At 65.5% G+C, this 109,729-nt stretch carries 111 protein-coding genes and 3 tRNA genes (1 of these 114 cut by a window edge); 47 read left to right on the top strand and 67 right to left on the bottom strand.

All coding sequences use genetic code 11. From position 1 onward, the window contains the following. Positions 1–25 carry the beginning of a GlcG/HbpS family heme-binding protein gene (locus AC50X7_RS14870; protein ID WP_494979721.1) on the bottom strand. Its footprint begins 539 nt before the window's first position, so only the first 25 of its 564 coding nucleotides appear in the window; it begins with the start codon at positions 23–25; its stop codon lies off the left edge, out of view. A gap of 208 nt (positions 26–233) precedes the next feature. On the opposite strand from AC50X7_RS14870, the gene AC50X7_RS14865 reads away from it, so the two are divergent. The 5 genes from AC50X7_RS14865 (at position 234) to AC50X7_RS14845 (ending at position 3,882) form a co-directional block, all read left to right on the top strand. Continuing rightward, a complete protein-coding gene (locus tag AC50X7_RS14865) occupies positions 234–1,517 on the top strand; it encodes a sensor histidine kinase (protein ID WP_494979720.1) in 1,284 nt (427 codons plus the stop codon). Continuing rightward, complete coding sequence (locus AC50X7_RS14860) at positions 1,514–2,140, top strand: response regulator (RefSeq protein ID WP_494979719.1); 627 nt, start codon at positions 1,514–1,516, stop codon at positions 2,138–2,140. Before AC50X7_RS14865 ends, AC50X7_RS14860 begins: the two co-directional genes overlap by 4 nt. Before the next feature lie 132 nt (positions 2,141–2,272). Next, a complete protein-coding gene (locus AC50X7_RS14855) occupies positions 2,273–2,476 on the top strand; it encodes a cold-shock protein (RefSeq protein WP_069950491.1) in 204 nt (67 codons plus the stop codon). Positions 2,477–2,679: 203 nt separating this feature from the next. Next, entirely contained in the window at positions 2,680–3,063 is a 384-nt protein-coding gene (locus AC50X7_RS14850; RefSeq protein ID WP_494979718.1) for a hypothetical protein, read from the top strand. A gap of 60 nt (positions 3,064–3,123) precedes the next feature. Next, positions 3,124–3,882 (top strand): MerR family transcriptional regulator, encoded by a 759-nt coding sequence (locus tag AC50X7_RS14845; protein WP_494979743.1) that lies wholly within the window; start codon positions 3,124–3,126, stop codon positions 3,880–3,882. A 62-nt stretch (positions 3,883–3,944) separates the two neighbouring features. On the opposite strand, the gene AC50X7_RS14840 is transcribed toward AC50X7_RS14845, so the two are convergent. Next, on the bottom strand, positions 3,945–4,913 hold the full coding sequence (locus AC50X7_RS14840; RefSeq protein ID WP_494979717.1) for an SDR family oxidoreductase: 969 nt from the start codon (positions 4,911–4,913) through the stop codon (positions 3,945–3,947). A 125-nt stretch (positions 4,914–5,038) separates the two neighbouring features. Continuing rightward, complete coding sequence (locus AC50X7_RS14835) at positions 5,039–6,232, bottom strand: acyl-CoA dehydrogenase family protein (RefSeq protein WP_494979742.1); 1,194 nt, start codon at positions 6,230–6,232, stop codon at positions 5,039–5,041. A gap of 119 nt (positions 6,233–6,351) precedes the next feature. Here AC50X7_RS14835 and AC50X7_RS14830 point away from each other — a divergent pair, with 119 nt between their 5' ends. Next, positions 6,352–6,861 carry a MarR family winged helix-turn-helix transcriptional regulator gene (locus AC50X7_RS14830; protein ID WP_494979716.1) on the top strand — a complete coding sequence of 170 codons (510 nt, stop codon included), beginning with the start codon at positions 6,352–6,354 and terminating at the stop codon, positions 6,859–6,861. Between the two features lie 69 nt (positions 6,862–6,930). Here AC50X7_RS14830 and AC50X7_RS14825 read toward each other — a convergent pair whose 3' ends face one another. The 5 genes from AC50X7_RS14825 to AC50X7_RS14805 form a co-directional block, all read right to left on the bottom strand. Next, the gene (locus AC50X7_RS14825) at positions 6,931–7,584 is read right to left on the bottom strand and encodes a DedA family protein (protein ID WP_307096819.1); all 654 of its coding nucleotides are present in this window, start codon (positions 7,582–7,584) and stop codon (positions 6,931–6,933) included. Positions 7,585–7,765: 181 nt separating this feature from the next. Then, positions 7,766–8,542: an enoyl-CoA hydratase gene (locus tag AC50X7_RS14820; protein WP_494979715.1), complete on the bottom strand. Its 777-nt coding sequence runs from the start codon at positions 8,540–8,542 to the stop codon at positions 7,766–7,768. After that, complete coding sequence (mmsB, locus tag AC50X7_RS14815) at positions 8,539–9,501, bottom strand: 3-hydroxyisobutyrate dehydrogenase (RefSeq protein WP_494979714.1); 963 nt, start codon at positions 9,499–9,501, stop codon at positions 8,539–8,541. The genes AC50X7_RS14820 and mmsB overlap by 4 nt, the downstream gene beginning before the upstream one ends. Then, complete coding sequence (locus AC50X7_RS14810; protein WP_494979713.1) at positions 9,494–10,594, bottom strand: enoyl-CoA hydratase/isomerase family protein; 1,101 nt, start codon at positions 10,592–10,594, stop codon at positions 9,494–9,496. Before AC50X7_RS14810 ends, mmsB begins: the two co-directional genes overlap by 8 nt. Beyond that, positions 10,594–12,093 (bottom strand): CoA-acylating methylmalonate-semialdehyde dehydrogenase, encoded by a 1,500-nt coding sequence (locus tag AC50X7_RS14805; protein ID WP_494979712.1) that lies wholly within the window; start codon positions 12,091–12,093, stop codon positions 10,594–10,596. The genes AC50X7_RS14810 and AC50X7_RS14805 overlap by 1 nt, the downstream gene beginning before the upstream one ends. Before the next feature lie 235 nt (positions 12,094–12,328). Between AC50X7_RS14805 and AC50X7_RS14800 the strand changes: the two genes are divergently transcribed. Both AC50X7_RS14800 and AC50X7_RS14795 read left to right on the top strand, forming a co-directional pair. After that, positions 12,329–13,135, top strand: a complete 807-nt coding sequence (locus AC50X7_RS14800; protein ID WP_494979711.1) for an exodeoxyribonuclease III — start codon at positions 12,329–12,331, stop codon at positions 13,133–13,135. Between the two features lie 34 nt (positions 13,136–13,169). Next, positions 13,170–14,063 carry a DUF8083 family protein gene (locus tag AC50X7_RS14795; protein WP_307096830.1) on the top strand — a complete coding sequence of 298 codons (894 nt, stop codon included), beginning with the start codon at positions 13,170–13,172 and terminating at the stop codon, positions 14,061–14,063. 27 nt (positions 14,064–14,090) lie between these two features. Here AC50X7_RS14795 and AC50X7_RS14790 read toward each other — a convergent pair whose 3' ends face one another. The 5 genes from AC50X7_RS14790 to AC50X7_RS14770 form a co-directional block, all read right to left on the bottom strand. Next, the gene (locus AC50X7_RS14790) at positions 14,091–15,143 is read right to left on the bottom strand and encodes a LacI family DNA-binding transcriptional regulator (RefSeq protein ID WP_307096832.1); all 1,053 of its coding nucleotides are present in this window, start codon (positions 15,141–15,143) and stop codon (positions 14,091–14,093) included. Positions 15,144–15,280: 137 nt separating this feature from the next. Beyond that, a complete protein-coding gene (locus tag AC50X7_RS14785; RefSeq protein ID WP_494979710.1) occupies positions 15,281–15,529 on the bottom strand; it encodes a hypothetical protein in 249 nt (82 codons plus the stop codon). Further along, on the bottom strand, positions 15,526–16,422 hold the full coding sequence (locus AC50X7_RS14780) for a carbohydrate ABC transporter permease (RefSeq protein WP_307096836.1): 897 nt from the start codon (positions 16,420–16,422) through the stop codon (positions 15,526–15,528). Before AC50X7_RS14780 ends, AC50X7_RS14785 begins: the two co-directional genes overlap by 4 nt. After that, positions 16,419–17,456: a carbohydrate ABC transporter permease gene (locus AC50X7_RS14775; protein ID WP_307096838.1), complete on the bottom strand. Its 1,038-nt coding sequence runs from the start codon at positions 17,454–17,456 to the stop codon at positions 16,419–16,421. Before AC50X7_RS14775 ends, AC50X7_RS14780 begins: the two co-directional genes overlap by 4 nt. A 6-nt stretch (positions 17,457–17,462) precedes the next feature. Then, positions 17,463–18,761, bottom strand: coding sequence for an ABC transporter substrate-binding protein (locus tag AC50X7_RS14770; protein ID WP_494979709.1), 1,299 nt, complete (start codon positions 18,759–18,761; stop codon positions 17,463–17,465). A gap of 153 nt (positions 18,762–18,914) precedes the next feature. Here AC50X7_RS14770 and AC50X7_RS14765 point away from each other — a divergent pair, with 153 nt between their 5' ends. Beyond that, entirely contained in the window at positions 18,915–20,723 is a 1,809-nt protein-coding gene (locus AC50X7_RS14765; protein WP_494979708.1) for a glycoside hydrolase family 13 protein, read from the top strand. Positions 20,724–20,735: 12 nt separating this feature from the next. Here AC50X7_RS14765 and AC50X7_RS14760 read toward each other — a convergent pair whose 3' ends face one another. From AC50X7_RS14760 to AC50X7_RS14725, 8 genes are all read right to left on the bottom strand, one after another. Further along, a complete protein-coding gene (locus tag AC50X7_RS14760; RefSeq protein ID WP_494979707.1) occupies positions 20,736–21,347 on the bottom strand; it encodes an Asp23/Gls24 family envelope stress response protein in 612 nt (203 codons plus the stop codon). Continuing rightward, positions 21,344–21,952, bottom strand: a complete 609-nt coding sequence (locus AC50X7_RS14755) for a hypothetical protein (RefSeq protein ID WP_494979706.1) — start codon at positions 21,950–21,952, stop codon at positions 21,344–21,346. Before AC50X7_RS14755 ends, AC50X7_RS14760 begins: the two co-directional genes overlap by 4 nt. Next, entirely contained in the window at positions 21,949–22,329 is a 381-nt protein-coding gene (locus AC50X7_RS14750; protein WP_494979705.1) for a hypothetical protein, read from the bottom strand. Before AC50X7_RS14750 ends, AC50X7_RS14755 begins: the two co-directional genes overlap by 4 nt. Continuing rightward, positions 22,326–22,517: a hypothetical protein gene (locus tag AC50X7_RS14745; protein WP_307096847.1), complete on the bottom strand. Its 192-nt coding sequence runs from the start codon at positions 22,515–22,517 to the stop codon at positions 22,326–22,328. The genes AC50X7_RS14750 and AC50X7_RS14745 overlap by 4 nt, the downstream gene beginning before the upstream one ends. After that, positions 22,514–22,972 (bottom strand): Asp23/Gls24 family envelope stress response protein, encoded by a 459-nt coding sequence (locus tag AC50X7_RS14740; protein ID WP_494979704.1) that lies wholly within the window; start codon positions 22,970–22,972, stop codon positions 22,514–22,516. The genes AC50X7_RS14745 and AC50X7_RS14740 overlap by 4 nt, the downstream gene beginning before the upstream one ends. Positions 22,973–23,152: 180 nt before the next feature. Further along, positions 23,153–23,228 (bottom strand) — tRNA-Phe (locus AC50X7_RS14735). A 48-nt stretch (positions 23,229–23,276) separates the two neighbouring features. Then, positions 23,277–23,350, bottom strand: a tRNA-Asp gene (locus tag AC50X7_RS14730). A 90-nt stretch (positions 23,351–23,440) separates the two neighbouring features. Next, positions 23,441–23,513 (bottom strand) — tRNA-Glu (locus AC50X7_RS14725). A 163-nt stretch (positions 23,514–23,676) separates the two neighbouring features. Here AC50X7_RS14725 and AC50X7_RS14720 point away from each other — a divergent pair. Next, the gene (locus tag AC50X7_RS14720) at positions 23,677–24,720 is read left to right on the top strand and encodes a PHP domain-containing protein (protein ID WP_494979703.1); all 1,044 of its coding nucleotides are present in this window, start codon (positions 23,677–23,679) and stop codon (positions 24,718–24,720) included. Position 24,721: 1 nt separating this feature from the next. Here AC50X7_RS14720 and AC50X7_RS14715 read toward each other — a convergent pair whose 3' ends face one another. Further along, entirely contained in the window at positions 24,722–25,405 is a 684-nt protein-coding gene (locus tag AC50X7_RS14715; protein WP_494979702.1) for a DsbA family protein, read from the bottom strand. Positions 25,406–25,530: 125 nt separating this feature from the next. Between AC50X7_RS14715 and AC50X7_RS14710 the strand changes: the two genes are divergently transcribed. The 4 genes from AC50X7_RS14710 (at position 25,531) to AC50X7_RS14695 (ending at position 29,628) form a co-directional block, all read left to right on the top strand. Beyond that, positions 25,531–26,508 carry a DMT family transporter gene (locus tag AC50X7_RS14710; protein ID WP_494979701.1) on the top strand — a complete coding sequence of 326 codons (978 nt, stop codon included), beginning with the start codon at positions 25,531–25,533 and terminating at the stop codon, positions 26,506–26,508. A gap of 9 nt (positions 26,509–26,517) precedes the next feature. Next, positions 26,518–26,964, top strand: a complete 447-nt coding sequence (locus AC50X7_RS14705; RefSeq protein WP_494979700.1) for a metallopeptidase family protein — start codon at positions 26,518–26,520, stop codon at positions 26,962–26,964. A 10-nt stretch (positions 26,965–26,974) separates the two neighbouring features. Further along, positions 26,975–27,895: a cation diffusion facilitator family transporter gene (locus AC50X7_RS14700; protein WP_494979699.1), complete on the top strand. Its 921-nt coding sequence runs from the start codon at positions 26,975–26,977 to the stop codon at positions 27,893–27,895. Positions 27,896–28,122: 227 nt separating this feature from the next. Continuing rightward, entirely contained in the window at positions 28,123–29,628 is a 1,506-nt protein-coding gene (locus AC50X7_RS14695) for a C40 family peptidase (protein ID WP_494979698.1), read from the top strand. A gap of 23 nt (positions 29,629–29,651) precedes the next feature. Here the strand turns inward: AC50X7_RS14695 and AC50X7_RS14690 are convergent, their stop codons facing one another. The 5 genes from AC50X7_RS14690 to AC50X7_RS14670 all read right to left on the bottom strand — a co-directional run bounded on the left by AC50X7_RS14690 (position 29,652) and on the right by AC50X7_RS14670 (position 36,734). Beyond that, positions 29,652–30,449 carry an ABC transporter permease gene (locus AC50X7_RS14690; RefSeq protein WP_494979697.1) on the bottom strand — a complete coding sequence of 266 codons (798 nt, stop codon included), beginning with the start codon at positions 30,447–30,449 and terminating at the stop codon, positions 29,652–29,654. An 82-nt stretch (positions 30,450–30,531) separates the two neighbouring features. Further along, positions 30,532–31,587 (bottom strand): ABC transporter ATP-binding protein, encoded by a 1,056-nt coding sequence (locus tag AC50X7_RS14685; RefSeq protein ID WP_494979696.1) that lies wholly within the window; start codon positions 31,585–31,587, stop codon positions 30,532–30,534. Then, positions 31,584–32,792 carry a LolA family protein gene (locus tag AC50X7_RS14680; protein ID WP_494979695.1) on the bottom strand — a complete coding sequence of 403 codons (1,209 nt, stop codon included), beginning with the start codon at positions 32,790–32,792 and terminating at the stop codon, positions 31,584–31,586. Before AC50X7_RS14680 ends, AC50X7_RS14685 begins: the two co-directional genes overlap by 4 nt. 102 nt (positions 32,793–32,894) lie before the next feature. After that, positions 32,895–35,567 carry a PEP/pyruvate-binding domain-containing protein gene (locus AC50X7_RS14675; RefSeq protein ID WP_494979741.1) on the bottom strand — a complete coding sequence of 891 codons (2,673 nt, stop codon included), beginning with the start codon at positions 35,565–35,567 and terminating at the stop codon, positions 32,895–32,897. A gap of 129 nt (positions 35,568–35,696) precedes the next feature. Beyond that, on the bottom strand, positions 35,697–36,734 hold the full coding sequence (locus tag AC50X7_RS14670; protein WP_494979694.1) for a universal stress protein: 1,038 nt from the start codon (positions 36,732–36,734) through the stop codon (positions 35,697–35,699). Between the two features lie 423 nt (positions 36,735–37,157). On the opposite strand from AC50X7_RS14670, the gene AC50X7_RS14665 reads away from it, so the two are divergent. After that, a complete protein-coding gene (locus tag AC50X7_RS14665) occupies positions 37,158–37,784 on the top strand; it encodes an NAD(P)-binding protein (protein ID WP_494979740.1) in 627 nt (208 codons plus the stop codon). Between the two features lie 6 nt (positions 37,785–37,790). Here AC50X7_RS14665 and AC50X7_RS14660 read toward each other — a convergent pair whose 3' ends face one another. Next, positions 37,791–38,396, bottom strand: a complete 606-nt coding sequence (locus tag AC50X7_RS14660; protein ID WP_494979693.1) for a copper resistance CopC family protein — start codon at positions 38,394–38,396, stop codon at positions 37,791–37,793. A gap of 113 nt (positions 38,397–38,509) precedes the next feature. Here AC50X7_RS14660 and AC50X7_RS14655 point away from each other — a divergent pair, with 113 nt between their 5' ends. Beyond that, positions 38,510–39,952: an NCS2 family permease gene (locus tag AC50X7_RS14655; protein WP_494979692.1), complete on the top strand. Its 1,443-nt coding sequence runs from the start codon at positions 38,510–38,512 to the stop codon at positions 39,950–39,952. A gap of 62 nt (positions 39,953–40,014) precedes the next feature. On the opposite strand, the gene AC50X7_RS14650 is transcribed toward AC50X7_RS14655, so the two are convergent. Continuing rightward, positions 40,015–41,319: a cation:proton antiporter gene (locus AC50X7_RS14650; protein ID WP_494979739.1), complete on the bottom strand. Its 1,305-nt coding sequence runs from the start codon at positions 41,317–41,319 to the stop codon at positions 40,015–40,017. A gap of 181 nt (positions 41,320–41,500) precedes the next feature. On the opposite strand from AC50X7_RS14650, the gene hutG reads away from it, so the two are divergent. From hutG to AC50X7_RS14635, 3 genes are all read left to right on the top strand, one after another. Next, on the top strand, positions 41,501–42,451 hold the full coding sequence (hutG, locus tag AC50X7_RS14645; protein WP_494979691.1) for a formimidoylglutamase: 951 nt from the start codon (positions 41,501–41,503) through the stop codon (positions 42,449–42,451). A gap of 91 nt (positions 42,452–42,542) precedes the next feature. Beyond that, positions 42,543–42,692, top strand: coding sequence for a hypothetical protein (locus AC50X7_RS14640; protein WP_494979690.1), 150 nt, complete (start codon positions 42,543–42,545; stop codon positions 42,690–42,692). Continuing rightward, a complete protein-coding gene (locus AC50X7_RS14635) occupies positions 42,689–43,699 on the top strand; it encodes a cation diffusion facilitator family transporter (protein ID WP_494979689.1) in 1,011 nt (336 codons plus the stop codon). The genes AC50X7_RS14640 and AC50X7_RS14635 overlap by 4 nt, the downstream gene beginning before the upstream one ends. A 15-nt stretch (positions 43,700–43,714) precedes the next feature. Here the strand turns inward: AC50X7_RS14635 and AC50X7_RS14630 are convergent, their stop codons facing one another. Both AC50X7_RS14630 and AC50X7_RS14625 read right to left on the bottom strand, forming a co-directional pair. Beyond that, a complete protein-coding gene (locus tag AC50X7_RS14630; RefSeq protein ID WP_494979688.1) occupies positions 43,715–44,395 on the bottom strand; it encodes a response regulator in 681 nt (226 codons plus the stop codon). Further along, positions 44,392–45,966, bottom strand: a complete 1,575-nt coding sequence (locus tag AC50X7_RS14625; protein ID WP_494979738.1) for a sensor histidine kinase — start codon at positions 45,964–45,966, stop codon at positions 44,392–44,394. The genes AC50X7_RS14630 and AC50X7_RS14625 overlap by 4 nt, the downstream gene beginning before the upstream one ends. A gap of 372 nt (positions 45,967–46,338) precedes the next feature. Here AC50X7_RS14625 and AC50X7_RS14620 point away from each other — a divergent pair, with 372 nt between their 5' ends. From AC50X7_RS14620 to AC50X7_RS14605, 4 genes are all read left to right on the top strand, one after another. After that, the gene (locus AC50X7_RS14620; RefSeq protein WP_494979687.1) at positions 46,339–47,349 is read left to right on the top strand and encodes a Bug family tripartite tricarboxylate transporter substrate binding protein; all 1,011 of its coding nucleotides are present in this window, start codon (positions 46,339–46,341) and stop codon (positions 47,347–47,349) included. Next, positions 47,346–47,858, top strand: a complete 513-nt coding sequence (locus AC50X7_RS14615; RefSeq protein ID WP_494979686.1) for a tripartite tricarboxylate transporter TctB family protein — start codon at positions 47,346–47,348, stop codon at positions 47,856–47,858. The genes AC50X7_RS14620 and AC50X7_RS14615 overlap by 4 nt, the downstream gene beginning before the upstream one ends. Continuing rightward, entirely contained in the window at positions 47,858–49,462 is a 1,605-nt protein-coding gene (locus AC50X7_RS14610; protein WP_494979685.1) for a tripartite tricarboxylate transporter permease, read from the top strand. The genes AC50X7_RS14615 and AC50X7_RS14610 overlap by 1 nt, the downstream gene beginning before the upstream one ends. 61 nt (positions 49,463–49,523) lie before the next feature. Next, the gene (locus AC50X7_RS14605) at positions 49,524–49,916 is read left to right on the top strand and encodes a universal stress protein (protein WP_104043286.1); all 393 of its coding nucleotides are present in this window, start codon (positions 49,524–49,526) and stop codon (positions 49,914–49,916) included. Positions 49,917–49,959: 43 nt separating this feature from the next. Here the strand turns inward: AC50X7_RS14605 and AC50X7_RS14600 are convergent, their stop codons facing one another. Then, positions 49,960–50,823, bottom strand: coding sequence for a fumarylacetoacetate hydrolase family protein (locus AC50X7_RS14600; protein WP_494979684.1), 864 nt, complete (start codon positions 50,821–50,823; stop codon positions 49,960–49,962). Between the two features lie 224 nt (positions 50,824–51,047). On the opposite strand from AC50X7_RS14600, the gene AC50X7_RS14595 reads away from it, so the two are divergent. Then, positions 51,048–51,308, top strand: coding sequence for a hypothetical protein (locus AC50X7_RS14595; RefSeq protein ID WP_494979683.1), 261 nt, complete (start codon positions 51,048–51,050; stop codon positions 51,306–51,308). Positions 51,309–51,402: 94 nt separating this feature from the next. Here the strand turns inward: AC50X7_RS14595 and AC50X7_RS14590 are convergent, their stop codons facing one another. From AC50X7_RS14590 to AC50X7_RS14575, 4 genes are all read right to left on the bottom strand, one after another. Then, positions 51,403–51,639, bottom strand: coding sequence for a hypothetical protein (locus AC50X7_RS14590; RefSeq protein ID WP_494979682.1), 237 nt, complete (start codon positions 51,637–51,639; stop codon positions 51,403–51,405). Positions 51,640–51,801: 162 nt separating this feature from the next. Next, complete coding sequence (gene hutH / locus AC50X7_RS14585; RefSeq protein WP_494979681.1) at positions 51,802–53,394, bottom strand: histidine ammonia-lyase; 1,593 nt, start codon at positions 53,392–53,394, stop codon at positions 51,802–51,804. A gap of 95 nt (positions 53,395–53,489) precedes the next feature. Continuing rightward, on the bottom strand, positions 53,490–55,301 hold the full coding sequence (gene hutU, locus AC50X7_RS14580) for a urocanate hydratase (protein WP_494979680.1): 1,812 nt from the start codon (positions 55,299–55,301) through the stop codon (positions 53,490–53,492). Positions 55,302–55,506: 205 nt separating this feature from the next. Continuing rightward, entirely contained in the window at positions 55,507–56,340 is an 834-nt protein-coding gene (locus tag AC50X7_RS14575; RefSeq protein WP_494979679.1) for an IclR family transcriptional regulator, read from the bottom strand. Positions 56,341–56,522: 182 nt separating this feature from the next. Here AC50X7_RS14575 and AC50X7_RS14570 point away from each other — a divergent pair, with 182 nt between their 5' ends. Further along, a complete protein-coding gene (locus AC50X7_RS14570; RefSeq protein ID WP_494979678.1) occupies positions 56,523–57,095 on the top strand; it encodes a DinB family protein in 573 nt (190 codons plus the stop codon). A gap of 451 nt (positions 57,096–57,546) precedes the next feature. Here AC50X7_RS14570 and AC50X7_RS14565 read toward each other — a convergent pair whose 3' ends face one another. Then, positions 57,547–58,518 (bottom strand): NAD(P)-dependent alcohol dehydrogenase, encoded by a 972-nt coding sequence (locus tag AC50X7_RS14565; RefSeq protein ID WP_494979677.1) that lies wholly within the window; start codon positions 58,516–58,518, stop codon positions 57,547–57,549. Between the two features lie 260 nt (positions 58,519–58,778). On the opposite strand from AC50X7_RS14565, the gene AC50X7_RS14560 reads away from it, so the two are divergent. Beyond that, entirely contained in the window at positions 58,779–60,284 is a 1,506-nt protein-coding gene (locus AC50X7_RS14560) for an amino acid permease (RefSeq protein WP_494979676.1), read from the top strand. A 134-nt stretch (positions 60,285–60,418) separates the two neighbouring features. Here the strand turns inward: AC50X7_RS14560 and AC50X7_RS14555 are convergent, their stop codons facing one another. After that, positions 60,419–61,282 carry an SDR family oxidoreductase gene (locus AC50X7_RS14555; RefSeq protein ID WP_494979675.1) on the bottom strand — a complete coding sequence of 288 codons (864 nt, stop codon included), beginning with the start codon at positions 61,280–61,282 and terminating at the stop codon, positions 60,419–60,421. 97 nt (positions 61,283–61,379) lie between these two features. Here AC50X7_RS14555 and AC50X7_RS14550 point away from each other — a divergent pair, with 97 nt between their 5' ends. Together AC50X7_RS14550 and AC50X7_RS14545 are read left to right on the top strand one after the other, a co-directional pair. Continuing rightward, positions 61,380–61,772, top strand: coding sequence for a winged helix-turn-helix transcriptional regulator (locus tag AC50X7_RS14550; RefSeq protein WP_494979674.1), 393 nt, complete (start codon positions 61,380–61,382; stop codon positions 61,770–61,772). A 240-nt stretch (positions 61,773–62,012) separates the two neighbouring features. Further along, on the top strand, positions 62,013–62,276 hold the full coding sequence (locus AC50X7_RS14545) for a hypothetical protein (RefSeq protein WP_494979673.1): 264 nt from the start codon (positions 62,013–62,015) through the stop codon (positions 62,274–62,276). 45 nt (positions 62,277–62,321) lie between these two features. Here the strand turns inward: AC50X7_RS14545 and AC50X7_RS14540 are convergent, their stop codons facing one another. Then, on the bottom strand, positions 62,322–63,071 hold the full coding sequence (locus AC50X7_RS14540; RefSeq protein WP_494979672.1) for a 3-hydroxybutyrate dehydrogenase: 750 nt from the start codon (positions 63,069–63,071) through the stop codon (positions 62,322–62,324). 128 nt (positions 63,072–63,199) lie between these two features. On the opposite strand from AC50X7_RS14540, the gene AC50X7_RS14535 reads away from it, so the two are divergent. Beyond that, on the top strand, positions 63,200–64,114 hold the full coding sequence (locus AC50X7_RS14535) for a LysR family transcriptional regulator (RefSeq protein WP_494979671.1): 915 nt from the start codon (positions 63,200–63,202) through the stop codon (positions 64,112–64,114). Position 64,115: 1 nt separating this feature from the next. On the opposite strand, the gene AC50X7_RS14530 is transcribed toward AC50X7_RS14535, so the two are convergent. The 11 genes from AC50X7_RS14530 to AC50X7_RS14480 form a co-directional block, all read right to left on the bottom strand. After that, the gene (locus AC50X7_RS14530; RefSeq protein WP_494979670.1) at positions 64,116–65,021 is read right to left on the bottom strand and encodes a spermidine synthase; all 906 of its coding nucleotides are present in this window, start codon (positions 65,019–65,021) and stop codon (positions 64,116–64,118) included. 67 nt (positions 65,022–65,088) lie between these two features. After that, on the bottom strand, positions 65,089–66,684 hold the full coding sequence (gene rfaE2, locus AC50X7_RS14525) for a D-glycero-beta-D-manno-heptose 1-phosphate adenylyltransferase (protein WP_494979669.1): 1,596 nt from the start codon (positions 66,682–66,684) through the stop codon (positions 65,089–65,091). Continuing rightward, on the bottom strand, positions 66,681–68,153 hold the full coding sequence (locus tag AC50X7_RS14520; protein WP_494979668.1) for an aldehyde dehydrogenase family protein: 1,473 nt from the start codon (positions 68,151–68,153) through the stop codon (positions 66,681–66,683). The genes rfaE2 and AC50X7_RS14520 overlap by 4 nt, the downstream gene beginning before the upstream one ends. A 42-nt stretch (positions 68,154–68,195) precedes the next feature. After that, positions 68,196–68,897: an SDR family oxidoreductase gene (locus AC50X7_RS14515; protein ID WP_307096898.1), complete on the bottom strand. Its 702-nt coding sequence runs from the start codon at positions 68,895–68,897 to the stop codon at positions 68,196–68,198. A 101-nt stretch (positions 68,898–68,998) separates the two neighbouring features. Beyond that, positions 68,999–70,384 carry a PfkB family carbohydrate kinase gene (locus AC50X7_RS14510; RefSeq protein ID WP_494979667.1) on the bottom strand — a complete coding sequence of 462 codons (1,386 nt, stop codon included), beginning with the start codon at positions 70,382–70,384 and terminating at the stop codon, positions 68,999–69,001. Further along, entirely contained in the window at positions 70,381–71,109 is a 729-nt protein-coding gene (locus tag AC50X7_RS14505; protein WP_494979666.1) for a D-sedoheptulose-7-phosphate isomerase, read from the bottom strand. The genes AC50X7_RS14510 and AC50X7_RS14505 overlap by 4 nt, the downstream gene beginning before the upstream one ends. Next, on the bottom strand, positions 71,106–72,359 hold the full coding sequence (locus tag AC50X7_RS14500) for a glycosyltransferase (RefSeq protein ID WP_494979665.1): 1,254 nt from the start codon (positions 72,357–72,359) through the stop codon (positions 71,106–71,108). The genes AC50X7_RS14505 and AC50X7_RS14500 overlap by 4 nt, the downstream gene beginning before the upstream one ends. Then, positions 72,356–73,390: a glycosyltransferase gene (locus AC50X7_RS14495; RefSeq protein ID WP_494979664.1), complete on the bottom strand. Its 1,035-nt coding sequence runs from the start codon at positions 73,388–73,390 to the stop codon at positions 72,356–72,358. Before AC50X7_RS14495 ends, AC50X7_RS14500 begins: the two co-directional genes overlap by 4 nt. Further along, the gene (locus tag AC50X7_RS14490) at positions 73,387–74,475 is read right to left on the bottom strand and encodes a glycosyltransferase family 9 protein (protein WP_307096904.1); all 1,089 of its coding nucleotides are present in this window, start codon (positions 74,473–74,475) and stop codon (positions 73,387–73,389) included. Before AC50X7_RS14490 ends, AC50X7_RS14495 begins: the two co-directional genes overlap by 4 nt. After that, positions 74,475–75,011, bottom strand: coding sequence for a D-glycero-alpha-D-manno-heptose-1,7-bisphosphate 7-phosphatase (locus AC50X7_RS14485; RefSeq protein WP_494979663.1), 537 nt, complete (start codon positions 75,009–75,011; stop codon positions 74,475–74,477). The genes AC50X7_RS14490 and AC50X7_RS14485 overlap by 1 nt, the downstream gene beginning before the upstream one ends. A 165-nt stretch (positions 75,012–75,176) precedes the next feature. Beyond that, positions 75,177–76,118 carry a sigma-70 family RNA polymerase sigma factor gene (locus AC50X7_RS14480; protein WP_494979662.1) on the bottom strand — a complete coding sequence of 314 codons (942 nt, stop codon included), beginning with the start codon at positions 76,116–76,118 and terminating at the stop codon, positions 75,177–75,179. A gap of 146 nt (positions 76,119–76,264) precedes the next feature. On the opposite strand from AC50X7_RS14480, the gene AC50X7_RS14475 reads away from it, so the two are divergent. Next, positions 76,265–77,314 (top strand): NAD-dependent epimerase/dehydratase family protein, encoded by a 1,050-nt coding sequence (locus tag AC50X7_RS14475; protein ID WP_494979661.1) that lies wholly within the window; start codon positions 76,265–76,267, stop codon positions 77,312–77,314. Between the two features lie 68 nt (positions 77,315–77,382). Here the strand turns inward: AC50X7_RS14475 and AC50X7_RS14470 are convergent, their stop codons facing one another. Beyond that, positions 77,383–78,003 (bottom strand): hypothetical protein, encoded by a 621-nt coding sequence (locus AC50X7_RS14470; RefSeq protein ID WP_494979660.1) that lies wholly within the window; start codon positions 78,001–78,003, stop codon positions 77,383–77,385. A gap of 112 nt (positions 78,004–78,115) precedes the next feature. Between AC50X7_RS14470 and AC50X7_RS14465 the strand changes: the two genes are divergently transcribed. The 6 genes from AC50X7_RS14465 (at position 78,116) to AC50X7_RS14440 (ending at position 82,386) form a co-directional block, all read left to right on the top strand. Continuing rightward, on the top strand, positions 78,116–79,078 hold the full coding sequence (locus AC50X7_RS14465) for a hypothetical protein (RefSeq protein WP_494979659.1): 963 nt from the start codon (positions 78,116–78,118) through the stop codon (positions 79,076–79,078). Next, positions 79,078–79,509: a phage holin family protein gene (locus AC50X7_RS14460; protein ID WP_494979658.1), complete on the top strand. Its 432-nt coding sequence runs from the start codon at positions 79,078–79,080 to the stop codon at positions 79,507–79,509. The genes AC50X7_RS14465 and AC50X7_RS14460 overlap by 1 nt, the downstream gene beginning before the upstream one ends. Beyond that, positions 79,506–80,201, top strand: a complete 696-nt coding sequence (locus AC50X7_RS14455; protein ID WP_494979657.1) for a DUF3618 domain-containing protein — start codon at positions 79,506–79,508, stop codon at positions 80,199–80,201. The genes AC50X7_RS14460 and AC50X7_RS14455 overlap by 4 nt, the downstream gene beginning before the upstream one ends. Before the next feature lie 110 nt (positions 80,202–80,311). After that, on the top strand, positions 80,312–81,496 hold the full coding sequence (locus tag AC50X7_RS14450) for a YihY/virulence factor BrkB family protein (RefSeq protein ID WP_494979656.1): 1,185 nt from the start codon (positions 80,312–80,314) through the stop codon (positions 81,494–81,496). Between the two features lie 355 nt (positions 81,497–81,851). Beyond that, on the top strand, positions 81,852–82,109 hold the full coding sequence (locus AC50X7_RS14445; RefSeq protein WP_494979655.1) for a hypothetical protein: 258 nt from the start codon (positions 81,852–81,854) through the stop codon (positions 82,107–82,109). A gap of 100 nt (positions 82,110–82,209) precedes the next feature. Beyond that, complete coding sequence (locus AC50X7_RS14440) at positions 82,210–82,386, top strand: CsbD family protein (protein WP_494979654.1); 177 nt, start codon at positions 82,210–82,212, stop codon at positions 82,384–82,386. 73 nt (positions 82,387–82,459) lie between these two features. On the opposite strand, the gene AC50X7_RS14435 is transcribed toward AC50X7_RS14440, so the two are convergent. The 3 genes from AC50X7_RS14435 to AC50X7_RS14425 all read right to left on the bottom strand — a co-directional run bounded on the left by AC50X7_RS14435 (position 82,460) and on the right by AC50X7_RS14425 (position 84,116). Further along, positions 82,460–82,933: a Dps family protein gene (locus AC50X7_RS14435; RefSeq protein WP_494979737.1), complete on the bottom strand. Its 474-nt coding sequence runs from the start codon at positions 82,931–82,933 to the stop codon at positions 82,460–82,462. 108 nt (positions 82,934–83,041) lie between these two features. Then, complete coding sequence (locus tag AC50X7_RS14430; RefSeq protein ID WP_307096923.1) at positions 83,042–83,719, bottom strand: O-methyltransferase; 678 nt, start codon at positions 83,717–83,719, stop codon at positions 83,042–83,044. 73 nt (positions 83,720–83,792) lie between these two features. Then, positions 83,793–84,116 (bottom strand): thiamine-binding protein, encoded by a 324-nt coding sequence (locus tag AC50X7_RS14425; protein ID WP_494979653.1) that lies wholly within the window; start codon positions 84,114–84,116, stop codon positions 83,793–83,795. Positions 84,117–84,237: 121 nt separating this feature from the next. Between AC50X7_RS14425 and AC50X7_RS14420 the strand changes: the two genes are divergently transcribed. Together AC50X7_RS14420 and AC50X7_RS14415 are read left to right on the top strand one after the other, a co-directional pair. Then, the gene (locus AC50X7_RS14420) at positions 84,238–84,873 is read left to right on the top strand and encodes a TetR/AcrR family transcriptional regulator (protein ID WP_494979652.1); all 636 of its coding nucleotides are present in this window, start codon (positions 84,238–84,240) and stop codon (positions 84,871–84,873) included. 158 nt (positions 84,874–85,031) lie between these two features. Next, positions 85,032–85,256 (top strand): hypothetical protein, encoded by a 225-nt coding sequence (locus tag AC50X7_RS14415; RefSeq protein WP_494979651.1) that lies wholly within the window; start codon positions 85,032–85,034, stop codon positions 85,254–85,256. A 90-nt stretch (positions 85,257–85,346) separates the two neighbouring features. Here AC50X7_RS14415 and AC50X7_RS14410 read toward each other — a convergent pair whose 3' ends face one another. The 5 genes from AC50X7_RS14410 to AC50X7_RS14390 form a co-directional block, all read right to left on the bottom strand. Continuing rightward, positions 85,347–85,529 (bottom strand): hypothetical protein, encoded by a 183-nt coding sequence (locus tag AC50X7_RS14410; protein ID WP_494979650.1) that lies wholly within the window; start codon positions 85,527–85,529, stop codon positions 85,347–85,349. 184 nt (positions 85,530–85,713) lie between these two features. Next, the gene (locus AC50X7_RS14405) at positions 85,714–86,025 is read right to left on the bottom strand and encodes an AzlD domain-containing protein (protein ID WP_307096930.1); all 312 of its coding nucleotides are present in this window, start codon (positions 86,023–86,025) and stop codon (positions 85,714–85,716) included. Continuing rightward, positions 86,022–86,846 carry an AzlC family ABC transporter permease gene (locus AC50X7_RS14400; RefSeq protein ID WP_494979736.1) on the bottom strand — a complete coding sequence of 275 codons (825 nt, stop codon included), beginning with the start codon at positions 86,844–86,846 and terminating at the stop codon, positions 86,022–86,024. Before AC50X7_RS14400 ends, AC50X7_RS14405 begins: the two co-directional genes overlap by 4 nt. After that, a complete protein-coding gene (locus AC50X7_RS14395; protein WP_494979649.1) occupies positions 86,843–87,379 on the bottom strand; it encodes a DoxX family protein in 537 nt (178 codons plus the stop codon). Before AC50X7_RS14395 ends, AC50X7_RS14400 begins: the two co-directional genes overlap by 4 nt. 161 nt (positions 87,380–87,540) lie before the next feature. Beyond that, positions 87,541–88,440, bottom strand: coding sequence for a glycerophosphodiester phosphodiesterase (locus AC50X7_RS14390; protein ID WP_494979648.1), 900 nt, complete (start codon positions 88,438–88,440; stop codon positions 87,541–87,543). A gap of 49 nt (positions 88,441–88,489) precedes the next feature. On the opposite strand from AC50X7_RS14390, the gene AC50X7_RS14385 reads away from it, so the two are divergent. Then, a complete protein-coding gene (locus tag AC50X7_RS14385; RefSeq protein WP_494979647.1) occupies positions 88,490–89,848 on the top strand; it encodes a DUF445 domain-containing protein in 1,359 nt (452 codons plus the stop codon). Between the two features lie 117 nt (positions 89,849–89,965). Here AC50X7_RS14385 and AC50X7_RS14380 read toward each other — a convergent pair whose 3' ends face one another. Both AC50X7_RS14380 and AC50X7_RS14375 read right to left on the bottom strand, forming a co-directional pair. Further along, positions 89,966–90,715 (bottom strand): LamB/YcsF family protein, encoded by a 750-nt coding sequence (locus AC50X7_RS14380; RefSeq protein ID WP_494979646.1) that lies wholly within the window; start codon positions 90,713–90,715, stop codon positions 89,966–89,968. Then, the gene (locus AC50X7_RS14375) at positions 90,699–91,505 is read right to left on the bottom strand and encodes a hypothetical protein (RefSeq protein WP_494979645.1); all 807 of its coding nucleotides are present in this window, start codon (positions 91,503–91,505) and stop codon (positions 90,699–90,701) included. Before AC50X7_RS14375 ends, AC50X7_RS14380 begins: the two co-directional genes overlap by 17 nt. Before the next feature lie 152 nt (positions 91,506–91,657). Between AC50X7_RS14375 and AC50X7_RS14370 the strand changes: the two genes are divergently transcribed. Continuing rightward, positions 91,658–92,974, top strand: coding sequence for an MFS transporter (locus AC50X7_RS14370; RefSeq protein ID WP_494979644.1), 1,317 nt, complete (start codon positions 91,658–91,660; stop codon positions 92,972–92,974). 34 nt (positions 92,975–93,008) lie between these two features. On the opposite strand, the gene AC50X7_RS14365 is transcribed toward AC50X7_RS14370, so the two are convergent. The 3 genes from AC50X7_RS14365 to AC50X7_RS14355 all read right to left on the bottom strand — a co-directional run bounded on the left by AC50X7_RS14365 (position 93,009) and on the right by AC50X7_RS14355 (position 97,264). Then, positions 93,009–95,351: a glycoside hydrolase family 65 protein gene (locus AC50X7_RS14365; protein ID WP_494979643.1), complete on the bottom strand. Its 2,343-nt coding sequence runs from the start codon at positions 95,349–95,351 to the stop codon at positions 93,009–93,011. A gap of 135 nt (positions 95,352–95,486) precedes the next feature. Continuing rightward, entirely contained in the window at positions 95,487–96,236 is a 750-nt protein-coding gene (locus AC50X7_RS14360) for an HAD family hydrolase (protein ID WP_494979642.1), read from the bottom strand. A gap of 389 nt (positions 96,237–96,625) precedes the next feature. After that, positions 96,626–97,264, bottom strand: a complete 639-nt coding sequence (locus tag AC50X7_RS14355) for an alpha/beta hydrolase (RefSeq protein ID WP_494979641.1) — start codon at positions 97,262–97,264, stop codon at positions 96,626–96,628. Positions 97,265–97,462: 198 nt separating this feature from the next. On the opposite strand from AC50X7_RS14355, the gene AC50X7_RS14350 reads away from it, so the two are divergent. The 5 genes from AC50X7_RS14350 (at position 97,463) to AC50X7_RS14330 (ending at position 102,143) form a co-directional block, all read left to right on the top strand. Continuing rightward, positions 97,463–97,720: a DUF6458 family protein gene (locus tag AC50X7_RS14350; RefSeq protein ID WP_494979640.1), complete on the top strand. Its 258-nt coding sequence runs from the start codon at positions 97,463–97,465 to the stop codon at positions 97,718–97,720. A gap of 218 nt (positions 97,721–97,938) precedes the next feature. Further along, a complete protein-coding gene (locus AC50X7_RS14345; RefSeq protein WP_494979639.1) occupies positions 97,939–98,745 on the top strand; it encodes a DeoR/GlpR family DNA-binding transcription regulator in 807 nt (268 codons plus the stop codon). Continuing rightward, the gene (locus AC50X7_RS14340) at positions 98,742–99,737 is read left to right on the top strand and encodes a 1-phosphofructokinase family hexose kinase (protein WP_307096944.1); all 996 of its coding nucleotides are present in this window, start codon (positions 98,742–98,744) and stop codon (positions 99,735–99,737) included. The genes AC50X7_RS14345 and AC50X7_RS14340 overlap by 4 nt, the downstream gene beginning before the upstream one ends. Before the next feature lie 2 nt (positions 99,738–99,739). Continuing rightward, on the top strand, positions 99,740–101,800 hold the full coding sequence (locus tag AC50X7_RS14335) for a PTS fructose transporter subunit IIABC (protein WP_494979638.1): 2,061 nt from the start codon (positions 99,740–99,742) through the stop codon (positions 101,798–101,800). 64 nt (positions 101,801–101,864) lie between these two features. Continuing rightward, positions 101,865–102,143: an HPr family phosphocarrier protein gene (locus AC50X7_RS14330; RefSeq protein WP_104043337.1), complete on the top strand. Its 279-nt coding sequence runs from the start codon at positions 101,865–101,867 to the stop codon at positions 102,141–102,143. 132 nt (positions 102,144–102,275) lie between these two features. On the opposite strand, the gene AC50X7_RS14325 is transcribed toward AC50X7_RS14330, so the two are convergent. Together AC50X7_RS14325 and ku are read right to left on the bottom strand one after the other, a co-directional pair. Continuing rightward, positions 102,276–103,133 carry a class I SAM-dependent methyltransferase gene (locus AC50X7_RS14325; protein ID WP_494979637.1) on the bottom strand — a complete coding sequence of 286 codons (858 nt, stop codon included), beginning with the start codon at positions 103,131–103,133 and terminating at the stop codon, positions 102,276–102,278. A 276-nt stretch (positions 103,134–103,409) separates the two neighbouring features. Continuing rightward, a complete protein-coding gene (gene ku, locus AC50X7_RS14320; RefSeq protein ID WP_494979636.1) occupies positions 103,410–104,543 on the bottom strand; it encodes a non-homologous end joining protein Ku in 1,134 nt (377 codons plus the stop codon). A 40-nt stretch (positions 104,544–104,583) separates the two neighbouring features. Between ku and AC50X7_RS14315 the strand changes: the two genes are divergently transcribed. Beyond that, on the top strand, positions 104,584–107,073 hold the full coding sequence (locus tag AC50X7_RS14315) for an ATP-dependent DNA ligase (protein ID WP_494979635.1): 2,490 nt from the start codon (positions 104,584–104,586) through the stop codon (positions 107,071–107,073). Positions 107,074–107,173: 100 nt separating this feature from the next. Here AC50X7_RS14315 and AC50X7_RS14310 read toward each other — a convergent pair whose 3' ends face one another. Then, positions 107,174–107,434 carry a hypothetical protein gene (locus AC50X7_RS14310; protein WP_494979634.1) on the bottom strand — a complete coding sequence of 87 codons (261 nt, stop codon included), beginning with the start codon at positions 107,432–107,434 and terminating at the stop codon, positions 107,174–107,176. 532 nt (positions 107,435–107,966) lie between these two features. On the opposite strand from AC50X7_RS14310, the gene AC50X7_RS14305 reads away from it, so the two are divergent. Beyond that, positions 107,967–109,580, top strand: a complete 1,614-nt coding sequence (locus tag AC50X7_RS14305; RefSeq protein ID WP_494979633.1) for an MFS transporter — start codon at positions 107,967–107,969, stop codon at positions 109,578–109,580. Positions 109,581–109,729 lie beyond the last annotated feature (149 nt).

Below are 109,729 nucleotides of genomic sequence, written 5' to 3'. Positions count from 1 at the left end.
CAAAAACTTTTGTGGACTTTTTCATGATATTTCCTTTGCTCGGAGCCCCAAACAAGCGTTGGGAACGGCGTACGGTCCAATCCTCCCGGGACTCAAGGCTCCTGCCATCGGGCCTTTGGCGAAACCGCCCTGCGCCAATAAGCCAGCTGTATCAGCCAAAAGGCTGAGAGACGGAGCCAGGGCCGGGGCAATAGCATTGGTGGTCAGCACTCCCCACCGGAACCGGAATTCCCATGCCTACCCGAGCCAGCGCCGCCCAGGCCGCATCCGCCCCTGACCCTGCCGCTGCCGGCGGGACCGGCCCGGCCAGGACGTCTGCAGACCGAACCACCGCGTCCACGAAAAATGCCGGCGCCCGCTTCGGCACCATTGACGCGGCAGTGCATCTTGGCTTTGCGGTCCTGCTGGTGGCGTCCCTGGTCCGCTATGTGATGCGGCACAGCCCCGCTGACAATGTCCTGGTCCTGGCCCTTGCTGCAGCCGCCTGCCTGCTGTACTTCATCGTCGCCGCCCTTGCGTCACGCGGGAAGCCGGGGACGCCGTGGGTGTTCACCTTGGTTGCGGTGTGGGCGGTCCTGGTTATCGCGGCTCCGAGCTTTGCCTGGTGCTCGTTCGGGCTCTTCTTCCTCTGCCGCAGTGCACTGAGCGGTGCGGCCGCTTATGCAGCGGCAGGAGCCGCCGCTGCTGCTACCGCCGCAGGTTTGTTCCGGTTGAGCAGCGGCGCCGACCTTGCCATGCTCCTCGGCCCGCTCGCCGTCGGCGTGATGCTGACCTTGATCTACGACAGAATCCAGCACGACGCCGCGGAACAGCGCCGCCTGCATGCGGAAGTCTCCCTCGCCCAGGGACAGCTCGCGGCAAGTGAACGCCGGGCGGGAACCATCGCCGAACGGGAGCGCGTTTCCCGGGAAATCCACGACACCGTGACCCAGGGGCTGGCCAGCAGCCTGCTCCTGCTGGAAGCGGCCGGCAGGGCGTGGCCGGCCCCTTCAGCCCAAGCCGAAGTCCTCCAGGCCACCGCCTTGCTGCGGGTCAACCTGTCCGAAACCCGCAGCCTGGTCCATGACCTTGCCTCGCCCGGACTGGACGCATCCCCCTTGCCTGATGCACTGCTTTTCGCCGCACGGCAGTACCTCCCTAACGCCAGGCTTTTGGTCACGGGTGAACCGCGGCCCGTGCAGCCGGATGTCCGCCATGCCCTGCTGCGGGTAGTACAAAGTGCAGCATCAAACATCAAGCTCCACGCGGATGCTTCCACCGCAACGCTGACCCTTGGCTACCTTCCGGACACCGTCACCCTGGATGTCCACGACGACGGCGCCGGCTTTGATCCCGCGGCCGCACCGCCGCCGTCGAACGTCGGAGGGTACGGACTGCGGGCCATGCGGCAGCGGGTGGAGCAGCTGGGCGGCGTTTTCGCAGTGGAGAGCGAACCCGGCGAAGGGACTATCGTGGCAGCCCAGCTGCCCGCGCCGGAAGAACGTGATCTGCCCGCAGGGCCCGAAGAGTCTGCATGAGCGTCATCACGGTGCTGCTGGTGGATGACCACCTGGTGGTGAGAAGCGGACTCCGTGCCCTGCTGGGCACCCAGCCGGACATCGCCGTCGTCGCAGAAGCAGCTTCAGGCGAGGAAGCCCTGCAGCGCCTGGAACACGACTCCGTCGCGGTAGTGGTCATGGACCTCGCCATGGGCGCGGGCATGGACGGGCTCGAGGCCATACGGCTTATCCGCGAGCGCAACCAAAGCCAGGCCATCCTGGTGTTCACCACGTACGACTCCGATGCGGACATTGTGCGGGCAGTGGACGCCGGAGCCATGGGATACCTCCTGAAGGACGCAGCACCTGACGAGATCTTCGCGGCCATCCGCGGGGCCGTCCAAGGCAAGAGCGTGATGAGCGCGCCCGTCGCGTCCCGGCTTTTCCAACAGCTGCGGAACCCCGACGAAATCCTGACCCCACGCGAAGCCGAACTGCTCAGCCTCCTCACGCAGGGCCTCAGCAACCGGGAACTCGGACAGCGGCTCTTCATTTCCGAGGCCACGGTCAAGACCCACCTGGCCCACATCTACGCCAAGCTCGGAGTGGACACCAGGGCCGCTGCCATTGCCACCGCAATCCGCCGTGAGGGCATGCGCTGACAACACTTTATTGTCAATACCCTTGCAACGATGGCGTCCGCCCCGTACGTTGGGGACTGCGGGGGACGTTCTCCGCGCACTTCGGGCCGATGGCCCGGGGAGAGAATCAGAGTCACACGAAGGAATGCAGCCATGGCAACAGGCACAGTTAAATGGTTCAACGCCGAAAAGGGTTTTGGCTTCATTGCCCCCGATGACGGGTCCGCTGACGTTTTCGCCCACTACTCCGCAATTTCCAGCAGCGGATACCGCTCACTCGATGAGAACCAGAAGGTTGAATTCGATGTGACCCAGGGTCCCAAGGGCCCGCAGGCGGAAAACATCCGCCCGCTCTAAGGCTTCGGCTTTCCTCCCGCTCCTGCAGGAGGAACCCGTCACGGCAGCGGCCCCACCAACATCCGTTGGAGGGGCCGCTGTTTTGTGTCCACTTGCACCCCGCCCTGAACGCTGCCTGCCATCCGGGCTCCCTTTCCGGTTCCCCCCTTTCCCGTCTCCCATCCGGCTGCCCCTTTCCCGTCAGGTACTGGGATAATTGGACTATGACCGGACAGCACCCGGACAAGGTTCCGGGCAACGACGCAGAGAAGGACCCGTGGGAGGAGTTCGACACGCTCCCGCCTGCCGGGCCGGACCGTGTCCCCGGGCAACCCGGCGGAGAACCCCACGGTTTCGGTTTCAGGACCGGAGTCCGCAGCGCGCGCGTCGCCGTGGGATTTGCCGTCTACGCTTTGGTGCTCGGCACCGTGCTGGCAGTGGCAGGCTGCGTTGTTTTTGTTGCCGAGCAACAGTGGCTGCTCGTGGCGCTGATGATCCTCATCGAAGCAGTGTTCATCTTCGCTTTCACGCGCCTCGTCGCCCAGGCCCGTACCCGCTCGCCCCGCAACCGGCCACTGCGTAAGCGATACCCCGGAAAACCTGCTTGACGTTGACGCTGCGTCAACCCGTACGCTCGGACCATGGAAGCAACCAAAGCGGAGGCGGGCATGGACTGGTCCATCCAGGATGTTGCCAGGATGGCAGGCACAACAAGCCGCGCCCTGCGCCACTACGACGACATCGGGCTGCTGAAACCCAGCCGCGTCGGGGGTAACGGCTACCGCTACTACAACGGCGAAGCCCTCCTGCAGCTGCAACGGATCCTCCTGCTCAGGGGACTCGGGCTGGGGCTGCCTGCCATCGCCGAGGTCTTCCAACACCAGACAGACGCCGTCATAGCACTAAGCCGCCACCTGGACTGGCTCCGGCAGGAGCAGGAGCGGCTTGCCCGGCAGGTTCTGTCCGTCCAGCAAACAATCGCAGCAGTAAAAGGAGGAGGCGAACTGATGGCCGAAAAAATGTTTGATGGCTTCGACCACACCCAATACAAGGACGAGGTGGAGGAACGCTGGGGCAAGGAGGCCTACGCCAAAAGCGACGCCTGGTGGCGCAGCATGGGGCCCGAGCAAAAACAAGCGTGGAAGATCCGCGCCGAAAAGCTTGGCACCGACTGGATCGCCGCTTCGGCATCAGGACTTGCCGCGGACAGCCCCGAAGCGCAGGACCTGGCCCGGCGCCACGTCGACTGGTTGGCTTCCATCCCCGGCACTCCCGCTTCGGAGAGCGGCGGCGACGTCAGGAGCTATGTGGTGGGGCTGGCGGACATGTATGTTGCCGACGCGCGGTTCGCCGCCAGTTACGGTGGCGAAGCAGGAGCGGGTTTCGTTCGGGACGCGCTGCGTGTCTACGCCGGGAGGTACCTCTAGGAGGGAGCGCCGGGCACGACGGCGGCCCCCGGCAACCGGAGGCCGGGCACCGCGCCCGGCAATCAGCCCAGCCGTTTCCGCAGCGCGACGACTGCCCCGGCCAGGGCCGCCGCACCCATCAACGTGCGCTGGGCGGTTCCCCGACGGCCGTGCCACCCCCCGCCGACAGATGGCTTCCGGAGCGACTGGGAAGACTGATGAAGGTTTCCGGAAGTGGCTGGGGAAGATTGCCGCCGGGAAAGCTGGCGCCTGTCCACCTGGCGGGCCGTCGCAGCTTCGACGGCGCCGGGCGTGACCTTGTGCTGCAGGAGCAGGAGGCGGCCTGCGATTCCTCCCGCGACCGTTTCCCGCCGCGGGTGGGCCACGAGCTTCACCACCGCTTTCGCCACCCGTTCCGGCGTGTAGACGGGAGGCATCGCCATGGGGCGGCGGCCGGTGTAGTTGGCTCCGTTTTGGTAGAACGGGGTGTCAATGGTGGCGGGCAGGACCGTGCACACGTTTACGCCGGTGACGCCTTCGCGGGCAAGTTCTGAGCGGAGGCTCACGCTCAGGGCACGCACCGCGGCCTTGGAAATGGAATAGGCGGCGGAGTAGGGCAGCGGGGTTGCCGCCACAATCGACGCAACATTGATCAGTGTGCCTGAGCCTTGGGCGGACTGTCGGGTCAGCGCCGCCCGGGCGCCATTGACGTAGCCGGAGATGTTGACGTCCAGTACCCGCTGGAAGTCCTTTGGCGGGATCTCGGTCAGCAGGCCGAAAGCGCCCACCGCCGCGTTGTTGACCCACACGTCCAGGCGCCCGAACTCCTCGACGGCACGGGTTGCCAGTTCCTCCACTTGGTCCGCGTGGGCTACGTCCGTTGGAACGGCAATAGCCTTCGCGCCGCGTTTCCTGCAGTCTGCAGCCACGGCCTCAAGGGATTCCGCTCCGCGGGCAGCCAGGACCAGCCGGGCGCCCTTCCCGGCGAAGCGCAGGGCGGTGGCCCTCCCGATCCCGCTGGATGCGCCAGTGATCACAACAACTGAACTCATGAAGCTCATTCCCGCTCCCTCTTGACGAACATCAAAAACACTAAGCAGGCTTAGTGTTTGATGCTACCCATCCCAGCCCTGCGGAACAACGGGTAGGCACCGGTTGGAATGAAAAAAGCGGGGCCTCAGAGGAAAGCGGATTTCCCGGTGACGGCCCTGCCCACGATCAGCGAGTTGATCTCATAGGTGCCCTCGTAGGTGAAGAGGACTTCTGCGTCACCAAACAGCTTGCCCATTTCATAATCACTGCTGATGCCATTGCCGCCCAGCAGTGAGCGGCCCATGGCCACCGAAGCTCGTGCCAAACGGGTGATGGTGGCCTTGGCCATGGCCGCCTGCACCATCTCCAGCTTCCCCTCCTGCTGGATATGCGCCAGTTGTGCCATCAGCGCCAGCGAGGCCGAAGCGTTGCCCAGGATGTCCGCGAGTTGTTGCTGGACCAGCTGGAACCGGGCCAGCTCCTTGCCGAATTGCCGCCTGCCCAGGACGTAAGCACGGGCAACGTCGAAGGCAGCGAGCTGGATCCCGGCACCTTGCCAGCCAACCCAGGCGCGGGAGTCCCGGAGCAGCTCATTGGTCCGGGAGAAGCTCGTTGCCCCGGGCAGCAGGTTGGCAGCGGGGATACGTACGTCCGACAGAACGATGTCGGCGTTCTGCATGATCCGCAAGCCGATTTTGTTGGAAATCTTCGTTGCCGTATAGCCGGGACGGTCGGTCTCCACGATGAAACCCTTGATTTCGGCGTCCGCCTCGTCCCTGGCCCATACGAGCGCGAAATCGGCGATGGTGCCGGCCCCGATCCAGCGCTTGGCTCCATTGAGGACCCACTCACCATCTTCCAGCCTGGCTGAGGTTTCCAGGCCACCGGCGATGTCAGAGCCATGGTCCGGCTCCGTCAAGGCGAATGCTCCAAGGTGGCGAAAAGTCTTCAGGCCCGGCAGCCACCGGGCCTGTTGCTCCTCCGACCCCAGTTGGCTGATCATGCCGAGAATCAGCTCATTGTGGATCCCGGCCAACGCAGACAGGGAGACATCCGCCCGGGCAAGTTCCACGTACATAAGGCCCTTGAAGAGGATGGAACTGCCGTCCAGCTGGAGGGCACCAAGACCGTGCTTTCCCATATCTGCCAAAAGGCCAAAGGGAAACTCCTCGCGGTTCCAGTACTCAATGGAGCGCTGCCGGACGGAGGACTGAAAAAACCGGCGGATGCTGAAGTACCTGTCACGCTCAGCCGGCGGCAGGAGGTCCACGATGTACATCAGGTCAGCGTCTGGAAAAGGCGGAGCTCCGGCGTCAGGTGCTGTGGGCCGCATTGGCATCGAACTCCCTCCGTGCCAGTCGATGACCTGGGCCAGGCCCTGCTGAACCATTGGATGTCCTAGTATATTGCACAGGTCTATCAACCAAGTGAGGTACATCACCTGTGGAAAGGGTGGTTGTGGGTACTCCGCTCTCCCGTGATCCCATTGCTGACGCACGCCGCAACTGGGAAGAGCACGGCTGGGTGGACGTCGCCGCGTCCATGGCCGCCATCACGGCGATCATGAGGACCCAACAGATCCTCCTCGGCAGGATCGAACTTGCGCTCAAGCCATTCGGACTGACTTTCGCCCGCTATGAGCTGCTCGCGCTCCTGAGCTTCGCCCGGAACGGTTCCCTTCCCATGAAGAGGGCGAGCACCCTGCTCCAGGTCCATCCGACCTCCATCACCAATGCCGTGGACCGGCTCCAGGACGCGGGGCTGGTGCGCCGTTCCCCGCATCCCACCGACGGCCGCACCACACTCGTTGAGCTCACCGCCGAGGGCCGTACCTTGGCGAGGCGTTCGACGGCGGCACTGAACACCGGGGTTTTCCGCGACCCCGGATTTGAGCCGGACGATATGGATCAGCTGATCCGGATCCTGCGGGACTTCCGTCGCAATGCCGGCGACTTCCTCGAACCCTGACCGGGCTCGCCCCCTTATTGCTCTTCTCTTCGAAGTTGCCCCGTCCTCCTGGAGCGAGGTCCTGCAGGATCAGCGCGCTGCCTTTGCACGCTTGACGCGCCGTACGACCAGCAGCATCACGGTGACGCCCAGGGCGGCGTACACGGCGTAATTCAGGAACCGGGAGTACTCCTCGATAATCCGATACTGGGTGCCCAGCAGGTAGCCGAGCCCCAGGAGCGCCCCGTTCCACAGCCCGCTGCCCGCCAGGGTGTAGAGGCTGAACGTGCCGAACGGCATCGCGGACGCCCCGGCAGGAAGGGAGATCAGGCTCCGCACCCCTGGCAGCAACCTGCCGAAGAAGATGGAGGACCGTCCGTGGCGGCGGAACCAGCCCGCCGCATGCTCAAAGTCCTCGCGATCCACCAACGGCAGCCGGGACAGGCCGCGGATGGAACGCTCAAATCCAAGCTTCGCTCCCAGCCAGTAAAGGAAGACTGCCCCCAGGTAGGCTCCCAGCGTGCTGGTGACAAAAACGAGGACCAGGTTCAAGGACCCCTGCCGGGCCAGGTAGCCGGCCAGCGGCAGGATCACTTCGCTGGGGATGGGCGGCACCACGGTTTCAGCAAGGGTAAAGAGCCCTACTCCCCATTCGCCCAGCTGCTCGATGCCCCGCGCGGCAACCCCCACCAGTCCGGTGAGATTATCGGTTGAGCCGCCTGCGTCCGCCGCCGTTCCCCACATACAACTCCCCGTCCGCGTTCAAAATTGGTCTCCCCTGTTTACCTTACGCACCTGCGTAAAGGCTGTGACCAGGACAAGGCTGTGGCCAGGACGAGGCGGGACCGGCCGGAGGCGCATCATGAAAACCGCACTGCGGCTGAGGAATCGGCGGACGTGGGCGGCTGCCGGGAGTCCATTTCCCTCAGCGGTGCCCGAACTCCGGCTGGCGTTTTTCCGTGAACGCCGCCATCCCTTCCTTCTGGTCCTCCGTGGCGAACAGGGAGTGGAACAGCCTGCGTTCGAAGAGGACCCCCTGGGCCAGCCCGGTTTCGAAGGCGGCGTTTACGGCCTCCTTCGCCACCATGGCCACGGGCTTGGACTTGGACGCGATCACGTCGGCGGCCTTGATCGCCTCGTCCACAACGTCCTCGGCCGGCACCACCCGGGACACAAGGCCGCAGCGGTCAGCTTCCTCTGCCCCGATGAACCTGCCGGTGAGGATCAGGTCCATCGCCTTGGCCTTGCCCACTGCACGGGTGAGCCGCTGCGATCCGCCCATGCCCGGCAGCACGCCCAGGTTGATTTCCGGTTGCCCGAACTTCGCGTTGTCCCCGGCGATGATGAGGTCGCACATCATGGCCAGTTCGCAGCCCCCGCCCAGGGCAAATCCGGACACTGCGGCAATCGTGGGTATGCGCAGCCGGGTGAAGTCCTCCCAACCGCGGAACCAGTCGGCGGCGTACATGTCCATGTAACCCTGCGCCGCCATCTCCTTGATGTCAGCCCCGGCAGCGAAGGCCTTGCCCGAGCCGGTGATGACCACTGCCCCCACCCCAGGGTCGGTATCCATGACGCGCACGGCTGACACGAGCTCCTCCATGGTGGCTTTGTTCAGGGCATTCAGAGCCTGCGGCCGGTTCAACGTCACCAGGCCCACCCTGCCCCGCTGCTCCACAAGGATGTTCGTGTATTCCGTCATTCCGGGCTCCCGTCGTCCTGCGCTGCCTGATGTGGTTCCTGCTTGTCCTGGCCCGACTTGTTCCGGATATCCGTGATGATCGCGGAGAAGTCCCTGCCGGCGCCGCCTTCCGCGGCAAACGTATCGTAAATTTCCGCCGCAAGCGGTCCAACCCGGGCGGCAACCCCGGTGCTTTGCAGTGCGTTGACGGCGAGTTTGAGGTCCTTCGCCATCAATGCTCCGGCGAAGCCGGGCTGGTAATCGCGGTTGGCCGGGCTTGTGGGGACGGGGCCGGGCACGGGGCAGTTGGTAGTAAGCGCCCAGCATTGCCCGGACGCCGCCGACGCCACATCAAACAGCGCCTGGTGGCTCAGGCCCAGCTTCTCGCCGAGCACAAAGGCCTCGCTGACGGCGATCATGGAGGCGCCCAGGATCAGGTTGTTGCAAACTTTGGCCGACTGGCCGGCCCCGTGCGTGCCGCAGTGCACCACCCGTTTGCCCATCACCTCCAGCAGCGGCCGGACTGCCTCGAAGTCCTGCACATCGCCGCCGACCATAAAGGTGAGGGTCCCGGCTTCGGCGCCCACCACGCCTCCGGATACCGGGGCATCCACCGAGCGGTGCCCTGCTTCAATGGCCAGCCTGGCTGCTTCCCGGGCCTCGTCCACGTTGATGGTGGAACAGTCCAGGAACATGGTTCCCGGTGCCGCCGCTGCCAGCAGTCCCGGCCCGCCGCCTGTTCCCTGATATGCGTCGAGGACGTGCCGGCCGCTGGGGAACATAGTGAGGACCACGTCCGCCCCGGATACTGCGTCAACAGCACTGGCAGCAACCGGAACCCCGTGGGCCCGCGCAACTTCCAGTGCTGCAGGCACCACATCGAAGCCGGCTACCGCATACCCCGCCTTGGCCAGGTTCACCGCCATGGGGCCGCCCATATGCCCAAGGCCCAGGAAGGCAACAGTGTTGTTCTCAGGCATGGTCCGTCTCCTTTAGCTCCAAATCCAGTTCATTGTTGCCCAGCGGCTCAAAAAAGCGCTCCACCTGCTCGGGCAGCACCTCAGCCAGGGTGCGCGGATTCCAGCGGGGGATGCGGTCCTTGTCCACCACCTGCGCCCGGATGCCCTCCCGGAAATCCGGCGCTTTCAGGAACCGCAGCCCCACGCGGTATTCCTGCGCCAGGGCTTCATCCAGGGTGAATTTTTTTACCCGGCGGAGGGAGGCCAGCGTGACCTTGACGGACGTGGGCGACTTCGCCTCGATGATGTCAGCAGCCCGGGCCGCCTCTGTGGCATCTCCGCCGCCGTCGGCACCGCGGTAGGAACGGAGCCGGCGGACAATCTCCTCGGCGTTGTCGGAGGAGTAACAGCTGTCGATCCAGTCACGCTGCCCGGCGAGCGCGGAGCCGGGTGCGTCCACCCTGTAAGGTACGACGGCGGCTTCCGCTGTTTCGGTTTCCAGCGCCACCATCAGTTCCTCAAGGCTGTCGGACGGAACAAAGTAGTCGGCGAGGCCAAGGTGCAGTGCATCCGCCGCACTGAGGTGCGCGCCGGTCAACGCCGCATGTGTTCCCGCCTCCCCCGGTGCGCGGGACAACAGCAGGGTCCCGCCGACGTCGGGCGCAAACCCGATGGTGGTTTCCGGCATACCCATCCGGGTGCGTTCGGTGACCACGCGGACGGAGCCGTGCGCCGAGATGCCCACGCCGCCGCCCAGGACCAACCCGTCCATCACGGCGACGTAAGGCTTCGGGTAGCGGGCAATCAGGGAATTGACCCGGTACTCCGTTTGCCAAAAGTCTGCCGTTTGCCCTCCACCTGCGGAAATATCCTCGTAGATGGCCACAATGTCGCCGCCTGCACACAGCCCCCGTTCGCCCGCCCCCCGCACCAGTACCGTGGCAACGCCGTCGTCGTCCGCCCACGCGGTGAGCTGCTCCAGAAGCGCGCCCACCATCCCGGCGGTCAGGGCGTTGACGGCTTGAGGCCTGTTGAGGGTGATGACCCCCAGCCGGCCGCGGCGCTCGAACAGCACCTCGTTGTGGTCCGCACCGGTCTTCGAGCTGTCCGTCATCAACTTCCTTCCGGCATCACGAAGCTGGCTCCGTGCCGTATTCCTGAGGGCCACCGTGTGGTGACCGTCTTGGTCTTGGTGTAGAAGCGGAAGGCGTCCGCTCCGTGCTGGTTCAGGTCACCGAACCCTGACGCCTTCCAGCCGCCGAACGTGTAGTAGGCGATGGGCACCGGGATGGGGACATTGATGCCCACCATGCCCACATCGACGCGACTGGCAAAATCGCGGGCTGCATCGCCGTCACGGGTGAAGATGGCCACGCCGTTGCCGAACTCATTCCTGCTGCACAGCTGAAGCGCCTCATCGTAATCGACCGCCCGCACCACGCTGAGGACGGGGCCGAAGATCTCCTGCCGATAGATGCCCATGTCCGGCGTCACGTGGTCAAAGAGGGTTGGCCCCACCCAGAAACCGCCTTCGTAGCCTTCCACCGTGATGCCCCGGCCATCCGCCAGGAGGCTGGCGCCCTCGTCCACACCCGCTTGGATAAGCCCCTCAATGCGTTTTTTCGCGGCGGCGGCCACCACGGGCCCGAAGTCCGCGTCCCGGTCCAGGCTGTGCCCCACTTTCAGCCCCTTCACGCGGTCCCGGAGCTTGGCCACCAGCCGGTCAGCTGTTTCTTGTCCCACCGGAACTGCCACCGAAACAGCCATGCAGCGCTCCCCTGCCGAGCCATACCCGGCACCAATGAGGGCGTCCGCCGCCTGGTCCAGGTCTGCGTCCGGCATCACCACCATATGGTTCTTGGCACCGCCAAAGCACTGCGCGCGCTTGCCGTGGGCTGTGGCCGTGGCGTAGATGTACTGGGCAACAGGGGTGGAGCCCACAAACCCGATGGCTTTGACCCTGTGGTCCTCAAGGAGCGCATCCACGGCTTCCTTATCCCCGTTGACCACGTTGAATACCCCGTCCGGAACGCCCGCCTCGGTGTAGAGCTCGGCGAGACGCAGCGGCACAGAGGGGTCACGTTCCGAGGGCTTCAGGATGAACGCGTTGCCGGCGGCCAAGGCGGGGCCGGACTTCCAGAGCGGAATCATGGCGGGAAAGTTGAACGGCGTAATTCCTGCCACAACCCCCAGGGGCTGACGCAGGGAATGGATGTCGATTCCCGGTCCGGCCTCCGTGGAGAACTCACCCTTGAGCAGGTGCGGGGCGGCAGCGGCAAACTCCACGACTTCCAGCCCCCTCTGGATGTCGCCCCTGGAGTCGGCGAGGGTCTTGCCGTGTTCGGAGGACAGCAGCCGCGCCAGTCCGTCCATGTCCTGGTTCACCAGGTCCACGAACCGGAGCAGGATGCGGCCGCGGCGCTGGGCGTTCATGGCCGCCCATTCCTCCTGCGCCTTGGCTGCGGCAGCAACCGCGCTGGTCACCTCGTCCCCACCGGCCAGCGGCACACGGGCCTGGACGGCCCCCGTGCAGGGGTCGAAGACGTCGCCGAAACGGCCTGAGGTGCCGGCCGTGTGTTGGCCGCCGACGTAGTGGGAAAGCTCGCGCGCCATGGCCGGAAGCTCCTTCGCGTGTGACCCGGGTCATTCCTGGTTGCGAATATACTGGGACCTCCAACTAAACTCCACCGCGCCCCTGGCACTGTGGCGGGCGCCGCCGCCATGGGGCATATCGCTGCGAGGAACGGCGAAATGGGCCGGAAGCGCCGGCGGGTCCGCACCGATGTACCCCGTTGCGGCAACACTGCCCCGGCCCCGCAATCCGCGCGGCCACGGTAAGTTAGGAGCTGTGAAGATTGCTACCTGGAATGTGAATTCGCTCCGTGCCCGCGCCGACCGTGTGGAGGCCTGGCTGCAGCGCAGCGATTGCGACGTCCTGGCCATCCAGGAAACGAAGTGCAAAGACGACAACTTTCCCTGGGAACTCTTCGAACGGATGGGTTACGAGGTTGCCCACTTCGGTGTGAACCAGTGGAACGGTGTGGCCATCGCGTCCCGGGTGGGATTGGATGATGTTGAGCGGACGTTCCTGGATCAGCCCTCTTTCGGCAAGGCGGGCAAGGATCCGGTCCAGGAAGCACGCGCCATGGCTGCCACCTGCGCCGGCGTTCGGATCTGGAGCCTCTATGTCCCCAACGGCCGCTCACTGGACGACGAACACATGCCGTACAAGCTCAAGTGGCTGGAAAGCCTGAAGACGCACGCCCAGGAACTCGTCGCGCAGAACCCCGAAGCACAGGTGGCACTCATGGGCGACTGGAACATCGCACCGTTCGACGAGGACGTGTGGGACATCGACCTGTTCGTCAACAACAGGTACACCCACGTCAGCCCGCCGGAGCGCGCCGCTTTCCATGCCTTCGAGTCTGCCGGCTTCACCGACGTGGTCCGCCCGTATACCCCCGGCCCGGGCGTTTACACCTACTGGGACTACACCCAGCTGCGTTTCCCCAAGAAGGAAGGCATGCGGATCGACTTCGTGCTGGGCTCCCCTGCCCTGGCCGAACGAGTGACCGGCGCTTCGATTGACCGCGAGGAGCGCAAGGGCAAGGGCGCGTCGGACCACGCACCAGTGCTGGTGGAACTGGCAGACTGATGACACCATCCTGGACCCATTCAAGGAGACCGTGATGACGGGAAACCTCTACCGGGGCCAGGCCGGCCTGCCATTCTCCTCAACACTTCGCGTCTACGAACCGCTCGACGCCTTCCCCGAAGAGCAGCGGAAAGCCATCGCGGCCGCCGGAGCGCAGGCTGCCTCGCGTGCCGCCGTCGAAAACGCCGAACTGCTGGCCTCACTGGGCCGGATCACCCGTTCCGGCGGCGACCCCTTCCCCACGGGGCGGACGGACCTGGTGCGCGTCACCACGGCCCCGGCGTCGCGAGAAGGCACAGGAGGCCCGTCCGACGACGGCGCTGACGCCGAGCCTAAGCTGCTGTACTGTCCCAGCCAGTTGGTACTGCGGGCCGGTTTGGCAGCGAACGCTTTGATGGAGGGAATCCACGGCCCGCTGGCCGAACTGCTGATCCCGGAGGAGCAGCGGGACAAGCACCAGGAAAGAATCGACCAGGTGAAGGCCCGTGACGGTGCCATCCGCGTCCACACGCGGGCGTCCACCTGGGGAATCCCCTTCAGCTGGTTTTCCCTTTTTATGGATTCAGACCATAAAGACGTAGTGGAGGCTGCCGGCCGGATCCTCACGGTCCGGGTGTGGGCACCCATCACGGAAGCCCTGGAGCGTGCGCGTTATGCTGTGGCCAACCTGGCGTTGGCGGCACCGGACCTGGACATGCTGGACGATCTGGCGCAGCTCACCGAGTGGCTGGAACTCTTCCATGTGAATTCGATGGTGGAGCTGGACTACGGGGCTGTTGCGGACAAGGTGTACCCGGACGATTCACCCATGGACATCAGGCTGGGCATCGAATGCCTGGCCGAGGGCGACATGACGGGCGCCGCCGCAGCGTACCGCCGCCTGGCTTCCCGCTGGATCCCCATCCGGCAACTGGCGCGCGCCTCCTGAAGCTCTCCCTCGGGACCGCCGGGGGCGCTAGGACTGGCGCGGCGCCGTCGTCCTCCTGACGATCAGTTCATGGGGTGCGACGGCGGACTGAACCGCTCCGGCCTCACCGTCCAGTTCGTCGAGGAGCATCTTGGTGGCCAGTTCGGCCTGTTCGTCAGGCCGCTGCCCCACGGTGGTGAGTCCCATGGCGTCAGCAAAATCGTGGTTGTCGATACCCACCACGGAAAGTTCCTCCGGCACGAGGACCCCAAGCCTGGACGCTTCAAAAATGACGCCCATGGCCATCTCATCCGATGCGCAGAAGATGGCTGTCGGTTTGTCGCCCGGTTTGGCCCACAGGCGGCGGAAGGCCTCCTGTCCGCTGCTGACCGTGAAGTCCCCCCATTCGTCCCATTCGGGGCGGGTGGGGAGGCCCGCCGCCGTCATGACGTCCTTGAAGGCGAGGATACGGACGCGGGGAACATCGAAGTTCAGGTCTGTTTCGTCATCGCCGTGGAGCAGGGCGATGTCCCGATGGCCCAGGTCGATCAGGTGCCGGACGGCGGTGGAGGCGGCGGCGTAGTCGTCAATACCGATATAGGCGCACTCCTCCACGTGGCCGCCCACCACCACCAGCGGAATGTCGATTTTCTGCAGGTGTTCCAGTTCGTCGTGGGACAACGCCATACACAGGACCAGCAGGGCATCGATCTGCTTGTAGACCATGGTCTTGCTGAAGAGCCGCTCGCGGTTGCTGCCATGGCCGCCGAGGTTGAACAGCGAGAGGTTGTAGTTCCGGGCGTGAAGTTCCCGGTCTGCGCCTTCGATGGCCTTGGAGAAGAACCATCGGCTGACGAAGGGCGCCAGTACACCGATGGTTTTGGTTCGGCCCGTTGCCAGGCCGGAAGCGGAGCTGGAGGCCACGTAACCCAGGTCTCCCGCTACCTCAAGAATTTTCTGCCTCGTTGCGGGTGAGACCCGGGGCAGGCCCCGGACCGCCCGCGACACCGTGGCAGTGGACACCCCCGCGGCGGCGGCGACGTCTTCAATACTGACCCCGCTATGGCCGCCCCGTTGCGACCTTTCACTTGTGCGTGCCACGGTGTCCCCTCATGTACTCCCTGCAGGCATCCGCCCTGCTTCGCGCGATACCCCTGGGCCATAGTATTTTGAGCGCTGGCCCGCATCGCAGTGTTACTTCCCGCCGGGTGCCCGACGGCGGCGGAACCCTGTGTGCGCTACCTCCGGTCCGGCAGGCGCCGGCGCAGCCGCACCATTCCGTAGAGTGCGAGCAGCGTGGCCAGAAGGCCCAGCGCCCAACCGAGTGCCGGCTGCGCCGTCACCTCCATCCAGACGGTGACCACCAGCAGCACAAGCGCCCAGAATCCGAGGAACCCGATGATGATGTCAAAGTCCTCACCGGACCTCATCCGGCGGCGGTCGCTTCCCGCCCCGGCGGACCGGGAGCGGGAAGCATCGCCTGTCACTTGACCGCACCTGCCGTAAGGCCGGCAACGATCTTGCGCTGGAAGACCAGTACCAGAATCACCAACGGAATGGTGACGATGGTGCCCGCGGCCATGATGGCCGTGTAGGGGATCTGGTTGGGCTGTGCGCCGGCAAAGCTGGCAATGGCAACCGTCACTGGTTTCGTAGCCTCGTTTGACAGCTGGCTGGCAATCAGGAATTCATTCCACGAGGAGATGAAAGCCAGGATGGCCGTGGTGAAGATCGCCGGAGCGGCCAACGGCATAATCACCTTCCGGAACGCCTGCCCTTGGGTGCAGCCGTCAACCCGCGCCGATTCCTCCAGCTCCCAGGGCATTTCCCGGAAGAAGGAGGTCAGCGTGTAAACGGTGAGGGGCAGGACAAACGAGATGTTCGGAATGATCAGCGCTTGGTACGTGCCCATCCAGCCGATGTTGGTGAACAGCTGGAACAGCGGGGTGATGAGGGCAACGCCCGGGAACATGGACGCCCCCAGGATGAAGCCCAGCACCAGGTACTTGAAGCGGAAGTTCAGGCGTGCCAGGGCGTACGCCGCGAACACTCCGATCACCAGCGAGATCACCGTTACCGTCACGCCGATGAAAATACTGTTCAGCAAGGCCTGGCCGAACCTGTTGCCGAACGAGGTATCGAAGGCCGTGATGAAGTTGTCCATCGTCACGTGGGTGGGCCAGGGCGTTGTGTCGTAGGTGAAGCCCACTTCGCGGAACGCCGTCACCACCATCCAGTAAGCAGGTGCAAGGCACCAGATAAGGATGACAGCCGCACTGACGTATGTACGGACGCTTGCCCACTTTTCCCGGTTCTGCGCAGTCTTGCGCCCCTTGTCCTGCTGCGCCCGCAATGCCGTGGAGGCAGTTGTGGTTGTCATTTTTTCCCCTTGCCGGTGGCTCCGCTTTGTTCCACAACATTCGCTCCAAGGAAGCGGACAAAGATGAACGCGACCAGGAAGATGATGATGAACGTAATGGTGGACAAGGCGGCTGCAGAGTTAAAGCCTTGCCTGATCTGGTTGATCACCAGGATGGACAGCGTAGTGGTGTTGTTGGCGCCGCCGGTGAGGATGTACGGAAGGTCGAACATACGCAGCGCGTCGAGGGTGCGGAACAGGATGGCCACCATCAGCGCCGGCTTGACCAGCGGAAGGGTAATCATCCGGAACCGCTGCCAAGCGGTGGCACCGTCCACCTTCGCGGCCTCATAAACCTCGGCAGGGATCATCTGCAGGCCTGCCAGAATCAACAGCGCCATAAACGGCGTGGTCTTCCAGGTATCGGCGATGATCACTGCCCACTTGGCGGGCCATTCGCTGCCGGTCCACAGGATGGAGACGTTGAACAGCTTGTTGATGATGCCGTTGAAGTCGAACATAAAAAGCCACAGCTGCGCAGTAACGGCAGTGGGGATGGCCCACGGAACGAGCACGGCCGCCCGGACCAGGCCGCGGCCCTTGAACGTCCGGGCCATGATCATGGCCATCCAAAAACCGAGGACCGTTTCGAAGGCAACGGTGATAACAGTAAAGAGGAAAGTGGTGCCAGTTGCTGTCCAGAACTGCCCGCCCAGGGTGCCTGGCGGGCAGGCGACAGTACCGCCGCCCTGGGCAGCACACTGCTGTCCCAGCCAGTTCACGTAGTTCTGGATGCCTGCCGGGCCGCCTTCAGTAAAGAGGCCTGTAACCGGATCGAGTCCCGCGTCCTTCGTGAAGGACATGATGATCGCGCTGATGATCGGGTAAACGATCACAATGCCGAGCGCGATGATAGTCGGGGCAAGTAGCCACGAGGCCCACTTGCCCTGGCTGAGGATCTTGTTGTCTTCGCCTACGCCCTTTGGTCCGTGATGGACCGGGGTAGTGCCCGACGCCGGCCCTTTGACCGGCGTCGGGCCCAATTCGGTAGCCATGGCTGGTTACGATCCTGCGCCGGCGGTCTCGATGGACTTCTGCATATCGGACAGCGCGTCCTTGGCCGGCTTCTCACCCTTCAGTGCCGCGTAGGCATTTTCCTGGATGGCCTGGGTGACAGCCGGGTAGAACGGGGTCACGGGGCGGGGAACAGCGTTCTCGATGGATGTCTTCAGGACGGGCAGGTACGGCAGCTTGGCGACCAGTTCCTTGTCCTCATAGAGAGCGCCGAACACCGGAGCCAGGGAACCCTGCGTCGCGAAGAACTTCTGCTGTTCCTCTTCAACAAGGAACTTTACGAAGTCCAGGGCGGTCGCCTTGTGGTCCGAGTAGACACTGATGGCCGCGCTGTGGCCGCCGAGGGAGGAAGCACCGGGGCCGGTCTTGCCTGGCAGGGCAGCCATGCCCAGCACGTCCTTGACCTTGGAGGAGCCTTCAGTCGTGGCCAGGTTGTACACGTAAGGCCAGTTGCGGAGGAACAGCAGCTTGCCTTCCTGGAACGCACGGCGGCTTTCCTCTTCCTGGTAAGTGATCGCCTCAGCGGGAATGTTCCCGTTCTTGAAGGCTTCGGCGAGGTTGTTCAAGCCTTCCTCGGCCTCTGCAGTGTTCAGGTTCGGCTTTCCCTCGTCGTTCAGGACGGAACCGCCAGCGGAGTTGATGGCCTCGGAAGCATTGACGGTAAGTCCTTCATACTGCTTGAACTGCCCTGAGTAGCAGCCCATTTTGTTGGCCTTGGCGATGGAGCACATCTCCATCATCTCGTCCCAGGTCTTGGGCGCCTCGGGAACCAGGTCCTTGCGGTAGTAGAGAATGCCGCCATCGGAGGAGACCGGAGCCGCATAAAGCGTGCCCTTGTATGAGCCGGCCTCTACGGTGGGTTCGAGCATGCCCGCGGTATCGACGGCCATCTTGTCCTTGAGCGGCTGCAGCCAGCCCTTCGCAGCGAATTCCGCGGTCCAGACAACGTCAACGCTCGCTACGTCGTAGTCAGCATTCTTGGCCTGGAAGTTCTGGACGAGGTCGTCGTGCTGCTGGTCCGCCTGGTCGGTCTGTTCCTTGAACGTGACCTTCTCATCGGGGTGGGCAGCGTTCCATTTTTCGATGAGGGGACGCACAACGTTGCTGTTGTCCTTACCCTGCACGTAAGTGATGGGACCTCGGCTGTCGATGTTGGCTTCGGCGTCCCCGCCGCCACCGCCGCCGCCGCCTGTGGTACCGCCCCCGCCGCCGCCGCCGCATGCGGCCAAGGTCAGGGCCAGGACACCGGCGGTGGCAACCGGAAGTAGGAATCTAGGGGTTTTCATAAGCTTGAAGCTCCTCGCTGAGTGACAAGTAGGTCTACGTGCGCTTGCTAGGTGAGGTTGATGTGGTGAGGTTGATGTGGTGACGCTCACACTAGTAAGGTTGCTGCGAACAATGCAAGCGTTTACATCAAAAAGTTATCTGAGAGGAACCAAATGTCCAACACGGACGTTCCTGTTGACCGCCCAGCCCGCCAGGAATGGTGGGCGGACGCCGTTGTCTATCAGATCTACCCCCGGTCCTTCGCGGACGGCAACGGTGACGGCATGGGCGACCTGCGCGGCGTTACGGAACGCCTGCCCTACCTGCAGCAGCTGGGAGTGGACGCCATCTGGCTCTCCCCGTTCTACAAATCCCCGCAAGCTGACGGGGGATATGACGTGGCCGACTACCGCCAGGTGGACCCGCTCTTCGGGTCGATTGAGACCTTCGATGCCATGTTGCAGGAAGCTCACCAGCGCGGGCTGAAAGTCATCGTGGACCTGGTACCCAACCACACCTCCGACGAACACGTATGGTTTCAGAAGGCGCTTGCTTCACCGCCCGGCTCCCCTGAACGGGCCCGCTACATGTTCCGGCCCGGCAAGGACGACGTTCCCGGCTCCGGTGATGGCAACCTCGCCCCGAACAACTGGAAATCGATCTTCGGCGGGCCAGCCTGGAGCCGGATCACCGAGGCTGATGGGTCTCCCGGCGAGTGGTACCTCCACCTTTTCGACACGAAGCAACCGGACCTCAACTGGGGAAACGCCGAGGTGCACGAGGAAATGCGCTCGGTGCTCCGCTTCTGGCTGGACCGGGGTGTGGATGGATTCCGTGTGGACGTGGCCCACGGCCTGATCAAGGAGCCCGGCCTGCCCGACTGGGAAGGTGTTGCCGCAATGGTTGAAGGCACTCCGGAAGTGAGTCGGGAAGCTGTGCACCGCCCCGGTGACGCACCTGGAGCCCATACCGACGCCGAAGAGCCCCACCGCGCGGTATCCCCGGTTTATCCGCCCTCGCCGTTCTTTGACCAGGACGGGGTGCACGACGTCTACCGCGACTGGCACAGTGTGCTTGCCGGGTACGACGGCGACCGCATGCTGGTGGCCGAGGCCTGGGTGGAGCCGGCGGAACGGCTGGCCCGCTACACCCGCCCGGACGAGATGCAGCAGGCCTTCAATTTCGATTTCCTGCTTGCAGGCTGGGACGCGGAGCGCATGGCGGAATCCATTGAGGCCTCCCTGGCAGCAGCTTCCTCTGTGGGTGCTCCCTGCACTTGGGTGCTGAGCAACCATGACACTGTCCGCCACACTACGCGGTTCGGCCTTAAGGATCCCACGACGTTCCCCAAGGGCCTGGGAGGAGATGACGAACAGCCCGACCCAGCATTGGGGCTGGCCCGTGCCAGGGCCGCGACGTTGATCTCGCTTGCCCTGCCGGGCTCCGCATACCTGTATCAGGGAGAGGAGTTGGGGCTCCCCGAGCACACCACCCTTCCGGCCGGTGCGCGGCAGGACCCAACGTTCTTCCGGACCCGGGGCGCAGAGATCGGCCGTGACGGCTGCCGCGTCCCGTTGCCCTGGACCGCGGAGCTGCCGGGCTACGGCTTTTCGATAACCCGGGACGGCGAAACTTCGCAGCCCTGGCTCCCCCAGCCGGACAGCTTTGGGCCCTTGGCGGCGGACCAGCAGGAGGGAGTGGAGGGCTCTACCCTGGAGCTTTACCGCGCTGCCCTTGCCTTCCGGGCCGCCCGGCGGCTGGGTGCAGGGTCCGTTGGCTGGGCCGAGATCCATGCGCCGGACAGCGGGGTGCTGGCCTTCCATAACGGGGACATCCTGGTGTTGGGCAACCTTGGGTTCGCGTCCGCCCCGGTCCCTGAAGGGTATTCCGTGGTTCTCTCCAGTGGCCCGGAACCTGCCGCCGAGTGGGCGGGCATGCGTGAAGTGTCCGTGGACTGCGCTGTCTATCTCGCCAAGGACTGAACGAGCCGTCGGTCAGCGGACGCGCTCAGCCCTGCTGAAGCGCGTCCGTGCGCCGGCGCCGATATGGATCAGGACGGGAATCGTCTTTCCCACCACCTGTTCCAGTGCGGCCACCAGCGCGTACACCTCGTCGGCGAGCAGGTGCGGGGCCACGCCTTGGCGCGGGAGGAGGCGCACTTTCAGGGCCGGGCTGCCTTTGACGTCGTAGGTGGTCACGGTGGCGCCGGCTAAATCGGGGCGGTTCGCGAGGGCATGTTTGAGCGCCTGCTCCGCCACTCCTCCGCCGATCCGCACGTCGCCCGGGACCTCACCGGGATCGTATTCGACAGCCAGCAGGTTTGCCCGGCCCTTGCCCTGCTGGGCAACCCAGGCCACCATGAGCCCGATCAGCACCAGCAGGGCCAGCGCCACCACGATCCATAGCCAGCTTTCACCCCGCCCGGGGAACCTGGTGGCGTTGAAAGCCTGGTTGACTTGATTCCAGACCCCGGGTGACCAGGAATGCCACCAGGAAGCCACGGCCGGGACTGCGGCCAGCAACATCAGCAGGCCGCCCACAGCAATCAGCATCAGCCCCAGGAGCGCAATCAGAATCCGGTTGAGAAGCGTAGGGGTGCTGTTCATGCGCCGATCACTCCTGACGGCGCCACATTGACCTGCACCTCTGGTGTTGGATCCAGTGCCATGCCGCCGAGCTCGCTTTGGACGGCGTTGAGCACAGCATCACGGTCCACGGGAACTCCGGAGGTGGGCCGGACATTCACCACTACCTGCCGTTGCGAGACCACCACTGTGACTTGTTCGGGTGTGACGTTAGCGGCAAGCCGGGCGCGGCGCGCCAGCGAGGAAGCGATGACTTCATCGTCCACCACCACGGCAGGGCCACCTGCGCCCCCGCCGCCGCGGACACGATGCCGGGCACGGCGCCCGGGCAGGACCCCGTTGAGGAAAAATACCAGGCCGAACATGGCGAGCACTGCTCCAATGGCGCCCAGCAGCAGCGGCGAAATCCCTGCGGGCAGGGCCACCAGGCGTTCAGCTGCCACCTGCGGCTCAATCAGCCAGGCCGGCTGCCCAAAGGCATGGACAGCAGCTTCGAGGAGCCCGTAGGCAGCAAGTGCAATGACCAGGACCGCAGCAGTGGTGGCCACCACTGCACGTGAGGAATGCGTCTCCCGGTGCAGGATACGGTCCATATCCGGGCCCTGGCTTTCCATCTGCCGGCTCATTGCACGCGCCCCCCTTCGCTGATCCTGGCCCCGCTGATCCTGATGTCCACCCGGCTCAACCGTGCCCCGCTCAGCTCTGTCACCGTGGCGAGGATGCGGGCCTTTGCCCTCACAGTGCGGTCCCAGATGGAGCCCCCGGCGCCCTCCACCCGCAAGGGGTCCATCACCACGGCGTTCAACGGCGGGATGCTGATAGGTGTGACGAGGGACAGCGCCAGCATGCCGTCGTCGTCCGCCCAGTCAGCCCGGACATCGTCCGCATCCACGCCCAGGAACTGGGCGGCTGCCGCTTTGGCGAGGCTTGTCAGGGCCTGCGTGCTGATGCGGTTGTGTCCGCTCAGCTCCTGGCCCCGGATGGCCGGGGCGGTGGAGCTCATGAGGACGAGCGCCGGCCGATGATGGCGTCCAGGACGCCGCGAAGGTCGAGTTTCCCTTCCGCGGCGCGGCCCAGAAGTGCCCCGATGGCCATAAACAGCAGGGATATAAGGAAGCCCCACAAACCGAATTCCAGGGACATAAAGGCAACAAAGGCACCCATGGCGGTACCGGCCACGGTGAGGTTCACAGCAGCGCCTCCCTTTCAGTGGAACCGGCAGTGGGCTTGAGTGGAGGCGGCACGTAGACGTCGGTGACTTCCACGTTGACCTCGATAACCTGCAGGCCCACGAGTTCCTCGACCGCCCGGTAAACTGCCGCGCGGACCTCGTTGGCCAATGAATGGAGCGGTGTTCCATAGCTCGCCACGAGGCTGATATCCACTGCAACCTGCGTCTCACCCACCTCGGCACGCACGCCGGCCGCATGATCCGAACTGCCGACGGCGTCGCGGATGGCGCCGAGCGCACGTGACGGTCCGGAGCCCAGTGAGTAGACCCCGGGGACGGCCCGGGCGGCAATTCCGGCCACTTTGGCGACAGCGGTTTCGGAGATCACTGTGCGGCCAAGACCAGGCACTGGCACAGGAACCGGGACGGCACGGCTCTGGATGCCCTGGCCGGGTTGTGGGTTCTGGTATTCCATCAGGCACTCCCCCTTCTGTTGATCCCAACACTATCCCCTGGCATTGACTTAACGGCAGCAGGGAGGGCACCCGCAAATGTGGAGCGTCCTACGGTCACGACGCCTGCGGCAGGGAGCTCAGATTCCAGAGCCCGGGTTAAAGAAGAAAAGCACCAGTTCCGAAGAACTGATGCTTCCCAGTGGTGGCTCCGACCGGCGTCGATCCGGTGACCTTTCGATTTTCAGTCGAACGCTCTACCAACTGAGCTACAGAGCCTAGGTGACTAGTCACCATGAGAGCCGGAATTTCTTCCAACAATCAGAGCGACCCTGACGGGACTTGAACCCGCGACCTCCGCCGTGACAGGGCGGCGCGCTAACCAACTGCGCTACAGGGCCTTGCGTTTCTTGCTTCACAGTATCTCTACCGCTTTTTTCAAGGCTTCCAGCCTACCAGACATTTTTTGTCTGTTTGACCAGTTCCTTGCGTACCCCCAACGGGATTCGAACCCGTGCCGCCGCCGTGAAAGGGCGGTGTCCTAGGCCGCTAGACGATGGGGGCCAGAACCCGTTCGGCACAAAATAAAGGCGTAAAGCGAGGCTTTCCGTCTTTCTTCTTCGCGTTGCTCCGAACTGGACTCTAAAACTATAGGGCCTACTCAGGAATAATCCAAAATCGGCGAAAACACGCGCCCAGAGCGGCGGGAACAGGTAAAGATGGACTGATGGACGCCGTTGCAGCACTCAACGAGATTGCCTTCTGGCTGGAGCGCGGACGCGCTGCCACCTTCAAGGTCCAGGCCTTCCGGAAAGCCGCCGGGGTGATCGCCCCGCTGCCGCCGGAAGAAGTGGCGGCCCGGGCCCGGAACGGCCGGCTGAAATCCATGAAGGGAATCGGCGACCGGACCTACCAGGTCATTCGGGACGCCGTGGAGGGCCAGGTCCCGGACTACCTCGCCGACCTCCGGGAGAAGGGCGCGCAGCCGCTGGTTTCCGGGGGCGCGGACATCCGGGAAGCGCTGCGGGGAGACTTGCACAGCCACAGCGAATGGTCCGACGGCGGCTCCCCCATTGAGCTGATGGTGGCGGCCGCCGGGGTCCTCGGCAGGGATTACCTTGCACTGACGGACCATTCCCCCAACCTCACCATCGCGAACGGGCTCTCAGCGGAACGCCTCCTGCAGCAACTGGACGTCGTGGCAGCCCTCAACGACGGCACGCATCCCAGCTCCGACGGGCAGCAGGAAAACCGGGTGCGGCTGCTGACCGGCATCGAGGTGGACATCCTGGAGTCGGGCGAACTGGACCAGGATCCTGACTTGTTGGACCGCCTGGACATCGTGGTGGCCAGCGTCCACTCCAAACTCCGCGCAGACCGGAATACCATGACGCGGCGCATGCTCAAAGGCATCCAGGATCCGCACACCAATGTGCTGGGACACTGCACGGGGCGCCTGGTGGAGGGATCGCGGGGCACGCGCCCGCCGTCGGAATTCGACGCCAAGGAGGTGTTCGCCGCCTGCGCGGAACACAACGTGGCGGTGGAGATCAATTCGCGGCCGGAGCGCCAGGACCCGCCGGATGCACTGATCCAGCTTGCCCTGGAAGCCGGCTGCCTCTTCTCGATTGACAGTGACGCGCACGCGCCCGGGCAGCTTGACTTCCTGCAGTACGGCGCCGAGCGCGCGGAGAAGAACGGTGTCCCCGCGGAGCGCATCATCACCACGTGGCCAGTGGAGCGGCTGCTGGAGTGGGCCGCGGCGAACTAGCCTACTTGACGGCGTCCGCGAGTTTCTGCCGGAAGTCCGCCTTGGTGGACAGGGTGAGCTTTTCCCCGTTGAGGAAGAAGGTGGGGGTTCCGGTCACGCCCAGGGCATTTCCGTCCGCGATGTCCGCCAGGATGCGCTCCTCCGTCTTTGGATCGGCGAGAACGGCGTCAAACTGCGGAAGGTCCAGCCCCAACTGTTGGGCGTAAGTACGGAACAGCGGCGCCTGGGACTGCTGGCTTCCCGCCCACTGGGATTGGGTTTCGAACAGCTTGTTGGCCATCTGCTGGTACTGGCCCTGCTGTCCAGCCGCCTCCGCGGCCAAGGCCGCCTGGCCTGAATTCGGGTGGGCTGACAGGGGGAAGTGCCGGTGGACGAACGTGATCCGGTCCCCGAACTCCGCTTTGAATTCCTCCACGACCGGATGGACGGAGCCACAGGACGGGCATTCGAAGTCGAGGAATTCCACCAGTTGCGCTTTCTCCACCGCCGGGCTGGTTAAGCGGTGGCTGTCTGCCCGGACAAGCTGTTCAGCACCCGCGGCCGGCGGCGCGGACTGCTGGGACTTCCCGAAGGTCAGCGCGGCATACCAGGCCACGCCGGCCACTACCACTGCTGCAAGGACGACCCAGATGACTGTCCGTACCAGGCGGGCCGTATCACGCGGAGGAGAAAGGTTTGAGGCCATAACCCGCATCCTAACCGGCAACCCGGTATCCATTGCGGCACTTTGGCTCATCTTTGGCAGGAACTTGGCCAGACGTGGCCGATTTCCGCGAGCCACTGACCCCTGCCCCCGCCTAGATTGGCACCATGGCATCAAGCACCCCCGTCAGCACAACGGCTCCTCCACCTGCCCCCGCGTCCCGGATCAGGGCACTGGGCGTGGCTGCCATGGCCGTCACCGTGGTCCTCTGGGCTTCGGCGTTTGTGGGAATCCGGGCGATCGGCCCCCACTTCTCCCCCGGCTCCCTGACGCTCGGAAGGTTGGCCATTGCCGCCGCCGTACTGGCCTTACTGGTCCTCCCCCAATTGCTGAAGAGCAGGCTCCTTCCCCGGGGCCGGGAGTGGTGGCCCATACTCGCCTACGGGGTGATGTGGTTCGGCGGGTACAACGTGGCGTTGAACGCGGCCGAGCACGTGCTGGACGCAGGAACCAGTGCCCTGCTCATCAACGTCAATCCCATCCTCGTGGCCATCATGGCCGGCATTTTCCTCAAGGAGGGCTTCCCGCGGTGGCTGATCATCGGAAGCCTGGTTGCCTTCGCCGGGGTAGCGCTGATTGCAGTGGGTTCAGGCCGGCCGTCCGTGCCAGGGGAAGATTCGACGGCGGATGTTGCGGGCGTGTTGCTGTGCCTCCTTGCCGCCGTGCTCGCCGCAGTCAGCGTCATCATCCAAAAACCCGTACTGCGGAAGTTTCCCGCCGCGCAGGCCACATGGTTCGGGATCCTGGTGGGCGCACTGTGCTGCTTGCCGTTTACGGGGCAGCTGATCACCGAAGTCCAGGCCGCACCGCCCGAAGCAACCATGGGCCTGGTCTACCTTGGGATCTTTCCCACGGCCATTGCCTTCACCACCTGGGCTTACGCGCTCTCGCTGGTCGAGGCCGGCAAGCTCGCAGCCACCACCTACCTGGTGCCCGGCACCACCATCCTGATCTCCTGGCTCCTCCTGGGCGAGATTCCCACGGCACTGGGCCTGGTGGGCGGCGTGGTCTGCCTTGTGGGCGTCGGATTGACCCGGCGCAGGACCCGGCAGGGACGCGGAGCCAAGCAAAAGGTTCTTGGCTAAAGTCGGAGTATGCCAGCCAGCCTGCCGCCGGGTCTGCCCGTCGTACCTGAGGGTCCCAGCGAGCCCCTTCACTCCGCCCAACACCAAAGCTTCTCCATGTCCGCGAACGAGTTCGAGGCCGCCGTCCAGGATGCCCTGAACAGCATCCCGGACAAGCTGGCCAGGGCCATGGACAACGTGGCGGTGTTCATCGAGGACGACTACGTGCCACCGGCCGGGGAGGACCCGGACACAGTCCTCCTGGGACTTTATGAAGGCGTGCCGCTGACCGAAAGGGACTCCTGGTGGGACGCGGGTTCGTTGCCGGACCGCATCACGATCTTCCGCGAACCCATCCTTGAAATCTGCTCCTCACGCGAGGACGTCATCCACGAAGTGGCAGTGACGGTGGTCCACGAGATCGCCCACCACTTCGGGATCGATGACGAGCGGCTGCACGAGCTCGGCTGGGGCTAGCCTTGTAGGCATGGGACACGACCACAGCCACACGCACGGTATTACCGCAACGGGCCGGCACCGGAAGCGGCTTGTGGCCGTCCTCGTCATCACACTGGTTGTGGTCCTGGTGCAGGTGGTGGGTGCAGCCCTCTCCGGTTCGTTGTCACTGCTTGCCGACGCCGGACATATGCTCTCCGATGCGGCCGGGGTAACCATCGCATTGCTTGCCGCCTGGATTGCCGGCCGGCCTGCAAGCGACCAGCGGACCTACGGGTACCAGCGGGCCGAAGTCCTTGCGGCCCTGGCCAATGCATTGATCCTGATCGTGATCTCCGTTGTGATCTTTACCGAAGCAATCCGGCGGATTGGTACCGCGCCTGAGGTACAGACGGACATCATGCTGTTCGCCGCAATCCTCGGTGCTGCCGCCAACATCGCTTCGCTCCTTATCTTGCGCGGGGCACACCAGGAAAGCCTCAACGTCCGCGGCGCCTACCTTGAAGTTCTGGGCGACCTGCTGGGTTCCTTCGCCGTCATAGCTGCCGCTGTGGTCATTATGCTCACCGGCTTCCAGGCCGCTGACACTATCGCGTCGGTGGTGATTGCCCTGTTGATCCTGCCGCGGGCATGGAGCCTCTTGCGCGATGTGGTTGATGTTCTGCTCGAAGCCAGCCCCAAGGGCGTGGAAGTGCAGATGATCCGCGAACACATTTTGTCCGTGGAGGGCGTTTCCGACGTGCACGACATCCACATCTGGACCATCACTTCCGGCGTGCCTGTTTTCTCAGCGCACGTGGTGGTGGAGGACGGCGTGCTGACCGCCCGCGGAGCCGACCAACTGCTGGACAAGCTGGTGACCTGTCTGGGCTCCCACTTCGATACCGACCACTGCACGTTCCAGCTGGAACCATCCACACACTCCGAACACGAGGCGCACCAGCACGCCTAGCCGTGTTACTCAGCCGGCGGTCTATTACTGGTGGGCACGTGCCCGAGCTGCGACACGCCCGCTTGGCTAGGCCGAAAATGACACTGTTGTGTTTTATGTTATTGATGTGACTGCTGTTGCTAAAGTGCAGAAGCCCACGTAGCCTCGGGACTGCTGGGGAGCAAACCAGGGGCACCGCCCTGCCGTGATCAGGACCTCCCAGCCTTATCACTTCGAGGTTTCTGCAGATGGTTTTGACCGGATCCGGGCGCAAAGCGGCCGTGCTGTGCGTCGCCGCCGTGCTCATTGGAACGCTGGCAGCGCCCGCAGGAGCTGTAACAACGCCGTTGGCGCCGCACGTCTCCGTACCTGCAGCTCCAGAAATGCCGTCGGCGGAGGATATCGCGGCTGCCAAGGCCAGCGCGTCCGCCACAGCGGACCAGGTCTCCTCCATTGAACGGATCCTCGAGTCCGCGGCAAGCTCACAACAAGCCGCCTTCGCTGTTTCAATGCAGGCCAACAACGCCTACAGCGAGGCCCTGGTGAAGCTGCAGCAGCGTTCGTCGGCGGCGGCTGTCGCTTCGGCGAAGGCCACTGCAGCCCAGGAACAGCAGGACAGAGCCAAGAAGCAGGTGGGGCAACTCGCCGGGGACCTCTACCGCCACGGCGGGCTCAACCCCACCCTGGGTACCTTTGTCAGCGGCAGCGGGGACACCCTCCAGCAGGCCGCCACGCTGCAGGCCCTGTCGGCCAGCCGGAGCCGGGCCTTCGAGGCGGCAGATGCGGCAGCCCAGGCCTCGGAGTCGCTGACGGCGGCCGCTGAGGATGCCACAAAAGCGGCCGATGATGCCGCAAGGACGGCGGAAGCCCGGAAGACCCAAGCGGAAGAGGCCAATGCGGCCCAGGCCAAGGCAGTGGCGGACGCCAAGGCCCAGCGCACCGTCCTCGTGGACCAGCTGGCCAAGCTCCGGAACACCACCGGTGCCCTTGAATCGGCCAGGGTGGATGCCCTCGACCGGCAGCGCGAGGAGGCCAGGCTGGCGGCGGCGCTGGCAGCTGCGGAGCGGTCCGCCCCGGAGCAGCCGGCTGCTCCGGGAAACCGGCCTGCCCAGGCAGCCCCTGCGGCACCGGCTCCTGCCGTGCCCGTTCCCGCAGCTCCGGCTCCAGGTCCAGCTCCGGCAGCTCCGGCACCGGCGGCACCAGCTCCGGCACCAGCCCCTGCTCCCGCACCTGCACCAGTACCAGCACCTGCCCCAGCAGCCCCGACACCAGTACCAGCCCCGGCACCCGCACCAGTCCCGGCACCTGCCCCAGCAGCCCCGGCACCCGCACCAGTCCCGGCACCTGCACCTGCACCTGCACCTGCACCATCCATTGGAAGTGGAACCTACGAGGCTGCTATCTCGGTGGCCCTGAGCAAGGTGGGTGCACCTTACTACTACCAGTGGGGCGGCACGGGCCCCACCGGTTTCGACTGCTCAGGGCTTGTGCAAACGGCGTTCGCAGCCGCCGGCAAGTACCTGCCCCGCACGGCCGCGCAGCAGTACGCGGCTGCTTCCGTCCACGTTCCCATCTCGCAGGCACGGCGCGGCGACCTGCTGGTGTGGGGATCGCCGTCGAACTTTTACCACGTGGCCATCTACCTGGGAAACGGCCAGGTGGTGCACGCGCTGAATCCGCAGGAGGGCATCGGAGTCACCTCGCTCAGCGCGATGGCCGGCATGCAGCTTCACGGATACGCGGCGCGTTACTGACCCTCGGAACGAACCGGCACGGGTCAGCTCAACACATCCTTGGTGACAAAACGTCCATAGGCGAGCGCCCCAAACACTGCGATATACCCCGCCTGCAGCAAGGCGTTGCTGGTGAACGAGTCCCACAGCACCGGCTGGCGGAGCAGGTCGCCAAAGCCCAGCCAGTAATGGCTGAACAGCCACGGGTGCAGCCACTCGAGCTGGGGCAGCTGGTCAAGGACCTGGGACACCACCGAGACCACCACCGTGGCGGCCATGGCACCTACTGGAACCACTGTAAGGGTCGAAAGGAACAGCCCTATCGCTGAGAGCCCGGCGAGGGAAACGGCCAGGTAACCAGCAATCAGGAGGAGGCGCAGCGCGGCCTCCGGCGGCTCGATCACGTCCCCGGACAGCAAAGTCACGGGACCCACGGGGAAGAGCGCCGCCCCGATGGCGGCACCGGCCAGTGCGACTGTGACGGGCGCGGCCAGGCAAAACGCCAGGGCCCCCGCGTACTTCACCAACAGCAGCCGCACGCGGCCCGTGGGAGCAACCAGCAGGTACCGCAGCGTTCCCAAATTGGCCTCGCCTGCGATGGTGTCCCCTGCCACCACGCCCACCGTCAGCGGCAGGAACAGTGGAACAGATACCAGCATGGCGGTGAAGGCCACGAACAGCCCGTTCTGCGTGATGCGGTCGAGAAAAGCAGGACCCCGCCCCGCCGGAACCGCGGACGAGATCCTGACGGCCACCGCGATCAGGACCGGGATGGCGGCCAGCGCCAGCAGCAGGGCCCACGTACGCCGCCGGCCAAACAGCACCCGAAGTTCCGACAGCAAAAGGGACAGCCCGGATCCGTGCGGCGCCCACGCGGGCTTCCTTCCTGCTGTTCCTGTTGTTTTTCTGGTCTCCTGCCGTGCGCTACTGGGCAACGTCGAACCCCTCCCCCGTCAAGGCAACAAAGCGGTCCTCGAGGCTTTCCCGTTCCACCGCGAAACCACGGACCCGGACGCCCGCATGCACAAGGTGGGCCACGATATCTTCAGCGGCGGCACCACCCGCGGCGGCATCCGGGGAGGCCCCCGGCACGGGCCTCCCCGCCTCAACACCCGGTCCCGCAAGCGCCCCGGACCCGGCAAGCACCGCCGTCACCACCTCACCGTCAGCTTGCGCAGCTTCGGGCTCCGGCGACAATCCCAGGCGCGCCAGGACTGTCATGGCGGCTCCGGCGTCCGGTGTCACCAGCCGGATGCAGGCGCTCCCGGACCGGCGCAGCTCGGAAAGCGGGCCCTGGGCCACGAGCCGGCCGGCGCTCATGATGGCCGCATGGGTGCAGATCTGTTCCACCTCGGCCAGCAGATGGCTCGAAACAAAGACGGTGGTGCCGTCGGCTGCGAGGGAACGGACGAGGTTCCGCACTTCACGTGTGCCCTGGGGGTCCAGTCCGTTGGTGGGCTCATCCAGCACCAGCAGCTCGCGGGGTGACAGCAGCGCGTTGGCGAGACCCAGCCGTTGCTTCATGCCGAGGGAATAGGCGTGCACCCTCTTGCCCGCGGCGTGGCCCAGTCCCACCTGTTCCAGTGCCTGGTTCACGCGGGCTTTGCGGGTGGCGGGCGCGGCATGCCGGGTGGCGGCGTCGAGGCGGTGGAGGTTCGCGGTCCCGGAGAGAAAGGGATAGAAGGCCGGGCCCTCCACCAGCGCCCCCACCCGCGGGAGTACTTCCTGGAATTTGCCTGGCATGTCCATCCCCAGCAACCGGATGGACCCCGCGGAGGCGGCGGCGAGGCCCAGCAGCATCCGGATGGTAGTGGTCTTTCCGGAGCCGTTGGGCCCCAGGAAACCAAAGACGGCGCCGGGTGGCACCGCCAGGTCAAGGCTATTGACGGCCACCTGCTGCCCGAACCGCTTGGTCAGCCCCTGCGTCTCGATGGTCAGGCCGTGGGTCCGCCAGCCGGGGCCTCCTGCGGCCCCTGTCACGGAGCTGCGGATGCGGCTTGCAGCCTCTCCGGCGGGACCATGCCCGCGAAGATCCGGCCGTCGTCGGTGAGCAGGACGTTGAACAGCGTGGTGGAGAGCAGCCGACCGCCGGGAACTGCGACGGCGGCCTGGGATAGCAGCGGATTCCGGGACAGGAAGGTATCCATGGCCGCGGCGGCCCCTGCCTCCGCCGGAACTTCCACTACCGCCTCCCAGCCGGCGCCGGTCAAGTAGGGCCGGACTTTGTCCTTGATACTCTTGGCCGGGTCATCCGGGGTGTTGTGCTTGCCTGGACCGGCCGGGAAACCCGGGTTGACCGGCCATCGTTCGGGATGGCGGAACTGCAGCTCCTCCACCGTGCTGCCCGGCGGCGGGACGAAGTTAAACAGCGCCTCGTCCGGAGCCTCCAGGGACAGGCTGCTGAATCCGGCGCTGAAGGCAGGCTGTGCTGCGCCGCGGGCCGTTACTTCCACCGAGAGCGGCATGCCGCTGGCTGCGTCGACGGCGATGGCCACCTTGCCCACGAGGGTGCCCCCGGTGCTCGGCTCAAGCAGCAGGTTGTAGGCAGGGCGCCCGGCGGCTTCCACGTCCGGCCCCACGGACACGGCGGTTGAACTGTCCGCCGCGGCCAGGAACTTCTCTGCAAGCTCCTGCGGCATGGGCGGGATCCGCTGCGCCTTATCAAGGGATGGCGTCCCCGTGTTGCCCGGGTCGGCCAGCGGCGGCTGGGTGAGCGGCAGGTCATTGGCGTAGGCCGGCAGGGTCAGGTGGGCAGCCGAGTTGTCCTTTGACGAGTAGAACCAGACGTCGTTGCCGCGGCGGATAATGTCCCGCTCGGCGAGACGGTCCACCACCTGGATGCGCGCCTTGGTCTTCCCGTCCATGAATACGCGCGCCGTATGCTCCCCGGTGAGGAACTCCATCACTGAGGCTGCGCCGCCGGCAGATGCCGGACCCGAGGTGGGACCCGTTGCCGGCAGTTCCGGCAGCCCCAGCTCGGAGGACTGTTGGACAGTTCCCGAAAAAGTGTGCGTCCTGTGACCGGCTACTAGAGCGATCACTTCGGCCGGGGTCTTGCCCGGCAGTGGATCACCGGCCCGCGCCGGCATGGATCCCACCAATACCCCGGCGGCGATCACTGCGGGTGCCGCCACGGCAGGCACCCACCGCACCCAGGCGCGGTTCATGCCGCGCCTGCTGTCCATACTCCGGCGGTTCGTAGTCCGGCCGTCTCCGTCACTGGAGCCCATAGTCCTAGGGTACGCCTCAGGCCCGTTCCCTACACCTGTCCGGGAGCCCGCCCGAGGCTACGCGGGCACTACGGTTCCAGCGCCGCCGTCGACCGTTATTTTTTGTCCGGTGGCAAGCCGGACGGTGGCCTCCGGAACCCCCACGACGGCGGGAATGCCATACTCCCGCGCCACCACGGCACCATGCGAGTTGGGCCCGCCCATCTCCATCACCAGGCCGCCGGCTGTCAGGAACAAGGGAGTCCAGCCGGGATCGGTGGACGGCGCCACCAGGATCTCTCCGGGTTCAAGGTGGGCACCAACGGGATCGAGAATGACCCGGGCAGGAGCCGTGACCGAACCCGCCGATGCCGGGCTGCCGGACAGCACGCCGTCGGCCACCCTGGCACTCGCGGCGTGCAGCACCTCAGGCTCGGTGCCGTCCGAGAGCAGGACCCGTGGAATATGGCGCCTGCCGAGTTCGCTGGCGTAGGCCGCGCGCCGCTCGACGACAAGTTCGCGCAGCGTGCGGGTTTGGCTGGCCCCGTTGGCGCTCCGGCCGGCGAGTGCGTGCCTGGTCTCCTCGAAGTCCAGGAAGAAGACGTCGTCCGGGCCCTCCAGCTGGCCCTCCTCTGCCAGCGCCGCTCCCACATGGGCCAGCTGCGTCCGCACTTCAGCCAGTCCCAGGACCAGCTGGTACTTGGGCAGCTCCCTGAGCCCGGCGAAAACCCTAGTGCGGCGCAACGCCGCAGCCACCAGCAGCGCACGTCCCCTGCCGCGGCGGCGCGCCTCGGCTACCAGCCGCGCTACTTCGGCCTCTGCCTCTGCCTCTGCCCGGCTGAACTGCACATCCGGTGCCATGGCGGGATCGGCGAGGCGCAGGTAGTTGGCCAGCACGCCAAGGATGTAGGTGGGGTCATCGGACCACCGGGGCATGCCTACATCGATTTCGGCCACTGCCCGGTGCCCGTAACGTTCGAGGAACCGTACCAGGCCTGCGTGCAGGACAGGGGGCAGGCGCCCGGCGTCGAACTCCGCTGCGAGCTCGGACGGCTGCCGCGCTTCCAAAACCGTGCGCGACTCGCGGTCATCCTTCAGTGCTGATGCGAGGCGCCACAGCTCGAGGTCCATCTCGGTGGTCACGTTCTGCGGGAGGCCCCGGAGCACTTTCTGCAGGTCCTCCCAGCGATTTGTGCCTCCCAGCAGTCTTCCCGCCAGCCAAAGCATTGCGAATCCCAACGCGGGCAGGGGCAGAATGGCCGGGACGACCGCGAAGAGCCTGCTCCCCAGGAGCCGCTCGGCGTGGTCGAGCCGTTCAACCGGCCCGGCCCCCGGCCCCAGCTCCAAGTCGTCAGCTAATTGCCGGGCAAAGCTGTCCAGGCGGCGCAGCGCAGCCTGGGGCCGGAACAGCCCCCGGAGCATCGACTCCGGCGCGCGGGCCCGCACAGCTGCCGGCAGGACATGGCGCACCAGTCCGAGCGGGGTCCTGCGGGTTACCGAGAACCGGGGGTCGTCAAAAACCCGGCGCAACACCATGGCTGACCGGGCTTCCATGACGTCAAAAACCCGTGGCAGGATCCGGCGGCCAACGTTGCTCCTCACCGGCGTGGTGAGGTCGAAGTAAATGCGCTGGGCTGCCTCGGCAAACGGCGGGGGGCCATGCCGGGGCTCGGGGACGGCAAAACCGGCGGCCTTGGCTACGGAGGAGGCAATAAGCCGAAGCGACGCCAGGCCCATGGGCGTGAGGGGGCGGGTGAGGCCCTGGGCCAGGCTGAAGCACAGGTAGACCCTGCTACCTTTGCCGGGATAGCGGCTCTCCGGGATCGGGTACAGGGTAGTGATGGGCCGGGACTGGGTCAGCCAGAGGGCGCCGCCGGTGTCGATGGCCCATTCGGTGTCCTGCGGCGAGCCGAAGTGCCGTTCGGCCTGAACTCCGAGGGCCGCGAGTTCAACGGCTTGCGCGTCTGAGAGGCTGGAAGCCTCCGCCCCGCCGGGCAGGTCCTGCATCTCCGTTCCACCGCCCGGAAGCGGGCGCACCATGACACGCTTATCGCCCAGCTTCCGCTCAAGGACCTGGGCTTTTTCTGTGTCCACCACAAAGTGGTCCGGATTGACGGCCCCGGATACCACGGCTTCACCAAGCCCCGGTGCGGCGTCAATAACAGCTTCCCGGCGCCTGCCGGTCAGCGGGTTGGCCGTGAACATTACCCCGGCCGACGCAGCGTCAACCATCCGCTGGATGACGACGGCGAGGGCTACTTCGTGCGGGGCGATGCCCAGGGCTGCGCGGTAAGTTACTGCCCGGTCCGTCCAGAGGGAGGCCCAGCAGTTGCTCACGGCCTCGAGGACGGCGTCGATGCCGATGACATTCAGGTACGTGTCCTGCTGGCCCGCGAAGCTCGCAAACGGAAGATCCTCGGCCGTGGCCGAGGACCTTACCGCAACGGGAGTCGCTTTCCCCAGCGCTGCGTACGCCTGCTCCACGGCGGCAATGATTCGGGGCGGAACCGGAATGGCCCGGATGGCGTCCCGTGCCCGGCCCGCCGCCACCGCCAGTTCCGTGGTCCGGCTGGGGCTGCCTGGTTGCAGTGCGGCCTGGAGGGTGCCGAGCCCTGCCAGCACCCCGCCCTGGACCTTGCTGGCCGCTTCCCGGTAGGCCTCGGTGGTCAGGCAGAAGCCATCTGGCACGGGCAGCCCTGCTGCTATCAACTCGCCAAGATTGGCTGCCTTGCCTCCCACCAGCGGAAGCATGCTGCCGTCAACATGGCTGAGGCGCAGGATCAAGGCAGGACCGGTGTTCCCGTCCGGCTGGCGGGAACTGCCCCCGGTCTCTCCTGGTGGGTAGGCGGCCACGGTGACGCTCCCTCCGGCAGGATGTGATCAGGCTGCGCCGAGGATCGGCCCGAAGCTGGCCCGGTCGGCGAGTCGCGGGTCCTCACGGTCCGGCACCACCATAACGGGGCCCTTGGCGTGATGGAGGACGCCGTCCGAGGTGGATCCCAGGAGCATGCCCGCGAAGCCGCCGCGCCCGCGCGTCCCCACCACCACCAGCTCCACATGCCGGCTTGCGTCCACCAGGACGTCCACCGGAGAGCCGTCCAGCAGCTCGGATTCTGCGGACAGGTTGGGATAGTGGCTCCGCAGCCAGGCCATACCTGCGTCCAGGGTCTGCTGGATGTCCGCGAACAGCGCCTTACGGTCCATTGGAGCAGGAACCCACGCCAGCGAACCGCTGTATTGCGGAACTGCGCAGATTACCTGGAGCAATGCACCAAGCCGTACAGCCTGGTCCGCGGCTTCGAGCACAGCAACCCGGGCCTGCTCCGAGCCGTCCACGCCCACCACCACCACGTTCTCCACGCGCTGGTGCCCGGCCTTGGCCTGCTCGGCTTTGACCCGCCGGTCCTCGGTGGTTTCACCCAGCCGGTCCGAGCAGACCAGAGGCACTGTGACTGTTGGGCACTTCGCGTGAGCAGGCAGTGCGCTGCTTACGGAACCGAGGAGCCTCCCGACGAAGCCGCCGCGGCCCCGGGTGCCAAAGACCAGGAGCTCTGCCGTTTGGGACATCTCCAGCAGCACACCGGCCGCATCCCCGTTTTCCACGGAGGCACTGACGTCGATGTCATAAGCCGACACCTTCTCGAGGGCCTGCTGCACCACAGCCTCGGCGCCTTCACGGATTACTGAATCATCTACTGTGGCGTATCCGCCATCCAGGCCGGACGCAGCGAAGATCGGCACTGAGTAAGCGGTAACAATATGCAGTGGACGGCGGCGGCGCTGGGCTTCCATGGCCGCCCAGACCAAGGCGCACTGGCCGTGGTCCGACCCGTCAACGCCAACAACGATCCCGTCGGGGGCGGCATGAGAGCCACCGCTGTCCCGCGCCGGGTCCGGATGCAACTCCTGTGCGCCCATTGGGCCGCCTCCTCGCGATACTGCCTGATGTTGCGGCTATTCTGCCAGAAAGCAGGCCGTTCCCCGTGCACCCGTATCGCAGCCGCAAGCTGCTCAGGAAGGCCCGCTTCCAGTTCTCACTATTCTCTGTCCACCGTTGCTTAGCAAGCCTGTTCAGGGCAGGAAACGGCGGTTATCCACAGGCTCCGGGCGGTGGTCCGGAAAGCGTGTTCACCGGTAGGGGAATCTTCCTGGATTGGGCTATCCAGCGGCACAAATCTTCTGTAGTCTTCAGGACATTGTTGGTCCGGGACGCCTACTGCCTCTTCCTGTCAGAGCTGCCCGGCAACGCACTGCGGCCGGACTTTGGGGGTAACGGGACGCGCGCGGGCGAGGACGCCCGCACCTGCCGAAGCTTCGAAGGAGGAAACTGTAGTGTCAAGCATGCCTGGGAATGCCGGGACCGAGCAGACCACCACTGTGATTATTGGCACCGGCTTGTCCGGCCTTGCCGTGGCCGCCGAGCTATGCCGGCGCGGGGTGGACTCGATTGTGGTGGACGGACTGGACATCCTGGGGGCCGCACAGCCGGCCAACACAGCTTCGCTGCAGCGCTGCGACGCGGCGGACTCGGCAACGCTCCGGGAACGGAACGAAATCCTCCGGCACCTGCGTAACTATGCCGCCAGTCACGATGTGGATGTCCGCAACACCACCCGGGCCGTTCAATTGACCATGGTGGACGGCAAGTCCACCGGAGTGGCCGTCCCGCAGTGGGAGGTGCGTACGCCCACGGGCATCCTGGTAGCCGACAATATCGTGCTCACGCGCTGCGCCCACAGCCAGCTGCGGCGGATGATCAACGACTTCGGCATCTCGGTGGGCCGCAACCTCGTCGCCGCCATGCGCGCCATCGGCATCTACTTGGTGGGCGTGGGAGAGCTGATCACGCCTTCCCCCAAGGAGGTCCTGCGCCAGGCCAAGACGGTGGGCCATGCGATTTCCGCAAAGGTCAACCCGGAGGCCGAGGCTCCCCCGTACACACGAAGCCTGGCGATCCTGCCCTGCTAGCGCCGGTCAGCCCTCGTCGCCGGCGCCCGCTCCGAGCCTGCGGCGGGCAAGGATGGCGAGGGTGGCAAGCAAACCTACCGCGGCAGCGGCGAAAATAACGATGCTCCATTGGAACGGTTCCCCGGAACCGGTGGGCTCCGGCGCCGCTGTCACTCCGGGTTCAGCGGTTCCCATTCCGGGAACTGTAGCGCCCGCCGTCGGACTCGCTGCCGGACCAGCCCCTTCCGCAGCTGCGGAAGCCGTGAACGTAAAGGTTCCCTCGATGGGATGCGAGTCGGAACTGACAACCCGCCAGGCAACTGTGTACTGCCCGGCCGGGCCGCCCGCCTTAAGTTTCTGGCTGGCCACGTTGTCCACGATCTCCACCGGCCCGTCCGCCCACTCTGCTCCCGAGGCGTCCTTGATGGAGAAGGATGAGCCGATTCCCAGCGGGTTGTTGTTGAAGGTCACCGATACCTGCTCCGGCGGCACCGCAACTGATGCACCCTTGGCAGGGGTGCTGGATTCGGCGGCATCGTGAGCCGCGGCCGGTCCGGCCAGGCCCAGGACAGCGGCAGCAGATACGAAGGACACGAGCACAAAGCTCAGTAAGTGGCGGCGGATGGAACGCATGCTTGGACTGCTCCCTCTGTGTTGGCTTCCTAACAGACTAGGCGAAATTGACGGTGACCCTGCCGGAGCCCCCATAGGATTCAGGTATCCCCAAAGACTCCCCCGGAGGACTAATGCTTAAGCAAGGCTCTGCCCTGGACCGGTATTTCATGATCACCGAGCGCGGCTCCAATCTCTCCCGGGAGATCCGCGGCGGCTTCGCCACCTTCTTCGCCATGAGCTACATCGTGGTGCTGAACCCCTTGATCCTCTCCGTTCCGGACTCCAGCGGCAACACGCTGGGCTTCCCGGCGGTTGCCGCTGTCACGGCCTTTGTTGCCGGCATCCTCACCATCCTCATGGGAGCCTGGGCCAGGCATCCCTTCGCGCTGGCCACCGGGCTGGGAGTCAACGCGTTTGTGGCGGTCACCGTCGCCACCAACCCGGGCCTCACGTGGCCGGACATGATGGGCCTGGTGGTCCTGTCCGGTGTCACGATGCTGATCCTTGTGCTTACCGGATTCCGGACCGCCGTGTTCAAGGCCGTACCCGAGGGGCTCAAGACGGCGATCGTGGTGGGGATCGGGCTGTTCATTGCCTTGATCGGCCTGGTTAACGCCGGCTTTGTCCGCCGCATCCCCGACGTGGCCGGTACCACTGTTCCGGTTGGGCTTGGCTTTGAGGGCAAGCTCCTTGGCTGGCCCACAGCGGTGTTCGTTTTTGGCCTGATCCTGACCATCGCCCTGGTGGTGCGCAAGGTCAAGGGCGCCATCCTGATCGGCATCATCACGTCCACCGTCATTGCCGTGATCCTGGAAATGACGCTGCACATCGGCCCCAGCGTCCAGTCAGGCAAAGCCTTCAACCCGCAGGGCTGGTCCCTGGTGGCTCCGACGTTCTCCGAATGGGCTGCGCCCGATCTGTCACTGATCGGTAAGGCCAACCCGTTCGGCGCCTTCGAACACCTGGGCTTTGTGGCGGCCACACTGCTGGCTTTCGTGATCCTGCTCAGCATCTTCTTCGACGCCATGGGCACCATGGTGGGCCTGGCGAACGAGGCCGGCACGGTGGATGAGCACGGCAACATTCCCGACGTCGACCGGGTCCTCCAGGTGGACGCGCTCGGCGCAATCGCCGGCGGCGGAGCTTCCGTCTCCTCCAACCAGATCTACGTGGAGGCAGGCGCAGGCATCGGCGAAGGCGCCCGCACCGGCATCGCCTCGATCGTCACCGGCCTCCTGTTCCTGGTTGCCATGTTCTTCACCCCGCTGATCAACCTGGTTCCGTTCGAGGCTGTTGCTCCGGCGCTCGTGGTGGTGGGCTTCATGATGGTGTCCCAGGTGGGCAAGATCGACTGGCAGGACTGGGGCATCGCGATTCCGGCCTTCCTGACCTTCACGCTGATGCCGTTCACCTACTCCATCGCCAACGGCCTGGGAGCCGGCTTCATCGCCTTCGTGCTGATCCGCACCGTCCAGGGCCGGATCAAGGAGATCCACCCGCTGATGTGGGCGGTGGCGGGGGCATTCCTGCTGTTCTTCGCGATTGGCCCCATCGAGGCCGCCATCGGCATGTAGTCAGGCAAGCAACCTGGCCCTGGTTTAAACCCGGGCCAGGGCCTGGCCGGAGTGCCGGGCCGCTACACGGGAGTGTTGGGGGCAAGTCCTTCATCACCCGACACTGCGCGGGCCTTTTTCTCGCGGAGCTTGTCCAACCGGTTCATCAGCGGCGAGGTGGTGGCGCCATGGATCACGATGGAGAGCGCCACCACCAGGCCCACGAACGCCCACAGCCACTCCGCCTGGTCCGAGAACTTGCCCTTGCCCAGTGCATAGCTGAGGTAGTATAGCGAGCCGATCCCGCGGATGCCGAAGAACGAAAGGGCGATCCGCTCGCGGGGCCCGGTTTTGCCGCCCAGCAGCCCCAGCCACCCTGCCAGCGGCCGGACCACCAGCAGGAACGCCAGGGCCACGAGGACTTCGGCCCAACCGATGCCTTCGAGCAGTCCCCGGGCAATCGCGCCACCCAGCAGGACCAGGATAACTACTGTCAGGAGCCGCTCCAGCTGCTCAACATAGGAGTGCAGCACTCGGTGGTAGCCGTGCGTGTGCTCTGCTGCGCGGATGGTGACCGCGCAGACAAATACTGCAATGAATCCGTAGCCCTCGACCACCTCTGTGAGGCCGTAGGCAAGGAATGTGGCAGCGAGCGCCACGAATCCTTCAGAGTGGTTGGAGAGCCGCAGGCTTTCGGCCCGGGCGGAGAAGAATATCCTGGCCAGCACCTTGCCGGTGAGGAAACCAAGGAGGAGCCCAACGGCGAGCCGCCACAGTACGTCCACCCCAAACCACTCAGGGAACCATGCCGACGGGGATGAACCGACGATGCTGATGGCAATGGCGAGGTAGACAAACGGAAAGGCAAGGCCGTCATTGAGGCCGGCTTCGGAGGTGAGGCCGAACCGGACCTCGTCTTCCTTGTCTGCACCCTCTTCCTGGTCCGCCGGTTCACCCACCTGCACCTCGGAAGCCAGCACGGGATCCGTGGGTGCGAGGGCCGAGGCCACCAGCAGTGCGGCGCCAAGGCCAAGGCCAAGGAACCACAGGCCCAGCAGGGTCAGGGCAATAATGCACAAGGGCATGGCGATTCCCAGCAGCCGCCACGTGGTGGCCCACCGTTTGCGCCCCACGGGACGGTCCAGGGCCAGCCCCGCGCCCATGAGGGAGATAATCACGCAGACTTCCGCGAGGTGCAGAACGAAGTCGCTGTTGGCTATCGGGTCCGGGTCGGGAAGGGTGGGGATCAGGGCGAACGCCCCCATCCCCGCCCCCAAAAAGACCATTGGCATGGAAAAGGGCATATCGCGCAGCAGTTTGGGGAGCACGGCGGCGGTGAATACTGCCAGGCCGGCGGCGGCGTACAGGATGTTGGGGGCTTCGAACATGTTGCTCTTTCCAGCCTTTGACGTTGCACGGGGGTTGCGCGTCACGAAGGCACTGTAGGTCCCGGTGGAGGGATTGCTCCACAATAGCCGGTTCAGTTTCCACATGGAGGATTCTTGGATTCCAGACATCACGACGGCGGCGTTGCTGGTTTTCGCCACGGGCATGCGGTGAGCTTGGAGCATGCCTGCCTTCCTCCCTGCCGTCGACGTCCCGCCAAAGCCCTGGACCGGAAGGTTTGACGGCGATGGCGCCGAGCACCGCCGCTGGTGGCAGGCGGTAACGCCGTACGACGCCGGACTTGCAGCCGCGGCCCCCAAGACGGCCGTCCTGCTCGGCTTCTGCAGCGACGAGGGCGTGCGGCGGAACAAGGGCCGGACGGGAGCGGCTGCCGCTCCCGCTGCACTGCGCGCCGCCCTCGGCCCACTGGCGTTCCACCTGGACCGCCCGGTTGCCGACGCCGGGGATGTGGTAGTTTCCGGTACCGGTCTCGAGGCCGGCCAGGAGCGAGCCGGCCAGGCAGTTGCGGCGATCCTCGACGGCGGGCGGCTCCCCGTAGTGCTGGGTGGCGGCCACGAAACCGCCTACGCCAGCTACCTGGGCGTGGCCGGATCTGCCGCTGTACAGGGCGGCCGCCGGCTGGGCGTCCTGAACCTCGACGCCCACTTCGACCTGCGCGACGAGCCCGAAGCCAGCTCCGGCACCCCGTTCCTCCAGATGGCCCGGGCAGAAGCCGCCGCCGGCCGCGACTTCCGGTACGCCGTCGTCGGAATCTCCGAACCCAACAACACACGCGCCCTTTTCGACACCGCGCAGAAACTGGGCGTGCGGTACCTGCTGGACGAGGACTGCGGCGCGGAGCGCGTGCGGGAGTTCGTGGCAGGATTCCTGGCCGACGTTGACGTCCTGTACCTGACGATCGACCTTGACGTGCTGCCGGCAGCGGTGGCGCCCGGCGTCAGTGCACCCGCAGCGTACGGCGTACCACTGGCAGTCATCAGTGCCGTGTGCCGGCAGGTGGCCCAGTCCGGGAAGCTGCTGCACCTGGACGTCGCGGAGCTGAACCCCGGGGTTGATATCGATGGCAGGACCGCAAAAGTCGCCGCGCGCCTGATCAACACGCTGCTGCGCTGATCGTTCCCTGGCGGGCCTCCCACCATGCGCCATTCACCAAAAAAGTAAGTAGGCTGTCCAATATTGGACTTTTTACTGACGGAAGCCGTGGGTGACGCACGCCGGCATCACCCGCCCTTACGTGGAATCGCGTGACGGGCGTGGGAACCTCCACAAGCACGTCATGCTGGTGCCGCTGGGCGAAAATGCCTTCCTGCTGGAGCTCGATAAGTTCCTGGTGGCAGCGAAGGAGCAGAAATGACAAACCTCAAGAGTCATGACGCAGTCCGTTTCGGGAATACCGATTTGCCGCCGGAACAGCAGGAGGCGCTGCGCAAGGCCATCAGGATCGAATGGACCACCATAGGCTTCCTGGTGGTCACCGCCACCATGGTGTTCCTGGTGCTCGGAAACTCCCAGGCCATGAATGCCGCCTGGATCGAGGACCTGCTCTCCTTCCTGCCGCCCATCGCCTTCCTTGTGGCGGCGCGCACCATCCGCAAACCTCCCTCCGAGAAGCATCCCTACGGCTATCACCGGTCCACCGGGGTGGCACACCTGGTGGCAGCCGTCGCGCTGACGGTGATGGGCGGCTACATCCTGGTGGAATCCGGCCTGGGACTGCTCAAGGCCGAGCATCCCACCATTGGCGGCATCGAGCTGTTCGGCAACACCATCTGGCTGGGGTGGCTGATGATGGGCGTGATGGTCCTGACTGCCGCGCCGCCGGTTGTCCTTGGCAGGATCAAGATGAAGCTCGCCGAGAAGCTGCACGACAAAGTTCTGTACGCGGATGCGGACATGAACAAAGCCGACTGGATGACGGCCATAGCAGCCGTGGCCGGGGTGGCGGGAATCGGCATCGGGCTCTGGTGGGCCGACTACGCTGCGGCCCTGATCATCTCGGCCAGCATCCTGCATGATGGCTTCAAGAACACCCGCGCCGCCGTTTCCGCCCTGATGGACAAGCGCGCCATGACCTACGACGATGGCAAACCCCACCCGCTGGGCAGGCAACTGGATGAGTACCTCCGCAGCCTCGACTGGGCAGACGATGCCAAGTCAAGGATCCGCGACGAGGGACACGTGTTCCACGTGGAGTCCTTCGTGGTCCCGGCCGGAAAGGTTATGCCCGCCCTCGAACAGCTTGAGGCTGCGCGTGACGCCTGCGTGAAGATGGACTGGAAAGTCCAGGACATGGTGATCGTCCCGGTGGCAAAGCTGCCCTCCGAGTTCCTTCCCGGCCCGACGTCAGGCGGGGAGCGTTAGGCCGCCGAGCTCCGTTTACTGGCCCTTAAGGACGTAGCGCCGCTCCGGACGCCCCACCCCGTACTTGAGCCGGACCTCCAGCGTTCCTTCGTCATGCAGGTATTCAAGGTACCGGCGGGCGCTGACCCGCGACGTGCCCAACTGTTCCGCCACCTCGGCCGCGGAGAGATCACCCTCCGCGGCATTAAGCGTGGCTTCCACAAGCTTGAGCGTCTCGATGCTGCAGCCCTTCGGAAGCGGCCGCCCGCCTTGGGTACCAGCGCCGTCCAGGCCGAACACCCGGTTCACGTCCGACTGCTCTGCCACGTCCTTGGCGGAATCCAGGCCCTGGTACGCGCTCCGGTAGTGCTCCAGGCGTTCCTGCAGGTCCGACTGCGAAAACGGTTTGATCAGGTAGTGGACAATCCCTCCCCGCAGGGCCTTGCGTACTGTTTCCACCTCGCGGGCAGCGCTGATCACCAGCACGTCGAGCTCCGGTGCCACGTCCCGCAGCCGGTGCATGAGGTCCAGCCCGTTAATGTCCGGAAGGTGGATGTCCAGAAGTACCAGGTCTGGCTGCAGCCGTTCCGTTTCAAGCACGGCCTGGGCGCCGGTATGGGCTACCCCCACCACCCCGAACCCGGGCGTGCGCTGAATGAACCCGGCGTGGACTTTGGCCACCATAAAGTCGTCATCGACGATGAGCACCTTGATCACTGCGTTGTACCTCTTTTGAATCGTGCGGTGAAGACTGCCCCGTTGTCGTTGGCCACCGTGAGGTCACCGCCGGAGCGTCGGCAGACCACCCGCGAGAGCGCCAGGCCGAAGCCTCGGCCCTCCGCCGGTGCTGCTTCCTTGGTGGAGAACCCCTGCAGGAAAATATCGTCCAAAGCCTCCGCGGGGACGCCCGCGCCGGTGTCCCTGACCGTGACGGTGACGTGGTCCGGGTTGTCCTCCACCAGCACGCGGACAGCGGCGTGCGGAAGCCCGGTGACGGCGTCGAACGCGTTATCCACAAGGTTACCCACAACCGTGGTGAGGTCTCGGGACAGGTCATCGCTGACCGGACGCAACACGGATTCGGGATCGAGCTGCAGTGCCACGCCCCGTTCGGTGGCGAGGCTGGATTTGGCGATCAGCAGTGCGGCGAGCGCAGGATCGTGGATGCGGCTGGTCACTTCATCGTTGAGCCTGGTGCGGTCCACGGTGGCACCGTTGACAAACTGCACCACGGAATCGTATTCGCCGATCTGAATCAGGCCAGAGATGACGTGCAGCTGGTTTGCGAACTCATGGGCCTGGGCACGCAGTGTGTCCGTGGCAGTGCGGGTGGCGCCCAGCTCACGCTCCAGCGAGGACAGCTCGGTCCTGTCCCTCAGTGTGGTTACTGAGCCGATGTCGCGGCCACGCGAGCGGATGGGGACGCGGTTCGCCACCACCAGGCGCTCCCCTACCAGCACCAGCTGGTCCGGGTCCTGCTGCTCGCGGGTCAGGACTGCCTTCAGCGCGGGATCCAGGGGAAGGGAACCGAGCCTCCTGCCAACGCAGTCCGGCGGCAGTCCCAGGAGTTTCCGTGCGCTGTCATTGGCCACCGTGATCCGTTCATGCGGGTCCAGCGCCACCACGCCTTCTTTCAGGCCGTGCAGCATGGCCTCCCGGTTTTCCACCAGTCCGGTGATTTCGCTGGGCTCCATTCCGAGGGTCTGCCGTTTGACGCGCCGGGACAGCAGCAGGGACCCCGCAACACCCAGGACACTCGCGACGCCGAGGTACGTCAGGAGGTTCGGAACGGCGTCGCCCAACCGTTCAAGGGTGGAGGGGTAGTCGCGGCTGACGGAGGCGATGCCGATCATCTTTCCGGCGTCGTCAAGCACGGGCACGTGCGCGGACAGGACGGCAGTGCCGCTGCCACCGAGCACGCCGGTCCAGGCACGGCCGTCCATCACCCTGCTGGCACCAAGTTCCAAGGGTTTCCCCAACAGTCCCGGATCGGAAGCGGCAACCACCGTTTGGTCCAGCTTTGCGAGCACCACCTGGGATGACCCGGAGACTGTCCTGACCGATTCCGCCACTGCGGGAAGGGCGGAGCCCACCCGTGGTTCCGCGTCGGGCAACAGTGCCCTTACTGCGGGGTTGTTGCCCAGGGCTTCGGCGGCGGACAGCGCACGCCGGCCTTCGATCCGCTCGAACGCAGCGGCAGACTGGGCCAGGGAGATGGCCACCACGGCCACAAGGACGGCCAGGACAATCAGCAACTGCAGTACAAGGTACTGCCCGGCGAGGGACATTCCTCTTCGTCGAGTCACTGCGTGATTCCTTTAGTGGTGGTTCGGGCGCTAGTGGTGGTTCAGGCGCCCGGGGGCGAAGGTGTGCAGAGCGCACGGCCGGTCCCTCCCGGCGTATCGGAACTATACCGCAGGCCAACAACGGATAAGCGGAGACCGCCGTTGTGCCCGTCCTGGCGCCGAGCCGCCGGAGAAGCCATGCTGCCCGAGGCAAGAGGGAGGGCCGGTGGGGCGCCGGAAACGTGAACGCAATGAACTTAACTTTCTCTGCGTACACAAGAGTGATGGTCATCACCACCGGGCCTAGCATCGAAGGACAGATCAGGTTTCGCTGATCATCCTGTACTGCATTGCATCACTGAGAAGAGGAACAACATGCGCCAGATCCGCGCATTGCGAGTCGCCGCCGTCGCCGCCGGCATCGCCCTGATGGCCACCGGCTGCGGTGCCACCGGCAAGAGCTCCACCGGTTCGGAAAGCTCCAGCGCTGCTGCCGGGCCAATCTCCGGCCTCCAGATCATGGTCCCCAACACCCCCGGCGGCGGCTATGACACCACCGCCCGCGTGGCCGCCAAAGTCCTCGACGACGAAAAGGTGGCCACCAACACTGAGGTCTTCAACCTCGCCGGTGCCGGTGGAACCGTGGGCCTGGCCCGCATCGTCAACGAAAAGGGCAACGGCGACCTCACCATGCTGATGGGCTTGGGCGTGGTGGGCGCGAGCTACACCAACAAGTCCGAGTCCAAGCTCACGGCCACCACTCCCCTGGCCAAGCTCATCGAAGAGCCCGGCGCCATCATGGTCAGCAAGGATTCGCCATACAAGTCCATCGATGATCTGGTTGCCGCCTGGAAGGCCGATCCCGGTTCCATCAGCGTCGGCGGCGGCTCCTCCCCGGGCGGCCCGGACCACCTGCTGCCCATGCAGCTCGCCGGCGCCGTGGGCATCGACGCCACCAAAGTGAACTTCGTTTCCTACGACGGCGGCGGGGACCTTCTCCCGGCCATCCTGGGAAACAAGGTGGGCTTCGCAGCCTCCGGCGCAGGTGAGTACCTCAAGCAGATCGAATCCGGCGAAGTCCGGGTACTGGCCACCAGCGGCCAGGAGCGGCTCGAAGGCGTGGACGCCCCCACGCTGAAGGAATCCAACATCGACCTGGTATTCACCAACTGGCGCGGCATCGTTGCCCCTCCCGGCATCAGCGACGAGGACAAGGCATCCCTGATCGCCGCACTGGAGAAGATGCACGCCACCGAAGGGTGGAAAGAGGCGCTGAAAACCAACAGCTGGACCGACGCCTTCATCACCGGCGACGATTTTGAGTCCTTCCTCGCCGAGCAGGACAAGCGGGTGGCGGACGTCCTCACGAAGCTTGGCTTGGCGTGAGTTCCTCCCCAACAGTGGCCTCACGGCTCAAAGGCCGCGCCGAGCTGGGGGTTGCCCTCCTGCTTGGCGCGGCCGGCGGCCTGGTCATCTGGGACGCGGCCCGGATTTCCACCCCGTACTCCCAGTCTGATCCGGTAGGACCGAAAACCCTCCCGTTCATCGTGGGCGCCATGCTGCTGATCTGCGCCGTCCTGCTGGCCGTCAACGTACTCCGTGGCGGCCAGGGCGAGGCGGAAGGCGGCGAGGACGTGGACCTGACCCACCCTGCCGACTGGAAAACGGTTCTGCCCCTGGCCGGCGCCTTTATCCTCAACATCCTGCTCATCGATTGGGCCGGCTGGGTCATCTCCGGCACCCTGCTGTTCTGGGGCAGCGTCCTGGCACTGGGCAGCCGCCACTACATTCGCGACGGGCTCATCTCCGTGGCCCTGTCCCTGCTGACCTTCTACGGCTTCTACCTCGGCCTTGGCATCGCACTGCCGGCCGGACTCCTGGAAGGAATCCTCTGATGGACGTCTGGTCCTCACTGATGGACGGTTTCGCCACCGCCCTGACCCCCATGAACTTCCTCTACGCCGTGATCGGGGTGCTCCTGGGCACCGCTGTCGGCGTCCTTCCGGGCCTTGGCCCGGCCATGACTGTAGCTCTGCTGCTCCCGGTCACCTACGCCCTGGAACCCACCAGCGCCTTCATCATGTTCGCCGGCATCTACTACGGCGGCATGTACGGCGGCTCCACCACCTCGATCCTGCTGAACACACCCGGCGAATCGTCGTCAGTGGTGACGGCGATTGAAGGCAACAAAATGGCCAAGGCGGGGCGTGCGGCCCAGGCGCTTGCGACGGCGGCCATCGGCTCTTTCATTGCCGGCACCATTGGCACCGCCCTCCTGGCAGTCTGCGCGCCGATCGTGGTGGACTTTGCCGTCAGCCTGGGCGCGCCGAGCTACTTCGCAATCATGGTGCTTGCCCTGCTGGCCGTTACCGCTGTCCTGGGTTCGTCCCGGCTTCGGGGGTTCGCCTCGCTGGCCCTGGGCCTTGCCATCGGCCTGGTGGGCCTGGACGTAGTCACGGGCCAGGCCCGGCTCACGTTCGGCGTGCCGCTCCTGGCGGATGGCCTGGACATTGTGGTGGTGGCGGTGGCGATCTTCGCCGTCGGCGAAGCCCTCTGGGTGGCAGCGCATTTGCGCCGCAACCCCCTGCAGGTCATTCCGGTGGGGCGCCCGTGGATGGGAAAGCAGGACTGGAAGCGGTCCTGGAAGCCTTGGCTCCGCGGCACCGCCTTCGGCTTCCCCTTCGGTGCACTCCCGGCCGGCGGCGCCGAGATCCCCACGTTCCTCTCCTACGTCACGGAAAAGCGCCTTAGCAAGCACCCCGAGGAGTTCGGGAAGGGCGCCATCGAGGGCGTGGCCGGTCCGGAAGCAGCCAACAATGCCGCAGCTGCAGGCACCCTGACGCCCATGCTGGCCCTGGGCCTCCCCACCAACGCGACTGCCGCAGTGATGCTCGCAGCCTTCACCAGCTACGGCATCCAGCCGGGACCCCAGCTTTTCTCGAGCCAGGGCCCCCTGGTGTGGGCACTGATCGCAAGCCTCTTCATCGGCAACCTGCTGCTCCTGCTGATCAACCTGCCGCTGGCACCGATGTGGGCGAAGCTCCTGCAAATCCCGCGCCCGTACCTGTACGCCGGCATCCTGTTCTTCGCCACCCTGGGCGCCTACTCGGTGAACCTGCAGGCGTTTGACCTGGTGCTCCTGCTGGCGCTCGGCGCGCTGGGCTTCATGATGCGGCGTTTCGGGCTTCCGGTGCTCCCGCTGATCCTCGGCGTCATCCTCGGCCCGCGCATTGAAAAGCAGCTCCGGCAGACGCTGCAGCTCAGCGCCGGTGATCCGGCCGGGCTCTTCAGCGAGCCGATCGCCGTCGTTATTTACATCATTGTGGGAATCATCCTGCTGTGGCCGCTGCTCTTCAAGCTGGTCCGGCTGAACCGTCCGGCTGCTGTTGTGCCCGCAAACGGCTCTGTGGCAACGGTCCCCAGGGAGGCTGGCGGCAGCGTCAGCCACGGCAGCCACCGGGCGGACTCCGGCGACGCATCCGATGGCGGCGGCGACTAGAGGCCGCCGGCACCGCTTCACGGCATTCAGTTACCCACAATCAGCAGAACAAGGAGACACCATGACCATCGTGGTGGGATACGTCCCAACCCCCGAGGGCGAAGCAGCCCTCACCCAGGCCATCGCCGAAGCCAGGAAGAGCAACACAACACTGCTGGTCATCAACTCGTCCAAGGGAGATGCGCTGGTGGACAACCGCTACGCCCAGGAGCCGGAGATCCAAAGCATCGAGGACCGCCTGGCCACCCAGGGCATCCAGCACGTGATCAAGCAGCCGGTCCGTGGCCACGATGCCGCCGCCGAGGTCCTGGACGCCGCGGAGGAGCACAACGCCGAGCTGATCGTGATCGGGCTGCGCCGCCGCACGCCGGTGGGCAAGCTCATCATGGGCAGCGTGTCCCAGCGGATCCTGCTCGAGGCCGACTGCCCGGTCCTGGCTGTGAAGGCCGGCTAGGGACTGCAGCCGGCCCGACCGGGCACGGCGCACCGCACCGCAACTAGGCGCGGAACAGCTCCTGGCGCTGGCGGCCCAGCCCCTCTACCTCCACCTCGACGACGTCTCCAGGCTGGAGGTAGGGGAAGCGGCCACTGAGCGCCACACCTTCGGGCGTTCCGGTAAGGATTACGTCCCCGGGCTCCAGGCGCATGTACTGGCTGCAGTGGTGGACCAGGGTGGGGGCGTCGAAGATGAGCTGCGCGGTGGATGAGTCCTGGCGCGGCTCACCGTTCACCCAGCTGCGCAGGGGGAGGTTCCCGCCGTCCAAGGCGCTTGCTGGAACAAGCCAGGGTCCCAGGGGTGTGGAGCCGGGCAGGGTCTTGCCCTTGGTCCACTGGCCGGCTGCCCCGGGGATCTGGTACTCCCGCTCAGAAAAGTCATTGGCGGTGACGTAGCCCGCGATGCAGTCCACAGCCTCGTCAACGGACCGGAGGTAGCTGGCTTCCCTGCCGATCACGATGCCCAGCTCAACCTCCCAGTCATATTTGCGGGATTGCGGCGGAACGGGGGCGGGGTCGTAAGGTCCCGTCACGGTGTTGGTCGGTTTGAGGAACACCACGGGAATCTCGGGCGGCGCGGAACCTGACTCAGCCGCGTGGGCGGCGTAGTTCATGCCGATGCCCACTACTGCTCCGGGGCGGACCAGCGGAGCGCCGACGCGGAGGGCCGCTGCTTCCGCCAGGATTGGCAGGGTACCTGCGTCCAGCGCTGCCCGGACCCTGCGCAACCCTCCCGCTGCCAGGAAGGCGCCGTCCACGTCCCGGGTGAGGGGCAGCAAGCTGAAGTACTGTTCGGCTCCGTCTTCGGATGACGTCAGGACCGCGGGCTGTTCCTTGCCGTTGTCCCCCAGTCGCATGATCTTCATACAGGATTTCCTTCTTTTTTGGAGTCCGACTCTTGATGGATTACCACCATGGTGGCGGAGGCGGCAGCACTTCCGCCACCGCACCGTTTGTGACTGTGCTGCCTTCGAGAAAGCGGGTTTCGCAAGAGCCGGGCCTTGCCTTCTATTGGGCAGTCATCTGACATTAAGCAGGGCAGCCGGTAGACTGGGTAGGCCCTGGGGACAAAACACAGAAAGTTCAGTACATGTCTACAGCCACTCTGGAACGCGTTCCGGCCACTTCCGTCTCCACGAAAGAGCCCCTGAGCCAGACAATCGACCTGGAGTTTTCCTCTGCAGGCGAAATGCACGCCGGCTTGGAAGAGGCAGTCGCTGAGCTGATCGAGGTAGCTACCCAGGACGCCGCATGCGGCATCCTGGTCACCCGGCTCCGTCCGGGACGCTACACGGTAGCGCTGGATGAATCAGTGCCTTTCGGTGAGACCTACGAGGCCATCGCCGCCTGACAGTTTGCGACGGATGCCTCTCCGCGCACAAACAAATGTCCCCGCCCCTGCGTCGAGCAGTGGCGGGGACATTTGTTTGCGATTGCTAAGACTGTCAGGCGCGGCGCACCTGCACGCCGTCGGACTTCAAAAAGAGCTCCTTCTCGGACGGACCAGCCGGCACGAGCCACAGAACGTTCCCGCTCTGGGACACTTCTTCCACCTCCCCGGTGGCTACCACATGCGCCTGCTTGATAATCTCGACGCGTTCCCCGGCCTGAAGGGTCCTCCAGTTAGAAACCGCGGCGGAATGGGCATTGCGCCTTGATAAGACTGCCCCACGTGCTTTCATTTGAACTTCTACCCCTTTGTATATGTTCCACGCCACAGCCTCGCTGATGTGACTTTTGCTACACCTTCAGTTCTACTACACTCCCCGCCCGCCCGATGACCGTGTCGACGGAAATTTCATCAGGCGGATGGTTTGTGCTCCTGGGCTGAAGATTCTTCGTACTCAGGCGAGCGCACCAACCGCCGATTCGGCTGCCCGGCGCACCTCCCCTGCTTTGACGAGCTGGTCGGCCGCTTCGAGTTCCGGGGAAAGGAAGCGGTCCGTTCCCGGCCCGTCCACCACCCCGCGCAGGGCAGTGACGACGGCGGCGCCCGCCGGTCCCGGCGTCAGCACGCCACCGGAGAGCTGCGTGCGGATGTCCAGGGCGCGGGCCGACGTCACCAGCTCGATTGCCAGCACCCGCCGCAGGTTCTCCACTGCCTTCCGCAGCTTGCGGGCGGCGTGCCAGCCCATGGAGACGTGGTCTTCCTGCATGGCCGAACTCGGGATGGAGTCCACGGAGGCAGGAACAGCCAGCCGCTTATTGTCCGACACCAGCCCTGCCTGGGTGTACTGGGCAATCATGAGCCCGGAGTCCACGCCCGGGTCTGCTGCGAGGAAGGCAGGCAGGCCGTGGGAGCGGGCAGGATCGAGCATCCGGTCCGTACGCCGCTCGGCGATGGAGCTCAAATCCGCGACGGCGATGGCCAGGAAGTCCAGCACGTAGGCCACCGGGGCGCCGTGGAAGTTGCCGTTGGAGCTGACCCTGCCATCGGGCAGGACCACCGGGTTGTCGATCGCGGCAGCCAGTTCGCGGGAAGCCACCAGGGCTGCATGGTCCAGCGTGTCCCGGACTGCACCGGCTACCTGCGGGGCGCAGCGGAGCGAGTAGGCATCCTGCACGCGGAAATCCCCCACTTTGTGGGATGCCACAATCGGTGAATCTGACAGCACGCGCAACATGTTGTCAGCGCTTGCCGCCTGCCCCGGGTGGGGACGCAACGCGGCGTGCAGCTCCGGCAGGAACACCTGGTCAGTGCCCAGCAGGGCCTCGACGCTCAGCGCAGCGGTGATATCCGCCGTCGTCAGCAACTGCCGAAGGTCCGCAATGGCCATCAGGAGCATGCCCAGCATGCCTTCCGTGCCGTTGACCAGCGCCAGTCCTTCCTTCTCGGCAAGGGTGACCGGCGCGATGCCGTGCCCGGCCAGAAGTTCGGCGACGGCGGGGCGGCCTGCAATGCCGTAGAGCTCGCCATCGGGCCCGGCTGCTTCACCCTCCCCCATCAGGACCAGGGCGCAGTGGGACAGCGGGGCGAGGTCGCCGGAGCAGCCCAGGGAACCGAATTCGCGGACGAGGGGGGTGATGCCGGCGTTGAGCACGTCCACCATGGTCTGCAGGACCACGGGGCGGACGCCGGTGCGGCCGGAGGCGAGGGTCTTGGCGCGCAGGAACATGATGCCGCGCACCACTTCACGCTCTACGGCAGGACCCATGCCGGCAGCGTGGCTGCGGATCAGGCTCTTCTGCAACTGGGTGCGCAGTTCGTTGGGGATGTGACGGTTGGCCAGGGCGCCGAAGCCGGTGGAGATTCCATACGCCGGAACGTCGCTGGCAGCCAGGTCGTCAATGTGTGCCCGGACCTTGGCAACAGTTTCCAGTGCTTCCGGCGAGATGACGACCTTGGCGTTGTGGCGCGCGACGGCGACGACATCCTCGGGCGTGACCCCGCTGGGGCCGAGGGTGACGGTCAGCGGTTTGTGGGTTGCGATAGTCATGATTCCTACTTTTTCTCGTCGAGTGCTCCGTAAGTGCCCTTTTGGGGGATCAAAACGGCGCCTACGGAGCAATCGATGTGGGTTTAAGGCTCTGGTTATCGGGATTCTGGGGCCACGCTGACAGGGTTTCCTGGCCGTGGAACCGCACCGCCGAGGGCCCCGGCCCGAGCTTGCGAGGGCAAGGACCCGGTGGGGCCCTGCGAGGTTAGGGAGTCCGTCGGGAGCATGGGGATGCGGACTCCGCGTTCTTTGGCGACGTCGAGGGCGCGGTCGTAACCGGCGTCGGCGTGGCGGATGACGCCCATGCCGGGGTCGTTGGTGAGGAGGCGTTCGAGCTTCTGCGCAGCGAGGTCGGTGCCGTCAGCGACCGAGACCTGGCCGGCGTGGATGGACCGCCCGATGCCAACGCCGCCACCGTGGTGCAGGGATACCCAGGTGGCGCCGGAGGCGGTGTTGAGCAGGGCGTTCAGCAGCGGCCAGTCGGCGATGGCGTCGGAACCGTCCGCCATGGCCTCGGTTTCACGGTACGGGGAGGCTACGGAGCCGGAGTCCAGGTGGTCGCGGCCGATGACGATCGGCGCCTTGACCTTGCCCTCCTTGACGAGCCGGTTGAACAGCAGGCCGGCCTTGGCGCGCTCGCCGTAGCCCAGCCAGCAGATGCGGGCCGGCAGGCCTTCGAACTCCACGCGCTCCTGGGCGGCGTCGATCCAGCGGTGCAGGTGCTTGTTGTCCGGGAAGAGTTCCTTGATGGCCTCGTCGGTCACACGGATGTCTTCGGGGTCACCGGAGAGTGCCACCCAGCGGAACGGGCCCAGGCCCTCGCAGAACAGGGGACGGATGTAGGCCGGCACGAAGCCGGGGAATTCGAACGCGCGGGTGTAGCCACCCTTGCGGGCTTCATCACGGATGGAGTTGCCGTAGTCGAAGACCTCGGCGCCGGCGTCCTGGAACTCGACCATCGCCTGGACGTGGCGGGCCATGGAAGCCTGTGCCTTTTTGGTGAAGCCTTCGGGGTCAGCTTCAGCTTCACGGTGCCACTCGCCCACGGAGATGCCCTCGGGCAGGTAGGACAGCGGATCGTGGGCGGAGGTCTGGTCGGTGACGATGTCGACCGTGAGCTCGCCCGCCTTGTGCCGGCGCAGGATCTCGGGGAACACTTCGGCGGCGTTGCCCACATAGCCTACTGACCAGCCGCGGCGTTCTTCCTTGGCCTTGAGCACCGTGGCGATGGCGGCGTCGAGGTCGGTTTCCACTTCGTCGAGGTAGCGTTTGCCGGCGCGTCGGCGCAGGCGGGTCTCGTCGACGTCGACGATCAGGCAGGCGCCGTCGTTAAGCGTGACGGCGAGCGGCTGGGCGCCGCCCATGCCACCGCAGCCGCCGGTGAGGGTAAGTGTGCCGGCGAGAGTGCCGTTTTCATCACCGGTCAGCTTGCGGGCGATCGCGGCGAAGGTCTCGAAGGTGCCCTGCAGGATGCCCTGCGTGCCGATGTAAATCCACGATCCGGCGGTCATCTGGCCGTACATCATCAGGCCCTCGGCCTCGAGCCGGCGGAATTCCGGCCAGTTGGCCCAGTCGCCCACGAGGTTGGAGTTGGCCAGCAGGACCCGGGGGGCCCATTCGTTGGTGCGGAACACACCCACCGGCTTACCGGACTGGACCAGGAGGGTTTCGTCCTTTTCCATGGTTTCCAGGGTGCGGGTGATCGCGTCGAATGCTGCCCAGGAGCGGACGGCGCGGCCCGTGCCGCCGTAAACCACCAGGTCATCGGGGCGTTCGGCCACCTCGGGGTCCAGGTTGTTCATGAGCATGCGCAGCGGGGCTTCGGTCTGCCAGGACTTGGCGGTGAGCTCGGTGCCGCGGGCTGCTTTGACCGGGCGGGCACCGGTGGTGAAATCGGCGGGTGCCATGATGGCTCCTTTTCTTGTTGCGTCTGTGGTGCGAAAGGGGTTCTGTATCAACTAAAGCCTTTTGCGGACTGGCTATACAGGGCTTTCGGAAGGGTGCTGTCCGGTATTCCAGACCTGCCCGCCCTTCCTGTTGCGCTATCACTTTTGGTCGCCAAAAGCGTTCTTTGGGGACCATAAGTGACAGGGCAAGTGAGGGGTGGGGTTGCTACTTTCCCGGGCGGCCGTGAAGCCGGACCGACAGTTCGTCGGCCGCCTTTTGGACGCGGCCGGCCAGCACCGGCCATTCCGGGGCGGGCACTTTGTCCTCGAGGAACGTAACGGCGACTGCCGCCGTCGGCCATCCTGTGTGGTCCGTTACGGCGGCGGCAATGGAGCCGAAGCCCGGGGTGACTTCCCCGTGCTCGGTGGCGTAGCCGCGCTGCCTCACCTGGTCGAGATGGGAGGACAGCGCTGAGTACTTCATGATGGCGCCTTCCACCTCATGCCGGGCGGTAAAGGCGGCGGCGTTCGGGTACAGCGCCCGAACCTGCGACTTGGGCAGGGCCGCGAGGATGGCCCGCCCGCTGGCGGTGAGGTGGCTCGGGAGGCGAACGCCGACGTCGGTCACGAGCGACGGACGATTCTTGGCCCGCTCCTCCACGATGTAGAGCACGTCCCGTCCGTGAAGCACTGCGAGGTGCGCGCTTTCGCCGAGTACATCCACCAAGGAGGCGAGCAGTGGCCGGCCCAGCCGGGACAACGGTTCCTGGCGCGAATACGCGGAACTGAGCTCAAAGGCGCTGATGCCGAGCCCGTACCGCTGCTCCTCATGGAGGTGGAGCACAAAACCGTTTGCCTCCATCACGCCGAGCAGGTGGTACACACTGGACCGGGGCAGGCCCAGGGAAGAGGCAATTTGCGACGCCGCCATCGGACCCCGCCGGGAGGCCAGCAGTTTGAGGATCCGCAAGGTGTTTTCAGCAGCGGGCACCTTCGACACCACCTTCGCAGCGCCTCTTGCTTCGCTGCCGGCCTGCGGCCTCGCTTCCGTAGCCAACACCACGTCCTCCTTCGTTTCCGCTTCGTTATCCCGGCGCTATCCGGGATCCCGTACTTAAGCGTGCGCCCTTGCTGACCGCTTGTGGCGCATAAAAACGCACGTACTGTCTCGGATACGAGACATGCCGTAGTCAGCGCACCACAAATTGTCTTGGCGTCCCAGCCGTTGGGTAGAGTCCCGTTATGGACGAAAAAGAGACCCTCCATCATTATCTGCGCGTAAGGCGGGACAACCTCCTGGGCAAGCTGGATGGCCTCAGTGAGTACGACGTCCGCCGGCCCCTCACGCCCACCGGCACCAACTTGCTGGGTTTGGTCAAGCACGTGGCCAGCGTGGAGCTTGGCTACTTCGGGGAGGTCTTTGGACGTCCCAGCGGGCGTCACCTCCCGTGGCTGGACGACGAGGCAAGCCCCGATGCAGATATGTGGGTGACGGCGAAGGAATCCCGGTACGACATCATCGAACTGCACCACTTCGCCGCCGCCCACAGCGACGCAACCATCGAGGCCATGCCCGCTGACGCTGTTGGCAGCGTTCCGTGGTGGCCGGAGGAACGGCGCAAGGTCACGCTGCACCAGATCCTGGTCCACATGGTCGCTGAACGCGCCCACCACCTGGGCCACGCTGACATCCTGCGCGAACTCATCGACGGCAGCGCCGGGCAACGCCGGGGGGATGCCAACCTGACTCCGCGCAGTCCCGAAGAATGGGCGGAACATCGCGCCGCCATCGAAGCGGCGGCGAGGCAAGCATGAGTACCTTGGAGGATCCTGCGGAGATAGGGATACGCCCCCGCTTGGTGAGTCTTGAAGCGGCCGCCGCCAAGCATGGTGTCAACTTCGCACCACGGGGTGCGGCTTGCCGCGGTATTAGTGCTCTGACTGAACAGAAGATGGGGTGGCTGAGTATCCTGCGAAGAGTCTGACTTTCAAGGCGTCGATCCAGGCGCACTCTGCGAGCCGGGCCAATGTAAAAGCCTTTCCTGGCAACTGCATCCACGGTACGGCCATAGTGCGATGGCGGACTGTCTTCCGCGGCAGCCCCCGCGCTGTGAAGGCTAAGAGTGTCCAGAAGATTGCCCTGAGGGCTCTTATATTTTCGGCGTCCCAGTCTGTTTTGCTTCCCATGCTTCCCATGCTTCCAGCGTCCCGGAGGGGTCCGCCAGGATCATCCCGCCCTGGTGCCTATGTGGATAACCAGCCGGGCTCAGACCGTAACCACTACCTTGCCGCGGCTCCGCCCCTCGTGCAGGTACGTAATGGCGGCCGGTGCCTCAGGCAGGGGGAACACCTTGTCCACAGCGGGTTTCACACTGCCAGCCTCCAGCAAAACCGTTAGGGCTTCGAGATCCAGATGTGTTTCCTTAGCAACCAGCCCCTTGAATGTCTGGCCGGAGAAAAGCGAAGCCAGCGGCGCACCCAGTGACCGTTCGAACCCGCCGGTCAGCTTGCCACCCCCTTCGCCTCCAATGAGGACCAGGGTGCCTTTGGGCGCGAGCAGGCGCCGCAGGGCGGACAACGGCCGGTTGCCGGCAGTATCGAGTATGACGTCGTACAGCACCCCGCTGCCTGCAATATCCGACTTCGTGTAATCAATAACTGCATCCGCTCCGAGGGACCTTGCCAGCTCAACCTTGCCGGTACTGCAGACTCCCGTGACCTCTGCGCCAAAGGCCTTGGCCAGTTGAACCGCAAAGGAGCCAACTCCCCCGCCCGCTCCGATAATGAGTACCTTCTGACCCACGGTTATCCCGCTAGCATCCCGCACGGCCTGAAGGGCGGTGACGGCGGAGATAGGTGAAGCGGCCGCTTCCTCGAACGAGAGGTTGGCAGGCTTCCGCGCTATCTTGCCCTCCTTCGCGCAGACGTATTCCGCGAAAGAACCCTCGCAGGTCCCGAACACTTCGTCACCAGCAGAGAAGCGGGTTACTCCGCCTCCCACAGCCTGCACAACGCCTGCCACCTCCCTGCCCCGCACAGGAACTTTGGGCTTCTTCAGGCCATACCCGAAGAGCCGCAACAGATACGGCAGCCCGGTCATCAGGTGCCACATACCCTGGTCGACGCCGGCTGCCCGTACCCGGATCAGCACTTCGCCGGCACCGGGGACCGGCCGCTCGATATCCCGCACCTCGAGCACGGCTGCTGACCCGTAGACGTCCTGCACGATCGCTTTCATACTCGGTCTCCTTGGGCTGCTGGTGCCGAAATAGTCCTCGAGCAGTTCCGCCTGCGTCATTCGCCGGGCTCAACAGCAGGCCCTTCAACGTAAGGAAAAGCCGGCATCGAGTCAAGGGTTGTGCACCCCCAAACCCGAAGGCAGAAAGCCGCACCCCGTCTGGAATCGAAGACACCAACACCCCGTGAGACTCATCACCTCGCTTCCGAAAGTGGTCAGCTGGTTAGCGGCTCCCCTCCCAAAGACGAGAAGGTATTTGTATGCAACGAGCACCAAGCCCTGCCAAGAGCGAAAGTCCGGCGGGGAAACAAACCGCAACGGCCGTCGTCGGAAGCGTCCTTAACCGGGGACTGAACGTGCGTCACATCCGGTTCATGGCCCTCGGCTCGGCGATCGGCACGGGCCTCTTCTACGGTTCGGCCTCAGCAATCCAAAAGGCGGGGCCGGCCGTCCTGCTGGCGTACATCATCGGTGGCGCGGCCGTGTTTATGGTGATGCGGGCGCTGGGCGAAATGGCCGTGCGGCACCCGGTGTCCGGCTCCTTCGGCCAGTACGCGAGCCGCTACCTTGGCCCGTTGGCAGGCTTTGTCACCGGCTGGACCTACGTTTTCGAAATGGCGATTGTGGCCATCGCGGATGTCACAGCGTTCAGCATCTACATGGGTTTCTGGTTCCCGCAGGTGGAGCGCTGGGTCTGGATCCTGGCCATCATCTTTTTCCTGGCCGCGCTGAACCTCCTCAGCGTCAAGGTCTTCGGTGAGCTGGAGTTCTGGTTCTCGCTGATCAAGGTAGTTGCGATCATCGCCATGATCGCCGGCGGCGCAGCAATCGTGGTGTTCGGCTTCCAGGCGGGCGGCGCAACCGTTGCGCCGGGTCTCGGAAACCTCGTGGACCATGGCGGCTTCTTCCCGTTCGGCTTTGAAGGGCTGCTGGCATCCTTCGCGGTGGTGATGTTCGCCTTCGGCGGGATCGAGACCCTCGGCATCACGGCCGGCGAGGCCGCAAACCCGAAAAAGGTCCTCCCCAAGGCGGTCAATACCGTCCCGGTGCGTGTCTTGCTGTTCTACGTCCTGACGCTGGGAGTGCTCATGAGCCTCTTCCCGTGGGACGAAATCGGCAGCAACGGCAGTCCGTTCGTGCAGATCTTCAGCGGGCTGGGCATCCCCGCCGCACCTCACATCCTGAACGCCGTGGTCATCACGGCAGCACTCTCCGCAATTAACAGCGACATCTTCGGCGCCGGCCGCATCCTTTTCGGGCTCTCCCGGCAAGGCCACGCTCCCGCGGCATTCGGCAAGGTATCCCGGCACGGCGTCCCCTGGATGACCGTGGTGATGATGGCCGGAATCCTCCTGGTGGGCGTGGTCCTGAACGCGGTGATTCCGGAAAACGTCTTCGTCCTCGTCGCCTCGATCGCCACGTTCGCCACCGTCTGGGTGTGGGTGATGATCCTCGCCTCCCACGTCGCGATGAAGCGGGAAATTGCACGCACCGGGCTGCCGGCGTCGGAATTCCCATCGCCGTTGTGGCCTGCCGCCTCGCTGCTCACCATCGCCTTCATGGCACTGGTCATCGCCGTCCTGGGCGCCTTCGAAGACACAAGGATCGCGCTCTACGTGGGCGGCGGCTGGCTGGCGCTCCTGGTCCTTGCTTACCGGCTGTGGGTCAAGGGTGACGGACGACGGCGGGCGGACCTTGTGGACGAAACCTCGCCGCTGCCGGTGGTCACCGAAGCCCGGGTCGCCGAATCCCGCAGGAGCCAGTAGGCAGGCGCCGGTACGCAGCCACCGGTACGCAGGACCAGGGACTCAACCGGTGCGGCACCCTGGTAGTCACGGGCACCAAGTCCTGGCTGCCCTGCCGGGGAGGCCGGGCAGCCAGGACTAACGCACAGCAGTGGTTACACAGTGGCAGCAGCCGAACGGACCGCTTCCGCGAGTGAAGTGGCCGGACGTCCGATCAGCTTGCGCAGGTCGCCGGAGCTCACCAGGAGGTCGCCGCGCGCAATCCCCAGGTCGGAGTCGGCGAGGATTTCCGCGAACGCCTCGGGCACACCAAAGCCGGCCAGCATTCCGGCGTATTCCTGCGCCGGGAGGTCCTGGTAGGAGATGTGTTTGCCGGCCGCGGCGCTGATCTCGGCTGCGAGCTCAGCCATGGTGAACGGTTCATCGCCGCCCAGTTCATAGATTTGGCCGGCCTGGCCGTCGGCAACCAGCACTGCGGCCGCCGCGTGGGCATAGTCCGCGCGGGACGCTGCGCTGACCCGTCCCTCCCCGGCGCTGCCTGCGATGGCACCCTGCGCCAACGTGCCGGGCAGCTGGTCGGTGTAGTTCTCCAGGTACCAACCGTTGCGCAACAGGACGAATGGGACGCCGGATTCCTGCAGAACGGCCTCCGTGGCCTGGTGTTCGGCGGCCAGCTTCATCCCGGTGGTATCCGCGTTGGCGATGCTGGTGTATGCGACCAGCTCCACGCCCTCCGCCTTCGCCGCCTCAATGACGGTACGGTGCTGCTGCACCCGCTGGCCCACCTCGCTGCCGGAGATGAGGAGCACTTTGGTGGCGCCCTTCAAGGCTGCCGCTACGGAAGCTGCATCCGCATAGTCCATGCTCCTGACCTGGATGCCGCGCTCCGCGAAGTCCGCAATCTTTTCGACGGTCCGGCCCGCGGCCACGATGTCCCCCGCGGGAACGTTGCGCTCCAGCAGGGCCTCGACGACGTGGCGGCCCAGCTGGCCGGTTGCTCCGGTGATGACGATGCTCATGATTTCCTTCTGTTCGAGTGTCTTTCAGGGAGTAGAACCACACCTTCTCCGTATAACTTCCCAAAAGAAAGTACGCACTTTCAGGTAAGGTACTGACATGAAAGTAAGTACCGCTGGTACGACGGACCACGCAACGCCCCTTCCGGCCGCCCTTGCCGACGGCGTTTTCCCGGCCGGGTGCCCCAGCCGGACGGTTTTGGACCACATCACCAGCAAGTGGGGCGTGCTGATCCTGCTGGCCCTGTCGGAGGGCGAGCAGCGATGGAGCGAATTGCGACGGCGGGCCCAGGGCATCAGCGAGAAAATGCTGGCCCAGACCCTCAAGACCCTTGAGCACGACGGCCTGGTGACGCGGACAGCACAGGCCGTGATTCCGCCGCGGGTGGACTACAGCCTCACAGAGCGCGGGTACGAATTGAGCGCACTCCTGGTTCCGCTCGTGGCGTGGGCGTTCGAGAACGCCGATGACATCGTCAACGGCCAGCGCTGATGGCCGAGCCGGGCGCCGCAGAAACCGGGCTGCCCAGCACCTGCAGGTACATGTTTGCGGGCCGAGTATGGGCGCTTCAAAAATGCGAGTACTTGTTACTGGTGTGACTGGTGTGAATTGGGCATAGCGTTAGCGTAAGGTGCCAGCCGGAATTGGAGGGCCGCCCTCGCGCTGGGAGCGTTCCGGTTAACCTGCACCGCCAGGCAGCGGCAAATCGCCGCGCGCAAGGAGTTGGTACGCATGGTGAGAACTGTTGTCCAGGACCTGTCCAGCATGGGCCGGCCTGTAAGCCTGACCTCGTTAGCGGCACAGGCGTGGAGCCGGGTACGGAGGATCGTCACGCCGCAGTCCCCCTACAGGATCGGGGACGCCGTGGTGGGTGACGATCCCTTCAAGGGCCGGCGCGAAGGTGTGGTGGTATTCCTGCAGGGTACATCCGCGGGTGTGGACACTGCCCAGGGAGTGTTCTTTTACGACCACCGGCAGCTCAAAAAGCTGGACTAGCCGCTGATGCGGCCAGTCCAGCTAATAAGAGACAGTGGCGCGCGGCTACCGGGCTGACCAGCCCCCGTCCATCGTGTAGCTGGCGCCGGTCACCATGCCGGCATGGTCCGATGCCAGCCAGGCGACCAGTGAGGCGACTTCCCCGGGCTCCACCAGCCGTTTAATCGCGGACTCGGTGAGCATCACCTTGGCCAGCACCTCCGACTCAGGAATGCCGTGCACCTGCGCCTGGTCCGCGAGCTGCTTTTCCACCAGGGGCGTGCGCACATACCCCGGATTGATGCAGTTGGACGTGACACCGTGGTCGCCGCCTTCCAACGCCGTGACCTTGCTAAGCCCTTCCAGCCCGTGCTTGGCGGAAACATAGGCGCTCTTGAAAGGTGAGGCCCGGATCCCGTGCACCGAGGACAGGTTGATGACGCGGCCGAACCCGTTGGTGTACATGTGCGGCAAGGCAGCCCGGATCAGCAGGAACGGTGCTTCCAGCATCAGGGCGAGTATCCGGCGGAACTCCACCGGATCGAAATCTTCAATGGGGCTGATGCGCTGGATCCCGGCATTGTTCACCAGGATGTCGCAGTCCAGGGTCAGGGTGGCTAGCGAGTCCACGTCCAGCAGGTCAACGGTCCAGGCGGTGCCGCCCACCTCGTCGGCAAGCGCGGCGGCGCCGGCTGAATCGACGTCGGCCACCACCACTTTCGCTCCCCGTGCGGCCAGTTCCCTGACGCATGCTGCGCCGATTCCGCTGGCACCGCCAGTTACCAGGGCCTTACGTCCGTTCAAAGTGTTTTCCATAGCAAGCTCCTTGGTGTCCACGATGACACGTGCCGTGATCGCAGCAATGATGGCTTCACTGAGTATTACTGCACAGACATGCCCGGACAATGACTAATCCAGCACTACGTGCGTGCAGAATTGCAGATATGAAAGCCAACCCGGATGACTTGCTGGTACTCCTTGCGGTTTCCCGCTCCGCAAAATTCACGACGGCGGCCCAGGCCCTGGGACTCAACCACACCACGGTTTCACGGCGGATAGCAGCCTTGGAGAAGGCACTTGGGGGAAGGGTCCTGGCGCGCGCCACCGGAGGCTGGGAGCTGACGGAACTTGGAGCCCAAGCGGTGCAGGTTGCCGAGCAGGTGGAAGCGGTGATGGGCACGCTGGGAGCCGTCGGGCAAGCACCCGACCCGATTACCGGCGTCGTCCGCATGACGGCGACCGACGGGTTCAGCGCGTATATCGCCGCGCCCGCCGTGGCACGGCTGCGCCGCGACCACCCGGGGCTGTGCGTGGAGGTGGTGACCATGACCCGGCGGGCACTGCAGCAGCGCTCGGGCCTGGACATCGAAGTGGTGGTGGGCGAACCGCAGGTGCACCGGGCAGAGGCCGTGCGGCTGGGCGAATACATGCTGGGGATGTACGCGTCGCGGGCCTACCTTGACGAGCATGGGACCCCCACTACCGTTGCCGAACTCAACGAGCATCCGCTGGTCTATTTTGTGGATTCGATGCTGCAGGTGGATGACCTGGACGCGCCACGCCGGCTGGTGCCCGCGATGCGCGACGGCCTCACCTCCACCAACGTCTTTGTCCACGTGGAGGCGACCCGCGCCGGAGCCGGGATCGGTTTCCTGCCCTGCTTTATGGGCGACCTGCACAACGACCTGGTCCGGCTGCTGCCGTCCGAAATCGCTGAACTGCTGCCGTATTGGATGGTGCTGCGGCCGGACTCGCTGCGGCGCCCTGCGGTGGCGGCAGTTGTGCACGCGCTGCGGGAACAGATGGCTGAGCACCGGAAGTGGCTGCTGGGCCGGGGAAAGAAGGATTCCGTCGGCTGAGCTACTCAGCAGGCGGGTCGTGGCGCACCGCTGATCCTGCCGCGAAGGCGCGCACTTGGGCGTCGTCCCACAGGTGCGCTGGGACGGCTCCGCCCAGGAGCCGGCGGGCCAGCTTCGGGTCCTCGCCGAACGGAGTATCGCTGCCTGCCATCACCATGTTTCCGTAACGGCGGCCTTTGAGCATGGCGGGGTCGGCGATGATCACGGTGTGCCTGAAGGCGGCCGCGATGGTGGCGGCATCCTCCCTGGCGTTCTTGAGGTCCGGCGCGTCGCCGGAGTTCACCACATAGAGCCCGCCAGGCGCCAGGACGCGCTTGACGTGCTGGTTGAACTCCGCCGTGGTCAACGGGCGCGGGGTCAGCGCACCGGCGAAAACGTCCCGGATGATGAAGTCCCGGGTCTCGGCGGTCAGCGTTTCGGTGACCTCGCGGGCCTCCCCCACCCGCAGGCGCAGCAGCGGCGCCTTGGGCAGGTCAAACCAGCCGCGCACGTATTCGGCCAGCTTGCCGTCCAGCTCCACCACCACCTGCCGGGCGTCCGGATACACAGAGTGGAAGTAGCGGGCCAGGGAGCAGGCGCCACCGCCGAGATGCAGGCCTCGGAGCTTGGGCTTGTTTGCCGCAGTGTCCGCCGGCCAGCGGGATTCGATGAGCGCGGCCATCCAGCGCATGTACTCGAAGTCCAGGAACAGCGGATCCGCAAGGTCGATGTGGGAACTCATCACGCCGTTGATCTTCAGGAGCCAGCCGGTGGAGTTGTCCTGGTCCGCGATCAGCTCGCAGTCCCCGGTGTCGATGTAGTAGACGCCTTCAACAGGTCCGCTGAGCCGGGCGCCTGGCGGGACCTCCACCACTCCCGCCACCGGGCGCAGGCTGTTCCGGCCACCTGACCTTCCGCGTTTTGCCATTACCCGTGCCACGCTTCAGTCATGCTTCAACCCTAATTGGTTTCAGCAGCCCCTATTGCTCCGCACCTTAGTTGGTGGGCACTGCTCCTTCGCCCTCCCGGATCCGCTTCACCACAGCAGTGGTGGACCGCTCCGCCACATAGTCCAGGATGGCTACCCGGCCGCCGTATTCCTCCACGGCCGGCGTCTCGGCGAGCATTTCCGGAGAGTAGTCCCCGCCCTTGGCATAGACCTCGGGCCGGAGCTGCGTGATGAGCGGGGCCGCGGTGGGAGTGTCGAAGACGGTAACGTAGTCCACGCAGCTCAGGGCCGCCACTACCGCGGCACGGTCCGCCACCCCGTTGATGGGCCGGCCGGAGCCCTTGAGCTTGCGCACGGAGTCATCGCTGTTCAGCGCCACCACCAGGACGTCCCCCAGCTGTTTTGCCTGGTTAAGGTAGCGGGTGTGGCCGCTGTGCAGCACGTCGAAGCAGCCGTTGGTCAGCACGATGCGCTGGCCCTGGGACCGGTGCAGTTCCAACTGCCGCTGCAGTTCGTCAGCACCGAGGGCCGTGTCAGCAAAGGCCTTGAGGTACCGGCTCAGCTGGCCTGTACTGCAGACGGACGTGCCCGGCTGGTGCACCACCACATCCGCGGCCGACTGTGCAAGGTCCAGGCTCGCCGTCAACGGAAGCCCGGCGGAGCGCGCCAGCGTCAACGCCGCCACGAACGTGTCGCCGGCACCGGAAGCCTGCTTTTCCGCAGCCGGGCGGGCCCACGTACGGTGCGTCACGCCGTCGGGCCTCAAGAGTACGGTGCCGTCCCGGTCGAGAGTGACCACCACAGCCCCTGCCCCCGTAAGTTCCAGCAGGGCATCCGCGTGCTTGCTGACCTCGGCAGCCCTGTCCTGCCCGTCGGGAAGGCGCAGGTCCAGCATTCGGGCTGTTTCCTGCGCGTTCGGGGTCACCAGGTCCGGGCGGAGCGGTGCCCAGGGCCGGGGGTCATGGGAGTCCACCACCAGCAGCGGACGGCTCGCATCGCGGGAACCCGTGCCGGCGAGCGCGTCCACCAGGCTTGCGCGCACCGGGTCGGCCAGCACGCCATTGGCGTAATCGCAGACCAGCACCGCGTCCTGCTGTTCGACGGCGGCGCGCACCGAAGCAGCCAGCACCGCCAGTGCCTCGGCCGGCACCGTCTTGGCGGCGTCATCGATGCGGAGCATCACCTGCCCGCCACTGCTGATCCGGATTTTGGTGGTGGTCACCATGTCCGGGTGGCTTTGCAGGTTGCTGACATCAATGCCTGCAGCGACGAGCTGGTTGCGCAGGTCCACGCCTGCGTCGTCAGTTCCGATGATGCCCGCCACGGAAACCCGGGCACCCAGGGCGGCCAGGTTCATGGCGGTATTGGCGGCCCCGCCCGGAACGGACTCGCGGGCCTGCACGTCCACCACCGGGGCCGGAGCCTCCCGGCAGAGCCGTTCGATGCTGCCACTCCACCAGCCGTCCAGCATCAGGTCGCCGATCACAAGGATCGCCGGCTCCTCCGCCGCCAAACGCCCTGGCAGCCACTCGGACAGGGCCCGTTGGCTTGAGAGGTCAACCTCGTCGGGAGCGCCTGGCGTGTTCTCCGGCAGGCCGGCGGGCGTGGTGCCGGGTGAAAGGTTCTCGGGTGACAGGCTCATGACTCGTTCCGCTGTTCAACATCGGAGCGTTCAGCTGCAGAGTCTTCATCCGCGGCATCAGGGGCCGCAACCGGCGGTGCCGAAATATGCACCACTTTCACCCGGCTGAACTCGTCCAGGAGTTCCGGGCCGTACCCGAAACCGGCACCGCTTTCACCGCGCGGCTGCGCAGCACCTCCGGGCGCGCCGCCGAAGACCGCATTGATCTTGACGGTACCCACCGGGAGGGCGGCAACGGCCTGCTGAATGTGGGCGATGTTGCCGCTTAGGACGGTGGCGGCCAGGCCGTACCTGCCGCTGCAGGCGAGGCGGAGGCCGTCGTCGAACGATTTCACCACCTTAACGGGGGCTACGGGCCCGAAGGTTTCCTCCGCCATGATCTGCATGGAGTCGGTGCAGCCAAGCAGGACCGTGGCGGGGTAAAAGGAGCCCGGGCCGTCCGGAAGGGCTCCGCCTTCCACCGCGCGTGCGCCCTGCCGCAACGCATCAGCCACCTGGGCGTGGACTTCATCCCGCATCCGGAGATCCACGAGCGGAGCCACGCTCCCCTTGTTGTTGCGGAGCGCTGCCTCCGCTTCAAGGGCCTTGCAGAACTCGGCAGCAATGTCCTCGTGGACATAAATCCGCTCAACGGCCACACAGATCTGGCCGCTGTTGCTGAAGGACCCGATCGCCGCCTGTTCAGCCGCCCACAGCGGGTCGACGTCACGGTCCACCAGCAGCGGATCGTTGCCGCCGTTTTCACGGATGACGTGGGCACCGGTCAGAGCCCCGGCCCGGGCGATCCGGGCGCCGGCTGCGCTGGAACCCACATGCGCGATGACGTCCACCTCCGACTGGGCCAGAAGTGCACCGACACCGGCGCCGCCGGAAACCGTCTGGAACACCCCCGGCGGAAACGCGGGTGCTAAGACTTCGCCCAGCGCCTCACCCAGCCGCGGGCACCGCTCGCTCGGCTTGTGCACCACGGTATTGCCGGTAGCCAGCGCAGCACCGATCAGGCCGCAGGCCACTGCAACCGGGTCATTCCACGGGGTCAGCAGGACAGCCACGCCCCGGGGCTCAGCCACTGTGTAGTCGGACGCGAGCCGGTTGCCGCGCAGGCTGTGGCCGCGGTGGACAGGCCCCAGCTCTGCGTACTGTTCCAGGGTGGAAACCCCCGCGCCGATGCCGGCGAGCGATTCCTCCACCGGCCGGCCCGTTTCGCTGGCGTTGAGTTCCGCGAGCTCCTGGGCTGCCGAAGCGAGCGCTTTAGCCGCGGCACGGACTGCCGCAGCACGCTGGGCCGGTGCAGTAGAGGCCCAATCCGGCGCAGCGCTTCGGGCCACCTCTACTGCGTGGGACACCGCCTCCGGTTCTGCCTCCGGCACAGTCCAAAGGACATCACCGGTTCGGGGGTTCCGGATGGTGATGCCGCTGCTGTCAGCGGTTTCCGGGCGTGCAGTGGTTTCTGTGGCAATGGTGGGCATGACGTTCCTCCCGTCGGTTCCGGCTTGGGTCGTTGTGCTGGTTTAGGGCCAGGAGCCCTCTTCCTCGTGGCAGATCAGCATTTCGCGGACCTCACAGCCGGTGGGCTGGTTCAACGCGAACAGGATGGCCTGTGCCGTGTTGGCGGGGTCGTTGAGCCGCGAATCGTCCTGCGGCTTGTACTGCTCGGTGCGGTCGTCGAAGAAGCGCGTCTTCATGCCGCCCGGGATAATGGTGGTCACGCCGATTTCGCCGCCGGTCTCAGCCGCCAGCGCGTGACTGAAGCCCACCACGCCGAACTTTGACGCGCAGTAGGCGGTGGCATCAGCCACGGCACGCTTACCCAGCGTTGAGGCGATGGTCACCACCCTGCCGTGGGAGGTCTTTAGGTAAGGCAGCGCTGCACGCACAACAGAAACCGTGCCCATCAGGTTGACCCCGATGACTTTTTCCCATTCGGTGGCTTCGACGTCGGCCAGCTTTCCGCAGCGGTCGATGCCGGCCGCCGTGACCACTGCCTCGAGCCCGCCGAGTGATTCAGCGGCTTCCTTGACGGCGGCCTCGACGGCCAGCCGGTCCGCGACGTCCACTTCGAAAGCCTTCACACCGGACACGTTGCTGATATCGCGATCCAGCACCACGGGCGTGCCGCCGGCCTTCAGGACAGCCTCGACGACGGCGGCCCCCAGTCCGGAGGCACCTCCGGTCACGAGCACGCGGCCGGGCGAATTTGAATCTGCAGTCATGGTGTTCCTTTCAATCGGGAGTACAAAACTTGGGTACGGCGGTCAGCCCACCAGGACCAATTCACCGTTGCCAGCTGTCGGGGTTGGCTGACCTGGCCGGTTCAGCTGACCTTGGCGAGGGCATCTGCCAGGCCGGTGGTGGATCGGGCAGGGTGGTACGGCACGGTGAGGCAGCGTCCGCCCCAGCTCTCCACGAGGCCGGCCTCCGGCAGGCTGGCGCCCTTGTAGTCGCCGCCTTTGACCCAGATGTCGGGACGCAGGCGTTCGAGGGCTGCCTCGGGGGTGTCTTCATCGAAGACCATCACGGCGTCCACGCATTCCATGGCGAGGAGCAGTTCGGCCCTGTCGTGCTGGCCGATGATAGGACGCTCCGGACCCTTCAACCGCCGCACGGAGTCGTCCGAGTTGAGGCAGACGATCAGGCAGTCGCCCAGCTCCCGGGCGGCGGCCAGGGACCGGACGTGCCCGGCGTGCAGCAGGTCGAAGCAACCGCCGGTGGCCACCACCTTGCCGCCGTTTTCCCGCACCGCGCGGGCAAGCAGCAGGGGGTCGTTGACACGCGCCTTTGCCTGTGGAGGCTCCGCGTCGGTGTCGGGAAGGGCGGACACTCCGCCGTTTGCGAGGAAGTCTGCGGCGTCATGGACGGCGAGTTCCGCGGCTTCGGCAAGCTCCCGGCCCGCCAGAAGATGGACGGCGAGGCTGGCTGCGAGCCTGTCGCCTGCTCCACAGGGATCACCGGCTTCCACCCGCGGCGCCGGAATGGCCCGGGGGCTCTGGTCCCGCCGGCACAGGACAGCGCCCTGTTCGCCCTTGGTGACCAGGACAGCCTGGCTGCCCCACTCCTTCAGCAGAGCCCCGCCAACTTCGGCCGCAGGATCCTTCCCGGCAGGCTTTCCGGCGTCTTTCCGGCTCCGCGCCTGCACGGCCTTTTGGGCTTCAGCCAGGTTGGGCGTCACGACGGCGATTCCCGGCACCGGGTCCGGCCCCGCGGGGTGCGGGTCCCACACGATCGGCACGTGGCCAGCAAGCCGGGCCAGGAGCTCCCGCAGCTCTGGGTTCGCCGCCAGTCCCCGGCCGTAGTCGGCAACAATGATCACGCCTGCCTTCTCCACCTCGCGGAGCATGGCCGGACTGACCTCAGGGACGGGGGCCTTTTCACAGCCCTGGTCGAAGCGGACCACCGGATGCGAACCGGCGCGTACGCGGGTCTTGACCGGCGAAGGATGACCGCTGGGACCTGCCACGAGCCGCACCGCGGCCAGGTGCGCTTCAAGCTGCCGGCCGGCGTCGTCATCGCCCAGGACCGTGACCAGCGTGACGGGCCAGCTGTCCTCGGCGAGCATCCGGGCCACCAGCCCGGCCCCGCCGGCACGGCGCTTGATGCCGGACACATCCACCACGGGCACCGGCGCGTCGGGACTCAGCCGGGTGGCTTCGCCGGAGAGGTCCACGTCCAGCATCACATCGCCCACCACAACGATCCTCATGCGCGGCCACCCCGCTGCGGCATGCCCTGGTTCTGAAGAGTCCAGGCGTCGGTGGAACTGTGCCGCGCCACTTCCAGGTCAAAGGCCCGGCAGATCGCGTGCAGGGCGATGAGGTGACCTTCCTGGGCGTTGGCGTTGAGGGCGTCAATCATCACAGCCTGGCCGCAGGCATCGGCCAGCGGATTGGGACCGGCTCCGGTGAGCGCCCACGTGGTTACATTCAAGCGTGCGGCAACCTCGGCTGCCCGCAGCAGGTTGGGACTCTTGCCGCTGGTGGACAGGAGAATCAGCACGTCGCCGGACCGGCCGTGCGCCCGCACCTGCCGGGCGAAGACATCGTCATAGCCGTAGTCATTGGCGATGGCGGTCACCGCTGAGGACTCCGCGTGGAGGGAGATGGCGGAGAACGGAACCCGCTCGCCGTCGAACCTGCCCACGAGTTCCGCCGTGAGGTGCTGGGCTTCGGCAGCTGAGCCACCGTTGCCGGCGGCAAGAAGGCGCTGGCCGCGGAGCAGGCGCTGGGCCAGCTCGACACCCCATGCCGCAAGCCGGCCGGACTGGCTCCGCAGCGAGTCAAGGGCCGGTACGACGTTATCCAGGTGGATGCGGACCGCTTCCGCACTGTCCGGGTCCACAAAGGCGGCACCCGGCAGCACAGCGGGCAATGCCTCAGGTGTTGCCAGAGTTTGCAGGTCACTTTCGCGCACGGACGATTCCGCAGTCATAGTGCCGCTCCTTCCATGGGGACAACGCCGGCGGCAGAGCCGGCCACCGCGAGCTGATAGGCCTTTTCGGTTTCGGCCGCCACCCGGTCCCAGGAGTACCGGGTACGGGCGCGCTTCTTGCCTGCGCTGCCAAGCTCGGCGCGCAGCGCGGGGTTCTCCAGCAGCAGGGCCAGCGCGGATGCGATGGCCTCGGGGTCCCGCGGCGGAACGTGCAGGCCGGTTCCGTGGTCAACCACTGTGTCCCGCAGGCCGCCCACAGCGGCAGCAACTACGGGTACGCCGCAGGCCATGGCCTCCAGCGGGACGATGCCGAAAGGTTCGTACCAGGGCGCGCACACCACGGCGTCGGCGCTGCGGAAAATTCCGGGCATCTCGCCGCGGGACACCTGCCCCTGCAGGCTCACCTGGTCCGCAACATCCAGCTCCGCTGCAAGGTCCATCAGGCGGCGCACTTCGGGGTCGGCATGGAGCGCACCGGAGTCTCCGCCGCCGCCCACAATCAGGAGTTCGACGTCGTCGAAGCCTGCAGCGCGCAGGTACGGGAGCGCCCGGATCACCAGGTCCACGCCCTTGCGCGGCACCAGGCGGCCCACCGAGAGGATGCGGTGGGTGCGCTTCCTGGCGGCGACGGGGCCCTCTGCGGAAAAAAAGCCGAGGTCCACGCCGCAGGGGGCGATGGATATCTTGCCCGTGTTGATGCCCATGGCTTTGAGTTCGAAGACCTCATCGGAGCAGGTGGCCACGATGCGGTCCGCCGAGCGTCCCACGCCGGGCTCCAGCCAGCGGCGCTCCAGCGGGCTGGTGTCCTCTGCGCCCTGGTGCCGCCGCTTGACGGTGCCCAGTGCGTGGAAAGTCTGGATGACGGGCACCCGATAGCTTTGGCCGGGCCGCCGGGCAGCATCCAGCGCGGCGAGGCCTGACATCCAGAAGTGCCCGTGCACCACGTCCGGCGGCCGGTGGCTCCAGTCCCTTGCCACGCCGTCGGCAAGTTCTCCCATGTAGGGCAGCAGGTCGTCCTTGGGAACATGGCGCGCCGGGCCGGCGTCCACGTGGACCACTTCGAGGCGGCTCCCCACCTGGACCCTCGCAGGAAGCTCCTTTGCATCCCTGCGCGTGTAAACAGTCACGTGGTGGCCACGCTTGGCCAGGGCTTCGGACAGCGCGGCTACGTGCACGTTCTGCCCGCCGGCATCCACCCCGCCCAACGCCGCCAAGGGACTGGCGTGCTCGGAAATCATGGAGATCTTCATGGGGTCTTCCTCTCCCGCGCCGGAACAAGGATCTTCTCGTCCCGGCGGTCGTTGTCAGAGTGCCGGGGCCGGCCGCCCAGGTCCGCCAGGAGCTCATCCCAGCGGTCCTGGAACTTGCCCAGGCCGTAACGGTCCAGTGCCGCCTCGCGGGCGGCAACGCCCCGCCGTCGGGCTTCATCCGGATCGGCGACGAGCTGCCGCGCGCAGCGGAGCAGCTCATCTACATCGGCGGAAACGGCGCCGGCCTCCGGCGGCACCGCCCGCGGCGCTTCGGTCGTCGCCAGCGCAACCACCGGCATCCCCAGGTGCATGGCCTCCAGCAGGGACAATCCCAGTGAGGTCCAGCGCATGGGGTGCACATAGACGCGGCAACGGGCCAGTTCACGGTGCAGCTGTTGGGTCTTCACGTCACCGCGTACCGTCAGCCGGGACTCGTCAATCCCCGCGGCGGCGGCCAGGCCGTCCGTTTTCATCCCGAAGACCTGCAGCGGCGCCACTGAGGCGAAGGCGGGCAACAGGTCGGTACCGGTGACGCGGCCCCGGCGGATGGGCTCGTTCACCACTACGCCCAGTTCCGGCAGTTCCCCGGTGTAGAGATGGCCCGGGTCAGGAATTCCGTGTTCGATCACCAGGCTGCGGGCGGAGCCGTTGTCCCAGGCGAGCTTGTTGAAGTGGGTCACGTGCACCAGGGGGATGCGGTCCTGGTCCGCGAGCGGGTGCCGGGCAAAAGGAAAGTCGACCTTGGGGGTGTTGTGTTCGAGGTACACGGCGGGCAGGTCAACGCCGGGCCGGCGGCCCAGCAGCCGGGCAACTTCCTCAATTTCCTCAGGGCGTTGCAGGACGACGGCGTCCACGGCGTCTGCATCCAGCGTTGCCAGGTCCACCTCCCGCACTGACGCAGGCCAGTCCCTGCCGGCAAGGCCAAGCCCCCACGCGCCACCTTCGGGCAGGACGGGAAGGAGGTACTCGTGACGGCCGCGGACGAAGGCGTCCGTCCAGGAACCGTGGACGTGCCAGAGCAGGATTCTCATCTGTTGCGGGCCTTTCTACGGGTACTGACGTGGGTGCTGAAGGAGCTGACTCCGCCGATCAGGCGTTCTACGGCCGCCACCACTTCCTCAGGCGAAACGGAGTCAAGGCAGGGGTGGCCGGGAACGGGGCAGACACGGGCACGGGTCATTCGGCAGGCGGCGTTCTGGTCGCCGAGCAGTTCCAGAGACACCCCGTACGGCGCCCAGCGGATGGCAGGGACGACGGGGGAAAAGAGGCACGCAACGGGTGTACCCACGGCTGCCGCGAGGTGTGCGGGGCCCGTGTTGCCGGTAACCACCGCGTCCGCCCCCGCCATGACTCCGGCCAGGGTATGGAGGTCTGTGCGCCCGCCAAGGTCCAGGGCGGATGGCCCTGCGACGGTGGCAGTCAGCGAAGTCTCCCCGGGACCACCGGTCACCACAACACGGTGGCCCGCGCCCTGGAGGAGTTCGACGGCGGCCGCATGGTGCAGCGGCGGCCAGGCCCTGGCGGGCACGGCGGCTCCCGGGTGGACCACCACATAGGGGTCCTCCCCCACCAGTTCGCGGACGTCCGGGACGGACGTGAGGCGGAGTTTTCCGTCGTCGCCTTGCGGGAGGCGGAATCCTCCTGCCTCGGCGATGCCCAGTGCGCGTTCCGCTTCGGGCTGGTCCTCCGGGAAGTCTTCGCCCGGCTTGAGCCGGACATCAAGCAGGGACCCTGCGTAGTCGGTGGAGGCTCCGGTGATTCGTTCGACGCCGGCGAGCCGGAGCAGCAGCGCCAGCGGCAGGGGCGACTGGTGGAAGGAGGTGAGGATGACGGCTTCGGTAATTCGAGAGTTCCGGACGTATTCGATCAGCCTGTCAGCGTGCGGGCCGGTCATCTTGGGCGCGGGGTTCATAATCCACGGGCTGTCCCAGCTGTAGACCTCCGCGGCACCCGGCAACATACCCGCCGCTGCCTCGCCCTGCCGTCCGCAGAGCATCACCACATGGTTGGGCCGGCTGCCGTCCGGGAACCGCCCGTTTGCGACGGCCCGTACGGCGGGTCCGGCCAGGAGGACGTCGCCCATGCTGTCCAGGCGTGCCACCAGGACGCGGCCCATCAGGGCTGCTCCGACAGCAGCGAGACGGCCTCGGCCAGGTTCCGGGCCACCAACTGAGCCTCGGCCACTTCCTCGGCCCGGGTCACCGGCGTCGGCACCAGGACGCCGGTTGCTCCGGCCGCTTCGGCGGCACGGACGTCAGCACCGATATCACCAATGAGCGCCGCCTCCGATTCCTGGATGCCGAGCCTGCGGCAGGCACTGTGCACCATTCCCGGTTGGGGCTTGCGGCAGGCGCAGCCGTCCTGCTCGGAATGCGGGCACACCTCCCACACATCGAAGGGGCCGAGCAGTTCCTCAACCCGGGCGTTGACGTCCGCCACGTCGGCGGCGGTGATCAGGCCGCGGGCAATGCCGGACTGGTTGCTGATGACTCCGGTTGCTATCCCGTCGGCGCGGAGTGCATCCAGGACTGCCTTGGCGCCGGGCATTGGTGTGACCAGGCCGGGGTCCCCGTTGTAGGGCACATCGACCACCAGGGTCCCGTCCCGGTCGAACAGGACAGCGCGGAGCTTGGAGGTTACGGAGCTTCCCATACCCTCACTGTTCCCCACAGCTGCTGCTCCTAAACAGGGGCTGCTGGTTTTCTCACCTTTCAGCTGGTGACGAGTTGGCCGCCTGAACAGCCAAGATAGGACTGCTGACGCTGTCCCCCACCGTCCGAAGCCTGCTCCTGCAGCGGTAAAGCGGGCCTGGCTGGGCTACCTGCTCCTGACCCGCGAGCTGCCCGGGAGGGCAGAAATTTTGCCGGGAACTCCGGGGGCGGCCGTCCGGCGGGCTGGCCGGCCGGACGCCGTGGAACCGGTCGCTCTCTCCTGCTCCGCACGGACACCGTCGCCCTGGCTACTGCTCAGGAGCCGGCGCTGGAGTTCGACGAGTACCCGGGCCAGCCGCCGCGAAACCTGCATCTGCGACATCCCCAGCCGCTTCCCCAACTGGACCTGGGTTTCCTCACAGAAATAGCGGCGGTAGAGCAGTTCCCTGTCCGCGGCGTCCAGGTCCTGCATCGCCTCCCGGAGGCAGGCAAGGTCCTCCAGCCGTTCCAGGGGCGTCTCAGGGCACGCGAGCAGGTCGCCGATGGACAGCGCGTCACTGTGGGGGTTTGCAGCGTCCAGGGAGTCCGGATGCATGCTGCTGGACGCCGAAATGGCTTCCTGGACGTCTGAAGGATCTGTCCCTAGCTCCGAGGCCAGTTCCGCCACGCTGGGATTCCTGCCCAGGGACTGAACCAGCTCCGGTTCCACCCGGAACATCCTGGTGCGGAGGTCCTGGATGTGCCGCGGCGGCCGGACCACCCACGTGCGGTCACGCAGGTATCGCTTCAACTCCCCGGCGATGGTTGGAGCTGCGTAGGCGGGGAAGCTCTCCCCCTTGGACTGGTCGAAACCGCGGGCAGCCTTGACCAGGCCCAGATAGGCCACCTGGTTCAGGTCTGCCCGTTCCCGGCCCCGGGCTTCGAAGCGGGCGGCCAAGGCCTCGGCCAGGTCCAGATAGCTCAGGACCAGGTCATTTTCAAAGGTCTCCCGCAGCCGCCCTGCCTTGGCGGCGGAGCGGTCGTCTTTCGGGGTCTCCAGGCACGGCTCAAGGCACGGCCCAGGAACAGGTGTCAGGTCCACGGCGAGCGCGGCAAAAGATTCGGGCATTGTCGTTGGTTCCCTCGGTCAGGTTCCGAAAGCCTGCGGCAAGACTTAGCCATAGGAAATCATAAGGTTGCTTATAAAACAATCCTTGGCGGCGCTAGGCTCGGCATGTAAGACGAACCGCACACCCCGGCCAAGGAGTCTTTTCCATGCACATCGCCGTTATCGGAGCCAGCGGAAATGCAGGAACAGCGCTGCTGCGGAACCTGCAGGGCCAACTGTCCAGGAAGCCCGGAAGCCTGCAACTGACAGGGATCAGCAGGCGCCTGCCCGACACCTCGCGGGCGCCCTATGCCGGGGTTGAGTGGCACACGCTCGATGTCGGGTTGGAACGCGACGGCCCAAAGTTGGAATCGGCCTTGGCAGGAGTGGACTCGGTGGTCCACCTTGCCTGGCAAATCCAACCGAACCGGGACCTGGACCAGCTGTACCGGACCAACGTCACCGGAACAGCAAATGTCCTCGAAGCCGCGCGGAAGACCGGCGTCAAGCAGATCGTCTGCGCGTCATCGGTCGGCGCCTACAGCAAGGCCTCCAAGGACCGGCGCACGGATGAGTCCTGGCCGGCGCAGGGCATGGCGGGCTCGCATTACAGCCGGCACAAGGCGGCGCAGGAAAAACTCCTGGACGAGTTTGCGGAAGCTGAACCAGGCATCACGGTCGCAAGGCTTCGGCCCGGGCTCATCTTCCAGCGCGACGCCGGGAGCGAGATCGGAAGGTACTTCCTGGGGCCGGTGATTCCCCGGCTTCTGGCAAAGAGGCCCTGGCTTCCACTGCTCCCCGTTCCGGACAACCTGATTTTCCAGGCAGTCCATGCGGACGATGTTGCTGAAGCCTACTGGCGGGTCATCGACCAGAGGGCCTCCGGAGCCTTTAATGTTGCGGCCGAGCCGGTGCTCACACCCCAGGAACTTGCCCGGATCGTTCAGGCGCGAAGAATCCTCCCCATCCCCATGGGCCTGCTCCACAAGGCAGTGGGCATGGCCTGGCGCCTCCGGCTGATACCCACCGACTCCGGCTGGGTGGAGATGGCTGCGGGAGTCCCGGTTATGGACACCGGCCGAGCCCGCCGGGTCCTGGCGTGGGAAGCCAAGACATCATCGGTAGCGGCAGTTCTTGACGTCCTGGCCGGCATAGGAACGGGGGAGGGAGTTACTCCCTCCCCCGTCCTGGAACCGAGGCACGGCAACCCGCAGTGAGCTAGGTGCCATGCCGCGGGTCAGCCAGTGCCGTGCGGCCTGCAGCCAGATTGCTGTCCCGCCTGCGGCTAGATGCCGGAACGCGGATTTTCACGATCCACGTGTGAGCCGCCCTGGTTAGGATTGGCGCCACCATCGCTGCGTTCATCGCGGGCTCCGTCAGGGGCTGCGCCGTTGCGGGCATTGTCAGCAGCGTCGCGGGCCGCATGGGCGGAGTTCGTGGCGCCGCGGTCGGCGCCATCGCGGCTGCGGCCCTCGCGGTCCTGCTTGACGTCAGGGTCCAGCTCATCCGCTTTCCGCGTCCGTTCGTTCACGTCATCGCGGAGCGTTTTGGCCTCTGTGGACTGCTGGTCTGCCTGCTGGCGCAGCCGGGCAGCTTCAACCTGCGCCTGCTCGGCGTCCGCCCTGGCGCGCGTCGCCTTCGCTTCGCGCTCCCGGGCATCGAGTTCCCTGTTCTCGGCCTCACGGCGGATTTCTGCGGCCTTCTCGCGATGCGCATCGTCCCGCTTTTGCTGTATTGCCTTTCGGCGCCGTCCTGTTGCGAGCAGCAGCAGCACAAGCAGCACCACCACAACTACGGCGATCAACACCCAAACCCACGGAGCTATTTCCAAATTACCCACCACTTCCACTTCGATGTGACCGGGCCGGCGGAAGCCATTCCGGCTGACATTTTTGGAACTGTTCACAACTCGCTTAGCAAGCGTACTTACCTTTTATTAGTAATCATGCTTATTATTTTAGGGCCAGTATCGCTGGTTCTTGATCAACAACCGGCCTTCTTGGAAAGAGAGAGCGAAGATGACAGAGAACCAATGGCCCGAGGATCCCGCTTACACGGCTCCGCCGGCCTCTACAGGAATTCCGGGCGAGCGAAGCGCCACCACTTTCCCGTCCGCCGCCACTCCACCATATGGAGATGCCCCCGTCGGTGATACCTCCGGGTCATCCCGAAAGGAAGCAGCGAAGGAAGAAGCAACTGATGTAGCACGCACCGCGAAGGGCTCCGCGCAGAATGTGGCCCAGACTGCAAAGGAAGAAGCAGTCCACGTCGCCTCAGAGGCCAAGTCCAGTGCCCAGGACCTGCTGTCCCAGGCGAAGTCCGGGCTTTCCAGCCAGGCCGGCACCCAGCAGCAGAAGGCCGCCGAAGGCATCCGGACCATCTCCAGCCAGCTGCAAAGCATGGCCGATGCCCCGGACCAACAGGGCGTCGCCAGCGATTTGATCCGCCAGGCTGCCCAGCGCAGCGAATCGGTAGCTTCCTGGCTTGAAAACAAGCAGCCAGGCGATCTGCTCGCCGAAGTCCAGCGGTTCGCCCGCAACAAGCCCGGCACCTTCCTCCTTCTCGCCGCTGGCGCCGGCGTCCTTGCGGGCCGGCTTACCCGCGGCCTCACCGGCGGTACTGCAACCTCATCCACCTCCGGCACTGCAGGACTTGCGGGCCAGTACTCCGGCAGCCCGTACGGCGACCAGTACACCGAGGGATACAGCCCCGCGGGCGGAACAGTCCCGCCTCCCCCGGTCCAGCTCCCCGGCCCGGCCACCACCACTGCGGGTTACGACGGCGGCGCTCCCGGCGCTGGTTACCCGGGGGCCGCACGTCCTGCCAGCCCGCTGGACAGCCCCCAGCTGGTCGAAGAGCCCTGGTCCGGCAACCAGATCGCCGATGACCCACTTGGCGACCGCAGGCTTGCCGACGATCCGCTGGCGGACGATCCCCTCACCCGGGACCGCCGCACGGACGGCCAGTCAGGCAGGTTCTGATGAGTAGTTCCATTCCCGAACCGGCTCCGAGTGAAGCGCATGTGAAGGCTGATAACGCCTCGTTGGGTGAGTTGTTGGGTGATGTCACCCGGGACCTGTCCACCCTGATGCGCCAGGAAGTCGAACTGGCCAAGGCCGAAGTGAAGCAGTCCGCCACGAAGGCAGGCAAAGGCGGCGGGATGCTCGCCGGCGCCGGCGTCGCCGGGCACTTCGTCCTGGTCTTCCTGTCCCTGGCACTGATGTTTGCCTTGGGCGCCCTGATGCCGCTGGGCTGGGCCGCCGTGATCGTCGCCGTGATCTGGGGCATCATCGCCGCGGTCCTGGCCTCGATGGGCCGCAAGGAACTCAAACAGATCAAAGGCATCCCCCAGACCAGCGAGACACTTTCCGAAATTCCCCCAACCCTAAAACCAGGTGAGGTAAACCGATGAGCGATAACCCGGACGCAATCCGTGCAGACATTGAAGAAACCCGCGCCCGCCTGGGCACCAACGTGGACGCGGTCGCCGACAAGGTCACCCCTTCCAACATCGTCCACCGCCAAACCGACAAGGTAAAAGACGCCGTCGTCGGGGTGAAGGAGAAAATCATGGGAGCAGCAGACTCAGCCAGCACCACCGTCCAGGACAAGGTCTCCTCGGCCACCTCGGGTGTCCAGGACAAAGTCCACTCCGGTACCGGCCACACCGGGAACGCCCTGCACAGCACCGGCGACTCCCTCCATGGGGCCAAGGACAACGTCGCCGCCAAACTCAGCGACGCAGGCACCGCGATCTCGCACGCACCGGACCAGGTCAAAGCCAAAACCCAGGGCAACCCCCTGGCCGCCGGCCTGATCGCGTTCGGCGCCGGGATGCTCGTCTCGTCCCTGATCCCGGCCAGCCAAAAGGAACGCGAAGCAGCCCAGCAGCTCAAAACCGCCGCCGAGCCCCTCGCCGGCAAGGTCACCGACGCCGCCAAGGACATGGTCCAGGACCTGAAGGAACCAGCCCAGGAAGCCATGGAAAGCGTCAAAGCCACCGCCGCTGACGCCGCCCAAAACGTCAAAGCCGAAGGCCAAGGCGCCGTCACCGACGTCAAAGACCGCGCCACCGACGCCAAAACCAACGTCCAAAACACCTAACCCGCCACTCAACGCGGCACTAAAAGGCACGAGCACCATCTGAGAGGCCGGCCCCGCCCCCGCGCGGAGCCGGCCTCTCAGTTTTCGCACCCTTATCGAGAGGACACCCCATGGCCACTCCTGACGCATCCGAGAGCAGCACGGCCAAAGCAGGCCAGGCACCGGATCCAAACGACTCCCGGAAACCGGACAGCCCAAAGGACCTGGACAAGCCGAACTGGAAATACATCGCCAAGAAGACCTTGCGTGAGTTCAGCAAGGACCAGTGTCCGGACCTCGCTGCTTCGTTGACGTATTACGCCGTGCTGTCGCTGTTCCCGGCCATACTGGCACTCGTTTCACTGATCGGTATCTTCGGGGACCCGCAAAAAACCACCGATGCGCTGCTTCAGATCGTGAGCGGTTTCGCCCCTGCTGAGACGGTCAACACTGTCAGCGGAACGGTCTCCGAACTGGCAAACGCGCCGGCAGCAGGTTTGACCCTGGTCCTGGGCCTCGCCACCGCGCTGTGGTCCGCATCCGGTTATGTTGGTGCCTTCGGCCGTGCCATGAACCGCGTCTACGAAGTGGATGAGGGCCGGGCGTTCGTCAAGCTGCGCGGCACCATGCTGGCGGTCACCCTCCTGTCGGTAGTCATCATCGCGCTCCTGGCAGGCATGCTGGTGCTCAGCGGCCCTGTGGCAGAGGCTGTCGGCGGTCTGATCGGGCTCAGCGGAGTTTTCCTCACCATCTGGAATATCGCCAAGTGGCCTGTCATGGTGGCGCTCATCATCGTGATCATCGCCGTCCTCTATTACGCCACGCCCAACGTCAAGCAGCCCAAGTTCAAGTGGATGAGCCTCGGTTCGGGCATTGCCCTGTTCGTTTTCCTGCTGGCATCCCTGGGCTTCGGTTTCTATGTGGGCAACTTCGGAAACTACAACAAGACGTACGGCGCCCTGGGCGGCGTCATCGTGATGCTGCTGTGGCTGTGGATCCTGAACATGTCCCTACTCTTTGGCGCTGAGTTCGACGCCGAAATGGAGCGCGGCCGCCAGCTCCAGGCAGGCATCGAGGCCGAAGAGACCATCCAGCTGCCGCCGCGTGACACCAAGAAGAGCGAGAAGCTGCAGAAACAGGAGGACGAGGACATTCAACACGGACGGGAACTGCGTGAGAAGTACAGCGCGGAAAACGGCGAGGACGGGGACTCCAACCAAAACGGTGACGAGGACCAGAAAAACGGCCAGCCAACGCAACCGCACCGCGACCGGGTACGGGACAAGCTGCGTGACCGCGGCACCACCCCGGAGTAGCCATATCCGGACCGTGGAGACGGCGTCCGGCAGGCGGTAGCCGTTGTTTCCGGGGACTAGGCAGGACCTTCAAGATGGGGGAAAATTGTCTTGGAGGTCCTGTTTGGGTTTCCCGGGTCAGCAGGGTGGCCCGGGGCGAAGGCGGGGTCGGCGGTGAGATGGCCTCTTCTGAGACCGAGGTCAGTCCCCCCAGTCGCCGTCGGCCCCCTCGTAACCAGCAAGGTGCCCCGGCTCAACTGGACAAAGTGAGCCTCACTGCCATACCTTCATGATTATTCTGCTTGACTCCCCCGGGAGCCGGCAGGTCCGCTGAAGCAGATACGGCGGCAACACGGTCGACCCCGAATGAGCAAACATGCCTGCTACCCATTTTGAACAATTTATCGCTGAAGCAGTCGTCGCGGACAGGGAACCGGGACTGGGCCTTGGACGAGATGAGCTTTACGGGCTTTACACCAGCTGGTGCCTTCTTCAGAAGGCCCCGCTTCAGGCTCCGGAAGCCCTCTGGGACGCACTGCAGGCACAGGGAATTGACCCGGACAGCAACAACTTGTCCATGACCGGCCCGGCCGCCGCCGACTACATCGTGGCCAGCGCGCCTGACCTGGTGTGACGCTCCTTTTCCAAGCCTGTTGAAGCTGCCTGTGGCTGGTTAGCATTGAGCATGGCCGGCGCATTATGTCCGCCGGCCACCAGCCGAAGGGAGAACCACCATGGGTTTGGATGACAAGATCGACAATGCCGCCGAGAAAATGGGCGGCAAGGCCAAGGAGGCTACCGGTGCGGCCACCAACGACGAGGGCCTTCGCACGGAAGGCCAAATGGACCAGGCCAAAGCGGACCTGAAACAGGCCGGCGAGAAAGTCAAGGACGCTTTCAAGAAAGACTGAGTCCAGAAAAAGGGGCTGCCGCGGACACCGCAGCAGCCCCCCTTTCTTGGCTCCCCCGGCAGCCGGGCAGGGATCAGGCCGGCTCGGTGACCGGCGCCGTAGCGGCCATGGTCTCGGCATTGACCATCCAGGCCAGCTGTTCCAGGCGCTCGATGGCCGCATGAAGCAGATCCGCGCTGGTGGGGTCTTCCTCGTCCACGTCGTCATGGACGTCCCGCATCGTCTGGACTGTCCGTTCGAGCCGGGTGGTGACGAGTTTGACGGTGTCCTTCGTGGTGGTCAGGCCTTGCGGAAACTCCTCCAGCCGGCTGCCTGCCGAAACGGTGCTGCTGCGGCCGTCGGGAAGGGCATGCAGAGCCCTCATCCGTTCTGCCACCTGGTCGGCGAAGAGACGGGCGGCCAAAACAATTTCGTCCAACTGAAGGTGCAGGTCGCGAAAATTGGTGCCTACAAGGTTCCAGTGGGCCTGCTTGCCCTGCAGGTGCAACTCGATGAGGTCGGTTAGCACCATCTGCAGATTGCTGGCAAGGGTGGGCGACGCTTTCATCATTTCCTCCATTGCGGCTTTCCAACCGGCTGCGGATCAACCGGCGAATAACTCTAAGCATACTTATTAGTCTGAGCCGGCAGCCAGGGAGCGCGGCAGCCCCGAGGGCTACCGGATACGCGCAAGCGCGAAGCCGTCCCAGCCTTTGGAACCCACGGTCTGGATGACGGTGGCATCGAGCCGGGGGTGCCCGCCGAGCAGCCTGAGCGCATCCACTATTCCCTGCGCGTTGACCGGGTCCATTCCGGGGTCCAGCACGGCGCCTTCCCAGATGGTGTTGTCCAGGACCACGGTTGTCCCGGGGCGCCCAAGCCGGATGGCCCATTCCAGGTAGCGGCTGTTGTTCTCCTTGTCCGCATCGATAAAGATGAAGTCGAAAGGTTGCCGGTCCTCCTCCGCCAGGGCGGCAAGGGTTTCCAACGCTGGTCCCAGGCGGATCTCTACTTTTTGCCCCAAGCCTGCGAAGTCAATGTTGGCCCATGCCACTTCAGCGTGCTTTGGCAGGAATTCGCAGGTGACCAACGTGCCGTCGTCGGGCAGGCCCTGGCCCATCCAGATGGTGCTGAAACCGGCCAGGGTGCCTATCTCCAGTATGCGGCGGGCGCCCGAGAGCTGAACCAGGAGCTTGAGGAGCTTGCCGGCGTTAGGCGCCACCTCAATGGCCGGCATACCGGCATCGACGGCCGATTGCACGGCCCGGAGCACGGCGGGATCCGGATGGACCACGACGTCGGACAGGAACTTTTCCGTGGCAATCCACTCTGGCCGGGGCTTGTGCTCAAACATGGGCACAGTTTGGCACGCAGCCACGCGCGGGTCCAGAGAAATTAGCCGACGACGGCGGCAGGGACGACGGCGGTCAGGAATCCTCGGAGAGCGCTTCTTCCAGGCGGTCCACTTTAGCGGTCAGCTCGCCAGAGTAGCCGGGCCTGATGTCCGCTTTAATGACCAGGGAAACCCGGCTGCCGTAGCGGCCCACCGCCTCGGTGGCGCGCTTCACGACGTCGAACACCTCATCCCATTCACCCTCGATGGTGGTGAACATGGAGTCCGTTTTGTTGGGCAGGCCCGACTCCCGGACAACCTTTACGGCGGCGGCGACGGCGTCATGAACGGACGCGTCACCGGGCCGGGAACCTTCGCTGGGAGTACCGGACGGGGCGACAGAAAACGCAAGCAGCATGAAGCCCAGTGTGCCACGGTGCCAACCACGCCGCAGGGCAGGGCGGCCCGTGCCGCCGTCACAAAACCCCCTACCCTTCAGTAACGGTGAACGCCGGAGGCTCGATTGCTAACCTTTTGGCATGAGCCTCGCAGTCGCCCGCAAGCCGCTCCGCGCCGACGCAGCACGGAACGTGGACAAGATCATCACGGCGGCGCGGCAATGCTTCCGCGAGTTCGGCCCGGAAGTACCGCTGCAGACCATTGCAGCCACAGCAGGGGTGGGCCCGGCCACCCTGTTCCGTAATTTTTCAGACAAGGAAGAGCTGGTGCTTGCTGCCCTCAACAGGCAGCTGCGGCTCACCGTGGATCCGGTGGTGGACGGCGCCCTGGCGGATATCGACGCCGCCGCCGGACTGCTGCGGGTCATGGAGGCCCTGATGGCCGCCGCCAGCGATGACGCCAATCTTCTGGGAGCCGTTGCCGGCCGGCGGGAGCTCCTGACCGGTATCACCGGTTCCTTGATGGAGTCGATGGGTGTGCTGCTGGTACGCGGGCAGGGCCAGGGAAGCCTGCGCGCGGACATCTCCATGACGGACATGTTCCGGCTGCTTGCCATGCTCATTGGAGTGGTAGACACCATGGAACCCGGATCCGACGCCTGGCGCCGCCCGCTGGCCTTGATTGAAGATGCCATCCGGTCCGTCCGGCCCAGCCGGCCTCTTCCCGTCCATGTGCCGCTGCCGGCCGCTTCCCTGGCGGGGCAGCAGCCCATCTAGCAGCAGGAATCCTGCCCGCCGGGGGCACGGTCCTCCCCATTGTGGGCCTCGTGCCGGTGCAATACACTTCAAGTGGGTTACGCAGACAGCCTCTGTTCCTTCCAGATGGAGCCACCCATGCCACAGTTCCTGCACCTCCGGCACACGACCGCAGCGCGATGAACAGTTCCAGGCTTTTCCGCTACATCAACGATCCGCGCGGCCCCGAGGAAGTTCTTCCCACCTTGCCGGCAGAGGAACTGGCAAAACTGTTGGATGCCCTCTACCAGAACCTTGACACTCCCGAGCCCGAGTTCGGCGCCCAGGCCTGGTATGAGATGGCGGTTGAAGAGAGCTCGCGCCGGTCAGCAGTACCTGACGGCGCCGCGCACGGGGTCGCCTGACCCCTCACGATTTTCCACACACGACGCCGGGACTCCACTGGCGCCGGGACGTTTCCGATGTCCGGCCCGGGCTGCGTGGTGCTCAGCGGGTCAGTCGCTGTCGGCGGCTTCCCTGGCACGGATTTCCCGGCGCACTATGGCGTGCAGAGCGGAAACCTGCGACGCCGGGTCCACGTCCATCGCCCTCGTAAGGCTTTGGGAAAGGGCCTCTAAATCCTCGGCAGGGACGTCGGAAATACTGGAAAAACGGGTAAAGAAGCGTTTGGCGGGCAATCCCGCACGCCATCGGGAATTCTTGTGTAAGGGAGGTCTACCGGCCCTTGCCCCGGACGCGTGCAGTTGATTTTCCATCGTTGCCATTCATGCGAATTGTTGGGGCCAACTGCATAGCCGCTCTCATAGTACAAACCCCCTACAGGCAAGAAAAGGGATTTGCGTCATGTTATTGGTGGCTGGTTTAGTTCCAGCCCAGCATGCGGAGCAGCGCGGCAGTTCCAGCACCGGCCACCACCACCACGAGAAACGGTGCCCTGAGTGCCAGTGCGATCGCCGCTGCAGCGAGCGCACCCAGCCGCGCATCGGCTGCCAGCGACTGCCCCGACGCCACCGCGTTCACCACCGTCAGGGAGGCAAGCAACCCGATGGTCATGGTGCCGGCAACCCGCGACATCCGAGGGTTTTCAAGAAGCCGGGCCGGGACAAGGTAACCCACCAGCTTCCACGCGTACGCCAAGGCGCAGGCAATGAGCAGCCACACCCAAAGGCTCATGATTCAGCCTCCGATGTGCCGCCGTCGCCTTTTTGGCCGTGGCCGCGGTGGTGGTAATCGTCTGCGCCGTACTGGCGGTGGTCCGTGCCGGGCTGGCGGGACTCGGCGTGGTGGCGCTCCCGGTAGGGCTCCACGTCCGGCTCGAGGCCTTCATCGCTCCGGCCGTGGCCGAACCAACCGAACACTGCGGCCACGACGGCGGCCACCAGGATGGGCACGCCCGCCGGAACGAATGGCACTGCCACAACCGTGGCTAAGGCGCACACCACCGCAATCGCGATCGGTTCGCGGCCCTTCAGCCGGGGCCAGAGCAGCGCCAGGAATGCCGCCACCGCCGCCCCGTCCAGCCCCCACTGCTTGGGATCACCGAGCCCGCTTCCGGCGAGCGCGCCCACCGCGGTGAACAGGTTCCAGAGCACATAGATGCCGATGCCGGCTGCCCAAAAACCCCGGCGCTGTTCAGCGGGATCGGTCTGGCCGGTACTGGTGGCGGTGGATTCGTCGATGGTCACCTGGGCGGCAACGTACTTGCGCCACCCGGTGGGGTGGAGCAGGGCGTTGAGCTGCATGCCGTAGATGCCGTTGCGCATGCCCAGAAGCGTCGCTGCGCTCATCGCCGCGATGCCGGAACCGCCTCCGCCCACTACGCCGATAAACGCGAACTGTGAGCCGCCGCTGAACAGGAGCAGGCTCAGCGCCATGGTCTGCCAGAAGTCGAGGCCGGACGTGACGGAGAGTGCACCAAATGATATTCCGTAAAGGCCGGTGGCAACGCTGATCGAGAGTCCCACCCGCACGGCAGGGGAAGCCAGGAGTTTCACTGCCACGAACCTATTGCGGGGCGCCGAAGGCTCCAGGCCCAGAGGATAAGCGGCGCCTGAAGCGGGAAGCGCAGGGTGTGCACCTGGCGCTGCACAAGGGTCCCCTCCGGGCTGTACGCCCGGCGGAGGGCATCGGCATGACCGGTCAGGAACGCGGTGAACATCGCGGTGAGGGCGGTTGCGGTCGCCTTGCGTGTCAGAGGGACGAGGAGTCCGACGGCGGCCGTCAGTTCCAGCAGGCCGCTGAGCGCGATCCATTCCTCCCTTGTCATCACGGCGAAGGGCCGACGGCGGAGGGGTCCCGGGCCGCCGTCGAAGCCAGCAGCTCCGTTGACCGCAGCAGTTCCGGCAACTGCAGCGCCGCCATCGCCCGTTCCTTGCTGTCGCGTCTCTTTCAGGCAGAGGTAGTCAGGCACCACCTGGCGGTAGAAGCCGGGGTCGCGGAAGTGTTTCATGGCGCTGGCCAGAAGCAGGGCGCTCATGGCTGCAGCGGAAAGGCTCTGGCGGGCCCGGCCGGACCGGGGAAAAGGCATGGCTCCACTCAATCACACGCGTGCCCGGCCTTTAAAACCGTCACAGGTCATCCAACCGTCAGGCCCAGTCGGGAGCCAAACTTCCGCAGGGCACGGCCCATGAGGTCAAGACTGCGGCAGCCCCTCCGGCACCCAGAGCCAGGCTTGCCCGCGTGCCTGCCCTACTTTCCTTGCGGCGAGGCGACCTTCAGCTGGCTGAGGACGCGCGCCGGCACATTGGTGGTGATCTCGTGGACGCCCATGCCCTGGCACAGCGCCACGTCCTGCTCCGAGTCCACGGTCCACACGCGGAAGCGCCGGCCCCGCTCCAGCCACCGCTGGATGGTGGCCGGGTGCTGGCGGACGTAGTCGACGCCGGGACCGGCCAGCGCGGCTTCGCCGTGGTCCAGGATCCGCTCACCTTCCAGCTGGGCCGCCTTCATTACGTTGGCGATCGCACCGCCCGTGATCAGCCCAAAACCCAATTCCTCACGCAGCTCATGCACATCCACGTCATCCACCAGTTGGCAGATGTACTCCGCCGGTACGGACCGAAGCAGGCGGCGGACAGATTCCGGGCTGAAGCTCATGAAGGTCACCGCCACGTTGTCCACGGTTGAACTGTTGGCGTCCCAGCCCTCGCCCCGGAGGACTTCAAGCACCCGGTCCTCCAGCTTGAGCTGGTACGGGCTGGGGTGCTTCAGCTCAATCGCCAGCCGCACGGGACGCCCTGCACCGCGAAGGATCTCCAGCAGTTCCGGAAGGGTGAGGAACTGCTCGGACCGCGGACCGTACATCTCGGGGATGCGCACGCCCTTCCACGATGAAAAGTCCAGGCGGCGCAGCTCCCGCAGAGTCCGCTCCGCCACCGGCCCGGTCCCGTCAGAGGTGCGGTCCAGATTGGCGTCGTGCAGGAGGATGACGTGCTGGTCGCGGGTGAGGTGGACATCGCACTCCACACCGTCCGCCCCATCAGCCAGCGCCTGCAGGTAGGCGGCGCGGGTGTGTTCGGCAAACGCGGCACTCGAACCGCGGTGGGCAAAGACCAGCGGCCGCTGTTGCATTGACTCTGCAGTAGTCATGGAGACACGGTAGCCGACCTGCCCCGCACAGCGGGACTAGGCTTGGCACATGCAGGTGAACTCTGAGCCAACTACCGAGGAAGCACCCACCAGGCCCGCTCCTCCCGCCCCGCCATATGCGAAGGGCCGCGCAAAGGCGGGTCCCGCCGTCGTCAACCAATTCGCTGCCGGCGACGCCGAAAAGGCGGCAGCGCTGCGGAAAATGAAAATGGTGGCGCTGGGGCTGCTGGTTGCCATGGCGGTGATTTTTGTGTTCGCGTTCGCGCTGCAGAAGGAGTATCCGTGGCTCCAGTACGTGCGCGCTGCCGCTGAGGGCGGCATGGTGGGCGCGCTGGCCGACTGGTTCGCCGTCACCGCGCTTTTCAAGTACCCCATGGGCATCAAGATCCCGCACACCGCGATCATTCCACGCCGCAAGGACCAGATTGGCGCCTCGCTGGGTGAGTTCGTGGAAACCAATTTCCTCTCCGAGCAGGTGGTCCAGGACAAGCTGGCCAGCGTGAACATCGCGCGCCGGGCCGGCGAATGGCTCGCCACCCCGGCTGGGGCGGAGCGCGTGGCCAAGGAGGGCGCCGCCGTGATCCGCGGCGCGTTCAAGGTCCTGAACGACGACGACGTCCAGGCGGTCATCGAGGGTATGGTCCGCAAGCACCTGCTGACACCGCCGTGGGGACCTCCCGTGGGCAGGATGGCGGAGCGTATTTTCCACGACGGGCACCACCACAAGCTGGTGGACCTGCTCGTGGACAGGGCCGCGGACTGGGTGGATGACAACCACGACACCGTCACCCACCTTGTTTCAGACCGCTCCCCCACCTGGGTTCCACAGTTCGTAGACGGCCTTGTGGGCGACAAGGTATACGTGGAGATCCTGAAATTCGTCCGCGCGGTCCAGGCCAACCCCAACCACGAGGTGCGGCAGTCCATCGACAAGTACCTGAACGACCTGGCGCAGGACCTGCAGCACGATCCGGCCATGATTGCGCGCGCCGAGGACATCAAGGCACAGGTCCTGGGCGACCCCGAAGTGCAGGAACTCGCCTCCCGGACGTGGGGCACGGTGAAGAACGCCCTGCTCGGCGCCGTGGACGATCCGGACAGCGACCTGACCATCAAGTTCAAGGCAGCTGTCCGCGACTTCGGCTCGCGCCTGGTTAACGATCCCGAACTGGCAGGTAAGGTCAACGCCTGGATCGGCGACGCCGCGGGCTACCTCGTGCGGACCTACCGCTCCGACATTGCCGGGGTAATTACGGATACCGTTGCCCGCTGGGACGCCGAGGAAACCTCCCAGAAGATCGAGCTCCAGGTGGGCAAGGACCTGCAGTTCATCCGAATCAACGGCACGGTGGTGGGTTCACTGGCCGGGCTCACGATCTTCACCGTCGCGCACCTGATTTTCGGCTGACCATCGCCGGGCGCCACGCAAAACCGCACTAGACGCGCAAATTACCTGGCGCTGCCGATATTTGGGTTGCGCTGGGTAATCTGCGCGTCGACATTTGTGGTGTCAGCGAAGCTGCAACTACGCGAAGGACTCCAGCTCGACACCGGCCGCTTCAAGGCCCGCCCTGACGGCGGAAGCCATCTCGACGGCGCCGGGCGTGTCCCCGTGGATGCACAGGGAGTCGGGCTGCACCTTGACCAAGGTTCCGTCCAGAGCCAGCACCTCGCCCTTGGTGGCCAGGCGCACGGCGCGCTCAATGATGGTGTCGACGTCGTGCAGGACGGCGCCCTCCTGCGAGCGCGGCACCAGCGTTCCGTCGGCCATGTAGGCGCGGTCCACAAACGCCTCGATGAAGACGGGGTGCCCGGCTTCTTTGGCCTGCTTCAAAAGCTCGGACCCGGGCAGGCCGAGGATGGGCAGGCCCGGATCGTAGGCGTTCACGGCGGCCACCACCGCAGAGGCCTGGTCTGCGTCCTGGACCAGACGGTTGTACAGCGCGCCGTGCGGCTTTACGTAGTCAACTGAGGCACCGACGGCGTGCGCGACGCCGTCGAGCGCGCCCAGCTGGTACAGCACGTCGCCGAACAGCTCGTCAAAGGACATGTCCAGCGAGCGGCGGCCGAAGCCGGCGAGGTCGCGGTAGCCCACGTGCGCGCCGACGGTCACGTCCAGCTCATAGGCCGCCCGGCAGCTGTCCAGCATGGTGACGGGGTCGCCGGCGTGGAAGCCGCAGGCCACGTTGGCGCTGGTGACCAACCTGAACATGGCGGGATCGTCCCCCATGTTCCAGGAGCCGAATGATTCGCCGAGGTCAGCGTTGAGATCCAAGGTTATTGCCTTCCAGCGTCAGGTTTTCCGGTGCGGCAGCGTTGAGCTCGCCGGGAATGGTTTGGGGCATGGGACCGAACGCTTCCTTCGCGTTGGAGACCACCGCGCGCCCCATCATGAGGTTACCGGCTCCGCCCACCACCGCCCCGATGCCGAACGGCAGGGCCCGGCCGAACAGCGCGGTGCCCTGGCGCTTTAGGAGGTTCTTGAGGAAGGCTTTCTGGATCCGGTTCCGGACTGAGCCGAAGCCGGGCACGGCCATGGACTTTGACAGCACGTTGCCCCACGCGCTGGAGGCACTAAGGCCATTGCCCGCCGCCTGGCCGCTGAGCGTTCCAAGCAACGCGGTGCCTTCCTCGCCGAGCATCAGTGCCATGACCATGGTGCTGGCCTTCTCCGGGTTGGTCAGGCGGATGCCGTGCAGCTCCGCGAGTGAGGTGGCGTAGAGGGCGGTTGCCTCCAGGAACCCAACGGTCGCGGCGGCGGAGAGTCCGAGGGAAGCCACGGTGCCGACGCCGGGAACGACGGCGGTGGCACCAACCAGCGCCCCGCCGCCAGTGACGGCACGCAGGTAGTCGCGCTCCAGGATTTCGGCCAGCTGGGCGGCCGTGGCGCGCGGGTGCTTGCGCTGCAGCCGGCGGATGTATGCCAGGACCAGCGGGCGCTGGATCTCCACTGCCTTCAAAAGCATGTTGTGGACGCCCGGCTTCGGTTTGCCGTCTTCATCGAAGACGGCATTGTGGGCGGTTTCGTGTGCGATTCGTACCGCGGGATTGCTGCGCTTGGCCATGGTCACCTCTGTTGGTCTCGCCGGCCGCGTCGGATGCGGCCTTTCCTAATACTAAGGTTGCTTAACACTAGGCCACGGCACCCCTGCCCCATGTGGTTAGGAGGGTAGTTGCCCTGCTGTCCGGGTATTCGTCCGAAGCCTAGACTTACCCTATGCCCGCTCCCAAAGCCCTGCTGCCGTTTGCCCATCGTGAGTACCGGGTACTGATTGCGGCGCTTGCCATCTCCATTTTTGGTTCCGGAATGTGGGCCGTTGCCATGGTCTACCAGGTGATCCACCTGGGCGGCGGACCGCTTGAGCTGTCCATGGTCGCTGCCGCCGGCAGTGTGGGCCTGGTGGCCTTCCTCCTGGCCGGCGGGATCGCCGCCGACCGGATTCCGCAGCGCCGCCTGATCATCGCCGTGGAGGGAGCCAACCTCGCCGTGATCGCGGCCATCAGCGGGCTCGCCATGGCGGGGTGGCTGCAACTCTGGCACCTTGCTGTGGGCGCCTTCGTGCTGGGCGTGGGAGCGGCGTTCTTCTTCCCCGCCTACTCCGCCATCCTGCCGCGCATCCTCCCTGCCGAGGACCTGCTGGCAGCGAACGGCGTGGAGGGTTCCATGCGGCCGGTGCTCCAGCAGGCCGCAGGTCCTGCTGTGGCGGGCATCGTGGTGGCTGCCCTCTCGCCGTCGCACGCCGTCATGGCAGTGGCCGTCTGCCACCTTGCGGCGTTCATCATCCTGAACTTCCTGGGCCAGCACGCCCTGGCCGCACCCGTCAACGGCGCCGAAGACGGCACCCCTGCGACCGGAGCGGAGCGCGGCAAGTCGTCCTTCCGCCGGGACCTGCACGAGGGCGTCAGCTACACGCTGCGCACTCCATGGCTGCTGTGGACGCTGCTGTGGGCGTGCATCTCGGTCCTGTTCCTGATCGGCCCCATCGAGGTGCTGCTGCCGTTTGTGGTGCGCGACCAGCTGGACGGCGATTCGCGCATGTTCGGCTTCCTCCTCGCCGTGATGGGCGTCGGCGCGGCCTTGGGCTCGCTGTTGACAGCCTCCCTGAGGCTGCCCCGGCGCTACCTCACGGTGATGATGGTGTCCTGGGGTGCGGGCAGCCTGCCGGTGGCCGCCGTCGGGATCATGGACAGTTTCTGGCTTCTCGCCGCCGCCCTGTTCATCTGGGGCGTGACCGGCAGCGTGGGCATGGTCATCTGGGGCACCCTGCTCCAGCGGCGCGTTCCGCCCCATCTTCTGGGCCGGGTCTCCAGCCTGGACTTCTTTGTGTCGCTCGCCCTGATGCCCGTGTCCATGGCCCTGGCCGGGCCGGCCGCCGAGGTCCTGCCCATCTGGCTGATCTTCCTGGTGGCCGGCCTCGTGTGCCCCGTCATGGCGGTCATCGCCATGACGGTGGCACGCATGCCCGACGACGAACTGGCGCACCCGCTGGACAGGGCTCCTGTTGCGGAACGTTCGACGGCGGCGGGAGACTAGCTGCCCGGGCGGCACTGAGTGCGCCCTGCGGCACCTAACTGTTGGCGCGCACCACCGGAATGCTCGCCGTCGGATGTCCGCTGGGGAACACTGTGGGTTCCGGTTCCGGCACGGGTGCAAGTGCCACCCGGACGGGCTGGGCGCCCACGCTGAGCAGCTGTCCGCGGACGTCCAGCTCGAGGGCCTCGCCGTCCTGGACAGTCAGGGTGATGGCACCGGCGTCGAGCTCCACCAGCAGCCGGCGCCCGCGGATCTTGAGGTGGAACGTCAGGCCTTCCCAGTCCGCAGGCAGCCGCGGATCAAAGTACGGGACCGGGCCCTGGTCCCGCAGGCCGGCGAAGCCGCACACCAGGGAGCTCCACACACCGCCGGTGGAGGCGATGTGCACGCCGTCAATGGTGTTGCCGTGCGTATCGTCCAGGTCGATGAACACGGCGTTGGTGAAATGCTCCAGCGCTTCCCGGGAGTACCCCACCTCGGCGGCCATAATGCCCTGGACGCAGGCGGAAAGCGTCGAATCCCCCGTCGTCAGCGGGTCATAGAAATCAAAGGCCCGCTGTTTTTCCTCGGCGGTGAAGTCCTGCCATTGGAGGAACATGGCCAGGACGGTGTCCGCCTGCTTCAGGACCTGGTGGCGGTAGATGACCAGCGGGTGGAAATGCAGGAGCAGCGGGTACTTGGACCGGGGCGTGGTCCAGTCCCAGGGCTCGAGGTGCATAAAGTCGTTGTCCTGCGAGTGGACCTGCATGCGCTCGTCGAACGGCAGCTGCATCCGGTTCGCGGCGGCCTGCCACAGCTGCCGCTCTTCCTGGCTGATGACGGCATGATCAAGGGCCGCGGCGGCACGCAGGTTGAAGCGGGCCATAACGTTTGTGTAGAGGTTGTCGTTGACCACGGCCGTGTATTCGTCCGGCCCGGTGACGCCGTGGATGTGGAAGAGCCCGTCCTTGCCGAAGAAGCCCAGCGAAATCCACATGCGCGCCGTTTCGATCAGCAGCTCGGCGCCCATTCCGTCACGGAACGAGGCGTCCCCCGTGGCCCAGACGTACCGGTTGGTGGCAAAGGCGATGGCGGCGGCGATGTGGAACTGCGCGGTGCCGGCAGCGTAGTAGGCGCTGGCTTCGAGCCCGTTGATGGTGCGCCACGGGAACAGCGCGCCGTCCACACTCAGCTCCTTCGCCCGAACCTTGGCTTCGGGAAGGATGCTGTGGCGGAATTCCAGGACCTGGCGGGCGCCGTCGGGATTGGTGTACGTCAGGTACGGCAGGAGGTAGACCTCCTGGTCCCAAAAATAGTGGCCCTCGTAGCCGGAACCGGTCACGCCCTTCGCGGGAATACCGGCAACGTCCGCACGGGCCGTTGCCTGGGCAAGCTGGAACAGGTTCCACCGGATGGCCTGCTGCAGTTCGGGCTGGCCGGCCACCACGATGTCCGAAGTGGACCAGTAGTCGCGGAAGTGCGCTTCGCTTTCGGCGAAGATGTCCTGGACGGAATGCAGGTTTCCTTCTGCCACGGAGGCCGGGTCCACCGACGGTTCCTGGATGGCGGCGCCGGCCGCGTAGCTGACACTCTTTTCCAGGCGGAACGGCTCGTCGGCACTGACCGCCAGGACGTAGCGGACGCTGCTGTCGTCCTGGTCCACGAGGGTGTCGAACGGCTGGTGCCCGGCGGACGTCCAGTGGTCCACTGCAACGCCCACCCGCTGCTTGGATTCGGCGGCCTCCCAGGCCAGCCGGAGCGACCCGTCCCCGCCGTCGAGGCGCAGGGGCAGCAACACCCGGCCGGCGTGGCGGCCTGCCCGGCGGGGATCGTGCACGGAGTGGTCTTCCACCGGCTGGTCCTGGCGGTTGATTACCGAGGAGGTGACGTCCACGGATACCTCGCGGTCGGTAGCCACCTCCAGCGAGATGCCAAGGGTTCCCCGGGAATCGAACCCGACGGCGCGCCGCTCGGTGGTGGTGACGGTCGCGCCGGAGCGGCACTGCCAGGTGATCCGGCACTCGTAGACGCCGGTGGAGAAATCAACGGCGCGCCGGTATTCCAGCACCTCGGATTCGGCCAGGCTAAGGGCTTCGCCGTCGATGATGACTGCAAAGTTGTTGGCGTCCGGGATGTACAGGATGCGCTGGCCGGTGCGGGCGAAGCCAAAGGCGTTTTCGGCGTGCTTGATGTCCCAGATTTCGTGCAGGCCATTGATGAAGCTGCCCGGCAGGTCAGAGTCCGCTGCCGCCCAGTGGGCACCGCGGATACCCAGGTGTCCGTTACCCAGCGCAAAGAGGGTTTCCAGAGTCCCTTCGGTGCCCGGTTCATGACGTGTTTCCACGAGTTGCCAGGGTGTGTTGGGGAACCTTTCGCGGTCCGCGGAGATCAAAGCCATGGTGTTGGGGTCCTTGTGCGAGGGGCGGTGCTGCCGGCCGGGGCGTGCCGGGAGGTTGAGGGACTTCGGATGCTGCCGGGGAAAGCAGCGGGCGGCTGCCGGGGGAAGGCTGCCTTGGGGAGACTTGCGGGGTTGCTAGAGGAGCTCGTCGAGCTCGTTGACCACCACGGTGGCTCCGGCGTCGAGCAGGGTCTTCCGCCCGGCGCCGCGGTCCACCCCGACTACGGAGTGGAAGGAGCCCGCGTTTCCGGCCTGCACGCCAGAGACGGCGTCCTCCACCACCACGCATTCCTCACTGGGCAGGTCCAGCAGCGTCGCGGCGTATTCGTACGTAGCGGGGCTGGGTTTGCCGGGCAGGCCTTCCCTGGCTGCCACCACGCCGTCCACCACCACCGGGAAGTAGCTGCTGAGACCGGCGGCTGCAAGGACGGCAGGTGCGTTGCGGGAGGAAGAGACGACGGCGACCTTCAGTCCGCGATCCAGTACGGCTTCAAGGAAGCGCACGGAACCCTCGAAAGGCTCGACGCCCGCGCTCACGATGTTATTGAAAATCCCGTTCTTCCGGTTGCCCAGGCCCTGCACCGTGATGTTGGCGGGGTCGTCGTCGGTGGGACCTTCGGGGAGCACTATCCCGCGCGAGGCCAGGAAGTCCCGGACACCATCGAAGCGCGGCTTACCGTCGATGTGGTCGAAATAGTCGCTTTCGCTGTAGGCGGCAACCTGCGGCTGCGATGCGAGGTAGCTTTCAAACAGTTCCTGCCATGCCTGCTCGTGCACGGTGGCTGTGGGGGTCAGCACGCCGTCAAGATCGAAAAGGATGGCAGAGGCGCCGGCCCAAGCGGAGAGCTCAGGGGTTTGTTGGTCGGTAGCCAGTTTTTCAGTCATCAGCGGTGCGGTGTCCTTTCAGGACGGCGGGCAGCCCCGAAGGCGGGATGCTTGGGAGTGGGGAGGCCTCGATGCCCTGACGAACTGCAGGCAGCCGCGGGCGCGGGAAGTGCGGCGGCCATAAGCTTGCTGATCGTTCTACTCCATCATGAACGTGTTGTGCGCCACGGGACAAGCCAGCGGAACCTACAACGGGGACAGCGGCACCAAGGGCACCAGGCCGTTTCGGGCCGCAGTAAACCGTCCGCACCGCGCTGCTCTCCTTGTCCGCCCAGTTCAGGGCCACAATAAAGGCCGAAGATGAGTGTAAGCGCTTACAAATTTGGCTGGCAACTGTTTTTTCCCGCGGCCGCAACTGTGACGCACTTCACGATAGCGAGCCGGTCCAGCTACGTACCCGCAGGTCCGTTCGTATTCAGCACGTAATGGCGCAGGAACGCACTGACGTCCACCATTTCCGTCTTGGACATCGCGTGGCCCATGCCCGGGTAGGTCCTGGCGGTGAGGAGCGTGTTGTTCTGGAGCCACTCCCCGGTGTAGGCGATCGCGTCTTCATTGATGACCAGGTCGGCCTTGTCCCGCCCCCAAAAAAAGGGCGGCCTGGTGTCAAAGGATTCGGTAAGGGACAGCAACTCGTTCTCGAGCACAAAACCGGAAAGCCCTACAACCGCCACATAATCCTTGGGGTGGAGGCGCAGCAGCGTGCTGGCCATCGCCATGCCCTGCGAATAACCCAGCAGGCTCACGCTGGTGTGCTGGCCCTTGACGGTGTTGATCCAGGTCTGGACAGCGCTCGCGGCCTTGATGACGTCGGCAAAGTCATTGGCGAGGAAGTAGTCCAGCAGGAACCAGCCGTAGTGGTCGCCAATGGCCATGGGAGCACGCAGGGCCGCGCAGGTGAATTCGGCCGGCAGGTACTCAAAGAGCCGGACCATGCGCGACTCATCCGTGCCGTAGCCGTGCATCATCACCAGCAACGGGGTGCCTGCCCGCTCGGCCTCGGGCTTGGACCACACAACTGTTTCCATCGCATCAGCCTAACGAGGCCGGCCGGGAAGGAGCCTGAAGCCGTGCCCAGCCGCCCACAGATGGGCCCGCCAAAAAGTGCCGCCCCTGATCATTGAATCCGCCAACTCCGCGCTGTAGCGTGACGCGTGACGGGCAGCATTCCTCAAAACCGTCATCGGGCTGCGCAGACGCCCTTCCGCCACGACAAGGAGCAACACATGAGATTCGGATCCTCCATCTTCCTCATCGCACTGGGCGCCATCCTTGCCTGGGCGGTTGCCCCAGGGCTTATCCCCTTCGTGGACCAGGTGCTGGTTGGTTACATCCTGATCGCCGTCGGCGTCATCGGCCTGATCGCCTCGCTCATGCTCGCCTCGCCGGGCCGCAGCCGCAGGATCAGCGAAACCCGTTCCGTCGTGGACCCCAACACTGGCGAGCGCATCACCCGGAACGAAAGCCGCGACGGCGGATTGTAGCCAGGCAGGAAAAACTGCCGTGAACCCGATAAAGCCGGGCTGGACCACCGCGGTCCGGCCCGGCTTCTTCTTTCCCCCGGGTTGAAGGTCGGGAAGCCGGTTCATTTTGTTTCGTGTTGGTTTCCATTGACAAACCAACAGAAGCAAAGATAAAGTCAAGTAACACAACATTAGTGATGCCAGTCACGCACCATCAAGCCTTACGCAACGGAGGGTATGTGTTCGCCGAGGAGCGCCAGCAAAAGATTGCCGAGCTTGTAGCCGGCACCGGCCGGGTCAGCGTGACCCTCCTGGCCGAGCGCTTCCGCATCACCACCGAAACCGTCCGCCGGGATCTTGCCACCCTCGAGAACGCCGGGACCGTCCGCCGCGTGCACGGCGGGGCCGTCGCGGCAGACCGCTTCAGCACCACAGAGGAAAGTGTCAACGAACGCGCCATCCAGCGTCCTGACCAGAAAATCCGGATCGCTGAAGCCGCTCTTGCCCTCATCCCCCGCAACTCCCCCGGCAGCGTCCTCATCGACGGCGGCACCACCACCGAAGTTCTGGCGGACCTGCTCTCCCGGAGGACCGCCGTCGACCCTTCCGATCCCACGGACCCGCAGGCAGAACTGGTGGCCATCACCCACGCAGTCCCCATCGCCGGCAAACTGTCCAGCGTCCCCGGCATTGCCCTCGAAGTCCTGGGCGGCCGGGTCCGCGGGCTCACGCAGGTTGCCGTAGGCCAGGGCACCGTGGACGCAGCCCACAGGCTCCGGCCTGACATCGCCTTTATCGGCACCAACGGCATCCACGCATCGTTCGGCCTGAGCACTCCCGATCCCGAAGAAGCCGCCGTCAAGGCAGCTTTTGTCCGTTCGGCCCGCCGCATTGTGGTGCTGGCCGACTCCTCCAAGCTGGACACGGAAACCCTGGTCCAGTTCGCCTCCCTGAAAGATCTGGACACCTTGATTACTGACAGCGAACCCGGACCGGAACTTGCAGCCGCCCTTGAAGAAGCCGGCGTAGACGTGGTGATCGCATGATCGTCACCTTTACGGCCAACCCCAGCCTGGACCGGACGGTAGCCCTCCCCGGCCCCCTGGAACGGGGCGAAGTGCAGCGCGCCGTCTCCGTCAGCCAGGAATCCGGCGGCAAGGGCGTCAACGTCTCCCGCGCCCTGGTGGCTTCGGGCCTCGAGTCCGTAGCCGTACTCCCCGGCGCGGACAGCGATCCCGTGCTGGCCGGCCTGCGTGCGAGCGGAGTGCCTTTCGTTTCCCTCCCCATCAATGAGCCGCTCCGCACCAACGTCGCGCTCACCGAGCCGGGCGGAGTCACCACCAAGATCAATGAGCCCGGTCCGCTGCTCGACGCGGACCAGCAGGAAGCCCTGATGAAGCTGCTGTTGGAGAGTTCCCGCGGTGCCAGCTGGGTAGTCCTGGCCGGATCGCTTCCCCCGGGTTTCCCCGCCGACTTCTACGCCACCGTGGCCCGCCGGCTCCGCTCCGCGGGAAACGGAAACGCCCCCCAAATCGCCGTGGACTCTTCCGGCGCCCCTCTTGCCGCCGCTGTCTCCAGCGGTGAGGCAGGAAATGGTTCGGGAAAACCGGACCTCCTCAAACCCAACGCCGAAGAACTGGCGGAACTGGCTGCTGCAGCCGGTTTCGCCTCCCCGGCCACCGCTGACGAACTGGAAGCGGACCCGGCTGCTGCCGCAGCGGCAGCCGCCGCCGTCGTACGTTCCGGTGTGGGTGCTGTGCTGGCAACTCTCGGATCCAAGGGAGCTGTCCTGGTAACGGCCGACGGCGCGTGGCTGGCCACGCATCCGCCGGTCGCCGCGGTCAGTACGGTCGGCGCGGGCGATTCTGCCCTGGCCGGCTACCTGCTCGCCCACGGCCAGGGCGCCGCCCCGGCCGACTGCCTTCGCCAGGCGGTGGCCCACGGTGCCGCCGCCGCCTCCCTGCCGGGTTCCACTGTCCCGGCAGTCCACCAAACCACACCGGATGCCGTAACCATCACGGCCCTTCGAAAGGATTGACAGTGACCCAGCTCATCACCACGGAACTGGTCGACCTCGACCAGAACCTGGGCAACTCCCCCGAGACGGTGATCCGGCACCTTGCAAGCAAAGTAGCTGCCACCGGACGCGCGTCAGAAGTTGAAGGCCTCTTTGCGGACGCCTTCGCCCGGGAGCAGAAGACTGCCACGGGCATTCCCGGTGGCATCGCCATTCCCCACTGCCGCTCTGCTGCAGTGACGGAACCTACCCTGGCCATGGCCCGCCTTGACCCCAAGGTGGACTTCGGCGCCAAGGACGGCCCGGCAGACCTGATCTTCTTCATCGCAGCCCCGGACGGCGCGGACCAGCAGCACCTGAAGCTGCTGTCCAAGCTTGCCAGGTCCCTGATCAAAAAGGACTTCACCGCAGCCCTGCGCAACGCCTCTTCCCGTGAGGAGATCGTGGAGCTGGTGGACGGCGCACTCGCCGACAAGCCTGCTGCCCATGCAGCGCCGGTTTCGGCAGACACGGCCGGCGCGGGCTCGAACGCCGGAGCTTCGGCGGTTTCAGCAGACTCAGCTTCGGCAGGCTCAACCACCGGATCGGGACCCAAGCGGCTCGTTGCCGTGACCGCGTGCCCCACCGGCATCGCCCACACCTACATGGCCGCTGATTCCCTGGTGGCAGCAGCCCAGGAAGCAGGCGTTGACCTGCAGGTGGAAACCCAGGGCTCCTCCGGCGCCAAGCCGCTGGACCCCGCCGTAATCGCCGCCGCAGACGCCGTGATCTTCGCGGTGGACGTGGACGTGCGCGGCAAGGAACGCTTTGCCGGCAAGCCCGTCATCAATGCGCCGGTCAAGCGCGGCATCGATGAGCCCGCCAAGATGGTCCAGGAAGCGCTGGCCGCCGCGGACAACCCGAATGCCCGCCGCGTCCCGCACTTCGGCGCGGAGGAACAGGCTGAGCACGACGCCGAGGAAAAGGGCGAGCACATCGGCCAGAAGCTGAAGCGGGCCCTGCTGACCGGCGTCAGCTACATGATTCCGTTCGTTGCCGGCGGCGGCCTGCTGATTGCCCTCGGCTTCCTGCTGGGCGGCTATGACATCACCGAGGTGGCAGACGACGTTGTTCTCCAGAACAACTTCGGCAACCTGCCAGAAGGCGGCCTGGCCACCTACCTAGGGGCGGTGCTGTTCAAGATTGGCGCCCTGTCCATGGGCTTCCTGGTCCCTGCACTGGCGGGCTACATCGCCTACGCCATTGCTGACCGCCCTGGCATCGCACCCGGCTTCGTGGCCGGCGCGGTGTCCGGGTTCATGGGCGCCGGGTTCCTCGGCGGCATTGTCGGCGGCCTGCTGGCGGGCTACATGGCTCATCTGATCGGGACTTGGCAAGTTCCGCGGTGGCTTCGCGGCCTGATGCCCGTGGTGATCATCCCGCTGCTCGCTTCAATCTTTGCCTCCGGCCTGATGTTCCTGGTCCTGGGCGGTCCAATCGCAGGCCTTACCGTAGCGCTCAACGGCTGGCTCTCCGGCATGACTGGTGCCTCCGCCGTTGTCCTCGGCGTCATCCTTGGCCTCATGATGTGCTTTGACCTCGGTGGCCCCGTGAACAAGGTGGCCTACGCCTTCGCCGTCGCAGGCCTCAGTGCAGGCAGCGCCACCAACCAGGCCCCCTGGCAGATCATGGCGACAGTTATGGCCGCAGGTATGGTCCCGCCGCTGGCGATGGCCCTGGCCACCGTCCTGGACAAGAAGCTCTTCAGCCTGGCTGAGCGCGAAAACGGTAAGGCAGCCTGGTTGCTGGGCGCGTCCTTCATCTCCGAAGGCGCCATCCCGTTCGCCGCAGCCGACCCACTGCGCGTCATCCCTGCCAGCATGGTGGGTGGCGCCCTCACCGGCGCTATGTGCATGGCTTTCGGGGTTACCTCACAGGCACCCCACGGCGGTTTCTTCGTGTTCTTCGCCATCGGCAACCTGCTGATGTTCGCGGTCTCGATCATCGCCGGTACCATTGTCAGCGCCCTGGCCGTGGTGGCCCTCAAGCGCTGGGCAGCCCCCAAGACCACTGCTACGGTGGAAACCGTCCCAGCAACGGTCTGACCCCCTCACCCACTACCTGTCCGGCACTGAACCCCCAGCCTGCCGAACGCCATAAGGAGCCAAAATGCCAGAACGCACCGCAACCGTCGCCAGCCGCGTTGGCCTGCACGCCCGCCCTGCCGCCATCTTCGCGGAGGCAGCCGGCGAATTCGACCTGGACATCACCATCGCCCGTGAAGGTGAGCCGGCCGATGAAGCCATGGATGCGGCCAGCATCCTTTCCCTCATGAGCCTTGGCGCCTCACACGGCGACGTTGTGGTGCTCCGCGCCGAAGGCGACGGCGCTGACACGGCGCTGGAGCGCCTGGTCCAGATCCTGGAAACGGATCACGACGCCGAGTAGCAGCACAGCTGCTGAGGCAGCACTGCTGATGAGGCACTGAGCAGCGCGGCCGCCGTCGGGCCTCCCCACTGAGGGGAACGCCCGACGGCGGCCGCTCGCTTTAAACGTCAGCCGAGGGACGTGGTGACGTAATCACCCGGCGTTGCCCTTGGCCTTTTTGGCCGTAAACAGCAGGTACTCCCACTCCATGTGGAACGGGGTATCGCCGTGGGCGTCGCCAAACGACTCCGCCAGTTCCGTCAAAGCCTTGTCCAAGTCCTTCACCTTGTCCCCGTCCTCGGCAATGAACTTATAGACCGAGATGGTGGGGCCGTAGTGGGACTTGAAGTAGCGGACAAAATCCTCCGGCTGGTGGAAACTGCGGACCCCCAGGGTCTTTTTCCGGGCCTGGGCTTCGGTGATCCTGTCGCCCAAGAGTTCGCGCACATGGTCCTCGCTCCCCCACAGCGGTGCGGGCTGGGCACCCGGCGGCGGCGGCGGGGCAAACGGCTTCAGGGTGGCGAACATCCTGCCTATGAACCCTTCAGGAGTCCAGTTGAGGAGCCCGATGGTGCCACCCGGTTTGCAGACGCGCAGGAGCTCGTCGGCTGCGGGCTGGTGGTGGGGCGCGAACATCACGCCGAGGCAGGACATCACGGTATCGAACTCATCATCGGCGAAAGGCAGGGCTTCTGCGTCCCCTTCCTTCCATTCCAGCTCCACGCCACGGTCCGCTGCCTGGTGGCGGCCGGCGTCGAACAGTTCGGGCGTGAGGTCGCTGGCCACTACCTTCGCACCCATCATGGCCGCGGGGATGGCCGCATTGCCTGCCCCGGCGGCCACGTCCAGGACCCGCTGGCGTGAGTTGACGCCGCAGGCTTCCACCAGGATGGCTCCCAATTCGGGGAGCAATTCACTGGCGAGCGCCGGGTAGTCCCCTGCCGCCCACATGGCCCTGTGCTTCTGCTTGAGCGCCCGGTCCGCCTCCAGGACATCTGCTTGGTCTGTCATGACTGTGCCTCTCTCTACTGTGATGGTTCGTCAGTGAGTGAACAGCGCGCTGCGGGCACAGCGGAGGCTGCGATGCGACTCATTGTGAACTCGCCGAACTCCGGTGTAAAGACGGGCTCTAAAGAGAGGAGCCCCAAGACGGCAGGCGTAAGACCTGCTGCAGGCAGCCCGGCCGCCAAGAGGCACGGACTCGCCGACTACCGGAAAGCAAGCAGGCTTAGTAGTTTCATACTCATGGCATTAACCCACCGAACAGGCGCTGCAGGCTCCGGTCCATTACGCCGGCTTGCGCGCCCTGGTGCCGGTTGCCTTGCTGGTGGTGGTTTTGGCCGCGGGTTTGGCAGCGGTCTTACCCGCCGTGGTTTTCGCTGCAGTGGACTTGGTGTCGGTGGACTTTTCAGTGCTGGTCTTTGCCGTGCTGGTCTTTGCGCCCGTGGACTTCGCGGCGGTGGACTTGCTGGCCGTGGACCGGGCCGCCGTGGATTTCGTGTCGGCAGGCTTACTCCCCGTCTGCTTGCTGGCCGCGGCCCTCTTGCGCGCCGGCTTGGCGTCTTCTTCCTCGTCGTCGCCGGACTCGGCCGAGTCTCCATCGCCCGAGCCCGCGGCGGAAGCATCGGATCCGCCTCCGCGCTTCCGGTCCAGGCTCCGTTTCAGTGCTTCCATGAGGTCAATGACCTCGCCCTTGCCGCCCTCGCCGGCTTCCACTCCGAACGTTTCGTCGGTATCAAGGGAGTCGCCCTGCTCGAGTTTGGCCTCGATGAGCTGGCGCAGCTGCACCTGGTAGTCATCGGTGAAGTGGGCGGGGTCGAAGTCGGCTGCCATGGACTCCACCAGGGCCGCGGACATGTCGCGTTCCTGCGGGGAGATCTTGATGTCCGCCTCCAGGGAAGGGAAGTTGGCTTCGCGTACCTCGTCAGGCCAGAGCAGGGACTGGAGGACCAAGGTGTCGTCCTTGATCCGCAAGGCACCCAGCCGGGTCTTCTCGCGCAGCGCGAACTGGACGATGGCCACCCGGTCCGTGTCCTCGAGCGCCCGGCGCAGCAGCACGTAGGCCTTGGGCGATTTCGAGTCCGGCTCGAGGTAGTAGCTCTTCTCGAACATCATGGGTTCAAGCTGCTCGGACGGGACGAACTGCACCACCTCGATCTCGTGGCTGTTCTCCGCCGGGATGGCTTTGAGTTCGTCCTTGGCAAGGATGACAGTCCGGCCGTCCTCCTCGTAGGCCTTCTCAATGTCCGAATAGTCGATGACCTGGCTGCAAACTTCGCACCTGCGCTGGTAGCGGATCCGGCCGCCGTCGGCGTTGTGGACCTGGTGCAGACTGATGTCATGATCTTCGGTGGCGCTGTAGACCTTCACGGGTACGTTGACCAGGCCAAACGCGATGGCACCTTTCCAGATGGCTCTCATTCCCTAAGTCAACATCACGCAGCCCCGGAGGTGAAGCCCCATGGCCGCAGCTAAGGAGCGTGTCCGGGTTGCGGGCAGGGAATTGACCCTCACCAACCTGGGCAAAGTCATCTACCCGGAGACCGGCACCACCAAGGCCGACGTACTGGCTTACTACGCCGCGGTGGCCCACGTCCTGATCCCCGCTGCCGCCGGCAGGCCGGCTACCAGGAAACGGTGGGTCAACGGCGTGGGCACCGCGGAGAAGCCGGGCGAGGTGTTCTTCCAGAAGAACCTTGAGGACTCTGCCCCGGGCTGGCTGCCGCGTGCCGCCATCACGCACAAGGACCGGACCATCCACTATCCGATGGTCAACGACCCCGCCACGCTCACGTGGTTCGGCCAGATCAACTCGCTGGAAATCCACGTTCCCCAGTGGCAGGTGGATTCGCACGGCAACCAGCTGAACCCTGACCGGCTGGTGCTGGACCTGGACCCCGGCGAAGGTGCGGGCCTGGAGGAGTGCGTTGAGGTGGCGCTTCTGGCCCGCTCCATCCTCGAGGACGTGGGCATGGATCCGGTCCCGGTAACCAGCGGCAGCAAAGGCATCCACCTGTACGCCGCACTGGACCGAGCCCAGAGCTCCGACCAAATTTCCGCATTCGCCCGCGAGTTGGCGCGGGCACTGGAGGCGGACCACCCTGACCTAGCGGTCAGCGACATGAAGAAGACCCTCCGCAAAGGCAAGGTGCTGGTGGATTGGAGCCAGAACAATGCGGCCAAAACCACCATCGTTCCGTATTCGCTCCGAGGCCGCCCCACCCCTATGGTTGCTGCGCCCCGGACCTGGCAGGAGATCAGCACTCCGGGCCTTCGGCACCTGGACTACCAGGAGGTGCTGCGGAGGGTGCAGGACGGCACGGAGCCGTTCGCCGCCGTCGTCCGCGCCTCCCGCTTCAACGCGGACGCCCCTGACAAGGATGACGACGGCGACCCGCGGCTGGGCAAATACCGCTCCATGCGCGACCCGGAGAAGACGCCTGAGCCCTTTGCCGGCGCGGAGGGCAGCGGGGACAGCTTTGTCATCCAGGAGCACCACGCCAGCCGGCTGCACTTCGACCTGCGCCTGGAGCACGACGGCGTCCTTGTGTCCTGGGCCTTGCCAAAAGGCGTTCCCGAAACCGGTGGCAAAAACCACCTGGCGGTCCAGACCGAGGACCACCCGCTGGACTACCTCACTTTTCACGGCACCATCCCCAAAGGCGAGTATGGCGCCGGTGAGATGACCATCTGGGACACCGGCACCTATGAACTGCACAAGTGGATCAACGGCAGGGAAGTCATCGTCACCCTCACAGGTTCCGAGGGTGGCGGCTTGGGCGGCACCCGGAAGTTCGCGCTGATCCATACCGGCCGCGGGCAGGGCAGGGACTCCGAGGGCCAGTGGCTCATCCACCTCATGGACAAGGACCATCCGAGCAGCAGGCACCATTCCGTGCCAGTACCGGATGACGGGCCGGAGGAAGCCGCGGAGCCGGAAGAGGAAGCCGAAAAGCCATCCCAAGTTCCGCCGTCGCCCGCCCCCTCGGCGTCACCCGAGGATTTCGGCCCCATGATGGCCACGTCGGGGACGATGGCGGACCTCCAGGGCAGCAACTGGCAGTTCGAACTCAAGTGGGACGGTGTGCGCGCCCTCTTGGTTGCCGACGAGGAGACAGTCCGGATCTTCAGCCGCAACGGGAACGACGTCAGCAAGACCTACCCCGAGTTCACGGACAGGGACAGCTGGCCGCCCCAGCCGTTTGTCGCGGACGGCGAGATCATCGCCGTCGGACCTTCGGGCCGGCCGGACTTTGGGCTGCTCCAGGGACGCATGAAACTCACCCGGCCCGGCGATGTGGCCAAAGCACGCCGGGCCATCCCGGTCCGGCTGATGCTGTTTGACCTGCTGTACAACGGCGGGACCGACCTCCGCAGGTTGCCCCTCACTAAGCGCCGCCAGCGTTTGGAGCAGTTCTTCAGCCCGTCCGACAGCCCGGTGGACCTTTCCACGGTCCTCGAGGACCGGGTGGAACACATCCTGGAGAGCGCGCAGGAACTGGGCCTCGAGGGCGTGATGGCCAAGCGCACCGACAGCCGGTACGTGAGCGGCCGGCGCACGCGGACCTGGATCAAGCTCAAGCTCGACCAGACCCAGGAGGTGGTGGTGGGCGGCTGGCGGCCCGGCAAGGGCGCCCGCCAGGACTCGGTGGGGTCGCTGCTGGTAGGCATCCCGGACGGACGGAATCTGCGCTACGTGGGCAGGGTGGGCAGCGGTTTCAGTTTCCGCGAGCTGACGGAACTCCGGCAGACCGTGGACCGTCTCGCCCGAAAAACGTCCCCCTTCCAGGATGTTCCGCGCGAGGACTCGGCGGACGCGCACTGGGTAACCCCGCAGCTTGTTGGCGAGGTGACGTACAGCGAATGGACCGGGACGGGGCGGCTCCGCCATCCCGTCTGGCGCGGCTGGCGGCTGGACAAGGACCCGGCCGAGGTCGTCCGGGAAGGCTGACCGGGACTCGACCATTCCCCTCGGCGCAGAAATTACCTGGCGACCACCTAATAACGGAGCCGCCAGGTAATCTGCGTGTCGATTGTGATTTCGAGTTGCGCTAGGAGGAGTGCGGCATTTGCGGCCGGCCGGTGCGGTGAACCGCTGTCACGGCTGCCCCCTGCCCCATCCGGCCGTGGCTGGAACCACGTTCCCTGGGATGCCGCCGTTTCCCGTTGCCGTCCGGCCAGGTCCGCTGGCCGTTCGTCCCCATCGGGGACAGCGGGGCGGCTGCACCAGGCATGTCGGGAGCTTCCATTGCCTCCGCCAGGTGATCCGCCAACTCCGGCGCTATGTGTTTTCCAGTGTTTTCGTCAGCCATTGTTCTTCCTTTCCGCAGTGAAATGAAGTGCTAAAAATAGAGGCCCACATCGGGCCTTCCGCAACAGAAGGAGCGGCCGGCAGTGGCCTGGCCGCGGGCGCGCCTACTTGAAAGAAAGTGTTCCCATGGCACAACCATAGGGAAGCGCAGGGCACCTGTGAACCCCTTAAAGCAGCAGTGGCTGCAAGTAAGAACGACGGCGGCCGTGCCGGGTCATGCGGGTTAGCTGCGGGACGGCGCAGAAGCCGTGGGCGGCGTCACTTTTCCGCGCACATACGGGGCAAAAGAGGGTTTCGGACGTCCAATAGGAAAAAGATTCGGTAACGATGGCGCCGGAGGTTACCGATCCCAGTGCTGGCGCGGGAAAAGCCGGGAAAGAAGTTTCCGGGAACCGGCAGTTAAGGGCCCTTAAAAGGGGTAACCCTACGGCATCAGGCACACCCGTGCCATGGCATTCGCGTAAAATTGAAGGCCTGCCCGGAGCGGGGCAGCTACAAGTCGCAAGCAAATGACCTCCACGGGAGTTACCCAAATGCCCACAGACCGAAGCATCACCGACTCTTCCGCAGGCAATTACAACGCCTCCGGAACCGACCCAGTTTCACCCCCCGGCTCCCCAGCCTCGGCTGCCAGGGGTCCGCGGAAGCCGAATATCCTGAAGCGCCGCCGGCTCAAGGAGTCGGACGTCAACGTTGTCAACCAGCCCATGCTGAAAAAGGCCCTCGGCGGCACCATCGTCGGCAACACCATGGAATGGTACGACGTCGGTGTGTTCGGCTACCTCATCACCACCATGGGACCCGTCTTCCTGCCGGAGTCCGACCCCACCACCCAGACACTCTTCCTGCTGGGGACCTTCGCCGCAACGTTTATCGCCCGCCCCCTCGGCGGCGTGATCTTCGGCTGGCTCGGCGACAAGATGGGCCGCCAGAAGATTCTGGCCACCACGCTGATGATCATGGCGGCAAGCACCTTCGCCATCGGGCTCCTTCCCGGTTACGCCCAGATCGGGCTGTGGGCAGCAGGCCTGCTGGTGCTGCTGAAGATCGTCCAGGGCTTTTCCACGGGTGGCGAATACGCCGGCGCCACTACGTTCGTCAGCGAGTACGCGCCGGACAAGCGACGCGGTTTCTTCGCCAGCTTCCTGGATATGGGCAGCTACCTTGGCTTCGCCCTCGGCGCGGCGCTGGTGTCCGCCCTGCAGCTGACCCTCGGCCAGGCGGCCATGGAAGAGTGGGGCTGGCGAATTCCGTTCCTGGTTGCCGGTCCTCTGGGCCTGATCGCTGTCTACTTCCGGAGCAAGATCGAGGAGTCTCCTCAATTCCAGGCAACCCTGGACGCACAGGAAGACCTCGCCAAGCACGCCGCCGCCTCGGATGACTCAACGGTCAAGGGCCCGGTGGGAATCGTGAAGGCTTACTGGCGCTCAATCATCGTGGCGATGATCCTGGTTGCGGCAGCCAACACCGCCGGTTACGCCCTCACCTCCTACATGCCGACTTACCTCACGGAGTCCAAGGGCTACGACGAGGTGCACGGCACCCTGCTGACCATCCCCGTACTGGTGGTCATGAGCCTCTGCATCCCGCTCACCGGCAAGCTGTCCGACCGGATAGGCCGGCGCCCTGTCCTGTGGATCGGTGCACTGAGCACGGTTGTCCTGGCAACCCCGGCCTTCCTGCTGATCGGCATCGGCGAAATCTGGTCCACGCTGGCCGGCCTTTCCCTGATTGCGTTCCCGGTGACGTTCTACGTGGCCAACCTGGCCTCCGCGCTCCCGGCCCAGTTCCCCACGTCCAGCCGCTACGGCGCCATGGGCATCGCCTACAACTTCTCCGTGGCAATCTTCGGCGGAACGACCCCGTTCATCGTGGCAGCCCTCATCAGCGCCACCGGCAACGACATGATGCCGGCCTACTACCTGATGGGCACGTCCCTGGTGGGCGCCGTCGCCATTTACTTCCTGAAGGAGTCGGCCCAGCGCCCGCTGCCGGGCTCCATGCCCAGCGTGGACACCCAGGCAGAAGCCCGCGAGCTGGTGGCCACGCAGGATGAGAATCCGCTGATCGACCTTGACGAACTGCCGTTCGAGACCCAGGACATCACGGATTCGAGTTCTGCCGGAAAGGCTACCGCCCAGGTCTAGCCGCGCAGCCAGGCAGGTGACAGCACCCAGGCAGTCCCCCTCCGGGCAGGCCTTGTAGCAACGCTCCCGGCCCGGTCTGTGCGGGCTTTTTTGGGGGGGTGTGGGGGAGGGAGTTTTTCTTTTTCTTTTGGTCCTTTTCTTACCTTCCC

This window comes from Pseudarthrobacter sp. Hb11 (assembly GCF_059383655.1).
This window is presented reverse-complemented; position numbering and strand designations above follow the sequence as displayed.

Excerpts from the sequence above, each read along its gene's own strand:
- AC50X7_RS14405 (WP_307096930.1), bottom strand. The coding sequence starts at position 86,025 with ATGAGCCTTTGGGTGTGGCTGCTCATTGCCTGCGCCTTGGCGTACGCG.
- AC50X7_RS14720 (WP_494979703.1), top strand. The coding sequence starts at position 23,677 with ATGGACGCCGTTGCAGCACTCAACGAGATTGCCTTCTGGCTGGAGCGC.
- AC50X7_RS14850 (WP_494979718.1), top strand. The coding sequence starts at position 2,680 with ATGACCGGACAGCACCCGGACAAGGTTCCGGGCAACGACGCAGAGAAG.
- AC50X7_RS14450 (WP_494979656.1), top strand. The coding sequence starts at position 80,312 with ATGGCCACTCCTGACGCATCCGAGAGCAGCACGGCCAAAGCAGGCCAG.
- AC50X7_RS14665 (WP_494979740.1), top strand. The coding sequence starts at position 37,158 with ATGCCTGGGAATGCCGGGACCGAGCAGACCACCACTGTGATTATTGGC.
- AC50X7_RS14680 (WP_494979695.1), bottom strand. The coding sequence starts at position 32,792 with ATGGACAGCAGGCGCGGCATGAACCGCGCCTGGGTGCGGTGGGTGCCT.
- AC50X7_RS14795 (WP_307096830.1), top strand. The coding sequence starts at position 13,170 with ATGACGGGAAACCTCTACCGGGGCCAGGCCGGCCTGCCATTCTCCTCA.
- AC50X7_RS14515 (WP_307096898.1), bottom strand. The coding sequence starts at position 68,897 with ATGACTGCAGATTCAAATTCGCCCGGCCGCGTGCTCGTGACCGGAGGT.
- AC50X7_RS14660 (WP_494979693.1), bottom strand. The coding sequence starts at position 38,396 with ATGCGTTCCATCCGCCGCCACTTACTGAGCTTTGTGCTCGTGTCCTTC.
- mmsB (WP_494979714.1), bottom strand. The coding sequence starts at position 9,501 with ATGCCTGAGAACAACACTGTTGCCTTCCTGGGCCTTGGGCATATGGGC.
- AC50X7_RS14650 (WP_494979739.1), bottom strand. The coding sequence starts at position 41,319 with ATGTTCGAAGCCCCCAACATCCTGTACGCCGCCGCCGGCCTGGCAGTA.
- AC50X7_RS14675 (WP_494979741.1), bottom strand. The coding sequence starts at position 35,567 with ATGCTTCCGCTGGTGGGAGGCAAGGCAGCCAATCTTGGCGAGTTGATA.
- AC50X7_RS14435 (WP_494979737.1), bottom strand. The coding sequence starts at position 82,933 with ATGAAAGCGTCGCCCACCCTTGCCAGCAATCTGCAGATGGTGCTAACC.
- AC50X7_RS14370 (WP_494979644.1), top strand. The coding sequence starts at position 91,658 with ATGCCCGCTCCCAAAGCCCTGCTGCCGTTTGCCCATCGTGAGTACCGG.
- AC50X7_RS14605 (WP_104043286.1), top strand. The coding sequence starts at position 49,524 with ATGACCATCGTGGTGGGATACGTCCCAACCCCCGAGGGCGAAGCAGCC.
- AC50X7_RS14550 (WP_494979674.1), top strand. The coding sequence starts at position 61,380 with ATGAAAGTAAGTACCGCTGGTACGACGGACCACGCAACGCCCCTTCCG.
- AC50X7_RS14820 (WP_494979715.1), bottom strand. The coding sequence starts at position 8,542 with ATGACGGAATACACGAACATCCTTGTGGAGCAGCGGGGCAGGGTGGGC.
- AC50X7_RS14570 (WP_494979678.1), top strand. The coding sequence starts at position 56,523 with ATGGACGAAAAAGAGACCCTCCATCATTATCTGCGCGTAAGGCGGGAC.
- AC50X7_RS14505 (WP_494979666.1), bottom strand. The coding sequence starts at position 71,109 with ATGACTGCGGAATCGTCCGTGCGCGAAAGTGACCTGCAAACTCTGGCA.
- AC50X7_RS14490 (WP_307096904.1), bottom strand. The coding sequence starts at position 74,475 with ATGGGCCGCGTCCTGGTGGCACGCCTGGACAGCATGGGCGACGTCCTC.
- AC50X7_RS14710 (WP_494979701.1), top strand. The coding sequence starts at position 25,531 with ATGGCATCAAGCACCCCCGTCAGCACAACGGCTCCTCCACCTGCCCCC.
- AC50X7_RS14340 (WP_307096944.1), top strand. The coding sequence starts at position 98,742 with ATGATCGTCACCTTTACGGCCAACCCCAGCCTGGACCGGACGGTAGCC.
- AC50X7_RS14775 (WP_307096838.1), bottom strand. The coding sequence starts at position 17,456 with ATGGCTACCGAATTGGGCCCGACGCCGGTCAAAGGGCCGGCGTCGGGC.
- rfaE2 (WP_494979669.1), bottom strand. The coding sequence starts at position 66,684 with ATGAGCCTGTCACCCGAGAACCTTTCACCCGGCACCACGCCCGCCGGC.
- ku (WP_494979636.1), bottom strand. The coding sequence starts at position 104,543 with ATGAGAGCCATCTGGAAAGGTGCCATCGCGTTTGGCCTGGTCAACGTA.
- AC50X7_RS14655 (WP_494979692.1), top strand. The coding sequence starts at position 38,510 with ATGCTTAAGCAAGGCTCTGCCCTGGACCGGTATTTCATGATCACCGAG.
- AC50X7_RS14315 (WP_494979635.1), top strand. The coding sequence starts at position 104,584 with ATGGCCGCAGCTAAGGAGCGTGTCCGGGTTGCGGGCAGGGAATTGACC.
- AC50X7_RS14700 (WP_494979699.1), top strand. The coding sequence starts at position 26,975 with ATGGGACACGACCACAGCCACACGCACGGTATTACCGCAACGGGCCGG.
- AC50X7_RS14670 (WP_494979694.1), bottom strand. The coding sequence starts at position 36,734 with ATGGGCGCACAGGAGTTGCATCCGGACCCGGCGCGGGACAGCGGTGGC.
- AC50X7_RS14330 (WP_104043337.1), top strand. The coding sequence starts at position 101,865 with ATGCCAGAACGCACCGCAACCGTCGCCAGCCGCGTTGGCCTGCACGCC.
- AC50X7_RS14755 (WP_494979706.1), bottom strand. The coding sequence starts at position 21,952 with ATGAGCCGGCAGATGGAAAGCCAGGGCCCGGATATGGACCGTATCCTG.
- AC50X7_RS14865 (WP_494979720.1), top strand. The coding sequence starts at position 234 with ATGCCTACCCGAGCCAGCGCCGCCCAGGCCGCATCCGCCCCTGACCCT.
- AC50X7_RS14520 (WP_494979668.1), bottom strand. The coding sequence starts at position 68,153 with ATGCCCACCATTGCCACAGAAACCACTGCACGCCCGGAAACCGCTGAC.
- AC50X7_RS14475 (WP_494979661.1), top strand. The coding sequence starts at position 76,265 with ATGCACATCGCCGTTATCGGAGCCAGCGGAAATGCAGGAACAGCGCTG.
- AC50X7_RS14425 (WP_494979653.1), bottom strand. The coding sequence starts at position 84,116 with ATGCTGCTTGCGTTTTCTGTCGCCCCGTCCGGTACTCCCAGCGAAGGT.
- AC50X7_RS14695 (WP_494979698.1), top strand. The coding sequence starts at position 28,123 with ATGGTTTTGACCGGATCCGGGCGCAAAGCGGCCGTGCTGTGCGTCGCC.
- AC50X7_RS14540 (WP_494979672.1), bottom strand. The coding sequence starts at position 63,071 with ATGGAAAACACTTTGAACGGACGTAAGGCCCTGGTAACTGGCGGTGCC.
- AC50X7_RS14705 (WP_494979700.1), top strand. The coding sequence starts at position 26,518 with ATGCCAGCCAGCCTGCCGCCGGGTCTGCCCGTCGTACCTGAGGGTCCC.
- AC50X7_RS14845 (WP_494979743.1), top strand. The coding sequence starts at position 3,124 with ATGGACTGGTCCATCCAGGATGTTGCCAGGATGGCAGGCACAACAAGC.
- AC50X7_RS14305 (WP_494979633.1), top strand. The coding sequence starts at position 107,967 with ATGCCCACAGACCGAAGCATCACCGACTCTTCCGCAGGCAATTACAAC.
- AC50X7_RS14860 (WP_494979719.1), top strand. The coding sequence starts at position 1,514 with ATGAGCGTCATCACGGTGCTGCTGGTGGATGACCACCTGGTGGTGAGA.
- AC50X7_RS14480 (WP_494979662.1), bottom strand. The coding sequence starts at position 76,118 with ATGCCCGAATCTTTTGCCGCGCTCGCCGTGGACCTGACACCTGTTCCT.
- AC50X7_RS14535 (WP_494979671.1), top strand. The coding sequence starts at position 63,200 with ATGAAAGCCAACCCGGATGACTTGCTGGTACTCCTTGCGGTTTCCCGC.
- AC50X7_RS14310 (WP_494979634.1), bottom strand. The coding sequence starts at position 107,434 with ATGGCTGACGAAAACACTGGAAAACACATAGCGCCGGAGTTGGCGGAT.
- AC50X7_RS14595 (WP_494979683.1), top strand. The coding sequence starts at position 51,048 with ATGTCTACAGCCACTCTGGAACGCGTTCCGGCCACTTCCGTCTCCACG.
- AC50X7_RS14555 (WP_494979675.1), bottom strand. The coding sequence starts at position 61,282 with ATGAGCATCGTCATCACCGGAGCAACCGGCCAGCTGGGCCGCCACGTC.
- AC50X7_RS14825 (WP_307096819.1), bottom strand. The coding sequence starts at position 7,584 with ATGTGGGGAACGGCGGCGGACGCAGGCGGCTCAACCGATAATCTCACC.
- AC50X7_RS14635 (WP_494979689.1), top strand. The coding sequence starts at position 42,689 with ATGACAAACCTCAAGAGTCATGACGCAGTCCGTTTCGGGAATACCGAT.
- AC50X7_RS14620 (WP_494979687.1), top strand. The coding sequence starts at position 46,339 with ATGCGCCAGATCCGCGCATTGCGAGTCGCCGCCGTCGCCGCCGGCATC.
- AC50X7_RS14840 (WP_494979717.1), bottom strand. The coding sequence starts at position 4,913 with ATGAGTTCAGTTGTTGTGATCACTGGCGCATCCAGCGGGATCGGGAGG.
- AC50X7_RS14805 (WP_494979712.1), bottom strand. The coding sequence starts at position 12,093 with ATGGCGCGCGAGCTTTCCCACTACGTCGGCGGCCAACACACGGCCGGC.
- AC50X7_RS14325 (WP_494979637.1), bottom strand. The coding sequence starts at position 103,133 with ATGACAGACCAAGCAGATGTCCTGGAGGCGGACCGGGCGCTCAAGCAG.
- AC50X7_RS14375 (WP_494979645.1), bottom strand. The coding sequence starts at position 91,505 with ATGGCCAAGCGCAGCAATCCCGCGGTACGAATCGCACACGAAACCGCC.
- AC50X7_RS14610 (WP_494979685.1), top strand. The coding sequence starts at position 47,858 with ATGGACGTCTGGTCCTCACTGATGGACGGTTTCGCCACCGCCCTGACC.
- AC50X7_RS14355 (WP_494979641.1), bottom strand. The coding sequence starts at position 97,264 with ATGGAAACAGTTGTGTGGTCCAAGCCCGAGGCCGAGCGGGCAGGCACC.
- AC50X7_RS14360 (WP_494979642.1), bottom strand. The coding sequence starts at position 96,236 with ATGACTGAAAAACTGGCTACCGACCAACAAACCCCTGAGCTCTCCGCT.
- AC50X7_RS14565 (WP_494979677.1), bottom strand. The coding sequence starts at position 58,518 with ATGAAAGCGATCGTGCAGGACGTCTACGGGTCAGCAGCCGTGCTCGAG.
- AC50X7_RS14395 (WP_494979649.1), bottom strand. The coding sequence starts at position 87,379 with ATGCCTTTTCCCCGGTCCGGCCGGGCCCGCCAGAGCCTTTCCGCTGCA.
- AC50X7_RS14465 (WP_494979659.1), top strand. The coding sequence starts at position 78,116 with ATGACAGAGAACCAATGGCCCGAGGATCCCGCTTACACGGCTCCGCCG.
- AC50X7_RS14430 (WP_307096923.1), bottom strand. The coding sequence starts at position 83,719 with ATGTTTGAGCACAAGCCCCGGCCAGAGTGGATTGCCACGGAAAAGTTC.
- AC50X7_RS14510 (WP_494979667.1), bottom strand. The coding sequence starts at position 70,384 with ATGAGGATCGTTGTGGTGGGCGATGTGATGCTGGACGTGGACCTCTCC.
- AC50X7_RS14590 (WP_494979682.1), bottom strand. The coding sequence starts at position 51,639 with ATGAAAGCACGTGGGGCAGTCTTATCAAGGCGCAATGCCCATTCCGCC.
- AC50X7_RS14350 (WP_494979640.1), top strand. The coding sequence starts at position 97,463 with ATGAGATTCGGATCCTCCATCTTCCTCATCGCACTGGGCGCCATCCTT.
- AC50X7_RS14835 (WP_494979742.1), bottom strand. The coding sequence starts at position 6,232 with ATGCCAATGCGGCCCACAGCACCTGACGCCGGAGCTCCGCCTTTTCCA.
- AC50X7_RS14530 (WP_494979670.1), bottom strand. The coding sequence starts at position 65,021 with ATGGCAAAACGCGGAAGGTCAGGTGGCCGGAACAGCCTGCGCCCGGTG.
- hutG (WP_494979691.1), top strand. The coding sequence starts at position 41,501 with ATGCCTGCCTTCCTCCCTGCCGTCGACGTCCCGCCAAAGCCCTGGACC.
- AC50X7_RS14765 (WP_494979708.1), top strand. The coding sequence starts at position 18,915 with ATGTCCAACACGGACGTTCCTGTTGACCGCCCAGCCCGCCAGGAATGG.
- AC50X7_RS14760 (WP_494979707.1), bottom strand. The coding sequence starts at position 21,347 with ATGAACAGCACCCCTACGCTTCTCAACCGGATTCTGATTGCGCTCCTG.
- AC50X7_RS14460 (WP_494979658.1), top strand. The coding sequence starts at position 79,078 with ATGAGTAGTTCCATTCCCGAACCGGCTCCGAGTGAAGCGCATGTGAAG.
- hutU (WP_494979680.1), bottom strand. The coding sequence starts at position 55,301 with ATGGCACCCGCCGATTTCACCACCGGTGCCCGCCCGGTCAAAGCAGCC.
- AC50X7_RS14415 (WP_494979651.1), top strand. The coding sequence starts at position 85,032 with ATGAACAGTTCCAGGCTTTTCCGCTACATCAACGATCCGCGCGGCCCC.
- AC50X7_RS14600 (WP_494979684.1), bottom strand. The coding sequence starts at position 50,823 with ATGAAGATCATGCGACTGGGGGACAACGGCAAGGAACAGCCCGCGGTC.
- AC50X7_RS14855 (WP_069950491.1), top strand. The coding sequence starts at position 2,273 with ATGGCAACAGGCACAGTTAAATGGTTCAACGCCGAAAAGGGTTTTGGC.
- AC50X7_RS14495 (WP_494979664.1), bottom strand. The coding sequence starts at position 73,390 with ATGAGAATCCTGCTCTGGCACGTCCACGGTTCCTGGACGGACGCCTTC.
- AC50X7_RS14365 (WP_494979643.1), bottom strand. The coding sequence starts at position 95,351 with ATGGCTTTGATCTCCGCGGACCGCGAAAGGTTCCCCAACACACCCTGG.
- AC50X7_RS14560 (WP_494979676.1), top strand. The coding sequence starts at position 58,779 with ATGCAACGAGCACCAAGCCCTGCCAAGAGCGAAAGTCCGGCGGGGAAA.
- AC50X7_RS14770 (WP_494979709.1), bottom strand. The coding sequence starts at position 18,761 with ATGAAAACCCCTAGATTCCTACTTCCGGTTGCCACCGCCGGTGTCCTG.
- AC50X7_RS14485 (WP_494979663.1), bottom strand. The coding sequence starts at position 75,011 with ATGGGAAGCTCCGTAACCTCCAAGCTCCGCGCTGTCCTGTTCGACCGG.
- AC50X7_RS14385 (WP_494979647.1), top strand. The coding sequence starts at position 88,490 with ATGCAGGTGAACTCTGAGCCAACTACCGAGGAAGCACCCACCAGGCCC.
- AC50X7_RS14715 (WP_494979702.1), bottom strand. The coding sequence starts at position 25,405 with ATGGCCTCAAACCTTTCTCCTCCGCGTGATACGGCCCGCCTGGTACGG.
- AC50X7_RS14500 (WP_494979665.1), bottom strand. The coding sequence starts at position 72,359 with ATGAAGATCTCCATGATTTCCGAGCACGCCAGTCCCTTGGCGGCGTTG.
- AC50X7_RS14810 (WP_494979713.1), bottom strand. The coding sequence starts at position 10,594 with ATGACGGACAGCTCGAAGACCGGTGCGGACCACAACGAGGTGCTGTTC.
- hutH (WP_494979681.1), bottom strand. The coding sequence starts at position 53,394 with ATGACTATCGCAACCCACAAACCGCTGACCGTCACCCTCGGCCCCAGC.
- AC50X7_RS14420 (WP_494979652.1), top strand. The coding sequence starts at position 84,238 with ATGAGCCTCGCAGTCGCCCGCAAGCCGCTCCGCGCCGACGCAGCACGG.
- AC50X7_RS14750 (WP_494979705.1), bottom strand. The coding sequence starts at position 22,329 with ATGAGCTCCACCGCCCCGGCCATCCGGGGCCAGGAGCTGAGCGGACAC.
- AC50X7_RS14545 (WP_494979673.1), top strand. The coding sequence starts at position 62,013 with ATGGTGAGAACTGTTGTCCAGGACCTGTCCAGCATGGGCCGGCCTGTA.
- AC50X7_RS14445 (WP_494979655.1), top strand. The coding sequence starts at position 81,852 with ATGCCTGCTACCCATTTTGAACAATTTATCGCTGAAGCAGTCGTCGCG.
- AC50X7_RS14455 (WP_494979657.1), top strand. The coding sequence starts at position 79,506 with ATGAGCGATAACCCGGACGCAATCCGTGCAGACATTGAAGAAACCCGC.
- AC50X7_RS14740 (WP_494979704.1), bottom strand. The coding sequence starts at position 22,972 with ATGGAATACCAGAACCCACAACCCGGCCAGGGCATCCAGAGCCGTGCC.
- AC50X7_RS14440 (WP_494979654.1), top strand. The coding sequence starts at position 82,210 with ATGGGTTTGGATGACAAGATCGACAATGCCGCCGAGAAAATGGGCGGC.
- AC50X7_RS14625 (WP_494979738.1), bottom strand. The coding sequence starts at position 45,966 with ATGTCCCTCGCCGGGCAGTACCTTGTACTGCAGTTGCTGATTGTCCTG.
- AC50X7_RS14390 (WP_494979648.1), bottom strand. The coding sequence starts at position 88,440 with ATGACTACTGCAGAGTCAATGCAACAGCGGCCGCTGGTCTTTGCCCAC.
- AC50X7_RS14780 (WP_307096836.1), bottom strand. The coding sequence starts at position 16,422 with ATGACAACCACAACTGCCTCCACGGCATTGCGGGCGCAGCAGGACAAG.